Annotated in this window: 104 protein-coding genes and 1 pseudogene (2 of these 105 cut by a window edge); 50 read left to right on the top strand and 55 right to left on the bottom strand. The window is 54.6% G+C overall.

Annotated elements, in window-relative coordinates:
* Positions 1 to 9, bottom strand: the 5' end (the start) of a protein-coding gene (locus JK231_RS02300; protein WP_211727898.1) for a glutamate racemase. Its footprint begins 633 nt before the window's first position; the window shows 9 of its 642 coding nt (coding positions 1–9); it begins with the start codon at positions 7 to 9; the stop codon falls past the left edge of the window.
* Between the two features lie 126 nt (positions 10 to 135).
* Between JK231_RS02300 and JK231_RS02295 the strand changes: the two genes are divergently transcribed.
* From JK231_RS02295 to JK231_RS02285, 3 genes are all read left to right on the top strand, one after another.
* Positions 136 to 768, top strand: coding sequence for a LysE family translocator (locus tag JK231_RS02295; RefSeq protein WP_058959944.1), 633 nt, complete (start codon positions 136 to 138; stop codon positions 766 to 768).
* Positions 756 to 1,319 carry an AAA family ATPase gene (locus JK231_RS02290; protein WP_349291514.1) on the top strand — a complete coding sequence of 188 codons (564 nt, stop codon included), beginning with the start codon at positions 756 to 758 and terminating at the stop codon, positions 1,317 to 1,319. Before JK231_RS02295 ends, JK231_RS02290 begins: the two co-directional genes overlap by 13 nt.
* A 95-nt stretch (positions 1,320 to 1,414) precedes the next feature.
* Positions 1,415 to 2,881 carry a catalase gene (locus tag JK231_RS02285; RefSeq protein WP_160867273.1) on the top strand — a complete coding sequence of 489 codons (1,467 nt, stop codon included), beginning with the start codon at positions 1,415 to 1,417 and terminating at the stop codon, positions 2,879 to 2,881.
* A gap of 67 nt (positions 2,882 to 2,948) precedes the next feature.
* Here the strand turns inward: JK231_RS02285 and JK231_RS02280 are convergent, their stop codons facing one another.
* A complete protein-coding gene (locus JK231_RS02280) occupies positions 2,949 to 5,309 on the bottom strand; it encodes a membrane-bound PQQ-dependent dehydrogenase, glucose/quinate/shikimate family (RefSeq protein WP_211727897.1) in 2,361 nt (786 codons plus the stop codon).
* A gap of 369 nt (positions 5,310 to 5,678) precedes the next feature.
* Here JK231_RS02280 and JK231_RS02275 point away from each other — a divergent pair, with 369 nt between their 5' ends.
* The 3 genes from JK231_RS02275 to JK231_RS02265 all read left to right on the top strand — a co-directional run bounded on the left by JK231_RS02275 (position 5,679) and on the right by JK231_RS02265 (position 9,537).
* Positions 5,679 to 6,608, top strand: a complete 930-nt coding sequence (locus JK231_RS02275) for an aliphatic sulfonate ABC transporter substrate-binding protein (RefSeq protein WP_211727896.1) — start codon at positions 5,679 to 5,681, stop codon at positions 6,606 to 6,608.
* Entirely contained in the window at positions 6,605 to 7,924 is a 1,320-nt protein-coding gene (locus JK231_RS02270; RefSeq protein ID WP_211727895.1) for an NtaA/DmoA family FMN-dependent monooxygenase, read from the top strand. Before JK231_RS02275 ends, JK231_RS02270 begins: the two co-directional genes overlap by 4 nt.
* Before the next feature lie 293 nt (positions 7,925 to 8,217).
* A complete protein-coding gene (locus tag JK231_RS02265) occupies positions 8,218 to 9,537 on the top strand; it encodes an MFS transporter (RefSeq protein WP_097117172.1) in 1,320 nt (439 codons plus the stop codon).
* A 2-nt stretch (positions 9,538 to 9,539) separates the two neighbouring features.
* Here JK231_RS02265 and JK231_RS02260 read toward each other — a convergent pair whose 3' ends face one another.
* Entirely contained in the window at positions 9,540 to 10,172 is a 633-nt protein-coding gene (locus JK231_RS02260; protein WP_034827214.1) for a DapH/DapD/GlmU-related protein, read from the bottom strand.
* 132 nt (positions 10,173 to 10,304) lie between these two features.
* Between JK231_RS02260 and JK231_RS02255 the strand changes: the two genes are divergently transcribed.
* Positions 10,305 to 11,207 carry a ParB/Srx family N-terminal domain-containing protein gene (locus tag JK231_RS02255; RefSeq protein ID WP_211727894.1) on the top strand — a complete coding sequence of 301 codons (903 nt, stop codon included), beginning with the start codon at positions 10,305 to 10,307 and terminating at the stop codon, positions 11,205 to 11,207.
* Between the two features lie 63 nt (positions 11,208 to 11,270).
* Here JK231_RS02255 and JK231_RS02250 read toward each other — a convergent pair whose 3' ends face one another.
* On the bottom strand, positions 11,271 to 12,365 hold the full coding sequence (locus tag JK231_RS02250) for an NADH:flavin oxidoreductase (RefSeq protein WP_211727893.1): 1,095 nt from the start codon (positions 12,363 to 12,365) through the stop codon (positions 11,271 to 11,273).
* Between the two features lie 105 nt (positions 12,366 to 12,470).
* Between JK231_RS02250 and JK231_RS02245 the strand changes: the two genes are divergently transcribed.
* Together JK231_RS02245 and JK231_RS02240 are read left to right on the top strand one after the other, a co-directional pair.
* Entirely contained in the window at positions 12,471 to 13,352 is an 882-nt protein-coding gene (locus JK231_RS02245; RefSeq protein ID WP_211727892.1) for a LysR family transcriptional regulator, read from the top strand.
* Between the two features lie 70 nt (positions 13,353 to 13,422).
* Positions 13,423 to 13,968 (top strand): NUDIX hydrolase, encoded by a 546-nt coding sequence (locus JK231_RS02240; RefSeq protein WP_249221588.1) that lies wholly within the window; start codon positions 13,423 to 13,425, stop codon positions 13,966 to 13,968.
* A 90-nt stretch (positions 13,969 to 14,058) separates the two neighbouring features.
* Here JK231_RS02240 and JK231_RS02235 read toward each other — a convergent pair whose 3' ends face one another.
* Both JK231_RS02235 and JK231_RS02230 read right to left on the bottom strand, forming a co-directional pair.
* Positions 14,059 to 16,452, bottom strand: a complete 2,394-nt coding sequence (locus JK231_RS02235) for a glycoside hydrolase family 31 protein (RefSeq protein WP_211727891.1) — start codon at positions 16,450 to 16,452, stop codon at positions 14,059 to 14,061.
* A gap of 15 nt (positions 16,453 to 16,467) precedes the next feature.
* Entirely contained in the window at positions 16,468 to 17,769 is a 1,302-nt protein-coding gene (locus JK231_RS02230; protein ID WP_034827231.1) for an MFS transporter, read from the bottom strand.
* A gap of 375 nt (positions 17,770 to 18,144) precedes the next feature.
* Between JK231_RS02230 and uxuA the strand changes: the two genes are divergently transcribed.
* The 4 genes from uxuA to uxuR all read left to right on the top strand — a co-directional run bounded on the left by uxuA (position 18,145) and on the right by uxuR (position 23,128).
* Positions 18,145 to 19,323, top strand: coding sequence for a mannonate dehydratase (uxuA, locus tag JK231_RS02225; protein ID WP_097117179.1), 1,179 nt, complete (start codon positions 18,145 to 18,147; stop codon positions 19,321 to 19,323).
* A 56-nt stretch (positions 19,324 to 19,379) separates the two neighbouring features.
* Positions 19,380 to 20,861: a fructuronate reductase gene (locus JK231_RS02220; RefSeq protein WP_211727890.1), complete on the top strand. Its 1,482-nt coding sequence runs from the start codon at positions 19,380 to 19,382 to the stop codon at positions 20,859 to 20,861.
* Positions 20,858 to 22,276: a glucuronate isomerase gene (uxaC, locus tag JK231_RS02215; protein ID WP_211727889.1), complete on the top strand. Its 1,419-nt coding sequence runs from the start codon at positions 20,858 to 20,860 to the stop codon at positions 22,274 to 22,276. The genes JK231_RS02220 and uxaC overlap by 4 nt, the downstream gene beginning before the upstream one ends.
* Positions 22,277 to 22,360: 84 nt before the next feature.
* Positions 22,361 to 23,128: a Uxu operon transcriptional regulator gene (uxuR, locus tag JK231_RS02210; protein WP_097117281.1), complete on the top strand. Its 768-nt coding sequence runs from the start codon at positions 22,361 to 22,363 to the stop codon at positions 23,126 to 23,128.
* Positions 23,129 to 23,161: 33 nt separating this feature from the next.
* Here the strand turns inward: uxuR and JK231_RS02205 are convergent, their stop codons facing one another.
* From JK231_RS02205 to JK231_RS02190, 4 genes are all read right to left on the bottom strand, one after another.
* Positions 23,162 to 24,349, bottom strand: a complete 1,188-nt coding sequence (locus tag JK231_RS02205; RefSeq protein WP_211727888.1) for a PLP-dependent aminotransferase family protein — start codon at positions 24,347 to 24,349, stop codon at positions 23,162 to 23,164.
* 666 nt (positions 24,350 to 25,015) lie between these two features.
* A complete protein-coding gene (locus JK231_RS02200; RefSeq protein WP_097117183.1) occupies positions 25,016 to 26,308 on the bottom strand; it encodes a sorbosone dehydrogenase family protein in 1,293 nt (430 codons plus the stop codon).
* Positions 26,305 to 26,727, bottom strand: coding sequence for a DUF2231 domain-containing protein (locus JK231_RS02195; RefSeq protein WP_166931240.1), 423 nt, complete (start codon positions 26,725 to 26,727; stop codon positions 26,305 to 26,307). The genes JK231_RS02200 and JK231_RS02195 overlap by 4 nt, the downstream gene beginning before the upstream one ends.
* Before the next feature lie 132 nt (positions 26,728 to 26,859).
* Positions 26,860 to 27,975, bottom strand: coding sequence for an ABC transporter substrate-binding protein (locus JK231_RS02190; RefSeq protein ID WP_097117185.1), 1,116 nt, complete (start codon positions 27,973 to 27,975; stop codon positions 26,860 to 26,862).
* A 326-nt stretch (positions 27,976 to 28,301) separates the two neighbouring features.
* Between JK231_RS02190 and JK231_RS02185 the strand changes: the two genes are divergently transcribed.
* The 6 genes from JK231_RS02185 to JK231_RS02160 are packed head-to-tail and all read left to right on the top strand — an operon-like array spanning position 28,302 to position 34,666.
* Complete coding sequence (locus JK231_RS02185; protein WP_211727887.1) at positions 28,302 to 29,456, top strand: mandelate racemase family protein; 1,155 nt, start codon at positions 28,302 to 28,304, stop codon at positions 29,454 to 29,456.
* 60 nt (positions 29,457 to 29,516) lie between these two features.
* Complete coding sequence (locus JK231_RS02180; RefSeq protein WP_211727886.1) at positions 29,517 to 31,148, top strand: ABC transporter substrate-binding protein; 1,632 nt, start codon at positions 29,517 to 29,519, stop codon at positions 31,146 to 31,148.
* A complete protein-coding gene (locus tag JK231_RS02175) occupies positions 31,145 to 32,170 on the top strand; it encodes an ABC transporter permease (RefSeq protein ID WP_211727885.1) in 1,026 nt (341 codons plus the stop codon). The genes JK231_RS02180 and JK231_RS02175 overlap by 4 nt, the downstream gene beginning before the upstream one ends.
* Positions 32,167 to 33,072: an ABC transporter permease gene (locus JK231_RS02170; protein WP_211727884.1), complete on the top strand. Its 906-nt coding sequence runs from the start codon at positions 32,167 to 32,169 to the stop codon at positions 33,070 to 33,072. The genes JK231_RS02175 and JK231_RS02170 overlap by 4 nt, the downstream gene beginning before the upstream one ends.
* On the top strand, positions 33,044 to 33,910 hold the full coding sequence (locus JK231_RS02165; protein ID WP_211727883.1) for an ABC transporter ATP-binding protein: 867 nt from the start codon (positions 33,044 to 33,046) through the stop codon (positions 33,908 to 33,910). Before JK231_RS02170 ends, JK231_RS02165 begins: the two co-directional genes overlap by 29 nt.
* Positions 33,911 to 33,928: 18 nt before the next feature.
* On the top strand, positions 33,929 to 34,666 hold the full coding sequence (locus JK231_RS02160) for an ABC transporter ATP-binding protein (RefSeq protein WP_160832985.1): 738 nt from the start codon (positions 33,929 to 33,931) through the stop codon (positions 34,664 to 34,666).
* 106 nt (positions 34,667 to 34,772) lie between these two features.
* Here JK231_RS02160 and JK231_RS02155 read toward each other — a convergent pair whose 3' ends face one another.
* On the bottom strand, positions 34,773 to 35,408 hold the full coding sequence (locus tag JK231_RS02155) for an RpiB/LacA/LacB family sugar-phosphate isomerase (RefSeq protein ID WP_211727882.1): 636 nt from the start codon (positions 35,406 to 35,408) through the stop codon (positions 34,773 to 34,775).
* A gap of 128 nt (positions 35,409 to 35,536) precedes the next feature.
* Between JK231_RS02155 and JK231_RS02150 the strand changes: the two genes are divergently transcribed.
* Positions 35,537 to 35,866, top strand: a complete 330-nt coding sequence (locus JK231_RS02150; RefSeq protein ID WP_034827258.1) for a cupin domain-containing protein — start codon at positions 35,537 to 35,539, stop codon at positions 35,864 to 35,866.
* Positions 35,867 to 36,131: 265 nt separating this feature from the next.
* Here JK231_RS02150 and JK231_RS02145 read toward each other — a convergent pair whose 3' ends face one another.
* The 5 genes from JK231_RS02145 to JK231_RS02125 all read right to left on the bottom strand — a co-directional run bounded on the left by JK231_RS02145 (position 36,132) and on the right by JK231_RS02125 (position 40,739).
* Positions 36,132 to 36,635 carry a protein disulfide oxidoreductase gene (locus JK231_RS02145; RefSeq protein WP_097117190.1) on the bottom strand — a complete coding sequence of 168 codons (504 nt, stop codon included), beginning with the start codon at positions 36,633 to 36,635 and terminating at the stop codon, positions 36,132 to 36,134.
* Positions 36,632 to 37,357: a DsbA family protein gene (locus tag JK231_RS02140; RefSeq protein ID WP_160832881.1), complete on the bottom strand. Its 726-nt coding sequence runs from the start codon at positions 37,355 to 37,357 to the stop codon at positions 36,632 to 36,634. The genes JK231_RS02145 and JK231_RS02140 overlap by 4 nt, the downstream gene beginning before the upstream one ends.
* Entirely contained in the window at positions 37,354 to 39,354 is a 2,001-nt protein-coding gene (locus tag JK231_RS02135; protein WP_211727881.1) for a protein-disulfide reductase DsbD domain-containing protein, read from the bottom strand. Before JK231_RS02135 ends, JK231_RS02140 begins: the two co-directional genes overlap by 4 nt.
* A 49-nt stretch (positions 39,355 to 39,403) precedes the next feature.
* The gene (locus tag JK231_RS02130) at positions 39,404 to 39,754 is read right to left on the bottom strand and encodes a hypothetical protein (protein WP_211727880.1); all 351 of its coding nucleotides are present in this window, start codon (positions 39,752 to 39,754) and stop codon (positions 39,404 to 39,406) included.
* A 190-nt stretch (positions 39,755 to 39,944) separates the two neighbouring features.
* Positions 39,945 to 40,739 (bottom strand): SDR family oxidoreductase, encoded by a 795-nt coding sequence (locus JK231_RS02125; protein ID WP_211727879.1) that lies wholly within the window; start codon positions 40,737 to 40,739, stop codon positions 39,945 to 39,947.
* A gap of 294 nt (positions 40,740 to 41,033) precedes the next feature.
* On the opposite strand from JK231_RS02125, the gene JK231_RS02120 reads away from it, so the two are divergent.
* Positions 41,034 to 41,891: an NAD(P)-dependent oxidoreductase gene (locus tag JK231_RS02120; protein ID WP_211727979.1), complete on the top strand. Its 858-nt coding sequence runs from the start codon at positions 41,034 to 41,036 to the stop codon at positions 41,889 to 41,891.
* Here JK231_RS02120 and JK231_RS02115 read toward each other — a convergent pair.
* The 7 genes from JK231_RS02115 to JK231_RS02085 form a co-directional block, all read right to left on the bottom strand.
* Positions 41,864 to 42,448: a glucokinase gene (locus JK231_RS02115; RefSeq protein WP_211727878.1), complete on the bottom strand. Its 585-nt coding sequence runs from the start codon at positions 42,446 to 42,448 to the stop codon at positions 41,864 to 41,866. The two genes, JK231_RS02120 and JK231_RS02115, sit on opposite strands and share 28 nt — an antisense overlap.
* Complete coding sequence (locus JK231_RS02110) at positions 42,445 to 42,882, bottom strand: PTS sugar transporter subunit IIA (RefSeq protein WP_211727877.1); 438 nt, start codon at positions 42,880 to 42,882, stop codon at positions 42,445 to 42,447. Before JK231_RS02110 ends, JK231_RS02115 begins: the two co-directional genes overlap by 4 nt.
* 9 nt (positions 42,883 to 42,891) lie before the next feature.
* The gene (locus JK231_RS02105) at positions 42,892 to 43,161 is read right to left on the bottom strand and encodes a hypothetical protein (protein ID WP_097117196.1); all 270 of its coding nucleotides are present in this window, start codon (positions 43,159 to 43,161) and stop codon (positions 42,892 to 42,894) included.
* Positions 43,162 to 43,225: 64 nt separating this feature from the next.
* Positions 43,226 to 44,068 (bottom strand): class II fructose-bisphosphate aldolase, encoded by an 843-nt coding sequence (locus JK231_RS02100; RefSeq protein WP_034827288.1) that lies wholly within the window; start codon positions 44,066 to 44,068, stop codon positions 43,226 to 43,228.
* Positions 44,055 to 45,422 (bottom strand): PTS sugar transporter subunit IIC, encoded by a 1,368-nt coding sequence (locus JK231_RS02095; RefSeq protein WP_034827290.1) that lies wholly within the window; start codon positions 45,420 to 45,422, stop codon positions 44,055 to 44,057. Before JK231_RS02095 ends, JK231_RS02100 begins: the two co-directional genes overlap by 14 nt.
* Positions 45,415 to 45,729, bottom strand: coding sequence for a PTS sugar transporter subunit IIB (locus JK231_RS02090; protein WP_034827292.1), 315 nt, complete (start codon positions 45,727 to 45,729; stop codon positions 45,415 to 45,417). Before JK231_RS02090 ends, JK231_RS02095 begins: the two co-directional genes overlap by 8 nt.
* 10 nt (positions 45,730 to 45,739) lie before the next feature.
* Complete coding sequence (locus tag JK231_RS02085) at positions 45,740 to 46,720, bottom strand: 6-phosphofructokinase (protein ID WP_034827295.1); 981 nt, start codon at positions 46,718 to 46,720, stop codon at positions 45,740 to 45,742.
* Positions 46,721 to 47,155: 435 nt separating this feature from the next.
* Here JK231_RS02085 and dld point away from each other — a divergent pair, with 435 nt between their 5' ends.
* Positions 47,156 to 48,850, top strand: coding sequence for a D-lactate dehydrogenase (gene dld, locus JK231_RS02080; protein WP_211727876.1), 1,695 nt, complete (start codon positions 47,156 to 47,158; stop codon positions 48,848 to 48,850).
* A gap of 108 nt (positions 48,851 to 48,958) precedes the next feature.
* On the opposite strand, the gene JK231_RS02075 is transcribed toward dld, so the two are convergent.
* The gene (locus tag JK231_RS02075) at positions 48,959 to 49,513 is read right to left on the bottom strand and encodes a YceI family protein (RefSeq protein ID WP_249221605.1); all 555 of its coding nucleotides are present in this window, start codon (positions 49,511 to 49,513) and stop codon (positions 48,959 to 48,961) included.
* Between the two features lie 373 nt (positions 49,514 to 49,886).
* Between JK231_RS02075 and JK231_RS02070 the strand changes: the two genes are divergently transcribed.
* Together JK231_RS02070 and JK231_RS25440 are read left to right on the top strand one after the other, a co-directional pair.
* Entirely contained in the window at positions 49,887 to 50,459 is a 573-nt protein-coding gene (locus JK231_RS02070; RefSeq protein ID WP_211727875.1) for a hypothetical protein, read from the top strand.
* Between the two features lie 316 nt (positions 50,460 to 50,775).
* Positions 50,776 to 50,871 (top strand): annotated as a pseudogene (locus tag JK231_RS25440) (transcriptional regulator); the annotation flags it as partial.
* On the opposite strand, the gene pqqF reads toward JK231_RS25440, so the two are convergent.
* From pqqF to JK231_RS02030, 8 genes are all read right to left on the bottom strand, one after another.
* Entirely contained in the window at positions 50,862 to 53,180 is a 2,319-nt protein-coding gene (gene pqqF / locus JK231_RS02065; protein ID WP_211727874.1) for a pyrroloquinoline quinone biosynthesis protein PqqF, read from the bottom strand. The pseudogene JK231_RS25440 and the gene pqqF sit on opposite strands and share 10 nt — an antisense overlap.
* Positions 53,180 to 54,319 (bottom strand): pyrroloquinoline quinone biosynthesis protein PqqE, encoded by a 1,140-nt coding sequence (gene pqqE / locus JK231_RS02060; protein WP_211727873.1) that lies wholly within the window; start codon positions 54,317 to 54,319, stop codon positions 53,180 to 53,182. Before pqqE ends, pqqF begins: the two co-directional genes overlap by 1 nt.
* A complete protein-coding gene (gene pqqD / locus JK231_RS02055; RefSeq protein ID WP_211727978.1) occupies positions 54,306 to 54,584 on the bottom strand; it encodes a pyrroloquinoline quinone biosynthesis peptide chaperone PqqD in 279 nt (92 codons plus the stop codon). The genes pqqE and pqqD overlap by 14 nt, the downstream gene beginning before the upstream one ends.
* 4 nt (positions 54,585 to 54,588) lie before the next feature.
* Complete coding sequence (gene pqqC, locus JK231_RS02050) at positions 54,589 to 55,344, bottom strand: pyrroloquinoline-quinone synthase PqqC (protein ID WP_038647148.1); 756 nt, start codon at positions 55,342 to 55,344, stop codon at positions 54,589 to 54,591.
* A complete protein-coding gene (pqqB, locus tag JK231_RS02045; protein WP_211727872.1) occupies positions 55,341 to 56,267 on the bottom strand; it encodes a pyrroloquinoline quinone biosynthesis protein PqqB in 927 nt (308 codons plus the stop codon). Before pqqB ends, pqqC begins: the two co-directional genes overlap by 4 nt.
* Before the next feature lie 55 nt (positions 56,268 to 56,322).
* Complete coding sequence (pqqA, locus tag JK231_RS02040; protein ID WP_010617686.1) at positions 56,323 to 56,394, bottom strand: pyrroloquinoline quinone precursor peptide PqqA; 72 nt, start codon at positions 56,392 to 56,394, stop codon at positions 56,323 to 56,325.
* Positions 56,395 to 56,544: 150 nt separating this feature from the next.
* Complete coding sequence (locus tag JK231_RS02035; RefSeq protein WP_097117205.1) at positions 56,545 to 57,570, bottom strand: dipeptidase; 1,026 nt, start codon at positions 57,568 to 57,570, stop codon at positions 56,545 to 56,547.
* Positions 57,571 to 57,648: 78 nt separating this feature from the next.
* Complete coding sequence (locus JK231_RS02030) at positions 57,649 to 58,581, bottom strand: ABC transporter substrate-binding protein (RefSeq protein ID WP_160832872.1); 933 nt, start codon at positions 58,579 to 58,581, stop codon at positions 57,649 to 57,651.
* A 299-nt stretch (positions 58,582 to 58,880) separates the two neighbouring features.
* On the opposite strand from JK231_RS02030, the gene leuA reads away from it, so the two are divergent.
* Positions 58,881 to 60,566 (top strand): 2-isopropylmalate synthase, encoded by a 1,686-nt coding sequence (gene leuA, locus JK231_RS02025; RefSeq protein ID WP_211727871.1) that lies wholly within the window; start codon positions 58,881 to 58,883, stop codon positions 60,564 to 60,566.
* Here the strand turns inward: leuA and JK231_RS02020 are convergent.
* Positions 60,517 to 61,299 carry a helix-turn-helix transcriptional regulator gene (locus tag JK231_RS02020; protein WP_097117208.1) on the bottom strand — a complete coding sequence of 261 codons (783 nt, stop codon included), beginning with the start codon at positions 61,297 to 61,299 and terminating at the stop codon, positions 60,517 to 60,519. The two genes, leuA and JK231_RS02020, sit on opposite strands and share 50 nt — an antisense overlap.
* A complete protein-coding gene (locus JK231_RS02015; protein ID WP_211727870.1) occupies positions 61,300 to 62,163 on the bottom strand; it encodes an NAD(P)-dependent oxidoreductase in 864 nt (287 codons plus the stop codon).
* Positions 62,164 to 62,525: 362 nt separating this feature from the next.
* Between JK231_RS02015 and JK231_RS02010 the strand changes: the two genes are divergently transcribed.
* From JK231_RS02010 to pqqU, 4 genes are all read left to right on the top strand, one after another.
* A complete protein-coding gene (locus JK231_RS02010; RefSeq protein ID WP_237448742.1) occupies positions 62,526 to 63,080 on the top strand; it encodes a TetR/AcrR family transcriptional regulator in 555 nt (184 codons plus the stop codon).
* A gap of 89 nt (positions 63,081 to 63,169) precedes the next feature.
* Positions 63,170 to 63,409, top strand: a complete 240-nt coding sequence (locus JK231_RS02005; protein WP_097117211.1) for a hypothetical protein — start codon at positions 63,170 to 63,172, stop codon at positions 63,407 to 63,409.
* A 263-nt stretch (positions 63,410 to 63,672) separates the two neighbouring features.
* Complete coding sequence (locus JK231_RS02000; protein ID WP_306439518.1) at positions 63,673 to 63,894, top strand: DUF3606 domain-containing protein; 222 nt, start codon at positions 63,673 to 63,675, stop codon at positions 63,892 to 63,894.
* Between the two features lie 335 nt (positions 63,895 to 64,229).
* On the top strand, positions 64,230 to 66,353 hold the full coding sequence (gene pqqU, locus JK231_RS01995; RefSeq protein WP_211727869.1) for a TonB-dependent receptor PqqU: 2,124 nt from the start codon (positions 64,230 to 64,232) through the stop codon (positions 66,351 to 66,353).
* A gap of 113 nt (positions 66,354 to 66,466) precedes the next feature.
* On the opposite strand, the gene JK231_RS01990 is transcribed toward pqqU, so the two are convergent.
* The 3 genes from JK231_RS01990 to JK231_RS01980 all read right to left on the bottom strand — a co-directional run bounded on the left by JK231_RS01990 (position 66,467) and on the right by JK231_RS01980 (position 68,098).
* Positions 66,467 to 67,021 carry an isochorismatase family protein gene (locus JK231_RS01990; protein ID WP_097117212.1) on the bottom strand — a complete coding sequence of 185 codons (555 nt, stop codon included), beginning with the start codon at positions 67,019 to 67,021 and terminating at the stop codon, positions 66,467 to 66,469.
* A gap of 17 nt (positions 67,022 to 67,038) precedes the next feature.
* On the bottom strand, positions 67,039 to 67,464 hold the full coding sequence (locus JK231_RS01985; protein WP_097117213.1) for a MarR family transcriptional regulator: 426 nt from the start codon (positions 67,462 to 67,464) through the stop codon (positions 67,039 to 67,041).
* Between the two features lie 88 nt (positions 67,465 to 67,552).
* Positions 67,553 to 68,098 carry a helix-turn-helix domain-containing protein gene (locus tag JK231_RS01980; RefSeq protein ID WP_097117214.1) on the bottom strand — a complete coding sequence of 182 codons (546 nt, stop codon included), beginning with the start codon at positions 68,096 to 68,098 and terminating at the stop codon, positions 67,553 to 67,555.
* A gap of 97 nt (positions 68,099 to 68,195) precedes the next feature.
* Between JK231_RS01980 and JK231_RS01975 the strand changes: the two genes are divergently transcribed.
* From JK231_RS01975 to JK231_RS01960, 4 genes are all read left to right on the top strand, one after another.
* Positions 68,196 to 69,374: a benzoate/H(+) symporter BenE family transporter gene (locus JK231_RS01975; protein WP_058959995.1), complete on the top strand. Its 1,179-nt coding sequence runs from the start codon at positions 68,196 to 68,198 to the stop codon at positions 69,372 to 69,374.
* 153 nt (positions 69,375 to 69,527) lie between these two features.
* Complete coding sequence (locus tag JK231_RS01970; RefSeq protein WP_211727868.1) at positions 69,528 to 70,871, top strand: SrfA family protein; 1,344 nt, start codon at positions 69,528 to 69,530, stop codon at positions 70,869 to 70,871.
* A gap of 2 nt (positions 70,872 to 70,873) precedes the next feature.
* Positions 70,874 to 73,846 carry a virulence factor SrfB gene (locus JK231_RS01965; protein ID WP_211727867.1) on the top strand — a complete coding sequence of 991 codons (2,973 nt, stop codon included), beginning with the start codon at positions 70,874 to 70,876 and terminating at the stop codon, positions 73,844 to 73,846.
* Positions 73,843 to 76,215 carry a virulence factor SrfC family protein gene (locus JK231_RS01960; protein WP_211727866.1) on the top strand — a complete coding sequence of 791 codons (2,373 nt, stop codon included), beginning with the start codon at positions 73,843 to 73,845 and terminating at the stop codon, positions 76,213 to 76,215. Before JK231_RS01965 ends, JK231_RS01960 begins: the two co-directional genes overlap by 4 nt.
* Here the strand turns inward: JK231_RS01960 and JK231_RS01955 are convergent, their stop codons facing one another.
* From JK231_RS01955 to JK231_RS01945, 3 genes are all read right to left on the bottom strand, one after another.
* Entirely contained in the window at positions 76,216 to 76,482 is a 267-nt protein-coding gene (locus JK231_RS01955) for a barstar family protein (RefSeq protein ID WP_058959999.1), read from the bottom strand.
* A gap of 2 nt (positions 76,483 to 76,484) precedes the next feature.
* On the bottom strand, positions 76,485 to 76,919 hold the full coding sequence (locus tag JK231_RS01950) for a ribonuclease domain-containing protein (RefSeq protein WP_211727865.1): 435 nt from the start codon (positions 76,917 to 76,919) through the stop codon (positions 76,485 to 76,487).
* Between the two features lie 88 nt (positions 76,920 to 77,007).
* Positions 77,008 to 77,355, bottom strand: coding sequence for a helix-turn-helix domain-containing protein (locus tag JK231_RS01945; RefSeq protein ID WP_100700021.1), 348 nt, complete (start codon positions 77,353 to 77,355; stop codon positions 77,008 to 77,010).
* A 295-nt stretch (positions 77,356 to 77,650) separates the two neighbouring features.
* Here JK231_RS01945 and JK231_RS01940 point away from each other — a divergent pair, with 295 nt between their 5' ends.
* Positions 77,651 to 78,805 carry an efflux RND transporter periplasmic adaptor subunit gene (locus tag JK231_RS01940; RefSeq protein WP_058960001.1) on the top strand — a complete coding sequence of 385 codons (1,155 nt, stop codon included), beginning with the start codon at positions 77,651 to 77,653 and terminating at the stop codon, positions 78,803 to 78,805.
* A gap of 18 nt (positions 78,806 to 78,823) precedes the next feature.
* Positions 78,824 to 81,976: a multidrug efflux RND transporter permease subunit OqxB gene (gene oqxB / locus JK231_RS01935; RefSeq protein WP_211727864.1), complete on the top strand. Its 3,153-nt coding sequence runs from the start codon at positions 78,824 to 78,826 to the stop codon at positions 81,974 to 81,976.
* 45 nt (positions 81,977 to 82,021) lie between these two features.
* On the opposite strand, the gene JK231_RS01930 is transcribed toward oqxB, so the two are convergent.
* Together JK231_RS01930 and JK231_RS01925 are read right to left on the bottom strand one after the other, a co-directional pair.
* A complete protein-coding gene (locus JK231_RS01930) occupies positions 82,022 to 83,461 on the bottom strand; it encodes a HAMP domain-containing sensor histidine kinase (protein ID WP_211727863.1) in 1,440 nt (479 codons plus the stop codon).
* Entirely contained in the window at positions 83,458 to 84,177 is a 720-nt protein-coding gene (locus JK231_RS01925) for a response regulator transcription factor (RefSeq protein WP_237449323.1), read from the bottom strand. The genes JK231_RS01930 and JK231_RS01925 overlap by 4 nt, the downstream gene beginning before the upstream one ends.
* Before the next feature lie 137 nt (positions 84,178 to 84,314).
* Here JK231_RS01925 and JK231_RS01920 point away from each other — a divergent pair, with 137 nt between their 5' ends.
* From JK231_RS01920 to JK231_RS01910, 3 genes are read left to right on the top strand one after another with little or no spacing between them, the layout of a single operon-like run.
* Entirely contained in the window at positions 84,315 to 84,929 is a 615-nt protein-coding gene (locus JK231_RS01920) for a cytochrome b/b6 domain-containing protein (RefSeq protein WP_211727977.1), read from the top strand.
* Between the two features lie 2 nt (positions 84,930 to 84,931).
* On the top strand, positions 84,932 to 85,720 hold the full coding sequence (locus JK231_RS01915; RefSeq protein WP_211727862.1) for a molybdopterin-dependent oxidoreductase: 789 nt from the start codon (positions 84,932 to 84,934) through the stop codon (positions 85,718 to 85,720).
* Positions 85,721 to 85,749: 29 nt separating this feature from the next.
* Positions 85,750 to 85,989: a pentapeptide MXKDX repeat protein gene (locus JK231_RS01910; RefSeq protein ID WP_097117224.1), complete on the top strand. Its 240-nt coding sequence runs from the start codon at positions 85,750 to 85,752 to the stop codon at positions 85,987 to 85,989.
* 45 nt (positions 85,990 to 86,034) lie between these two features.
* Here the strand turns inward: JK231_RS01910 and JK231_RS01905 are convergent, their stop codons facing one another.
* Both JK231_RS01905 and JK231_RS01900 read right to left on the bottom strand, forming a co-directional pair.
* A complete protein-coding gene (locus JK231_RS01905) occupies positions 86,035 to 86,520 on the bottom strand; it encodes an Rrf2 family transcriptional regulator (RefSeq protein WP_034827354.1) in 486 nt (161 codons plus the stop codon).
* Between the two features lie 159 nt (positions 86,521 to 86,679).
* Positions 86,680 to 87,879 carry an MFS transporter gene (locus JK231_RS01900; protein ID WP_211727861.1) on the bottom strand — a complete coding sequence of 400 codons (1,200 nt, stop codon included), beginning with the start codon at positions 87,877 to 87,879 and terminating at the stop codon, positions 86,680 to 86,682.
* A gap of 155 nt (positions 87,880 to 88,034) precedes the next feature.
* Between JK231_RS01900 and tus the strand changes: the two genes are divergently transcribed.
* Positions 88,035 to 88,961 (top strand): DNA replication terminus site-binding protein, encoded by a 927-nt coding sequence (gene tus, locus JK231_RS01895; RefSeq protein WP_160832859.1) that lies wholly within the window; start codon positions 88,035 to 88,037, stop codon positions 88,959 to 88,961.
* An 82-nt stretch (positions 88,962 to 89,043) separates the two neighbouring features.
* On the opposite strand, the gene fumC is transcribed toward tus, so the two are convergent.
* Positions 89,044 to 90,441: a class II fumarate hydratase gene (fumC, locus tag JK231_RS01890; protein ID WP_211727860.1), complete on the bottom strand. Its 1,398-nt coding sequence runs from the start codon at positions 90,439 to 90,441 to the stop codon at positions 89,044 to 89,046.
* Between the two features lie 196 nt (positions 90,442 to 90,637).
* On the opposite strand from fumC, the gene manA reads away from it, so the two are divergent.
* Positions 90,638 to 91,813: a mannose-6-phosphate isomerase gene (manA, locus tag JK231_RS01885; RefSeq protein ID WP_211727859.1), complete on the top strand. Its 1,176-nt coding sequence runs from the start codon at positions 90,638 to 90,640 to the stop codon at positions 91,811 to 91,813.
* Positions 91,814 to 91,941: 128 nt separating this feature from the next.
* Positions 91,942 to 93,441 (top strand): YdgA family protein, encoded by a 1,500-nt coding sequence (locus tag JK231_RS01880; RefSeq protein ID WP_211727858.1) that lies wholly within the window; start codon positions 91,942 to 91,944, stop codon positions 93,439 to 93,441.
* A 34-nt stretch (positions 93,442 to 93,475) separates the two neighbouring features.
* On the opposite strand, the gene malI is transcribed toward JK231_RS01880, so the two are convergent.
* On the bottom strand, positions 93,476 to 94,501 hold the full coding sequence (malI, locus tag JK231_RS01875) for a Mal regulon transcriptional regulator MalI (RefSeq protein WP_211727857.1): 1,026 nt from the start codon (positions 94,499 to 94,501) through the stop codon (positions 93,476 to 93,478).
* A gap of 179 nt (positions 94,502 to 94,680) precedes the next feature.
* Between malI and malX the strand changes: the two genes are divergently transcribed.
* The 3 genes from malX (at position 94,681) to add (ending at position 98,562) form a co-directional block, all read left to right on the top strand.
* A complete protein-coding gene (gene malX, locus JK231_RS01870; RefSeq protein ID WP_097117231.1) occupies positions 94,681 to 96,270 on the top strand; it encodes a maltose/glucose-specific PTS transporter subunit IIBC in 1,590 nt (529 codons plus the stop codon).
* Positions 96,267 to 97,445, top strand: a complete 1,179-nt coding sequence (locus JK231_RS01865; protein ID WP_211727856.1) for a MalY/PatB family protein — start codon at positions 96,267 to 96,269, stop codon at positions 97,443 to 97,445. The genes malX and JK231_RS01865 overlap by 4 nt, the downstream gene beginning before the upstream one ends.
* A gap of 118 nt (positions 97,446 to 97,563) precedes the next feature.
* The gene (gene add / locus JK231_RS01860; protein ID WP_034827380.1) at positions 97,564 to 98,562 is read left to right on the top strand and encodes an adenosine deaminase; all 999 of its coding nucleotides are present in this window, start codon (positions 97,564 to 97,566) and stop codon (positions 98,560 to 98,562) included.
* Positions 98,563 to 98,674: 112 nt separating this feature from the next.
* Here the strand turns inward: add and JK231_RS01855 are convergent, their stop codons facing one another.
* From JK231_RS01855 to JK231_RS01835, 5 genes are all read right to left on the bottom strand, one after another.
* A complete protein-coding gene (locus JK231_RS01855; RefSeq protein ID WP_034827382.1) occupies positions 98,675 to 99,715 on the bottom strand; it encodes an oxidoreductase in 1,041 nt (346 codons plus the stop codon).
* Between the two features lie 77 nt (positions 99,716 to 99,792).
* Positions 99,793 to 100,710: an arabinose operon transcriptional regulator AraC gene (gene araC, locus JK231_RS01850; protein ID WP_097117233.1), complete on the bottom strand. Its 918-nt coding sequence runs from the start codon at positions 100,708 to 100,710 to the stop codon at positions 99,793 to 99,795.
* 87 nt (positions 100,711 to 100,797) lie between these two features.
* Positions 100,798 to 101,784, bottom strand: coding sequence for an L-arabinose ABC transporter permease AraH (gene araH / locus JK231_RS01845; protein ID WP_034827386.1), 987 nt, complete (start codon positions 101,782 to 101,784; stop codon positions 100,798 to 100,800).
* Between the two features lie 17 nt (positions 101,785 to 101,801).
* The gene (gene araG / locus JK231_RS01840) at positions 101,802 to 103,322 is read right to left on the bottom strand and encodes an L-arabinose ABC transporter ATP-binding protein AraG (protein ID WP_097117235.1); all 1,521 of its coding nucleotides are present in this window, start codon (positions 103,320 to 103,322) and stop codon (positions 101,802 to 101,804) included.
* A 144-nt stretch (positions 103,323 to 103,466) separates the two neighbouring features.
* A complete protein-coding gene (locus JK231_RS01835) occupies positions 103,467 to 104,450 on the bottom strand; it encodes an arabinose ABC transporter substrate-binding protein (RefSeq protein ID WP_034827390.1) in 984 nt (327 codons plus the stop codon).
* A gap of 366 nt (positions 104,451 to 104,816) precedes the next feature.
* Between JK231_RS01835 and JK231_RS01830 the strand changes: the two genes are divergently transcribed.
* Positions 104,817 to 106,502 (top strand): ribulokinase, encoded by a 1,686-nt coding sequence (locus JK231_RS01830; protein WP_211727855.1) that lies wholly within the window; start codon positions 104,817 to 104,819, stop codon positions 106,500 to 106,502.
* 11 nt (positions 106,503 to 106,513) lie between these two features.
* A complete protein-coding gene (araA, locus tag JK231_RS01825) occupies positions 106,514 to 108,004 on the top strand; it encodes an L-arabinose isomerase (protein ID WP_160867211.1) in 1,491 nt (496 codons plus the stop codon).
* Positions 108,005 to 108,258: 254 nt separating this feature from the next.
* On the opposite strand, the gene yjfF is transcribed toward araA, so the two are convergent.
* The 4 genes from yjfF to ytfQ are packed head-to-tail and all read right to left on the bottom strand — an operon-like array spanning position 108,259 to position 112,784.
* Positions 108,259 to 109,245, bottom strand: a complete 987-nt coding sequence (gene yjfF / locus JK231_RS01820; protein WP_038647220.1) for a galactofuranose ABC transporter, permease protein YjfF — start codon at positions 109,243 to 109,245, stop codon at positions 108,259 to 108,261.
* Positions 109,242 to 110,258, bottom strand: a complete 1,017-nt coding sequence (ytfT, locus tag JK231_RS01815) for a galactofuranose ABC transporter, ATP-binding protein YtfT (protein WP_058962433.1) — start codon at positions 110,256 to 110,258, stop codon at positions 109,242 to 109,244. The genes yjfF and ytfT overlap by 4 nt, the downstream gene beginning before the upstream one ends.
* On the bottom strand, positions 110,251 to 111,771 hold the full coding sequence (gene ytfR / locus JK231_RS01810; RefSeq protein WP_034827399.1) for a galactofuranose ABC transporter, ATP-binding protein YtfR: 1,521 nt from the start codon (positions 111,769 to 111,771) through the stop codon (positions 110,251 to 110,253). The genes ytfT and ytfR overlap by 8 nt, the downstream gene beginning before the upstream one ends.
* Positions 111,772 to 111,827: 56 nt before the next feature.
* On the bottom strand, positions 111,828 to 112,784 hold the full coding sequence (gene ytfQ, locus JK231_RS01805) for a galactofuranose ABC transporter, galactofuranose-binding protein YtfQ (RefSeq protein WP_097119804.1): 957 nt from the start codon (positions 112,782 to 112,784) through the stop codon (positions 111,828 to 111,830).
* A 675-nt stretch (positions 112,785 to 113,459) separates the two neighbouring features.
* On the opposite strand from ytfQ, the gene ydgT reads away from it, so the two are divergent.
* The 4 genes from ydgT to rsxB all read left to right on the top strand — a co-directional run.
* Complete coding sequence (gene ydgT / locus JK231_RS01800) at positions 113,460 to 113,675, top strand: transcription modulator YdgT (RefSeq protein ID WP_034827409.1); 216 nt, start codon at positions 113,460 to 113,462, stop codon at positions 113,673 to 113,675.
* 101 nt (positions 113,676 to 113,776) lie between these two features.
* A complete protein-coding gene (locus tag JK231_RS01795; protein WP_034827411.1) occupies positions 113,777 to 114,220 on the top strand; it encodes a DUF2569 domain-containing protein in 444 nt (147 codons plus the stop codon).
* A gap of 123 nt (positions 114,221 to 114,343) precedes the next feature.
* On the top strand, positions 114,344 to 114,925 hold the full coding sequence (gene rsxA / locus JK231_RS01790) for an electron transport complex subunit RsxA (RefSeq protein ID WP_034827413.1): 582 nt from the start codon (positions 114,344 to 114,346) through the stop codon (positions 114,923 to 114,925).
* Positions 114,925 to 115,343 carry the 5' portion of an electron transport complex subunit RsxB gene (gene rsxB / locus JK231_RS01785; protein WP_034827415.1) on the top strand. 160 nt of this gene lie beyond the right edge of the window, so 419 of the gene's 579 nt are visible here — the first part of the coding sequence; it begins with the start codon at positions 114,925 to 114,927; its stop codon lies beyond the right edge, outside the window. The genes rsxA and rsxB overlap by 1 nt, the downstream gene beginning before the upstream one ends.

Below are 115,343 nucleotides of genomic sequence, written 5' to 3'. Positions count from 1 at the left end.
TATGGTCATGGTCATCCTTATAGTTATGCTATTTATAGGTCCGCTGAGTCCTGGCGGCGTGATTGCAGTGGTAGATTATTGCTTCACCGTCTAATAATATTCAAAATTATTTAACATTCCTTAGCCGTTACCCTCATGAACCTGCACCTGCTCGCCTTTATCATTGCGATCTTACCGGTGGCCTTGTCGCCAGGGGCGAGTTTCACCCTCGCGATGAATAACACGCTGGTGGCAGGCACGCGCGGGCTGGCGGCGATCATTCTCGGCACGGCTCTGGGTATTTATACCCATGCGCTGCTGATTGGCCTGGGCATCAGCGCCCTGCTGGTGCGTTCCCCCATTATCTTTAATCTGTTAAGCGTGGCGGGGGCTGCTTATCTGCTGTGGCTCGGCGTACAGTTGTTGCGTCGAGGTCGTCATATTTCCCAACCCGTCGCCTCTTACCGTAGCGCCCGCATGGGGATTAAAGATGCCTGGCTAGCCAATGTGCTTAATCCAAAAGCGGTGATGTTGTATCTCACCGTGGTATCGCAATTCGCCGGGCGCGATCATGCCTTGCTGCATTATCTGCTGCTGGCCTCCATACACGTTGCCATTATGGCACTGTGGCTGGTGATCATCTGTTTTACGCTGCTGACTTCAGCACGAGTGATCAACATTCGTAAGCTGTCCATCGCCATCAACATTGGCGGCGGGCTGATACTGGTGTTTTTTGCTATCAGCAATTTGGTTCAGCTTTTTATGACATTAAAAGGATTTTCATCATGATGGCATTAAGCGACTTCGGCCCACGCATCTGCATTTTGGGGCCTTCAAACAGCGGTAAATCGACACTGGCTCAGGCCATCGCCAGCAAGACAGCGCGCCCGCTCATCCACCTGGATCAGCTTTATCACCTCCCCAACACGCACTGGCAAGCCCGCGCTGAAGCAGATTTCCGGCAACTGCATCTCGACGCTATCGCAGGGGAAAGCTGGGTCATGGACGGCAATTATGTGCGCACGCTACCGGACCGCTTAACGCGTGCCAGCGGTATCATTCTGCTTGACCTGCCACCGACTCAAAGTTTCTTTCGTTATCTGCGTCGTACGCTGTTTGATGCCCAGCGCATTGGCGGTGTTGTCCCCTCACATCAGCGCGAGAAGTTGACCTGGGAAATGACGCGTTATCTGCTTATCACCTCTCGGCGCCATCGCCCGCGTAACCAACGCATGTATGCGGAATGGACCTTGCCCAAGCTGTTGCTTAGCTCGTCAGCAGACATTAACCTGGCCTATCGCGAATGGGGTCTTCTCTCAGAGCACCCTTCTATACCCTAATTCTGCCCTTCGCTCATCTCCCGCTTCGCCTGCAAGTTTGGCCTGCGCTGCTACCTTTAGTGGGTTGCATTAACCTTACAAAATCTGGAGATATTATGAGCAATGACGATCGTAAACCGACCACCACGGATGCTGGCATTCCGGTAGCTAGCGATGAACACTCTCTGTCAGTCGGGCCGGACGGTCCGCTGGTGCTGCACGATCACTACCTGATTGAGCAGATGGCGAACTTCAACCGTGAGCGTATTCCGGAACGCCAGCCGCACGCCAAAGGCAGCGGCGCGTTTGGCCATTTTGAAGTGACGGACGATGTCAGCCGCTATACCAAAGCTGCGGTATTTCAGCCGGGCACAAAAACTGATGTGGTGATGCGCTTTTCAACCGTTGCAGGGGAACGCGGCAGTCCCGACACCTGGCGCGATCCGCGCGGTTTTGCCCTCAAGTTTTATACCAGCGAAGGCAACTACGACATGGTAGGCAACAACACCCCGGTGTTCTTTATTCGTGATCCGATGAAGTTTCAGCACTTTATCCGCTCGCAAAAACGCCGCGCCGACAACAATTTGCGCGACCACGATATGCAGTGGGATTTCTGGACGCTGTCGCCAGAATCGGCGCATCAGGTTACCTGGTTGATGGGCGATCGCGGTATTCCCAAAAGCTGGCGTCATATGAACGGCTATTCCAGCCACACCTACATGTGGGTCAACGCGCAAGGTGAGAAGTTTTGGGTCAAATATCACTTCAAAACCGATCAGGGCGTGGAGTTTCTGGCGCAGGAAAACGCGGATACCTTGGCCGGTCAGGATGGCGACTACCACACCCGCGATCTGTTTAACGCGATTAAAAACGGTGAGTTCCCCAGCTGGACGCTCTACATGCAGATCATGCCGTTTGCCGAAGCTGAGACCTATCGCTTCAACCCGTTCGATCTCACTAAAGTCTGGCCGCATGCCGACTACCCGCTGATCAAAGTCGGCAAACTACAGCTAAACCGCAATCCCACTGACAACCATGCACAGATCGAGCAAGCTGCGTTTGAGCCAAACAATCTGGTACCGGGCATTGGTTTGAGCCCTGACAAAATGTTGATTGGTCGTGTATTTGCCTATGCCGATGCTCACCGCGCGCGGTTGGGCGTGAATTACAAACAGATCCCGGTCAATGCGCCTCATTCTCCGGTGCACAGTTATAGCAAAGACGGTGCGATGCGGATGAATCCGGTCTCAGATCCGGTGTATGCACCTAATTCCAAAGGCGGTCCGGTGGCAGATGGCGAGCGTTATCCCACCGACTCCACTTGGGAATCACAAGGCAACATGGTGCGTGCGCCGTATACGCTGCGCAAAGATGATGATGATTTCGGTCAGGCGAATACGCTGGTGAATAAAGTGATGGACGATGCGGCACGCGACCGTCTGGTGAACAACGTCAGCGGGCATTTGTTGGATGGCGTGGAAGAACCGGTGCTGTCACGCGCGTTTGCCTACTGGCGTAACATTGATCAAACCATTGGCGACCGTATTGCACAGCAGGTGCAGAGTGAGCGCGCAAAACGCTAAATAAAAAGGGGCGCCGCTGCGAACAGTGTGCGCCCCCTATTCATGACTTCACTACTTCATTACTTCATTACTTCAAACGGAATGCCACCACACTGTCACCCGCCTGGGTGCCCAGCGAACCGTGACCGCCTGCCGCAATCACCACGTACTGCTTACCGTCTTTACCCATAAAGGTCGACGGCGTGGCCTGCGCACCCGCGCTCAGCTCGGTCTGCCACAGCAGTTCACCGGTGGTGCTGTCGTAAGCGCGGAAGAAGTTATCCGCGGTTGCGCCATGGAACACCAGGTCACCCGCTGTCAGCAATGGACCACCGTGTGCCACCATGCCCATCGGGAAGCCGATTGGGAAGCGGCCCGGCAGGAAGCTGGTTTTCAGGTTTTTGGTGACACCCACACGGCGCAACCACTCGGTTTTCCCGGTTTTCAGGTCTACGCCCACCATACGACCCCACGGCGGTGCGATACACGGAATGCCGAGGCCAGAGGCCAACTGCTGAATGTGAATCGCGTAGTCACCCTGGAAGTTTTCATTCCAGTATGGCTGACCATCTTTGGTGAACAGACGCTGCGTTTCAGTCTGCGGCGTACGCTTGATCAGGTTGTATTTGTAGGCCAGGCGAACTGGCGCGGCAATCAACATCTGACGCTGCGGATCGACTGCCACTGAACCCCAGTTGAACACGCCAATGTTACCCGGGAAGATCAGCGAACCGGCTTCAGTGGCTGGCGTCCATGGGTTGCCATCGTAACGCAGTGAACGGAAGTCCATGCGGCATGACATCTGGTCAAACGGCGTGATGCCCCACATTGATTTTTCGGTCAACGGGTCTGGAATAAAGTTCAGGCTTGATACTGGCTGTGTCGCGGCAAACTTCTCACCCGGCACACCACCTTCGGTAGAAACCTTCACCTGATTAACCGGATACACCGGCTGACCGGTCAGGCGATTCAAGACAAACAGGTTGCCGGTTTTAGTTGGCAGGATCACCACAGGCTGTTTCTGGCCCTGATAATCGATATCCAGCAATGACGGCTGAGACGGATTATCGCGATCCCACAGATCGTGGTTAGAACTTTGATAACGCCATTTAAATGCGCCGGTCTGCAGATCCAGCGCCACTAACGCATCGCGGAACTTCTCGGTGTTGCTGTTGGCATCACGTTCGATACCCACTTCATCCGGTGACGCGTTACCAAACGGCACGTAAACCAGACCATTTTTCAGGTCAGCGCTCAGCGTACCCCAGGCGACTGGCGTATCTTGCGGATAGTTTTGTCCCGCAGCGATCGGCGCCGTATTTTCTGGATTCGATGGATCAAAGTTCCACACCAGACGACCGGTTTCAGCGTCATAAGCACGAATCACACCTGATGGGTTACCACTGTTGAAGCCGTTGTCCATCACGGAACCACCGACAATCACCAGCTTGCCGGCCACCAGCGGTGCGGCGGTTTGCATCAACGCATGTGGACGCACTTCACCCATGTTGGCATGCAGATCCACTACACCATTGGTGCCGAAATCAGCACAAGGTTTGCCGGTATCGGCATCCAGTGCAATCAGCTGTGCATCGGTGGTGGCGTTGAAGATACGCTTACGGCAGATGGCCGGCGCTGCAGCAGAATCCTGCGCAGCAACCGGGCTTTGCTCGTAATAGCTCACGCCACGGCAGGTCTGGTGCTGCTGCAGGTAAGAACGATCTTTATTCGGCGTGTACTTCCACTTCACTGCACCGGTTTCGGGATCAAGTGCGTGCACTTCGTTATGCGGCGTACAGAAATACAGCATGCCGTTGGCTTTCACCGGCGTCGCTTCGAAGGTGTATTCGCTGGCATCCGCATCCTGACGCAGGTCACCAGTGTGGTAAGTCCAGGCCACTTCGAGGTTTTGCACGTTTTCTTTGGTGATTTGATTCAGTGAAGAGAAACGCTGGCCATCAGTGGTGCCGCCGTACGCGGTCCAGTCGTTAGCGGCGCCCTGCTCGCTAGCTTGTTCACGCGCATTGCTAATCGTGCCCGCCTGCGGTAACGGATCGTAGAAGCACAGACCGAGCACCACCACAATCATCACGATCACCGTGCCACCCAGGAAGGTGTGGAAGCGGCGTTCGCCTTGATACAGCGGTTTCACCACCCACGGCATCGCCAGCCACAGGCCAATCACGCCAAACAGGTCGCCGCGTGGGATCCACTGCCATTTATCAAAGCCCACTTCCCAGATAATCCAGGCCAGGGTAATCCACATCAAAACCGCATACAGCGCCAGTGCACTACGCTGGTTTCTGAACAGTAAAATGGCGGTGATCAGTAAGCCCACCGCCATCAATGCATAGAACGCGCTGCCGCCCAGCATCAGCAACTTACCACCCATATAGAGCAACGCTAATGCCAGAATCGCCAGCACGATACTGGTTAATTTGTTAACCATGCCAATCCCTCAACGTTTTTCATCAATTACCACCCAAAATAAACCTACATAAACTCAACAGAATTTTAACTTACGTTATCGAATAGTAAAAACCCGTTGCTGAGTGTGTCGTTAGCTCCGCTTATGAATGTAGCCGGGCTAATGACTGACAAATCAGGCAGCCTTCAATCTGTGACTGAAATCACGTTTTATTTTTCGTTGTGATAATTAATCATTAGTGAGGATAAATCGCATTTTTTGATAACGGGAGTTGCGAAATCTTTCACCCTTCGTGGATTTTGCGCTCATTGCATATCGTTGCGCGGATTTGTTACTACGCCTGCTGTAGCGGAAAACTTACGCTGTTTTCTTTTTTCTCAGGGAAACATCATGAAACTCACGTTTATCGCCAGCGCATTGTTGGCCGCCACCTTCACCACTTATGCCGCCAATACCGAACTCGTGGTCGGCGACCAAAAGGGGAACGCCCGCGCCGTGATGTCAGCAGCCGGTGAACTCACCAATGTGCCTTATGAAATCAAATGGTACGAATTCCCTAACGCCGCGCCGCTGCTGGAATCACTCAACTCACAGCATCTGGATGCCGGATTAGTCGGTGATGGTCCGCTGGCTTTTGCCGTGGCGGCTGGGGCTAAAATCCGCGCTATTCAGGCCTCACAATATTTGGGTAACGGGCTGCTGGTTAAAAAGGATAGCGCCGTCCATACCATTGCCGACCTCAAAGGCAAAAAAGTGGCCACGGTGAAAGGTTCATCGGGTCAGAACATGGTACTCAACGCGCTGCACCAGGCCGGTTTGCCTGATGACAGCGTTAACTTTGTTTTCACCACGCCTGCTGAGGCGACATTGGCATTGGATAACGGTGCCGTGGATGCGGTGGCGACATGGGAACCGTATGTCTCTTTTGCGGTGGCTCAGTCAGGTAATCGCATCGCCATTGACGGCAAGGAGGCACCGGTCTCCAACTATCTGGTGGCGACCGATAGCGCTATCAGCAGTAAACGTGCAGAGCTGGCTGATTTCCGACAGCGTCTGATTCGCGCTCGCGCCTGGGGTGTGGCTCATCCGCAAGAGTATGCCAATGGCATCGCGTCTTTACTGCGTCTGCCAGATGCCGTCGCCTTGAGTAAAGTTCAGCGTGAAAACAACGCTCCGGTGGAAGACTACACGCTGGTGGCGCAGCGCCAGCAGGCAGCCATAGACACTTTCGCACGCAGCGGGTTAATTAAACCCGGCTTGCAGGCGAGCAGCCTGGTCGATGCGTCATTCTTTGCCAAAGCAGGAGCCACTAAACCATGATGAACCTGGCGCTGTACCTCGACTCAGGCATTCATCAGGGTGGCTGGCGTCATCCGCAAGCCGCCACGACCGGTGGCCGCAACTGGCCGCTGTACCGCAAAATTGCCCAACGCGCTGAAGCGGCAAAACTCGATATGATCTTTGTTGCGGATAAGCTGGCGATTGATGATGTGTATGGCGGACATCTGGCGCATACCGTGCAGCATCGCCAGGTGGGCTGGTCTGAGCCGCTCACCTTGCTGGCCGCGCTGGCGGCGGTCACCGATCATATTGGCTTAGGCGGCACCGTCTCATCCTCCTATTCCGAGCCCTATACCACCGCGCGACAGCTGGCCAACATCGATCACATCAGCGGTGGGCGCGCCGCGTGGAATGTGGTAACTTCATTAACCCATGCCGAAGCACGTAATTTTGGCCGCAGCCAACACTTCAGCCATGAGGATCGCTATCGCCGCGCGGCAGAGTTCATCGACGTGATGAAAGCGCTCTGGGACAGCTTCGAAGAGGATGCGTTGGTGGTGGAAAAAAGCAGCGCACGCTTTGCCGATCCGGCACGTTTCCACCGCTTCGACCATCAGGGCGAGTCATTCGAGGTACAAGGACCGTTGAACCTGCCCCGTCCACCGCAAGGGCATCCGGTAGTGATACAGGCTGGTGTTTCTGAGGCATTTATTGACCTGGCGGCCCAACACGCGGAGATGCTGTTTGTCGTGCAACCTAACCGGGAACGCGCACAGCAGTTCTACCAAACGATCAAGGAGCGTGCGCAGCACTATCAGCGACAGCCAGATCAGCTGCGAATCATGCCGGGATTAGTGCCGATTGTCGGCCACAGCGAGCAGGATGCACGCGACCGCGCTGAACACCTCAAATCACTGATCACCGTGGAATCCGGGCTCAGTTTTGTTTCTGCCAGCATGAACATCGATCTGTCACAGTATCCGGTGGATGGACCGGTGCCCGACTTGCGCGAGCAGATTACCGGCAGTAAAGGACGTTTTCAGTATGTGATTGCCAATGCTATAGAGCAGAAACTCACTCTGGGGGAGATGGTCAAATGCTATGCGGAGAGTTTGTCATTCCCTTCACCGACCGGCACGGCGGATCAAATCGCGCAACAGATGATTGACTGGTATCAACATCAAGCCTGCGATGGGTTTGTAATTCTCCCCACCTATATTGATGAAAATGAAGATCTCTTCCTCAGCCAGGTGGTACCCCGTTTGCAGGATGCGCGCGTGTTTCATCAGGATTATGCTGCGGGCACGCTGCGCGAACGTTTGGGCCTCGTGAAACCAGCTAATCGCTTTCATTGATGGATTTTGATCATCGCAAGTAATCGCAAAATGTGGGTGTTTTGAGATTGCTTGCGATCATGAGTAGTTAACAGATGACTGGATGTCGCTCAGAGGTCATTTATACCCTTCGCACTATAAAAGAACGCTTATGTGATCATGCTGGTGCAGACAGACATACAACGGGCGTCCTGATGGTCGCCCTTGCTACAGAAAGGCCTTACCTTGTATATCCGCGCTAATTGTTAGCAGCCTTACCATTCTGGCATCAGCTTTGCTTAATGAATCCTGTGTTCTATTTCAGGAGTCGCGCTATGCAAGCATCCTCTACTCGCTACACTATTTTTTCACTGCTGTTTCTCATCGCGCTGATCAACTACGTTGATCGCGGCGCACTCTCGTTTGCTGCTAACGCTATCTCTCAGGAATTTCACTTCACCAAAGTTCAACTGGGTGCGGTATTGGGCTATTTCGGTTTTGGCTACCTGTTCGGCTCGCTGTGTGGCGGTTTTCTCGCTGATAGATTGGGCACCAAAAAAGTGTGGTTGATGGCGGGGATTCTTTGGTCCTTGCTGGAAATTGGCACCGCATGGGCCGGTGAAGTCGGCATGGCGCTGTTTAGTGGTTCAGCCATTATGGGATTTGCTGCATTGCGTATCCTGTTTGGTTTTTCCGAAGGCCCGGCCTATGCGTTGATGAATAAAACCATTGCCCACTGGGCCCCGGATAATGAACGCGGTTTTGCGCTGAGCATCGGTTTACTCAGCACTCAGGTAGGTTCACTGCTGACCGCACCCATTGCCGTGGGTTTGCTGCTGTTAACCAACGACTGGCGCATGATGTTTATCCTGCTCGGCGCTTTCTCGCTGCTGGCGATGTTGCTGTTTGCACGCAACTTTACCGACACACCGCTGCTGCATCCCCGCGCCAATACGGCCGAACGTCAGCTGATCATCAATGGACAAAAGCCTGAAAGCCAACATGAGTGTGCACTGCCGTGGTGGCGTTTCTTTACCAGTCGCACGCTGGTGTGCAACGCACTTGGCTATTTCAGTTTTCTCTATATCACCTTTACGCTGGTCACCTGGCTGCCTAAATATCTGCAAGATAACTTCCACTACGATCTACATTCGTTATGGTACGTGGCGATGATTCCGTGGAGCGGTGCCTGTTTCACTGTGTTGCTTGGCGGGCGTATAGCCGATCGTTTGCTGGCACGCTTTAACAACCTTCGCCTGGCAAGGAACGTCTTCGCAGCCGTCACGCTGTGCGCGACCGCCTGCTGTTTTATGGCGATTCCGTGGGTCAGTTCAGCGGCAGGGATCATCGCTCTGATGACGCTAGGTAACGCGCTCAATGCGCTGGTGAATAACGTGTATTGGTCGGTGGTGATTGATGTGACGCCAAAAGCTTCGGTAGGTGCTTACAGTGGCATGACGCTGGCGATAGCCAACCTTGCCTCCATCATCTCCCCGATGCTGTGCGGCTGGCTGGCGGAATATTACGGTTATAACGCCATGTTCACCGTTACCGCCTGCATTGCGTTTGGCAGCATGCTGGCGATGACGCTATTACAACCCGAGAAACGCCTGCAGGCTGATGCACCCAAAGTGGCAGCACAGCAGGCGATGTAATTTTACACCGCGTGCCGCTGGCAGAACGCAGCAATGTCTGGCGATTGGAAATCCGCCAAATGCGTCATCAGCTTCTCCAGCGGCCAGTTCCACCACGCAATCGCCTGCAACTGCGCCGCGATTTCTGGTGTGAAGCGGCCACGAATGGGTTTCGCAGGGACGCCGCCCACAATGGTGTAAGGGGCCACATCTTTGGTCACAACCGCGCCAGCCGCCAATACCGCGCCGTCACCAACGGTCACGCCCGGCAGCACAATGACGCCATGACCAATCCACACATCATTACCGATGATCACGCGGTCCTCGCGGCGATCGGCAAAGAAGCCTGCGTCACGCTGCGCCTGCGGGTCATAATATTCCGGGCAGTAGGTAAAACGATGCTGGGACGCACGATCCATCGGATGATTTGGCGCACCAATACGCACCTGATTGGCTATCGCGGTAAAGCGACCAATTTGCGCATCAGCGACACAACAGTGCTCGCCGAGGTAAGAAAAATCGCCCAATTCGCTATATTCAAGATAACTTTCGGCGAGGATCTCACATTGCTGACCAATGTGGGTTTCGCGCATACGCACGCTAGGATCGATGACGGTGTGTTGCAGTTTAGCCGGTTGGACAGCGGCAAGGGCCATAGCAAGCTCCAATGTGGTCAGAGGTCTGGATAACGAGTTGTAATAGGTCAAGCGCGAAGCACAACACTAAAGCGGCAAGATGACAGAAATGCTATCGTAGCGGCTTCGTTTGAGGCCATTTAAGGAAAGGGAATGAGAACACCGTGGTCACTGTTAGCTCTAATGTGGTCTTCTGGCCAGGCGTCAGCAGCACTGCCCGCTGATATCAAAGCAGGTGATATCGTGCAGGTGCAGTTATCACAATTGCATCCCACGCAAGCCGCGATTGGTTATCGCCAGTTGGATTACAAACTGCACCGTTACCAGGCCGATCCCAAAAAGCTGTTCGATGATTTTTGTGAAAGCATGGGGCAGAAAGGCGTAGACAAGTTCAACAGCAAATCACGCATCTCCGATCCTGACAGCTTCACCTGTAAAGCCCCGGTGGGTGCGCAGCCAGGACCGATGAAAACTGCCGTCATCGCCCCGGATAATGCGCTCTATCTCACTGATGGGCATCACACCTTCAGTAATTTCGCTGATGTTGGGGGTTTGAAAACGCTGGTACAGGTGCGCATCACCAATGATTTCCGCAGTCTGAAAACGATGAATGCGTTCTGGCAGCAAATGGAAGCCGCCCATCTGGTCTGGCTGGATACGCCTAAAGGCAAAATCACCCCGCATGACCTGCCTAAAGAGTTGGGCCGTAAACACATGCAGGATGATGAATATCGTTCGCTGGTCTATTTCGTGCGCGATATCGGCTTTGAGAAAGAGGACAATCCGCCGCCGTTCCTTGAATTCTACTGGGGTAAATGGCTTGAGACTGAACTGCCGCTGAAATCATTCGATCTGCACGATCGCAAAGGCTATGGCGCAGCGGTCACCGCCATTGCTGAAAAAATCACCGACGTACCTAAAGACACGGTGATTGCCCAAAGCGACGCCGGACCGCTCACCGCTGAAAAGTTGGGGGCGATGAAAAAGGTCAACGAGAAGAAACTCGATAAGATGATTTCTGCGGATGGAAAATTGGGTTGGGCATTTAAAGAATAATAGTCAGTACGGGGACATGTCGTGCCCCCGTACTGATCACCATCTTCCGATGCGATTAACCTCTTACGCCAGCTCGCAATCCTTAACATCCGCGGAAGGGGCTAACAGATTTTTATCAAACTCACGCAAGGCTGCTGCATCACGGACACGCATCGGCCAGTCGGGATTGGCCAATGCACTTTTGCCCAACGCCACATAATCCGCCCCCTGCTCCAGCGCCTGAGAGGCGGCACGGCTGTTTGACAGCGAACCATTCGCCACAATAGTCAGGCTTGGTGCCGCCTCTCGCGCTATCTGTACCAGCGAAAGCGCATTGTCCGCAAAAGCGGTTTGCAGTGCGTCGTATTCGGTGAGATGCAGGTAATCAATACCTGACTCAGCCAATAAGCGAAACACTTGTTTTGCGCCCGCTTCCCCTTCCTGCCACTTATGATGGAAATCATTCACTTTGCCTTGTGAAATACGCACACCTAAAGTGACATCGTGGCCTATACGCTGGCGTACCGCGCGGATCACCGCCAGGGTCAGTGACAGGCGGGCAGCGATATCACCGCCCCAGCGGTCATGACGCTGATTGGTGTAATCCGTAAAGAATTGATCGAGCAGATAGCCATTGGCGCCGTGAATTTCAATGCCATCAAATCCCGCTACGCCAATAGCGCGCGCAGCGGTCTCGGCAAAACTGTCAATCGCCTGCTGAATCTGATCTTCGCTCATTTCTCCTGGCAACGCATAGTCGCCATGACCATGATAAAAGCCCAGCTGTTCTCCACGCGGTTGCACGACGGAGGGAGCCAGGGTATCGCGTCGGTAAATATTGCCCTGGGAAATCGCACCGGCGTGCATCAGTTGCGCAATGATCTTGCCACCATACTGATGCACACCATCAGTAATGGCTCGCCAGCCTGCGACCTGGCGGCTATTAACCAGCCCCGCTTGAAACGCATACGTCTGCGACCAGGCTTCGTCGATATACAGCCCTTCGGTGATGATGGTGCCAAAACCCCCCCGCGCGAAACGTTCGTAATAGTGCTTCATGCGGTCGCCCGGTACGCCATCTACCGTGGCGGAGATGCGCGTCATGGGTGCCACCATGATGCGATTTTTCAGCGCGAGTCGATTTAATGTCCCGCTCTGAAATAAGTGTTTATCGGCCATTTGCTACATCGTGTTCCCTGATTATCGTCAGAGCGCATTATAGTGTGTCGCTTTAGCGGCAAAAATGACCGAATATGATACGTCTGTATAACGGAAATCGTTAAAATGAACTCCAAAGATATTGAGGTTTTCCTGATGGTGTCGCAAACGCGTAGCCTGACCCAGGCAGCACGGCGGCTGAATACTACGCCGATGACGGTGTCGCGTCGGCTGGCCTCGCTGGAGGACGATCTCGGCGTGCGACTGATGCACCGCACGACTCGCGCCATCGCGCTCACCGTCGAGGGAGCAGAGTTTCTGCCCTATGCGAAATCGCTGGCGGAAACCGAACAGAGCGCACGCAATCTGTTTTCACCACACCAGCAAGGTGCAACTGGCCAGCTGCGGATTACGGCGCCTTCTGACTTTGGTCGTCGCACCATCATTCCGCTGTTGCCTGCCTTGATGGAGGCCAACCCGGAACTACGCATTGAGTTTCAGTTGAGCGATGACGTCACCGACCTGGTAGGGTTGGGCTACGATGTCGCTATCCGCATTGCACCGCTGCGTGACTCCCGTTTAGTGGCTCACCGTCTCGCTAACAACCCGCGTATGCTGTGTGCTTCACCCGATTATCTTCAACGCTTCGGCACGCCTCAGACATTAAACGACTTACATCATCACAACTGCCTGCGACTCTCAGGCGTGGTGCAGTGGAGCTTCATCATTGATGGGCATATTTCGAGCTTAAGCGTGGAAGGCCGTTTCAGTGGCAGTAACGTGGAAGGGGTGCGTACTCTGTGCGTGGCGGGAAGCGGCATTGCTCAGTTATCTGAGTGGGACATCCGTGAAGAGCTCGCTTCAGGCGAGCTCATCGCCATTGAATTACAGGATGCTCAACCGCAGATTCTTGGTGTCTGGGCATTGTTCCCCACGACTCGCCAGTTGCCAGCACGGGTGACGGTATTTCTTCATGCGTTAAAACAAGCGATGGAAAAAACAGATTAGTTACCTGTCACGACACCCCGTTTATAGGCTTAAATCGTTGACTCACTGATTCACTTCATGGAGGCCCCTTTTGAAACCTGAAATTCAAACCCTCGCATCAACGGAAATCTATCGCAACCGCTGGATGACGTTAAAGGAAGACAAAATTCAGCGTGCCGATGGCAGCGAAGGTCTCTATTCGGTGATCGAAAAAAACGATTTTGTCGTCATCCTTCCGGTGGAGCAGGACAGCATCTTTGTGGTGGAACAGTATCGTTATCCGATAAGTGAGCGCACCATTGAGTTGCCGCAAGGCAGCTGGGAGCTGGACCCCGGTGCGACACCGGAAGCACTGGCGGCAGGCGAACTGCAGGAAGAGACGGGATTGATTGCCGATCGTTGGCAGTACGTGGGCTATCAAAAACTGGCGCAGGGATACTCCGCGCAGGGTTATCACATCTATCTTGCCAGCGATTTACGCTATGAAGGGCAGAATCTGGATGCCGAGGAAGTCGGACTCACTGCACGCAAAATGAAAATCAGCGAGTTTCTGCAGCTCGTGCTGGAAGGTAAAGTGACCGATGCCACTTCAGTGACCGCGTTTTTACTGGCGCGGGCCAAAGGGTTGCTTGATTAAGCCGGGTAACGCACAGGGCCACATTGATGTCAGGTCGCTGTGCGTTTGAAGAGTGCGCATTGCTGCGCACTCCTCCCTGAACAATGACGCTTAGTGACTCGCTATCTCCGCCAGCACTGCTTGCGCATCTGCCGCAGCAACCGCGACACCATAAATGTAAAGCTGGCGCCGTTCTCCGGCTGGCAAAGCAATTTGCAGCGTTTTCCATGCTGGCTGATAATCGCCTTTGAGTGTGAAGCTCAGGTGGATTGCCTCGGCATCGCTGCGCATCTCCCAGCTTAACCACAGCGCATTACCCTGCTGATAACCCCAGGACTCACCGTCATCTTCAAATACCAGGCCTTTGCTCTCGCCTTTACCCTGTAATGGATAAAGTTGCAGCGTGCGACGGTCATCTGCTTGTGCATCAACATGACGCAGACGCTGGCTCAGTGGCAAGGCCGCACCGGCGCGAACCAGCATCGGCTGGGTTTCCAGCGGTGCTGGCAGCGTGATCCATTGACCGCCGCTGTACCACTGTTGCGTTGCGAAGTCATACCAGCCAGTTTGGTTATCTGGCAGCCACAAACTGCGTTCACGCTGTCCTGCTTCCACCACGCTGGCCACCAGCAAATCGCGGCCCAGCATAAACTCATCGCACTCGGCGAAAGTCTGTTTATCCTGCTCATGGTCGAGGAAGGTTGGACGCAGCATCGGCTCATCATCAGCATGCGCTTGCCACAGTAAGGTATACAGATACGGCAACAGGCGATAACGCAGTTCGATTGCAGCACGAATCGCAGGCGTGACCGACGGATACATCCACGGCTCATTCACCGTGTGATCGTCATTCCACGAGTGAATGGTGAAACGCGGGTGCATTACGCCGTTTTGTACCCAGCGTACAAACAGTTCAGCGTCCGGCTTATCACCTGAGAAACCGCCGACATCGTGCCCGACGTTATACAGACCCGACAAGCTCATCCCCAGGCCCATACGGATGTTGTAACGCAGTGACGTCCAGTTAGTACGGTTATCGCCGCTCCATGTCTGCACGTAGCGTTGCATACCGGCACAGCCAGAACGCGAGATCAGGAAAGGACGCTTCTCTGGCGCGAAACGCTGCTGCGCTTCCATCGACGCACGCATCATCAACAACGGCATCACCGGGCGAATATGCTTGATGGCGATGGGCGTACCAAAGCCATGGCAACGCGCTTCGCCGTCCCACACTTCATATTCGTTGTTGTCATTCCAGGTCGAATCGATGCCCTTCGCCAACAGCTGTTGGGTGACGTTCTCCTGCCACCACGCCACCGCCTGAGGATGGGTGAAATCGAGGTGTGAACCCTCGTCGTCCCAGAACACTGAACGCTCTGGCGCATCTTCTTCTGAATCGCGAATAAACAAGCCCTGCGCCGCGACTTCTTCGTAGCGCGGATGGTCCTGCAACAGGCAAGGTTTGATGTTGGCAGCCAGACGCAAACCGGCATCGTGGAACGCCTGGCTCATCACTTCCGGCTGTGGCACTTTGTCGTAGTTCCAGTTGAACACGTAGCGCTTGTTATTGATCGAGGTATAACCCGATGACAATTGGAAAGAGTCGCACGGAATATCATGCTGTTCGCACAGGCGAATGAAGTTCATCAGCTGATTTTGTGCATCCGGTGCATCGGTGTAGTGCATGGTTGAGCCGCTGTAACCGAGGCTCCATTTTGGGCCAAACAGCGTTTTACCGGTCAGGCGCACAAAGGCCTTGGTGACATCCAACACTTTGTTGCCAACAAACAGGTAATAATCAATATCCCCGCTTTCCGCCTGCCAGCGGCGATAAGGCTGATGGTAGTTATCCAGCTCGTTACCGAGATCAAACCAGCTGCTGCTGAGGTTATCGTAGTAAAGACCGAAACTCACATCGCTGCGGCGCGTAATGGTAAACGGCACGTGTTTGTACAGCGGATCGGTTGACGAGGCGTTGTAGCCCATCGCATCGAGGTTACGCATCTCATAACGTTTGCCATTGCGTTGAAGGTCACCGGTTTTCTCGCCCAGACCGTAATAGGCATCGTCATTCATACGGCGCTGGTAGTGCGCCACACCATCACCGTGCGCGTTAATCAGGTAGGCACTGGTTGGGCGGTCGCAGGTCAGCAGTTGCCAGGCGCCAGCGCTATCACGATGTTGCCACTCCAGCGCCAGTGGCTGATGGACAATCACGCGCAGCACATCGGTGGAAACCACCAGCGTGTCGCCCTCTTCTTCCAGCGTGAACCCTGGCAGGGTAAAGCCCGCCAGGCTGTCACGTGGACGCCCTTCCCACGGCACATCGCTGTCTGGCGCTATGCTCCAGGTGCGGTCCAGTGCATAGCCGCTCTGACGTTTAATCGAAACACGGAACATGCCGGATTCCAGCACGAATAGGTTCAGCTGGTACTTCCCATCGACGGTTAACGCAACATGGTGTTGATCAGAATGCGTGAGTGACCAATTCTTTAAAGTTTTCATTGTTACCTACTTTATTCAGGCGCGCTGGGCGCGACGTTCAGCAATAAATGCAATCAGGAAGACCGCGCCAATCAGGTCGAAGAAGCCCATGGCGACAAATAACGGGTTAAAGCCAATCTTGTCGGCGGTGACACCAATTACCAGCGAGAACAGGAAGCTGGAGATCCACGCGAAGGAACCTCGCATGCCGTTGACGGTGGCCATCTGGCCTTTATCAAACTTCTCCACCACCAGCGCGCTGAGCATGCAGGAGATGATCTGGTGACCGAAACCACCAATCGAGATCAGTGCAATCGCCACGTAGGGATCTTTGGTCATCGCCACCAATGCGAGGGAGAGCATCAGGAAAGCGCCGGTGACCGAACTGGCAACCACGGAGTTGACCAGTCTGAAACCAAACAGGCGGGTATAGAGGCGCGTCAGATAGCCACTGGCGACGCTGCCGAGATCCGCCGCGAGGAATGGCATCCAGGCGAACATGGCGATCTGTTTGAGATCCATGCCGAGATCTTTCGCCAGGTAGAGCGGCACCCAAAAACTCAGCACGCCCCACGCCGGTTCGGCCATAAAGGCGGGAATGGCGATACCGTAAAAACGTTTGTTTTTTGAGACGCTTTTCAGGGCTTTAAAGAACGGTAATTTGACAGCAGGCGGTTCATTATCCTGACGAATAAATTCCAGTTCCGATGCAGACAGATTGGGATGAATTTCCGGATCGCGATACAGCAACCACCAGAGCACTACCCACGCCAGTGCCAGGCAACCCGTAAACAGGAAAGCGCCCTGCCAGCCGAAAGAAGCGTGCGCGAAGTAGATGATGGGCGGCGCCAGCATAGCGCCAATTGAGAAGCCCACGCCGGCCCAACCCGCTGCAACCGGACGCTCTTTTTTCGGGAACCATTCGCCTATCACTTTGGCGTTGGCTGGCGTGGCTGCGGCTTCCGCTCCGCCCATGACAAAACGCAGAATGGCAAGATGTACCCAGCTCGCCGCGCCTGCATGGAACAGACAGGCGACCGCCCAGACCGAGGCACAAATCAGGAAGCCGACTTTCAGGCCGATGACATCAATCAGCCAGCCGCAAATTGGTTGAAAGAAGGTGTACGCCAGCTGAAACGCACCGACGATCCATGAATATTGTTCAGTGGTGATGCCCAGGCTGGTTTTCAGCTCAGGTGCCAGAATGCCTAATGAGTTACGCGTGATGTAGTTGACGGTAACGCCCGCTAAGAACAACACCAATACCCACCAGCGCAAATTGCGGAAGGTGCGTTTGCTGCCAGCGGCAGCGATCCCTGGATTCAAACTGCGGTTCATCTGGTTCTCCATTCTTTATTAACATCATGAGCTTACAAATCCTGTGGTGAATGCGCGGGCAAGCGATAAACCGGAAATATCGTTGGCTGCCGCCCAGGAATTGTTGCTTGTTGTTGAGGAGCGACTTCAGTGAGTCATCTCTAACCATCCGCCAGGAGTGAACCACAGATGCGGAACCTGGTCGCCACTCAGATGCCGCATTTGTGATCTGGTTAACCAAAATGGCTTGCGAGGTTGACATCAGACGTTAAAGAGCCGAATTTTAGGCTCTGAGAGCGCAATCCACGCCATAAGCGGTGCGCTAACCGATAAATAGGTCAACCAATATAAGAATTGTCCTGGGTTTCATTTTCAGGACCTAAAAGAGGTAACAACATGAAGCAGACCTGGCGCTGGTATGGCCCAAATGATCCCGTTTCTCTTGCCGATGCACGACAGGCTGGCGCGACCGGCATCGTCACCGCCCTGCACCACATCCCTAACGGCGAAGTGTGGTCGGTGGACGAAATTATGCAGCGCAAAGCCATCGTGGAAGCCGCTGGGCTGGTGTGGTCAGTGGTGGAAAGCGTGCCGATTCACGAAGAGATAAAAACCGGCAGCGGTGAGTGTCAGAAGTGGATCCGTCATTACCAGCAGTCTCTGCGAAATCTGGCGCAGTGCGGTATTAAAACCGTCTGCTACAACTTTATGCCGATTCTCGACTGGACGCGCACAGACCTTGAATATCTGTTACCCGATGGCGCGAAAGCGCTGCGTTTCGATCAGATCGAATTTGCCGTATTTGAGCTGCACATTTTGCAACGTCCCGGTGCGGAGAAGGATTACAGCGCCACGGAAATAGCGCAGGCAGCTGAGCGTTTCGCCAACATGAGCGAAGCACATAAAACCCGCCTGACGCGCAATATCATCGCTGGTTTACCGGGTGCAGAAGAAGGTTACACGCTGGACCAGTTCCGTGCTCAATTAGCCCGTTATGACGGCATCGGCAAAGCTGAGTTACGTGAAAACTTCGCGACCTTCCTGCGCGCGATTATTCCAGTGGCGGAAGAGGCCGGTGTTCGGATGGCAGTGCATCCGGATGATCCCCCGCGTCCGATTCTGGGTTTACCACGCATCGTCTCTAACGCAGAAGATTTGCAGTGGATGATCGATACCGTACCCAGCCCGGCGAATGGCTTCACCATGTGCACCGGCTCTTACGGCGTGTTGGCAGAAAACGACCTCGCCGGCATGGTGAAACGTTTTGGCCCACGCATTTACTTCGCACACCTGCGGTCAACCAAACGCGAAGAGAACCCGAACACCTTCCACGAGGCAGCGCATTTAGGCGGCGATGTTGACATGTTCGCCGTCATTAAGGCGATTGCTGAAGAAGAACATCGTCGTAAAGCGGCCGGTCAGGAGGATTTGATTCCGATGCGCCCGGATCATGGTCACCAGATGCTCGACGACTTGAGAAAGAAAACCAACCCCGGCTATTCGGCGATTGGTCGTCTGAAAGGGTTGGCGGAAATTCGCGGTGTGGAACTGGCGATTCATCGCGCTTATTTCTGATGGCATTCGTTGCTGCCGGGTGCCATTGATGGCGCACCCGGCTTGATGGAGTTTACATGGAACCTAACCTCGCCAATGGCGAACTGAACGTGACCCGCCCCGCCTGGAACCATCAGCGGCTGGTGCCGCGTATTGTGCATATCGGCTGTGGCGCCTTTCATCGCGCGCATCAGGCGTTGTATCTGCATCACCTGCTTGAAATCAGTGACACTGACTGGGGCATCTGTGAGGTCAACCTGATGTCGGCGAGCGGCAAACTGTTGGTCGAACAACTGCGCCAGCAAGATCTGCTCTACAGCGTGACGGAAAAAGGTGCCGGGCAGAACGACGTTCACCTCGTTGCGGCCATCAAAGAAGCCTTGCATCCTGCACTGGATGGACACGACGGCATTATCGAAGCGCTGGCTCGTCCGGAAACCGCTATCGTTTCATTGACGGTGACGGAAAAAGGCTATTGCACTCAGGGTGCCAACGGTGAATTGGATGCGGATAATGCACTTATTCAACACGATGTTGCGCACCCTGGCACGCCGAAATCCGCCATTGGTTTTATTGTCGAAGCATTACGTGTGCGTCGTGAGCGTGGTTTAGGGCCGTTTACTGTGCTCTCCTGCGACAACCTGCGTGATAACGGCCATGTCGCGCGCGCCGCTGTGGTAGGCCTGGCGCGGTTGCGCGATGCGGCACTGGCGCATTGGATTGATGAGAACGTTACCTTCCCCAGCAGCATGGTTGACCGCATCGTTCCCGCAGTGACCGACGAAACACATCATGAGATTCGCGACTTGCTGGGCGTTGCCGATCCCTGCGGCGTGGCCTGTGAACCATTTTGCCAATGGGTGATTGAAGATAACTTTGTCAACGGCCGTCCTGACTGGGATCGCGTGGGCGCGCAGTTTGTGGCCGACGTTGCGCCATTTGAAATGATGAAACTGCGTATGCTCAACGGCAGTCACTCATTTCTTGCCTACCTCGGGTATTTGGGTGGCTGTGAAACCATCGCTGACACCATGCAACTCCCGACCTATCGCCAGGCAGCATTAGCACTGATGATGCAGGAACAGGCACCAACGCTATCAATGCCAGAGGGTATTGATCTGCTGGCCTATGCTAATCAGCTGATCGAGCGTTTTAGCAACCCTTCCCTGCGACACCGGACGCAACAGATTGCGATGGATGGCAGTCAGAAGCTGCCACAGCGCTGGCTCGATTCCGTGCGCTATCACCTGAAGCACGGCAGTGACTATCGCCACTTGATGCTGGGAATTGCCGGCTGGATGCGTTACGTCGTCGGGCAGGATGAGCGAGGTGAAGCATTTGATGTGGTTGACCCATTAACTACCACGCTAAAAGACATCAACCAGCACACGCCAGAAGGCGATGCGCGCGTTAGCGCCCTGCTTGCCGTGAGAACCATTTTTGGAGACGATTTGCCCGCCAATCCGGGCTTCGTCAGCCATCTTCAACAGGTGTACGCGCAGCTTTGCCAGCATGGTGCCCGCGCCGCCGTTGCATCCCTGAATCAGGAGCCGAAATGAAGCACTTTATGGATGACGATTTCCTGCTGCAAAGCGACGTTGCGCGTCGTTTGTACCATGACTATGCGGCTGACATGCCGATTTATGACTACCACTGCCACCTCAATCCGCAAGAGATCGCCGAGGATCGTCAGTTCGCCAACCTCGGACAGATTTGGCTGGAAGGCGACCACTACAAATGGCGCGCCTTGCGTGCTGCGGGCGTGGATGAATCGCTGATCACCGGTAAATCTACGAGCGATTACGATAAATACCTCGCGTGGGCCCACACCGTGCCCAAAACGCTGGGCAATCCGCTCTACCACTGGACGCATCTGGAGCTGCGTCGCCCGTTCGGCATCACCAATACGTTATTTGGGCCGGACACCGCACAACGCGTATGGGACGAATGCGCCGAGATACTGGCAACCCCGGCATTTTCTGCACGCGGCATTATGCGTCAAATGAATGTACGTATGGTTGGCACCACCGATGATCCGGTTGATTCGCTGCAATATCATCGTCAGATTGCTGAAGACAGCAGCTTTGATATTGATGTCGCCCCAAGCTGGCGCCCTGATAAGGTCTTCAAGATTGAGCTTGAAGGCTTTGTTGAATACCTGGGACGGCTTGAGGCAGCAGCGGATGTGGCGATCACCGACTTTGATGCGTTGCGCACCGCCCTGCTGCGCCGGTTAGATCACTTCTCCGCTCACGGCTGTCGTGCAGCGGATCACGGGATTGAAGTGCTGCGCTTTGCACCTGTTCCCGACGATAGCGTGTTAGACGCCATTCTGGCGAAACGTCGCAACGGCGACACGCTAAGCGAGCTGGAAATCGCGCAGTTTAGCAGCGCGGTGCTGGTGTGGCTCGGCGCTGAATACGCGAAACGTGATTGGGTGATGCAACTGCATATCGGCGCGATCCGCAACAACAGCACCCGGCTGTTCCGCTTGCTGGGTGCCGACAGCGGGTTTGACTCGATTGGCGATAACAACATCGCTTTGCCGCTCTCGCGCCTGCTGGATGCGATGGATGTTAACGACCAACTGCCAAAGACCATTCTGTACTGCCTCAATCCGCGTGACAACGAAGTGCTGGCGACGATGGCAGGTAACTTCCAGGGTGCGGGTATCGCCGGGAAAGTGCAGTTTGGTTCCGGCTGGTGGTTCAACGATCAGCGCGATGGCATGCTGCGCCAGTTGGAGCAACTGTCGCAAATCGGTTTGCTCAGCCAGTTTGTCGGGATGCTGACCGATTCACGCAGCTTCCTCTCTTACACACGCCACGAATACTTCCGCCGTATTCTGTGCAACCTGCTCGGTCAATGGGTGCAGGATGGCATTGTGCCGCACGATGAAGCGGTACTCGGCAACATGCTGCAGGATATCTGTTTCAATAACGCACAGCGCTACTTTATCCTCAATCCACGTTGAGAATTCCGCCCTGTGCTATAGTGCAGGGCGCAATTGATGGCAGCGTCAGTGGTCGTCAACTTCTTAATCAGCAGAAAAGAGCTCATGAAAACACAAGCATCAGCGCAGCGCCCTTATCAGGAAGTGGGGGAAATGTTGCGTAACATGATTATGCAAAAGCAGTATGCCGTGGGCGAACGCTTGCCGCCTGAGCGTGAACTGGCTGCGCTGCTGGATGTCACGCGTACGCTGGTGCGTGAAGCACTGATCATGCTGGAGCTGGAAGGCTTGATTGAAGTGCGTCGTGGTGCCGGGATCTACGTGGTAAACGACAGTCCTGCACCGCGCGCGACGACACAAGCCGCCTGTAACGATGCCGGCCCGTTTGAGATGCTGCAGGCGCGTCAATTGCTGGAGAGTAATATCGCGGAGTTTGCCGCCCTTCAGGCCACGCGTGAAGACATCATCAAGATGCGTCAGGCGCTGGAACTGGAAGAGAGAGAACTGGCATCCGGCGCCGTGAATGAGAGCGAGAACGGCGATCGTAACTTCCATTTAGCGATTGCCGAAGCGACCCATAACAGCATGCTGGTCGAGTTGTTCAAACAATCCTGGCAGTGGCGTGAAGATAATGTGATGTGGAGTCAGTTACATCGTCATCTGGTGAACACTCATTATCGTAAGCAGTGGCTCGACGATCACAAGAAGATCCTCGCCACATTGATCAAGAAAGATGCACGCGCCGCCAAGCAAGCGATGTGGCAGCATCTGGAAAATGTGAAACAGCGATTGCTGGAATTTTCAGATGTCGATGACATCGATTTTGATGGTTATCTGTTTGAATCCTGGCCGCTGGACAGTGCCAACGGCTAAAACAAGCCCTTGTTACCAAGGGCTTTCAGGCGATTACTGCGGTAATGAAGCTTTCAAACGCTGTGCTGCTACGGCCAGATTGGTTTCCGATACTGAGGCATACGAAATACGCAGCGTTGAAGTATCTGGATTATCACAGTAGAAAAACTCACCCGGGACATACACCACACCCTTGCTCAGCGTGGTTTTCAGCCATTCGGTGGTGTTGAAAGCTTCCCTGAACGTTGCCCACAGGAACATGCCACCCAGCGGGCGATAGAAGTGCAGCTTATCCCCCAACTCCGTCTCCAGCGCTGCACACAATGCATCGCACTTCTGCTTATAGGCTGCGCGGATCAAGCGAATCTGCTCCGGCAAGCGACCGGTTTCCAGATAATGACGCGTCAGGGATTGTGACAAGGCACTGGTGTGCAGATCCGTTGCCTGCTTCAGGTTCACCACTGATGACTTCAACCAGCCCGGCATGGTGATCCAGCCAACGCGTGCGCCCGGTGCCAGGATTTTGGAGAAGGTCGAGGTATAAATCACATTCTCGCTGGCCCCCATCGCTTGCGCATGGGATTTTAATGGGCGGAATGTCTGATTGGTGAAATTGATCTCGCTGTAGGGATCGTCTTCAAAAATCAGGAAATCATACTGCTTCGCCAGCGCGACTAACTGCTGACGACGCGCATCAGATAAGGTGACGCCGCTTGGATTGCCAAAGGTCGGAACGATATACACGGCTTTGATTCTTGTCTGTTTGACTAGCTCTTCCAGCTCATCAACAATCATGCCTTCGCCGTCAGTGCCAACAGATTTGAACTGCGCTTCAGCCAACTGGAAAACCTGCAATGCGGCGAGATAAGTTGGACGCTCCACCACCACCACATCACCGGGGTTGATTAACGCGCGGGCGAGAATATCCAGTGACTGCTGGGAGCCAGAAGTGATCACCACGTCGTCTGGCGTGCAATCAATACCGCGGTCGGCTGAAATGCGGCAGATCGCTTCACGTAATAGCGGATCCCCTTCACTCAAGCCATACTGAAATGCGTTGTGACCATCCTGCGACAAGGCGCGATCCATGGCGATCTGCAGGCCTTCGGTATCAAACAGGTCGGGATTCGGGATGCCACCACCCAGAGAGATCACCCCTTCCATTTTGCTGTGTTTCAATAAATCCCGAATGGCAGATGAATGAATGCGTTGAACGCTTTTGGACAATTTTTGCGACGACATAAAACCTTTACCTGATTATTTTTTTCTAAGACTAAATTCATAACATAAGTTAGCTAAGCTGATAATCACATTTTCACTGTCTGGCAAAGAGAATTTAGTGCCGGAAGGTAACTACCGATATTGAGAAAAAATCACCTGTTGAAACTAACGAAAAAAGGCGGAGGGGTAAGCTCCGCCTTGTTTCAAGTTCCGGTCAGTGCGCCTGACCGGTCAGTTGCAAAAGGGCAACGATGATTTGCAGGATCACCCGGACCAGGTCCAGGAGTAACCGAACAAGTTCCATCACTTTCCTTCTCCTCTGACAGGAGCGCGCTTTTCAGCCTTCGGAGCTTTGACTCCACCCGCCGATGGCCTGAGCACAGCTGTGAGGAGTGCTGAGCGCCACTCATTGTGGAAGCCACAGGCCAGCACCACCTGAAACCTGCCGGGATTTGACAATCCGCGCCCCTGGGAGTCATCAGAAAACAATGAGACTGCGCTCGCCACTCAACACCTGTATAACCATACAGTACTTTTGCGAAACTTGAAATATTCCCCCGCACATTTTATGATTTGATTTGTGAGGAGTGCTGAGCACCCCGTTCGCAGCGCGGTTACCAGCCGGTTAGCGAACATAAAAAAAGGATTTGGCTATCAAGCCAAATCCTTTTTTATTGCCTGCAGAAATCAATTGGCAGAGCTGATACGCCAAATGGCATTACCTGCATCATCCGCGATCAGCACACCGCCCTGCTGATCTGATGCCAGTCCCACCGGTAAGCCCCGTACCTGTTTTTGGTCATCGGTCAGGAATCCGGTCACCACCGGCTGTGGCTGACCAACCGGTTTCCCGTTTTCGAATTTCACCCACACCACCTGATAGCCATTCAACGGCGTGCGGTTCCAACTGCCATGTTCACTGATAAATGCCCCTCCGCGATACTGCGGCATGTTATCTGCGCCATAGAACAGCAAGCCAAGCGGTGCCACGTGTGAACTGAGCGCGTAATCTGGCTTGATGGCTTTTTCTACTAAGTCAGGCCGCTGAGGCTGCGCCCGCACATCGACATGTTGGCCATAATAGCTGTATGGCCAGCCGTAAAAGCCTTTGTCCTGCACCGAGGTCATATAATCCGGCACCAGGTCCGAGCCAATCTCGTCGCGTTCATTAACGATCGCCCACAGCTTGCCCGTTTGCGGTTCCCATTGCAGACCGGTGGGGTTGCGCAGCCCACTGGCATAGATACGGCTGGCACCGCTCGCCGCATCGACTTCGAGTACCGCCGCTCGACGATATTCGGCACCAATGCCATTTTCCGTAATGTTGCTGTTTGACCCTACCCCGACATATAGCCTGCTGCCGTCGGGGCTGGCCAGCAGTGACTTAGTCCAGTGATGGTTAATCGGCCCGCCGGGCAGTTCAGTCACCACCACCGGCGGCGTACGAATCTCAGTTTGTCCGTTTTCATACGGGAATTTCACCAGGCTATCGGCGTTGGCAACATACAACGTATTGCCCACCAGCTGCATGCCAAACGGCGCGGTCAGGTTATCGATAAATCGATGCTGCTCCCACTTGCCGTTCACATTACGCAACAGCGTAATACGATTGCCACCGGCCCCGCCTTTGCCCGAAGCATTTTTTACGATGCCGGTAATGAGATCTTTCGGCGCGGTTGTCGGTTTCGGTGTGCCGTTGGATTCGGCCACCAGCACATCATTGTTCGGCAGCACCAGTACCTGACGTGGATGCTGTAAGTTATCAGCGATCTTTTCAATCTTCAGCCCCTCCGCCACTTTTGGCATTTCACCGGCTTTCCAGGGGATACCCTCCGGCACCTGCATCGGCGGTACAAAGAAGTTTTGCGCCTGGGGGAGTTCAGGATTGGGGCCAATCTGTTTTTGCGGATCGATAAGTGAGCCATCATCACAAGCGCTGAGAAGCATGGCGAGGGTCACTGCACTCAAAATCTGTTTCATGCGCGACCTCCTGCTGTAATGCGTCCACGCAGCGCTAACTGCACGTTGGCGAGCAACAGCAGTGCCACCACCAGAGTCGACAACGTTACCCCAAGCGGCACCACGGCATACGCATCACGACTGTGAATAAAGGCATTTGCGATAGCCACGACGATGGCCAGCAGTGACAGCCAGAAATGGGTCTTTTCACTGGGATAAGGCCCGCGGAATAAGTAAACAAGACTGATTAATCTTGGCAGGATAGCGAGCACCAGACCGATAGCAATCAACCAACTGGCTGATTTGGTCCACATGATGACGAAGGTTTGCAGATAGATGATATCGAACAGCCAGGCCGCAACAAAAAAGCCCAGCGGTAGCGGTTCCAGCAGAGCGTAAAGCCCCACCGCAAACGCTGAACGTCCCGAGGTATACAACATTTCACTCTCCCTATTACGTTTATTATTCAGGCGATGGCTGCGTTTCGCTTCCCCGAAATCGCAGCCAACCGCCTGTAAAATATTAGTAAAGATGAAGAGTAATGCGCGCGATTACCGCAAAAAGCCTAAAGGTTATGACTTATCCGCAGGCAGTGTCACCCAGTAACCCGGCTGATAAGGCAATGGCAGAAACTTTTCATGGAACTCACGGAAGGTGGCGTCAGGATCGATATCTTTGAACAGATCCGGATGCAGCCACTTGGCCATCGCCTGAATCGCGACAAACTGATATGGGCTATCGTAGAACTGGTGCCAGATGGCGTGTGCATTGCCGTTGTGGGCAACCGGCAGGGTTTTAAACGCATCGCGCATCATCAGCAACTTCAGACGTGCCGTGGCTTCTTTGGTGTCTGCGCCAGGGCCAACGCCCACCCATTTGCCCACGGTGTTGTAGTTCTTCCAGTTGGCTCCGGTCACTACCACCACATCCGGACGGCTGGCAATGATTTGCTCTGGGTTCAGGGTACCGAAGGTGCCTGGGATCAGATCTTTAGCGATATTGCTCCCGCCGGAGATTTCGACCATCTGACCAAAATTCTCATTACCAAACGACATGCAGCATTCATCGGTGTAGCCACCTGCACGATCAATCATCACTTTTGGACGTGTGCCGGTGAAGTTTTTCAGGCGATCGGTCACCTTTTCGATCTGCGCGCGGCGGAAAGCCACAATCTCTTCAGCACGCTGCGGGTTATTGACCAGTTCGCCCATGATGCGGATGCTCTTCTCGGCGTGCTCCATCGGCTTCTCGCGGAAGTCGATAAACACCACCGGTACACCAACCGCCTGCAACTTTTCAATCAACTTGCCTTCATCCGTGGCGGCTTTTGATTCGAGGTTCATCAGCACCAGGTCCGGCTTTAACGTCAGCGCCTGCTCAACGTTGAAGGTGCCGTCTTTCGCCCCACCAAAGGTAGGCAGCTTTTTAATTTCCGGATACTTGTTCTCATAAGCCATATAACCGTCATAGTCGGCCTTATGGAAATCATCACGCCAGCCCACTACGCGATGGAAAGGCGCGGCGGTATCGAATGCCGCCAGCAGATACATCTGACGCCCTTCACCCAGAATGATACGTTTGGATTCTTCTTTGACTTCAACCTGACGCCCTGCGATGTCGGTGATGATTTTTGCCGAAGCAGAACCCGTTACAGCCAGTAACCCCAGTGCTAACAGCCATTTTTTCATTGTGTCTACCCATACAAATGATAATGATTATTATTAAAATTTCGCGGCGTCACTATTACCTGGCAGACGCGAAATGAAAAGCCCCTGGGACACATTTTTTTACATCCCCTTGCCGTTTTTCTTACTGTGTAGCCGCTCACAAAACGACCTACTTTCGTGAAAGTGCTCACAGCATCCCATGCAACTGCCCAGGTAATGACCTTCTCTTCCCGCACTTCACCTAATGCGTAAACAAATTGTGAACGCTAAATTACGAATTGAAACGCTGTTTTATTTTTAATTTAACGCTCGCCCTGAGCATGGAAATCCTGTCTGGAGGTCTTACCGTGAAGATCAGCGCCATTGATGTCACTCTCTTTACCTACCCTACGCGCCGCGTATCAGATAGCGCGGGCCACTCGCACCCTGGTGCAGAAACCGATGCGCAAATGGCGCTGCTCACGCTGACCAGCGAAGACGGCGATTGCGGATATGCTTTCGCGCCAGCCGAAGTCATACGGCCGCATGTGGTCAGCGCCTTCTTCCGTAAGGTGCTGATCGGGCAAAACGCCTTTGATCGTGAACGTTTGTGGCAGGATTTGGTGCACTGGCAGCGTGGCAGCGCGCACCAACTCACTGAGCGCGCACTCTCCGCTGTCGAACAAGCAATGTGGGATCTGATTGGCCGCAAGCTTAAGCAACCGGTGCATAAGCTGCTGGGCGGTTACCGTGAAAAAATTCCCGCTTACGGCAGCACCATGTGCGGCGATGAGTTGGAGGGTGGCCTCTCAACGCCGGACGAGTACGCCCAGTTTGCCGAGAAGTTGGTAGCACGCGGTTATCAAGCCATAAAACTGCATACATGGATGCCGCCGGTTTCTTTCGCCCCCAGCACCTCAATGGATATCAAAGCCTGTGCCGCGGTACGCGAAGCGGTAGGTCCGGATATCGCCCTGATGCTGGACGGCTACCACTGGTACAGTCGCAGCGAGGCACTCACCATAGGTAAAGCGCTGGAGAAGCTTAACTTCGCCTGGTTTGAAGAACCGATGGAAGAGGAGAGTATGGCCTCTTACGCCTGGCTGGCGGAAAATCTCAGCATTGACGTGCTTGGGCCGGAAAGCCTCGGCGGCAAACACCACAGTCGTGCCGACTGGGTACGTGCAGGTGCCTGTGACATCCTGCGTGCCGGAGCCAACGGCGTCGGTGGCATCTCTGCCACCCTGAAAGTGGCCAGCCTGGCAGAAGCCTTCGGCATGGATTGTGAAGTGCACGGCAACGGCGCGGCCAGCATCGCGGTGGTGGGTGCCATTCGTAACTGCCGTTGGTACGAACGGGGGTTGTTGCACCCTTTCCTCGATTATGAACAGCCGCCGGCCTACCTCAATAGCCTGGTCGATCCGATGGACGATCAGGGCTTTGTTCACCTGCCTACCCGGCCTGGACTTGGGGAGGACATTAATTTCAGCTGGATTGAAACCCACACGCTCAATCGCTGGTAAGCGTCGACCACAAGCAGTACGGCAAACAACTATAAACCTCTGACCTGCTGGACTTTGCTTATGAACATATCTCGTTATTGCAGAGCATGGTGCGCCGCGCTAATGCTGCTCACGGGTAGCCCGTCGCTGCTGGCCGCCACGCCAGACGACCAGTTGATCGTGGGCATGAACATGAACAACCTGTTGACGCTAGACCCCGCCGCGATGACCGGCAATGAAGTGGTGGGCATTGTGGTCAATCTTTATGATGGGCTCGTCGAGTTAGATCCGCGCCAGCTCACCCACGTGCGCCCTGCTCTGGCGGAACGTTGGGAGATCAGCGCCGATCATCGCCAACTCACTTTCCATCTGCGCGAAGGCGTGCATTTCCACTCCGGTAACCCACTCACCAGCGAAGACGTGATTTGGTCGATGCGCAGGGTGTTGCATCTCAATCTGGCTCAGGCGTCAGTGTGGAAATCCTATGGCTTCAGTAAAGACAACGTGGATCAGATGATCACTGCACCTGATGCCCGCACGGTGGTGATCCAGCTGCCTAAGCCTAACGATCCGCAACTGGTGATCTACTCCCTGGCAGCACTCGGCAGCATGGTGGTGCTGGACAGTAAAACTGTACAGGCCAACGCGGTGAACGATGACTGGGGCAACCGCTGGCTGACCACGCACGAAGCCGGTTCCGGCCCGTTCCGTTTTGATGTCTGGCAGGCCAAAGATGTATTGCGCATGAGCAGGGATGAAAATTACTGGCGTGGCGCTCCCAGGTTAACCCGCGTGGTGTTTCGGCATTTGCAGGAGTCACAAACCTTGCGCTTGATGATGGAGAAAGGCGATATCGACATTGCCAGTAACATGGCCATTCCTGATGTGCAGGCGCTGCGCCACGATCCGGATCTCACCATTGATGCGGTGCAGAAAGGCACCCTTTATTACCTGGCGATGAGCATGAAGGATGACCACTTCGCCAATCCGCAGGTGCGCGAAGCCGTGCGCTACTTAGTCGATTATCAGGGCATCAATAAAACCCTGATGGCCGGTTATGGCACTTTGCATCAGCGTCCGATCCAGTCTGGTATGCCTGAAACACTGCCCGATCCCGGCTATCGTCTTGATGTGCCGCGAGCCAAAGCGTTGCTGGCCGCAGCGGGCTACCCCAATGGCTTCGACACCACCTTGCGTGTGCTGGCCGATCAACCGTTCCTGAACATCGCTATCGCCATTCAATCCACGCTGATGCAGGCAGGCATTCGCGCCAAAATCATCACCGGCACTGGCAACCAGATTTATGGCGCAATGCGCGAACGTCAGTTCAATCTGCTGGTGGGGCGTGGCGGCAGTGGTGTTGAACCGCATCCGCACTCCAGTTTGCGATCGCTAGTGTACAACCCGAATAACGCCGACAGCGCCCGACTCACCAACTTCCAGGGTTGGCGCACCGGCTTCTACGATGCTCAGCTTAACCAGATGATCGATCAGGCGCTGCTGGAGCGAGACAGCACCAAACAGCAGCAGGATTATTTTGCGATTCAGCAGCGTTACGACCAGTTGATCCCGGCGCTGATGCCGATTTCGCAGATGACCGATTCCGTGGTGGTAAATAATCGCGTACAGGATTATGTGCCGCATCCTTCTGCCACCACCTTCCTGCGTGATGTGTGGAAAACGCCAAACAGCCTGGTCGGAGGTGTCCAATGACCTTAACCAAACGCCACTGGCGTCGAGTGCGTAGCCGCGCATTGCAGGTCGCCATCACGCTGTTCGGCCTGTTGCTGCTGACCTTTTTTATTGGCCGCGTGATGCCGCTCGATCCGGTACTGGCGATTGTTGGACCGGATGCCGACCACGCCACTTACCAGCAGGTTTATCACCAGTTAGGCTTTGATAAACCGCTGTGGGTGCAGTTCTGGATCTACCTGCAAGGTTTGCTACACGGCAATTTTGGGCTGGCGCTGCTCACCGGGCAGCCGGTGATTAACGATATCCTGCGCGTGTTCCCTGCCACCCTTGAACTCGCCACGCTGGCGATTGTGCTTGGCACCGGACTCGGCGTACCGCTGGGCGTCTGGGCTTCGGCACGCCGTAACAGCCTGGTGGATTATCTGGTGCGCATTATCAGTCTGGCCGGTTACTCCACGCCAATCTTCTGGGTCGGCATGATCGGTTTACTGCTGTTTTACGCGCATTTGGGTTGGGTTGGCGGTGCCGGACGGGTTGATTTCAGTCTGGATGGCATTGTGCCGCGCCGCACTGGCCTGCTGCTAGTGGATGCACTGCTGGCAGGCAATATTACGGTGTTTAACAACGCGCTCAATCATCTGATCCTGCCCGCTTCGCTGTTGGGTTTCCACTCACTGGCCTACATCAGTCGCATGACGCGCAGCTTTATGCTGGCGCAGCTGTCGCAGGAGTTCATTTTGACTGCGCGAGTGAAAGGCCTGACCGAGTGGCAGGTGATCTGGCAACACGCATTCCGCAACATTCTGGTGCAGTTGCTGACGGTGGTGGCACTGGCGTACGGATCCCTGCTCGAAGGCGCGGTGCTGATTGAAACCGTGTTCTCATGGCCCGGCTTTGGCTCTTATCTCACGGGCAGTTTGATGCTCGGCGATATGAATGCGGTGATGGGCTGCGTGCTGGTGGTCGGCCTGATTTTCGTGCTGCTTAACCTGCTTTCCGACCTGCTTTATCAGGTATTCGATCCGAGGACCAAAGTATGACTGCCTCTCTCGATCTGCTTCATGCCAGCGCCACGCGCGAACGTGTGGCGCGCTATCGTCGTACGCTCTCGCGTATAGCCCATTTCCTGTGGCAAATGGCTTGTAACCCTCTCACGGCCATCGGCGGCGGCATCATTTTACTGTTGCTGATCGTGGCGCTGTTTGCGCCGTGGATCGCCCCCTACCACCCCTTGATTCAGGATTTGAATAACGCACTCACGCCGCCGAACGCGCAGCACTGGTTTGGCACCGATGAGTTTGGACGCGACATCTTCAGCCGCTTAGTGTGGGGCGCGCGCATTACCTTGTATATCGTCATGCTGGTGTCGGTCACCGTCGGGCCATTAGGCCTGCTGTTGGGCGTCACCGCCGGCTACTTTGGAGGCAAAGTGGACAGCGTATTAATGCGCGTCACCGATATCTTCATCTCATTCCCGAGCCTGGTGCTGGCGCTGGCGTTTGTCGCGGCGCTGGGTCCCGGCCTGGAACATGTGGTGATGGCGATTACTCTCACCGCCTGGCCGCCGATTGCTCGACTGGCACGCGCGGAAGCGCTGTCGCTGCGGCAGGCAGACTTTGTCTCTGCCGTGCGCCTGCAAGGTGCCTCGTCTCTGCGTATTTTGTGGAAGCACATTGTGCCGCTGTGTCTGCCTTCGGTGATCATCCGCATCACTATGAATATGGCGGGCATCATTTTGACCGCGGCAGGTCTGGGTTTCCTCGGTTTAGGCGCGCAGCCACCCGACCCGGAATGGGGCGCGATGATCGCCAGTGGCCGCACGTATATGCTGGAGTGCTGGTGGGTGGTCACCGTGCCTGGGTTAGCGATTCTGATCAACAGTCTGGCGTTCAACTTCTTAGGAGATGGCTTACGTGACATTCTCGATCCCCGCAGCGAATAGCGTTGCTCCCCTGCTCGACGTGCAGGATCTTCAGGTTAATTTCGTTAACGGACGCCAGATTATCCCAGCAGTGCGCGGCATCTCTTTTCAGTTAGGCAAAGAGAAACTGGCCATCGTTGGCGAATCAGGCTCAGGTAAATCCACGGTGGGCCGCGCACTGTTGCAACTGCATCCGCGCAGCGCGCAGGTTACCGCCCAGCGCATGCAGTTTGCTGATGTCGATCTGCTGCAGGCTTCTCCTGCACAAATGCGTGCCGTGCGCGGCAAGCGTATTTCGATGATCATGCAGGACCCGAAATACTCGCTGAATCCCGTGGTACGCGTGGGTGAACAAATTGCCGAAGCCTGGCGCAGTCACCATCCGGGGCAGCGTGAGGTGGCACGCCAGCGGGCGCTGGAGATGCTGGAGGTGGTGCAGATCCGCGATCCTCAGCGCGTCTATCAGTGCTACCCACATGAGATCTCCGGCGGACAAGGTCAGCGTGTGATGATCGCCATGATGCTGATTACCGACCCGGAACTGCTGATCGCCGATGAACCGACCTCGGCGCTGGATGTTTCCGTTCGCTTGCAGGTATTGACGCTGCTGGATGAACTGGTGCAACAGCGCGGACTGGGCCTGATCTTTATCAGTCACGACCTCAATCTGGTGCGGCGCTTTTGCGATCGCGTATTGGTGATGTATGCCGGTCGCGTGGTCGAATCGCTGTCTGCCGATCAACTCGACCACGCCCAGCATCCTTATACCCAGGGATTACTGGCCGCGCTGCCGGATATGGATGCGCGCCGTTCTCGGTTGCCAGTGCTACAGCGCCAGGCCAGCTGGTTACAACCTTAAGGAGTGAGCATGAACGAGATGATCCGTGTGAGTCACCTTAACCTCAGCTTTGGCGAGGACGAGCAGCGCAATCAGGTGCTATATGACGTCAATTTGTCGGTGCGTGAAGGAGAAATTTTTGGTCTGGTCGGCGAGTCTGGATCGGGGAAAACCACGGTGCTGAAATGTCTTGCCGGACTGTTTACCCATTGGGATGGAGATCTCGCCATTGCAGGACGAAAACTGGAGCATCGCATTGATCGTGCCCTCTGCCGCCAGGTGCAGATGGTGTTCCAGGATCCTTATGGCTCGTTGCATCCGCGCCATACTATTGGCGACATTCTTGAAGAGCCGCTGCATATTCACGGTATCGGACAACGTTCCCAGCGCGTGATTACCATGCTGGAAAAAGTGGGCCTCAACCGCGCCTGGCAAACTCGTTATCCGCATCAGCTTTCGGGCGGTCAGCGTCAGCGTGTGGCGATTGCACGTGCGTTAATCCTCGAACCGCGCGTGCTGTTACTGGATGAGCCGACCTCGGCGCTGGATGTTTCCGTACAGGCAGAGATCCTGAACCTGTTGAGTGATTTACAGCAGCAGGAGAATCTTACTTATTTAATGGTGACACACGATCTCGGTGTGGTGGCGCATCTGTGCCATCGGGTTGCCGTCATGCAGCACGGGAAAATGCTGGAGACGCTGGATGTCGATGCATTGGTGGGGAATCGCGCGCAAGTGGCGTATACACAGATGTTGGTGGAGTCGAGTAGGGCTTAAACGGTACGGGTTGCCATTAACGGGGATGGCGCTGAGGTGAGTTCTGATCAGGTGCGCAAGGGTGCGCACCTGATTTGAGTAGCAAGATCCGCTTAACAGCAGCGCATTAAAGCAATTCACGCACGTATCGCACGATATCCTGATTCTGTCCGTGTTCGAACAGGCACTCCTGCAAACGCGCCCCGCTCACTGCGGTTTTTACCAACTCAGGGTCCAGCGCGCGCAGTGAATCGAGGTAATTGTCTTTCATCAGCGCGGCTTTGACTTCATTGAGAATGCCCGCATTGCGCACCTGCGGCTCTTTGCGCTCTGGCGGGTAACCCAGACCTTTTTCGCCGGTAAAGGCCTTCTCAAAGATAAAGCGCAGATTCAGTTCAGCACCCCAGCCAAAACCTTTGGCGAACGGCAGCGAAAGCGCGTTGCCATTGTTGATCTGAGCAAACAGATAGGCATCAGCGGGATCGATACAATAGCCACACACCACGCCAGGATGCAGGTTGAGCGATACCAAGGCGCCCTGTCCGGTGCCACAACCGGCGACCACAAAGTCCACCGCTTTGCTGTTAAGCAGGACGCTGGCCATGATGCCGAGGTGAATATAAGTCAGATGGTGATCCTGCTCGTAGCTCATGCCGACGTTGAATACCTGATGGCCGAGCGGTTGCGCGACGGTTTGCAGCTCCTTCCATACGGTTGCGTTCTTAGCGGCCTGGCTATTTTCCATCATCAAAGCGATTTTCATGATCCACCCTCAAATTAAATTGAAACACTGTTTCATTTTAATCAAGGTGCGCTAAAATGCAGCCCTGAAATGCCCTTTTCGGTGTGATTTACGTCACACATTGATGAAGTCACTGGTGAGGAGAACCCATGTTTATTTATAAAAGCGCAACCACTCAGGAAGACCTCGGTAACGGCGTGAAGAGGCGAGTCATGGCCCACGGGGGACGGATGATGGCGGTCGAAGTGACCTTTGAGAAGGATGCGGTTGGACCGTTGCATCATCATCCACATGAACAACTAACCTACGTGTTGTCGGGCCGTTTCGCTTTTACGATTGATGGGCTTACGCAGGAGGTCGGCGCTGGAGATACGTTGTATAAAGCGCCCAATGTGGTGCACGGCTGCGTTTGTCTGGAAGCGGGTACCCTGCTGGATACCTTTACACCGCAGCGCGAGGATTTCCTCGGAGCGCGGTAGATAGCGGATACACATGCAGTTGCATCTCTGGATAGTGCATGCGTTCCTGCTGGATTGCCGCTTGTCTGTTAAACGATCAGCGTTAACGCAGTCTGGGGCCGCTTTGGGGCTGGCGGTCCTCGCGCCGCTAACACGGTGCCTTCATGTCATTCGTTTGCCTTAGCACGAAAAAAGCTGCCACTCCGAGAAGTGACAGCCTGGCTAAGCAGTAATCTTATCTGTCAGTCAATACGCTGTTTAGCGCGATCTGACATTCACTTACGCGCTAGCTAAATTTTTCCGCCCACCAGAGCCGCAATTTCAATCCCCAACTGCTGCTCCAGCCGGTGGTGGTGCTCACCACTTTGCCCTGCTGCAATACGATAAAGGTCGGTGTCACGCTGATATCCCAGCGTTGACTCACTGCACCGTTTTCATCGTTCACCGCTGGGCCTTGCAGCCCTTTCTTCTCCAACCAGGTCGCAACACGCGAGTCATCACCCGACCGCAATGCCACGCTCACCACCTGCGTACCGCTCTGGCTGAGCGCGGCTACCGTTGGCGTGGTGAGTTTGCACACCCCGCACCAGGTGGCCCACACATACACCAGCACCGGCTTGTCCTGGCTTAATGTGGCCAGATTGACTTCGCCTTGCAGCGTCGTTAGCGGCTGTTGTGCCAGATCGGCTGGCAGCTGCGGGGCGCGCAGCCAATCCATCCCCCAAATGACAGCAGCGGCGATCAGCACCAGCCAGAGCGCTTCACGCAGCCAGCGCTTAATGCGCATCATGGCTTCGCCTGCAACGCGCCCTTCACTGCCGCTTCGAGTTGCGCATACGGCACCGCGCCGCTGATCAGCTCATTGCCCACCAGCGTGGCGGGTGTGCCCTGAACACCTAACTGCTGCGCCAGCGTCAGGTTCTCGTTGATGGTATCGAGGCTGGCTTTGCTGGGTTCTTTCAGCTTAATGCCGGTTTTATCCAGCGCCGCGGCAATGCTCGCTTCGTCGTGGTTGCCCTTTTTCGCCATCAACCGCTCGTGGAGTTTCAGGAAGTTTTTAGGTTGCTGTTCCCAAACCGTTAACGCCAGACGCGCGGATGTCAAAGAGGTTTCGGCACGATACGGCAGCGGTTTTAATACCACCGCCACCTGTGGATAGGTTTTCAGCAGCTTCTCAATATCCGCATCGAATTTCTTACAGAACACGCAGTTGTAGTCAGTGAAGTACACCAGCGTCAGCGCGGGTTTTTCAGCGCCGATGCGTGGTGAACCCGCATCGTTGAACAAGGCATCGTGGTTTTTCTTCACCATCTGCGCGACAACGCTCTGCTGCTGTTTCGCCGCTTCTTTATCAAAGGCATCCGCTGCTTCGGCCAGAATCGCCGGATTCTGCACCAGCGTTTCTCGAATCAGCTGTTTGATGCGTGCCTCTTGTTCAGGTGTAAAAGGTGCCGCCGCCAGTACAGGCATAGCCAGGAACATCAGTGACAGTAACAGGGATTTCTTGATCATTTTTTGGCCTTAGAGAGAGTAGAAATCACCGCTTCACGACTCAGCAACGGTGACAAAATGTGGCCATGCGGCAGTGCCGGGCCATAAATTTGGTTAAAAGGGATGGCGACACGGTCGCGTTTACGCAGGAATTCACCGATCGCCGGATCGGGCTGGGTCCAGTCACCGCGCAGCAGCACCACATCGTCGGCTTTCAGCGCGGCGTGCACGTCAGGTTGATTCAGCACGCGGGATTTATTCACCTTGCAGGTAATGCACCAGTCGGCGGTGACATCGACAAACACGCGTTTATCTTGCTCCAGCGCCTGATTGATTGCCGCTTCGGTCAGCGGCTGCCAGTAGAGCGTTTCCTCCTCTGGCTCAATGCGCGTCATCAGGAATACCGCCCCCACCAACGTCAGAGTGATAAATACCACACCGGCTTGTTGCAGCGCCCGACGCTGAATTAACCAGCCACAGAGCACCAGCAGCAATACGCCACCCAGTACCGTGGCAACGGTGCTACCCCAATGCGGGATCAACAGCTTGACCAGCCAGAAGGTGGCGAGCAGCATTAACAGACCAAGCAGAGTACGCAGATGAATCATCCAGCGCCCCGGACGCGGCAGACAGCGCGCCAAACCTGGCAATGCCGCCACCAACAGCCATGGCAAGCTCATACCGATACCGAGTGCCGCAAACAGCAACCACAGCTGCGGCAAGGGTGCGGTTAGCGCATAGGCTACTGCGGTTCCGAGAAAAGGCGCGCTGCACGGCGTCGCCAGTAACGTAGCAAAAGCCCCCTGACCAAAATGCCCCAGCAGCCCGCTACCGCCCTGCGTTGCCAGTCGAGTATTAAGGCCGGAAGGTAAACGGAAATGCAGCAAATCGAACAGACTGGCGGTGAACAGGAACATCACCAGTACCATCAATAGCAGGAAACCACTGCTCTGGAACTGGATGCCCCAGCCCAGCGCCTGCCCGCTTAGCCGCAGGCCGGTCATCAACGCCGCGAGCAGCAGGAACGAAAACAGGATCCCAACGCTGGAGGCAAGAAATTGCTGCCTGGTCTGACGCCGCGATTGGCCTTGTTGCTGCACCAGACTACTGAGTTTGATTGCCAGTACCGGCAGCACACAAGGCATGAGATTAAGGATTAAGCCGCCCATCAGTGCCAGCAATATCACCGACCATAGGGTTTGTGGGTTTCCGCCTGTGACAAGTGGCTGCGCGCCGATGACCACCGAACTCTGCTGGGCAATTCCCGCGTCAACGACCACCAGCGACAAGGTTTTACCGCGCAAATCGGGTGCCGCTTCGCCCCACTCATCGGTGACCGCGACCCGAGCGGTGAGTATGTCGCCCTTCACCGTGATCTGCGGTGCAGCCAGCATGCTCCCTTGTGGATAGTCAAAGAACAGCTCAGGTTTAGTCCATCCACCCTGACGCTGAGCGCGGATTTGCAGTTCGCTATTGACGTTGCTGACGTCCAGTTGATCGGTCAAACCGCTTTCAGCGGGGATCTGCCCCATCGCCCGGGCGTAATCGCGGGCAAAATCGGGGTCAGCCTGCTGGTCGAGATCCAGCGTGAAAGGGAAATCGGTCAGAATGCAGACATCGCTACAGGTCGACAGCGTGAGCGTGCCGGCGAGGTGTTTATCTGACACCTTCGCCAACGTTATCGGCAGCGTGATATCGTCTTTATAGCCTTGGGTGGTGAGTCCGCTCACGTCAAAACGAGCAGGTGCTGGCCAATACCACGTGGCATTGACATCGGGGGTTTGCCAGCGAATTTCAGGGGCCACGCCGCCTTCGCCCGGCGACCGCCAGTAGGTTTTCCAACCCTTTTCCAGGCGGATATCCAGCAATATTTGCGCATCGGCGCCATTGTTTGCGTTGCGTAAGCGCACTTCTGCATGGCTGTTTTGTGCATTACGCAGCCAGCCTGTGTCGGCAGCGTGCACAATACTCGTGCAACTGACCAACAGGAGCAATAGGCTCCTGATAAAGAGATTCATTCATTTTTCTCCGGTGAATAACAAGGTTTACGCGATGGACAGCGTGGTGTTATTCCCGGAAGATACAGAAGGTCAGATGCCGCCGCTGTATCGGCGGAAAGAGGGGTTCGCGACGATAGCCGCTAACAGCATTGGACGGACATAGCGTGGTAAGCAGAGCCACGACCATCAATAAAAACGGCATGACGCTGTCGATAATCGGGGCAGCCGCGTGCAGTGATTTTCCGCTGATGGAGCAGAGTTTTTCGCCACCGAACGTTTCATGATCGCTGAACGACGAGGCGCTGATCTGCGCCTGAGGGGCACTCGGCAGATTAAAGCTACGCTGGGCGAGACAGAACGCCAGCACCAGACAAAGCAGTGCCAGAATCCATTTTGCGCGTTGTGCTGATTTGGTCATGCCATCGCCCCAGAGTAAAGTGCGGGCATTTTATGCACATGCAGCAGAAACACCAAGCTTTGCTGTGTAAACTTTTGTCTTGGTGTTTTGCGTGTCGATAGCGTAGCGGCGCAATACTTTCTGGCAGCTTGATTGCTGTCAGAAGGCGCGATAGATCTCGCCGCTACGGTTTTGTGCTTACCATTAAGGGTTAAACAATGTCATCCACCACACCGCCATCGACGCGCAATGCCGCGCCGGAGGTGGCCGAAGCTTGTTGCGAGCACACATACACCACCATATTCGCCACTTCCTCTACTGTGGCGGCGCGCTGGATCACCGAACTCGGACGCTGTGCCATCACGAACTCTTTTGCCAGCACCTCTAACGATTTTCCGGTACGTTTTACCTCATCTTCCATCATCGCGGCAAAGCCATCGGAGATCGTGGGGCCCGGCAGCACGCTATTCACCGTCACGCCGCTCCCTGCGGCCACTTTCGCCAGCCCGCGCGCCAGTGAGAGCTGCGCGGTTTTAGTCACACCGTAATGCACCATATCGGCAGGGATATTGCGTGCCGACTCAGAAGAGATAAATACCACGCGGCCCCAGCCACGTTTCACCATATCCGGCAACAAAGCGCGCGACAGTCGCACGCCTGACATCACATTGGTTTGCCAGTAGGCTTCCCAGGTTTCGTCATCGGTGGCATAGAAGTCCTTCGGACCGTAAATCCCGGCGTTGTTAACCAGAATATCGATGGGCGGTAACCCATTAAGCAACTGCTTCACGCCCTGCGCGCTACCCAGATCGGCAATAAAAGTATGAATTTTGGCCCCCGCCACCAATCCATTCAGCTTCTCACGCGCGCGGCTTACCGAGGCTTCACTGCGACCGTTAAGCACCACTTCGGCCCCACTCTCAGCCAATCCCTGAGCGATGGCGAAGCCAATGCCGCCCGTTGAGGCAGTGACTAATGCGGTTTTACCGTGCAAATCAATTTTCATACAGGTCTCCTTGATGGATGCGCAATATCATGCAGAACATCCATCAAGCCTGGTTGAGCGTATGAAATAGGCCTTATCAAATCATGCGGTTATTATCACGATCCGGGATGACCATAAGCGCTTGCGGCCCGTTTTCTTCCCCGCCAAATCGTCCACAGCGCCACCGTCAGCAGTAATAAAAGTGCCGGGGCAAAACCACATCGAGTTAACGGTTGTATTTGCTTGCACTTCCCTGCACACGATCCTTTTAACACGTTCCATACTGAGAACTTGATGCCTGAAGGAGTTATCGTGATGACGACTATTGCTATCGCCGCACCGGGCGCTATGGGCGCGGCCATCGGGGCTGTGCTTGCCCAGCACGGGGCGCAGGTGATTACCCCGCTAAGCCAACGCTCCGCCCAATCTCAACAGCGTGCACAACAAGCCAATATTGTCAACTGCAGCGCAGAGGCGATTTGCGAGGCCGATATTATCCTTTCAATCCTGCCGCCCGAATCGGCACTCAGCTGGGCGCAGCAGATGGCCCCGCTTCTGCAAGCTGCCGCACATAAGCCGCTGTATGTAGATTGCAACGCCATCAGTCCGGAGACGCTAAAGCAGGTGGCTCAGGTGATCGAAAGCACCGGCACACCCTTTGCCGATGCAGCGATTATTGGCTTGCCGCCGGGCGAGCAAAATCCCACCGGACCACGCTTATGGTTTGCAGGACCCCATGCCGGAAAACTGGCGCAGTTAAGTGATTATGGATTGCGGATACGGGTGATGAACGCTGAAAACGGCGCCGCCTCAGCATTGAAGATGGCGTACGCCGGTATCAACAAAGGCATTACCCTGCTGACCTCGGCGATGCTGATTAATGCCAGCCGCGTGGGTGCCGCCGAAGCGTTACGTGAAGAGATGCAGGAGAGCCAGCAGGCCCTGCTGAAACGAATGGAAAAAGCCGCCCCGGACATGCTGCCAAAAGCCTGGCGCTGGGCGGCGGAGATGGATGAGATTGCCACGCTCAATCAGGGCGAACTGGCCACCGACCAGCTTTATCGCGCATTAGGGGAAATCTGCCGCCAGCTGGCTGACGATCGCCAACACGATCAACAGTTCAGCGCCTTACTGGCGGACTTCTTTCAACCTGATGCAGACAAAGCGGGCTGAGCACTCACCGGCAGCCGCAGCTGACGCTGCAACCAGGCACACACGGCCGCTTCATCCGGGTCGGCCGCATCAAGTTGCAGCACCGGTCCCAGCGCCATCGGCTGCGCCGTTTCCGCCAGCTTTCGCAGTTCCGGCAGGTACTCGGCACCTGGATGGCCTGGCATGCGATCGGTCAATCGTGACTGATAGCGCGCGACCGCTTCGTCCGGTGTGATGGAAAGCCACAGCTCCAGTACCCGGGTAATGCCCGCCTGCTGCAATCCTTGCTGCAGCACTTCTTTGGGCTGGAAACCAAACCAGGCGTCAATCAGGTAAACGCAGCAGTTGGGAGCCTGTCCAACCACCTTCCAGATCGCCTGATAGGCCGCGCACCCCAACTGCCGGTTACGCAGTCGGTCCACCGGCGCGAAACTGGCCATAAACGGTTCTTTCAGGCTGTCCAGCGTCAGCACTGGAAAACCAAACTGCTCCGCCATGGCGCGTGTCAGGGTGCTTTTACCCGACGCGGGGATGCCGTTGACCAGCACCACCACCTTTTCTGCAGTGTGAGAAGTCATAGGATTTCTATCACCTCCGCCACACTGCTGGCCTGGCGTAACCGCATCAGCGTCTCTTCATCTTCCAGTAACGAGACGATGGCGCGAATGCCCTCTTCGATGTGCGCATTGCTGTCGCGCGCGCCGAACATGATCACGATATCGGCTTTGTCACTCCCTTCAAAAGAGATCGCCTCATCCAGCACAATCATGCTGAAGCAATCTTTCAGCACGCCCGTTTCCGGACGCGCATGCGGAATGGCTATCCCTTCCTCAAACACATAATAAGCGCCGTGCGTCAGGGTATTGGCTATCACCGCCTCCGGATAGGAATTCTTCACATATCCACCGCTCACCAACGGTTGTGCGGCCAGCGCGATCACTTCGCGCCAGTCCGTGGCGCTGATCCCCACCTGAATCGCATTCGCTTCTTGCAGCAGTCGCTTAATACTCATACTGCCTCCTTAAATTGATTTGCGAATGGTATTACGCAGTTCATCAATTTTAACGAACAGCGGATCAATTTCCTGACGAAAACGACGGCTTTTCGCAAAGATATTTAATGCACGATTATATTCCAGCATTAATTGTTTTTGCGCATCGACCGCTTGCGGATTAACAGCGAGCTGTTGTTCCAGCTCGCTAATTTTTCCACTGATGGTTTCTGCCTGAAGATCTATTTCTTGTGAATCCTGGCTCTTATTTTCTGAGCCCTTTTTCAAGAATCCAAACATAGCGTCTCCTGCCCCGAATGGCGCCAGGGCACCTCAGGTTTATTACGTCATGAGTGAGTCGTACTTAACGGAACAGTGAAATCTTTTCTACCAGCACATTGGTAACGGCATCATTTGCGGGCACCAGGAAGTTGCGTACGCTGTCATTCACTTTACCTTTTTCAAACGTCTGCTTGCAGTTTGCCACCCACTGCACATTCATTTCCGTGCCGACGTTCACTTTTTCGATACCGCTGCGCACGGCCAGGCGCATGTCTTCATCACTCACGCCCGTACCGCCGTGCAACACCAATGGGGTTTTAGTCGCTTCAGTAATATCGGCCAGACGCTGATGCTGAATATGCGCTTTACCGGTATACAGTCCATGTACAGTACCGATGGAGATGGCCAGCATATCAACGCCTGTTTCATCCACGAAACGCTTAGCATCATCTACGGTGGTGAAAGAAGCATCGTTCATTTCGACTTCTTTACCGTCTTCTGAGCCGCCAATCGCACCCAGCTCGGCTTCAACCGAAACCTGCAACGGTCGCGCCATATCAATCACGCGGCGGGTATTGGCAATATTCTCTTCAATCGGCAAATGCGAGCCGTCGTACATAATAGAGCTGAATCCGGCGTCCAGTGCCGTTTGAATCGCATCGAGATCTGAACAATGATCCAAATGCAGGCACGTCGGTACATTACGGCTTTCAGATAATGAGCGAATCGCATCGACTAATAATTTGTGTCCGAGATATTTCGCCGTGCCGGTTGAGATCTGAATCATTAATGGACTATTGGTTTTCTCTGCTGCTTTAAAAAAGGCCGGCAACATTTCCAGGCAGTGCAAATTAAAGGAACCAAGCGCTTTAAATTCACGTTGTTTAGCCACCTGTAACAGATCGGTAAAGTTATAAAGTTTCATGAAGCTTTTCCTCGTGGGATTTAGGGGATTTTCCGTTAACAAACCAGGCGATCAGAGTGATAAAGACAATAAAGAGTGCGACGAACAACCAGTTGCCCTGGAACGCATGACCCAATACCAGTCCGGTACTGATGACGTCAGAGTCACTGAAGGTCACACCGGTGAAGCCGTAGCTTTCGAGCATCGGTACCAGAATGGCCGGCAAAAAGGTGATAAACAGACCGTGTACAAAGCCGCCAATCATCGCTCCGCGGCGTCCACCCAGCGCGTTACCAAACACGCCAGCGGTGCCACCGGCAAAGAAGTTAGTGAGCAGCCCAGGCAGAATCATCGCCAGACCGAACATTGGGAATACCAGCATACCGACCACGGAACCCAGCGTTGTTGCCAGGAAGCCGACAATCACAGCATTCGGTGCGTAAGGGAACATTACCGGGCAATCGAGTGCCGGTTTGGCATCCGGCACCAGGCGCATAGCGATACCACGGAAGGCTGGCACCAGTTCGTTAAGCAGTAAACGCACACCGCTGTACAACACGAAGACACCCGCAACAAACTGAATCGACTGCATGAAGGCATACATCAGGTAGTTCATGCCGTTGCTGTACTGGCCGATAAATTCTGGGCCTGCTGCCACTGCCGGGATCAGGTACATCGGTACCATCACCACTGCCATCGACAGATAGGTGTCCTGCAGGAACTTGAAGTTGTCTGGCAGCTTGAGATCTTCCGTTGAGCGCGAGCCTTTACCGACCACCTTCGCCACTGCCGCTGTCAACAAGTAGCCAATGGTGCAGAAGTGTCCGAGTGCCACATCATCGGAATCCGTGATTCGGCGCACCACCGGCTGAGCCAGCGCTGGCATCACGACCGCCATAATGCCGCCGAAGATGCCGCCCGTCAGGATCAGCGGTAAACCTGTCAGCCCGGCTTTGTAGCCAATCACCGCGCCGATGGTTGCCATCCACAGCAGCGCCTGCCCGGTGAGGAAGATGTATTTGAACGGCGTCAGACGCGCGATGATGATGTTGACGATAAAGATCACCAACAATGTCAGCGCCACTTCTGATCCCAACTCGCGGCTGGCTAATCCGGCAATGGCGGCCACATCGGTGATATAGCCCTTCATGCCAAAACCGTGGGTGAAGATGGTATTCAGGAAGGTCAGCGTACCGACAATAATGTTGATACCCGCCATCATAATTAAGAAGCCCAGCAGCGTTTTAAAGGTGCCTTCCACCACCTTACCTGCGGATTTTTTCTGCAGTAGCAGACCAATCAGGGCAATAAAGGCGATCAAAATCGATGCCTGCCCTAATAAGTCTTTTACCAGGAAGTTGATCACACTATTCATGGTTAGCAACCTTCAGATTACGTTCTTTCATAAACGCCACGATTTTTTCTTCAATTTCTGCCTTGTCGGTCAGCTTATTGAGAATAATCACCCGTTTGATTTGCTCGGGGCTGGCATCGGCATTCAGGACATCCGCAAAGGCTTTTTGGGTTAGAATCATGTCGGATTTAAAAGCATTGGCTTCTGAAATCGTGGTGTGATCAATATCCGCTTCAATTTCGAGTTTCTTTAATACGGATTTGGCACTCATTTCGATAGCGAAACTGGAGCCCAGACCACATCCACAGACACATAATATTTTCAGCATGGCGTTTTCCTCACAGAATATGCAGTTGTTTAGCGAGTTTGTAATGATGCCCTTCGGTATCAACCAGGCGTTTTTTCATGCTTATAAGATCAATCGGTATCGGTCGATTACTGCCATTAATAATCACCGCTTTGTTGCGCATCCCCGACTGAATACAGCGCGCAACTTCACTGGCCATAATGGTGCCTTGATAAATCTCTTCACAGGTCGGGTCACCACTACGCAAGCCGTAACCGATAATAGTTTTACGAATTCGTACCCCTATTAGCGGCTCAATCTGTTTAATTAAGGTATCAATCGCGCCCTGAAAGCCCGGCGAGTATTCGCGGGTGTAGCCTTCAGAACAGAGGATTACCACACTGTTTTGTGCAGCAAGCCGTTGCGTGATGCGCTCTGCCAACTCTTGTGTTGGGATTTGGCACTCCGGAATCAGCGCAAAATCAGCATTGGATTTAATCGCTGACTGCAGCGTCAATTCACCACAATAACCGCCGAGCAACTCCACCATGAATACGCGACCGGTTAATGCACGGCCGGTATTTCTTAACTTCGAGACTTCTTTCAAGACTTGCTCACAAGCGGTAGAGAAACCAATGGTGTAGTCACTGCCAAAAACATCATTATCAATGGTCATGCCTACACCAAAGCAATTCACGCCGAATTCACTTAATGTATGTAAAAACTGTAATGAGCCATCCCCCCCGGCCATAATTAATACATCAATGCGCAGCGATTTGAGTTGTTTGGCGATCATCTCATACTCAGGGCGAATTAATTTTCGCGTGGTTCGTCCTGATTGCATCACGGGAATGGAAGTGATGGCATAGTCCACCAGATCGCGCTGTGACATTTCCTGATGGCGATTTTCTAATAAACCGGGAATGCCTCCATTAAATAACACCATATCCGCCTGCGTCATACGTGATATCTGAAACACAAAGTTATTTATTCCGGTAACATCGCCACCGCTTATCACTATGCCAATTCTCATTGTCATCACTCCGTATGCTGCGCGTCTGACATTCATTCTTCCGGTGAACGACTTTTCTATTTGCAACAGAGATCACATTTTTGCCATGTATTTCATTCCCTCTGACGTTGACAAGGATTAATAGCCACTGTTTTTTGTGATATTTATCACATTGCAATTCTTACCCATTATTTAACAAAACCAATAAAATCATCCGGTTATATTTATTTCATGGTGTGAAACGCATTTAGCCTGCCATCACGTTTTCGCCTGAGTTTCTTTCGATCTGAATTGTGATTGCCCGCGCATTTTTATCGGTACGCCGACTTTTCCCCACGAAAGATAAAGGGATAATGATTCAGTGCGTTATTTGTTGATCAGTGCCGATGAATGATTGACGTCACGTTTATCTGGCTGTCCAATATCGCAGCAAATAAATGACGAAGAAGAGAAAACATGACCAACTCGCAGGAGATGTTGCGTCAGCTCGCTGGCATAGTGGGCGACAAACAGGTATTGACCCATGCTGATGATAAAGCCTGGTACACCAAAGGATTTCGTGTCGGTCGCGGTGAGGCACTGGCAGTGATATTGCCGCAAAACTTGCTACAACTTTGGCAAAGTCTACAGGTCTGCGTGGCACAGGACGCTATTATCCTGATGCAAGCCTCGAATACCGGTGTGACCGGTGGCTCAACGCCGGATGGCAATGATTATGACCGTGAAGTGGTGATCATCAGTACCCGCCAGCTCAAGGGCGTGCAGGTGATCGATCAGGCGCGTCAGGTCATCGCCTTCCCCGGCACCACCCTGACCGAACTAGAGCACACGCTGCAACCGCTGGGACGCGAACCGCACTCGGTGATTGGTTCCAGCTGCATTGGCGCTTCTGTCGTGGGCGGTATCTGCAACAATTCGGGCGGTTCACTGATTCGCCGCGGCCCCGCCTTCACTGAGAAATCGCTGTTCGCCCGTATTCATGACGACGGTCGCCTGGAGATGGTCAATCATCTGGGTATTGATTTGGGTGAAATGCCGGAAGCGATGCTGAAGAGTCTGGCTGAGCAACAGTATCAAACCGGCGACCAGCCAGATTGGGACGGCAAAATCTGGGCCGATGATTACGCCGATCGCCTGCGTGATGTCAACGCTGACTCCCCTGCGCGTTTTAATGGTGACCTGCGTTATCTGCACGACAGTTCTGGCAGCGCGGGTAAAGTGGTGGTGTTTGCGGTGCGCTTGCCCACCTTTGAGGCCAGCGCGGGTAGCGATACCTTCTACATTGGCACAAACGATGAACGCGAATTGGTGGCACTGCGTCGTTTTCTCCTCACCGAGATGAGCGAACTGCCGCTGCAGGCAGAATACATTCATCGCAACGCCTTCGACTTAACCGTGCGGTACGCCAAGCATATGTATCTGGCGATCCGCAAACTCGGCCCGCAGGCTATTCCTAAAATGATGGGCAATAAAGCGAAGTGGGACGTGCGTGTCAGCCATCTGCCTTTCCTGCCGCGTAATTTTGTTGATCGGGCGCTGCAATGCTTTAACCAGCTCACGCCGAGCTTTATTGCCCCGCGCGTCATGGCTTATCGTGATGAATATCAACATCATCTGATGATTAAAGTCGATGCCCAGCAGACCCCTGAATTGCAGACGTTATTGCAGCAGTTCTTTGCCGGGCACAGCGGCGGCTTTTTCCATTGTGATGCCCGGGAAGGCGCAGATGCCTTCCTGGTGCGCTTTGGCGTGGGCGGGTGCACCATCTCTTATTGTGATGCGTTGGGTTATAACCCGAATGAAAGGCTGGTGGCCTTCGACGTGGCGCTACGCCGCAATGATGAGGACTGGCGTTTAACCTTGCCGGATCACTTAGCAGCGCAGGTGCAGGTTGATTCATGCTGCGGACACTTTTTCTGTTATGTGAATCATCAGGATTATGTGTTGAAGGAAGGGGTCGATGCGAAGGCGTTTAAGGAGGCGGTGAAAGTCTATCTGGCTGAGCGTGGTGCAAAGTATCCGGCTGAGCATAATGTGGGGCATCTCTATCAGGCATCGTGCGAGCATGTGGATCACTGGAAGCAGTTGGATCCGACTAATAGCTGCAACCCTGGCGTGGGTAAAACCAGTAAGAAGAAGTATTGGGGTTAAGGTTACAGGGTAAAAAGACTTTAGCTGTAGCGGCTTGAGTTATCACGCATCCTGATGCTGTTTGGTGGACAGGATGCGTGATTTTGCGACGTTAATATGCAGTGTGAATTACTTCGCGTACGCTTCGGTAGACAAGGTCAGCGTCACATCATCGTTTACCGCTGGCACATATTTATCCAGTTTGAAGTCCGAACGTTTGATCACGCCTGTAGCATCAAAACCAATCGCCTGCTTCTTCACCATCGGGTGCATGCCCTGTTGATTCAACGTCGCGTGCAGCGTGACCGGCTTAGTGATGCCTTTCAACGTCAGATTACCTTCCACATCAAACTTATTGTCACCCTTCGCCACCACTTTGGTGCTGTGGAACACAGCTGAAGGATATTTAGCCGTATTGAAATATTCCGTACCGAGGAACTCTTTGGTCAGCGCGGGCACATGCGTATCAATCTGTGAAACCGGCAACGTAACGTCGACGCGCGACTGCTCTGGATGATCCTTATCAAACACCAGCGTACCTTTGCTGTTGGGGATGTCAGCCGTTGGATGGGAAAAACCGAAGTGCGTCCAGGTCACAATAACCGAGGTATGCGCGGGGTCGAGGTCATAATGCATCGCCGCAGCCTGAGAGACAGGTGCATACAAAGCAGCGGCTGCCAACATTGGCAGGATTAAACGGGTAACGTTTTTCACTCAGCGTTCCTTTTAGATCGGGAGAATCTATTGAGTGTCTCGGAATCCCGGGCTGAGGAATAGTGAAGAGATTTGCCCGTGACCTTCAAATATATTCAAAAATATCAGTAGGTAATGGTTTAGTGTGGTGAAAGTTTTTTTGACTGATAGTATTCATAGCCTGTTAACTATGACATCTGTCATAGCAGAAAAAACTGTGGGATTGCGCACACAACACCGCATTATTTGATTGGCGATTCATTCAAGTAGTGTTCAATTAAAAATAGCGGCTTGCCCCGTATTTTGCTATGTTCTCGTTTATATACCTACAATCTGTAATGGAATTATTGATAAGGAAATCAACTTGCACAACGACTACATCATTTCTCAAATCGAGTCAGACAGGTCTCTAGCTCTGCGCTTAGAGAACGCCGTCAAAGGTGTGAGTGAAAATCTTGCAAAACAAATGAGCCAGATTGGCTCTGGTGTGACCCGGCTCAGCTGGTATACGTCATGTTTAACTGATAACTATCTCGACGTGTGTTCTAAATTGAAGGACGAAGATGTTAGATTTTTACTCGGCCTACGGGAAATTTACAAAAGGCAGAGCATTGCAGTTGATATAATACAAATATATGTGGAGCATGAAATAAAAAACCTTAACTCTCATGGTAGAGATAAAATAATTAAAGAGTTAAGCGGGTATGGTAGTCGAATAGCATCCAACTTTGGCTTAAGCAATGGAATTTCCCTATCCATTGCATTAGCTGTAACTCGTGGATTAAATATTTCTGGATTTCATGTCGGAAAATGGACGGCTATACCTGTAATGGCGACAGGGCTTTATGGTGTTGTTCAGGATGCTGCAGAATCAGCTGGAAGATTGAAAATGTTAAATCCATTATTTCATCATGTTCTTTACACTAAAAAATTATAAATGATGTACTTTATAGTGGAACCGGTTCTTGGCCATGTCATCAAGGATTCATTTTTCGACGAAAATACAGTAATTAAAAATTTAAAACATTTGCTCACCATGTCAGGAAATATGTAATCTTATGAGAAATTTAAAAAGCTTACTAAAAGATTTCCTTTGGATGCAAGTATTTACTGTGATACCCATTATATTTCTGGTGATCATTACATCATTTACCTATGACAGATGGCCTGAGAAAACCTGGGCTACGTTAGCAATAAGTACATTTATACTGTATGGAATATTGATTTTCCTCGCTAAGAAATTTTGGAAGTAACTTCGGACTATAAGGCGTTACGTGGCTGCATTGGGCGGAGAGATAAGTATTGATGTGACTTTGCCTAACGGTAAGCACATCGCTTTTCAACTTTGATTAACGAGTATTCGCCAGCGGCGGCGTTCGCGCATTAAGCGGGTATGAAGCTGCTGGATAAGGGGCAATGTCAGGGATGCAACCGCATCGCGCGTGAGGGTCGGCAATCCCTGCTGTTGTCGTAACCCCTGCAGTGCGACTTCCGCGTTATCGCTGGCATCGCACTGTTCGCGCAGTGTGGCTTGCCAGGCCGCTAAGGTTTGCGGCGTGATAATATCTAGCTCTGCCACGATTTCGCGTAAAAAGCGTTTGCAGTGTCCAAGCAGCGTTTGCCATGGAATCTGTGGCGACTGCAGTGCCAGCATTAGCCCATCGACATCCGCCACGCGCTGGTAGCGTGCCGACACCACATAGCCAATTTGCTGATCGACCCGTAATCGCTGGAAAAAGCGCGGTTCCAGCAACAACGACAGCGCGCGCAGTGCGGCTAATTGCCTGTCATCAGCTAGCGGCAGCGGAATAAACAGCAACAGCGCCTGATCGCCTCCGGTACAAGGGACCGGCTTAATGCCCCGCTGCAAGCGCGGCGGCTGTGCACCGCTTACTAAATCAGGCGTAAAGTCGCTGAGCAGATGCGATACTCGCTGATGCAATGACGTGTGCTTACCGCACCATGCTGCCAGCCATCGAGTGTCACCGGCCGGGGCAATCAATTGAGCGGGCAAGGCGGCAAGAAGCTGCCGAATCACAATCGTTTGGGCATGCGGCAGCGGTTTTGGCTGGGGCGTCAGGTTCAGTGCCTCAAGTGCATGATGCACAGCCAGCAAAGCGTGTGACTCACAGACAGGCAGATTCAGCACCAACTGCCAGACCCCCTGCTTCTGCTGCCAACTGCCACTTCCTCCAGCATGCCGCAACGCCGCCAGCACTGGACGCAGCCGGGTTTGCCGGGCCTGCGCTTCGGCATCACTCATCGTGTGATAAAAAGCGGGTCGCAACAGCAAGGTTTCAACCTGTTGCCGGGGCGCAAAACGCGGCAGCGGCATTGCTATCGGTGATAACAGTGGCAATACGGCCGGTTGCGCAGTGGGATAGAAAAAGAATGCCGGCGTTGAGAATGTGCTCGGACTTTGCGGCAGCCCTTTTTTGCGCAGCAGCGTGAAACCTTGCGTCTGGACGCTTTCTGGCGAGTCCAGTTGCTGCTGAGTAAGCAAGCGTGAGCAAGGCGCCTGCGCCAATGCGGCGATAAAAGCACTGAAACCCTGCGGCACATAATCGGCAGGCGCAAAGCCCAGCGCCCGGCCACGCAACTGCTCCAGTGGCGATAAGCAGGCAAAATCATGCCGTGCCAGCTGCGCATAATGCTGCTGTTGCTCCGAAGAGCAGAGTTTGATGGCGTCTAAATGCTGCCAGAAGCAGTGTTCAATGTGATGAGCCTGCTCCGCACTGATTTTAGGCCCGCTAAATCGCAGTGCTAGCCAACCGTGTTGCGCATCCTGCCACAGCCATTGTCCCTGCAGCGTATCGCTTAATTCAGCCTCTCTGAGCGCGCTCAGCAGGCTGCCCGGTGCCTCATCTTGCCAGAACACGCTGAGCAAGGTGACATTGTCACGTAAAGTCCGTTCATCGCCGGATAACATCAACGTCAGCCAGAAGCTTTCATCACCTGCCAGCAGCAACATCACGTCGCCTGGAGGCTGTGTGAGTGTGAGATTTGAAGGTAAGATTTTTGCCGAGCTGATCGAAGAAAAATGCAGCGCCAGTTCCGCCAGCTCATCTAACGATTGCGGTCCCTGCAACCACAACTCCATGGCATTCGCGTGATAAAAGCGCTGATGGAAGACGCGCAACGCAACCTGCAATGAAGTGACATTGTCACCAAAAACCTGCTGATTGCCGACGCGAAAACGTTGAAATGCTCCGCCCAACCTATCCACCAGCGCCGTTTCGCAAAGCGTGTCGGCATGCTGTTGCAGAAGTTGACATTCCGCATCAATCACCGCCACTTCCTGCCGAATAGCCTGCTGGCTTAACAGTGGTGCGGCGATCATATCGCTCAACCGCTGCACACCCTCAGACAGGTTCGTTGCGGGAAGCTGGAAAAAAAAGGCGCTGTGGCTAAGTTGCGTGGTGGCGTTGACCTGCCCGCCGAGCTGTTGCACCCACGGCATCAGGCGCTCGCTATCTTTAAAACGCTCGCTGCCGCAAAACAAAAGGTGCTCCAGCAAATGCGCCAGACCCGGCCAGCGGTCGGGTTCATCCAGACTGCCCGCCTGCACGCGAATCAGGGCTGCAGCGTCGCGCGCATCGGCCTGATGATGCAGGTGGCAACGCAGGCCATTGGCTAACACCAGCTGGCGAGAGGTCATCAGGTGACTCGCTGCTTGAAGATCAGTTCAGAGTTGGAGCGATTGCGGAACTGAAGCTGGGCGATTCTGATATCGCTGCAGGTGGCTTCGCGGCGCGCTTCCAGGATCTTACCGTGATGGGGTGACTTACTGCATACCGGATCGGTGTTATCCGCATTGCCGGTCAGCATGTAGGCCTGGCAACGGCAACCACCGAAGTCTTTCTCTTTCTCATCACAGGAGCGGCACGGCTCCGGCATCCAGTCATAGCCGCGATAACGGTTAAAACCAAACGAGTTGTACCAGATGTCTTCCAGACTGTGCTCAAGCACTGATGGGAACTCAACCGGTAACTGGCGTGCGCTGTGGCAAGGTAACGCCGTACCTTCCGGTGTCACACTGAGGAAAATCGAACCCCAACCGCCCATACAAGGCTTTGGTCGCTCTTCGTAATAATCCGGCGTGACGAACAGCAGATTCGTGAGGTTGCCGGTTTCGCTCATTCGCTCACGGTACTCCGCCACTACCGATTCGGCATGGGCAATCTGTTCCCTCGTCGGCAATAAGCCCTGGCGGTTAAGATGCGCCCAACCATAGAATTGGCAGGTTGCCAGTTCCACGTCGTCCGCTTCCAGCTCAATGCACAGGTCGATGATCTTATCGATCTGGTCGATATTATGTCGATGCAGCACGAAGTTCAGCACCATCGGATAGCCGTGCGCTTTAACCGCTTTCGCCATCTCCAGCTTCTGCTGGAAAGCTTTTTTCGAACCGGCCAGCGCGGCATTGAGGGTTTCATCACTCGCCTGGAAGCTAATCTGAATATGATCCAGACCCGCATCCGCGAAAGCGTCGAGTTTTTTCGCCGTCAGACCGATACCGGAAGTAATCAGGTTGGTGTAGAAACCGAGATCGCGCGCTGCCTTGATCAACTCGGGCAGATCTTTCCGCGTCAGCGGTTCGCCGCCCGAGAAGCCCATCTGCACACTGCCCATGGCGCGCGCCTGACGGAACACCCCGATCCACTGCTCAGTCGTCAGCTCTTTCTCCTGTTGCGAGAAGTCGAGCGGATTCGAGCAGTATGGGCACTGCAGCGGGCAGCGATAAGTCAGCTCAGCCAACAGCCACAGCGGCGGCGTGGCGGTTTTATTCAGGTTCACGACAGTGGATCCATTTCTGTTCTACGGCGGATTGCAGGAATTCCTTCACGTCATCATCCACGCCGCCCGCTTCCGGGAAACGGCTGTTGAGAATGGCGATGATGGCGGCCACATCCTGTTTGCCGGTGACCAGTTCAAGGATCGCCGTCGCGGTTTCATTCAGCTTCGCCATGCCTTCGGGATACAGCACCACATGGCTATCCTGCGCCGCTTCCCACTGCATGCGATAGCCACGACGGAAGGCGGGAATCAGATTATCTTTCATCATGTTATACCAGTCTTGTGCTGTGCCAGGACACCTGATCGGTGACCGTGTGATAAGGCGGGCGTTGCAAAGAATACGCCATGGTCATGGCATCCAGCAGCGTCCAGAGAATATCGAGTTTGAACTGCAGAATTTCCAGCATGCGATTCTGCTGCTCAGCAGTGGTGAACACTTCCAGCGCCAGCGCCAACCCGTGCTCCACATCGCGGTTTGCCTGGCTCAGGCGGCTGCGGAAATAGAAGTAACCCTCTTCTTTGATCCACGGATAGTGCTGCGGCCAGCTGTCGAGGCGCGACTGGTGGATTTGCGGTGCAAACAGCTCAGTTAATGAGCTACAGGCCGCTTCCTGCCAGTTGGCGCGACGGGCGAAGTTAACGTAGGCATCCACAGCAAAACGCACGCCCGGCAGCACCAGTTTTTCGGACAACAGGACTTCACGATCCAATCCCACCGCTTCACCGAGTTGCAGCCAGGCTTCAATACCGCCTTCCTGGCCGTTGCTGCCGTCATGATCGAGGATGCGCTGCACCCACTTACGGCGGGTTGCGGGATCCGGACAGTTCGCCATAATCGCCGCGTCTTTCAGGGGAATATTGGTCTGGTAATAGAAGCGGTTCGCGACCCAGCCCTGAATCTGTTCACGCGTCGCTTCACCATTATGCATCGCGATATGGTATGGATGATGAATGTGGTAAAACGCGCCTTTGGCACGCAGCGCCTGCTCAAACTCTTGAGGCGATAAGGCTTCGGTGATAATCACGATGCGCTCTCCTGCAGATGAATCGCCATCCCGTCCCAGCTCACTTCAATGCCCTGCTGCGTCAGATACTGACGCTGCGGCGACTGCTCGTTGAGGATCGGATTGGTGTTATTAATGTGAATCAGAATTTTGCGTTGTGCAGGCAGTGACGCCAGCAGCGCCATCAGGCCATGCTCTTCCGCGAGGGCCAGATGCCCCATCGCTTTGCCGGTGTTTTTACCGACGCCAGTGGCGAGCAACTCATCGTCTTGCCAGACAGTGCCGTCAATTAACAGGCAATCGGCTTTCTCCAGCCACGGCATGATCACCGCATCGGGCTCGCCCAGACCTGGCGCATACAGCAGCGTCTGGCCATTGGCGGTGTTCTCAATAAATAGAGCGACGTTGTGGCCCGGTAACGGACGATCGCGATACGGCGAGTATGGCGGCGCGTTGCTGAGAATCGGGATGGCGGTGAACTGCAGGTTATGGCAGACATCGACGCGGAACGGTTCGAGTGGCGTAAGACCATGATGCTGCAGCCCGCCATTCCAGTGCTGCAACATGGTAAAAATCGGGAAACCGCTGGTGAGATCGGCATGCACCTCGGGCGTGCACCACACCTGATGCGGGCAGCCTTCGCGCAGACTGAGTAAACCGGTAGTGTGATCGATCTGACTGTCGGTAAGAATGATGCTGCCAATCGCCGTGCCGCGCAGCACCCCTTTTTTATTCAGCTCGGGTGTGTGGGCGATCTGCTGGCTGATATCTGGCGATGCGTTACACAGCACCCAATCTTCGCCGTTGTCACTGACAATGATCGAGGATTGCGTCCGCGCCTGAGCCTGAATCGTACCGTTGCGCAGGCCGCTGCAATTGGCGCAGTTACAGTTCCACTGCGGAAAGCCGCCGCCTGCCGCTGAACCGAGCACTTTAATAAACATGAGAGATAACCAGAATGAAAAATAAAATGCCCGCACGAATGGCGGGCAGAAAGTCTTAGCGGTTGGAGATGTACAGAGTCACTTCCAGGCCCAGACGCAGGTCAACAAATTCAGGTTTTTTCCACATAACTTTCTTCCTCAAAACAAATAACGCAGAGCAGGCTCTGCTGGAAATGCTTGCACCAGTAAACGAATTTTCTGGCAGCAAGGCACGACGCGGGCTGATGTTGCGCCAATGTAGCGGGCAGATCAACCCTGATTCGGTAAGGGAATTGTGCTAATCCTGCCAAATCTGTTGCAGGACGCGCAGCCAGTTCCCCCAGGCAAACTGCTCAATCATGACTTGATCATAGCCGAGCGACGTGAGCAGCGCATAGAGATGCGGTAGCCCTGAAACATCTTTCAACGCATCGGGCACGCTAATGCCGTCGAAATCCGAACCAAATGCTACGTTTTCTGGCCCCATTATTTCAACTAAATGATCCAGATGTTTAACAATTTCAATCAATGGCGTATCACTATCGCGCTTGCCATCCGGCCGTAAGAAAGCGTTACCAAAATTAATCCCTACCACTCCGCCACGATCGCGAATGGCACGCAGTTGATCGTCAGTCAGGTTACGCGGCTGGGCGCAAAGCGCGTGCACGTTAGAGTGGCTGGCCACCAGCGGTGCCGTTGAGAGCCGTGCAGTGTCCCAAAACGCTTTCTCATTCATGTGCGACACGTCAATCATCATGTGATGGCGATTGGCAGCAAGGATCAACTGCTCACCGGCGGAGGTCAGGCCCGGTCCGGTGTCTGGCGAATGCGGGAAAGCACCGTTTACTCCCTCACCAAATCGGTTAGGTAAGTTCCAGAAAGGCCCAATGCTGCGCACGCCTGCCTGATAGAAGGCATGCAGATCTTCGCCATCGGCATCGAATCCATCCGCCCCTTCAATATGCGCGACCATCGCCAGCACGCCATCCTGGCGACAGCTGGCAATATCCGAAGCCGTCAGGCATAAGCGGGCGCGCCCGCCGGACTGCGCTGCCAGCGTCTTGAGGATGTCGAGTTGCTGCCAGATAATATCCAGCGGCTGCCACTGCTCGTTTGCACGTTGTGGTGCCACTTCGTTGATGTAACGCTGCGGCGGGACAAACAGCGCAAAGAGCCCACCGGCAAAACCACCCTGCTGCATACGTGGAAAATCCAGATGCCCTTTCTCAATGCCAGAAAAAAAGGCGCCAGCGGGATCGTCACGATGATGCAGCCACAGATTAAGCAGCAGGTCGTTATGACCATCGAAGGTTTTAAATAACATAGGGGATCACACAGCGAGATATATAGGCGCTATGCTACTCGCGCCCGGTTGATTCGCCAAACAAAGGGGCACAAAGCGTTAGTTTTGTGCAACCTTTAGGCCATGATAAAAGGTGGGTTTGACGTCGAGATGCTGCTTAATCAGGCCCTGTTTTTGATAAAAATCGGCGGTGTCCTGCTGCTGCGCAATGGTGGCGTCATCAATGGCTTGCCAATGCGACTGGCGGCGTGCAAAGGACTTCGCCGCGGCTTCTTTCGGGAAGCCGATGATTTTCGCCAGCGTGGTGGAGTACGCATCAACATGGCTGTTCGCCCAGCGATCCGCCGCCGCAAGGCGATTAACGTAATCCTGCAGCGCTGCACGTTTGGCCTCGTCATTGATTGCCGCATCGGTCGCCGCGAGGAAGCTGTTGCCGCTGGAGAGGCCAACGCCATTGATCAGCACACGTCCAGTATGCGTGACTTCCGCCAGCGCGGTATAAGGATCCCAGGTTGACCAGGCATCCACTGAACCGTTGGCTAATGCGATGCGCGCATCGGCGGGTGTCAGGAAACGAAAGTTGGCGTCCTTATCCGTCAAACCGGCCTTTTCCAGTGCTTTCAGCGCTTCAAAATGGCCGATGGATCCACGCCCGGTGGCAATATTTTTCCCTTTGAGATCGGCCACGGTTTTAATTTTTGAATCCGGGCTAACCAATACCGCTAAGCCTTCAGGCACAGATTTACTCACCGCCACCGCTTTCACCTGCGAACCGGCCGCCAGCGAAAACAGCAGCGGCGCATCACCGATGATACCCGCATCGACGGCGCCCGCATTCAGTGCCTCCGCCAGCGGTGCCGCTGCCGGGAACTCCGCCCATTCGATTTTATAATTGAGATTATTGAGCTGCTGTGCCGCTTCCATCTCGGCATGCATATTGCCCTTCTGGTCGGCAATGCGCAGTGTGACGGTTTCCGCCGCAGCGGTTCCACTGGCAAGCATCACTAACAGGGCTAAAGCTTTTCTTTTCATTCTATTTTCTCTTATATCGCAAAACCCCAGACTACCCTGTTGTGCTAAAAGCCCAGATGCCGATTTCGTCTGAGGAAAATCATCCTGCGCATAAGCAGCACAACGCTTTTGGCCGTCGATTCTCATCATCCCACATTTGTTGTGAACGGTTGGGATAGCGAGGGTTCACAGAATGTGGGCCTGGCTGCTGCGGCAACTTCGCAACGAAATGTCAGTTACGCAATGTGGCTTGTCAGTTATGCGTGAGCAGCGTGCGGCGATGTGGTCCAGACTGAGTACAGACCCATAAGGAGAACCTCATGCTGAACCACCCTGCTGAAAAATACCGCCCCTTTCCGGTGATTGAATTGCCTGACCGTCAGTGGCCCTCGCGCCAGCTCACCCAGGCACCGCGCTGGCTGTCCACCGATCTGCGTGACGGCAACCAGGCGCTGGCGACACCCATGGACAGCGCCCGCAAGCTGGAGTTTTGGCAGCTGTTACTGCGCTGCGGCTTCAAAGAGATTGAAGTGGCGTTTCCTGCCGCCTCACAAACTGATTTCGACTTTGTACGCCTGCTGATTGAGCAGCATCATATTCCGCAAGGCGTTGCGATTCAGGTACTGACGCAAGCACGCAGCGATCTGATTGATCGCACCTTTGAAGCCCTGCGCGGCGCACCGCAGGCGATTATTCATATGTACAACGCCACGGCACCGTTGTTCCGCGAACGCGTATTCCGCCAGAGCAAAGCAGAGATCATTGAGCTGGCCTGCGCTGGGGCACGGCAAATCCGCGCCCAATGTGAAGCACAAAACGACACCGCCTGGACCTTCCAGTATTCACCTGAAACGTTCTGCTTTACCGAACCTGAATTCGCGCTGGAGATTTGTGAAGCAGTCGCAGCGATCTGGCAGCCGGGGCCTGAACGCCCGATGATTATTAACCTGCCCGCCACGGTGGAAGTGAATACTCCGAACGTGTATGCGGATCAGATTGAGTATTTCTGCCGCCACTTTAGCCAGCGATCGCAGGTGGCGATTTGCGTGCATCCGCATAACGATCGCGGCACCGGCGTGGCCTGCGCCGAACTGGCGATACTGGCCGGAGCCGATCGCGTTGAAGGCTGTTTGTTCGGTAATGGTGAGCGCACTGGCAATGTCGATATCGTGACGCTGGCTCTGAATTTATATACTCAGGGCGTAGCGCCGGAACTCGATTTCAGCGATATCCAGCAGGTGCTGGAAGTGGTGACACGCTGCAACCAGTTGCCGGTGCATCCGCGCCATCCGTACGCTGGTGAGTTGGTGTTTACCGCGTTTTCGGGTTCGCATCAGGATGCGATTCGCAAAGGCTTTGCCGAACGCAATGAGCGTCAGGAGGCGATCTGGCAAATGCCGTATCTGCCACTTGATCCGCTCGATATCGGTTGCAGCTACGAAGCGGTGATTCGCGTCAACAGTCAGTCCGGTAAAGGCGGTGCCGCCTGGCTGCTGGAGCAAAACCATGGCCTGCAGTTACCGCGCGGGTTGCAGCAAGACTTCAGCCGCACTGTGCAGCAGCAAACCGATGCTCACGGCCAGGAGATGACCCATCACGCGTTATGGCAGCTGTTCTGTCAGCATTACGGCTTAACGCAGCCTGCGCGTCGCTTGCTGGACGCGGAAAGCCATAGCGATGAGAAAGGTGAAACACGATTTAAAGCGCGCCTGCAGGATGGCGGACAAACGCTGACGCTGGAAGGCAAAGGCAACGGACTGCTGTCGGCGGCGGTCGCGGCACTGCGTCAGCGCTATGATCTGGCAATCAGCATTGAGGATTACCACGAGCATACGCTGGGTAAACGCAGTGACAGCCGCTCTGTTACCTATATTAGCTGTACCAATGCACGCGGCGAACGTGCCTGGGGTGTGGGCATCGATAATGATGTGACACGCGCCTCATTACAGGCGCTACTCAACGCAGCCCACGCTTTTCTGCCGCAGGAAAGTAGTTTGCCGGTGTAACGCCGAGCACGCGGCGGAACATCGCACTGAAGGCGCTCGGGCTGTCATAACCGAGTTCGAGCGCCACCGTTAACACCGTTTCGCCCTGCGCCAGCCGCGCCAGCGCCACGCTGAGGCGTGCGCGGCGCACCCAATCGCTGAACTGCAAGCCCGTTTCGCGGTTAAAATGACGCGCCAGCGTGCGTTCAGCGACACAGAGTTCGCTGGCCGCTCTCGCGAGTGTCCAGCTCTCGCCCGGTTGCTGATGAATTTGCTGGCACAGTGCACGCATCCGCTCACTTTCCGGCCACGGCAGGCCGAAGGGCAGCACATCCATTACGCGAATTTCATCGAGAATCAATTCATAAATGCGTTCCGCACGACTGCCAGAGGCGTAAGCGTCCGGCAATGCCAGAGCACTGACGATCAGCTCTCGCAGTAGCGGGGAAATCTGCACCACCTGACAACTGGCAGGCAGATCCGCTCGTGCGAGCGGATCGACAAACAGCGTGCGTGCCGCCACGGCACCCACAATCTGCAGTGCATGCCCGGTGCCCGCCGGTAACCACACGCCACGACTCGGCGGCACAATCCAGCTGCCCTGCCGGGTTTCGACTTTCACTACGCCGCTTAAGGTATGTATCAACTGTGCACAATCGTGGTGATGCCATGACTCAGCATCACCGTGCACATAATCGTGCGCATAAGGCACCAGCGGACGCTGGCTAAAATCGAAGTTGAGGCGCTGGCTCATTTAGCGCTTCAGGTATTGGTAAACCGCCGCCAGGTCCTGCTCGCCGTAACCGGCATCGACCGCCTGCTGCCAGACATCGACGATGTTCTCCAGCGCGGGCAGTTTGGTCTCACCCGCAGCATCCAGTGCCAGTCTGGCATCTTTCAAGGCCCACACCAGATGCATCTGCGGGGTGAAATCACCACTGGCGATCATACCCAGTTTCATTTTGGCGTACGGGGCTGCCAGCGGGCCACCATCCAGCACTTTCCACAGATCGTCGGTGCTGAAACCAAACTGCTCCGCCAGGCGTGTACTCTCCGCCAGACTTTGCATCAGGCCAATCAGCCAGCTGTTGACCACCAGTTTCATACGCGAGCTGGCACCCGCCTCACCCAGCCACTGTGTGCCTTTTCCAATTGCAGCAAACACCTGCTCAGCGGCCTGCGCTTTGCTTTGATCGCCGCTGGCCATCACCAGAATCTGCGCATTTTCGGCAGGCGCTTTGGTACCGGAAACCGGCGCATCGATAAAGAGCACGTCCGGACGTGCGTGTTGCAGGTCGGCAATCAGCGCATCAGTCGCTTCCACGCCAATAGTCCCCATCTGGCAGACGGTCGCGCCCTGCTTCAATGCACGGCTTGCTTCGGTCAGCGTCTGACGCGTGGTGTCGCCGTCAGACAGCATCGCGATCACCACATCGGCACCCTCTACGGCCTGCGCCGCGCTGTCGCTGAGTTGCAAACCGGCATCCAGAAGGTCTTCACCTTTGGCACGCGTGCGGTTCCAGCCGCGCACCACAAAATCTTTTTTCAGTAAGTTTGCGGCAAACGCGTGCCCCATTGCGCCCAAACCTAATACCGCCACGACGGGTTGCTGACTCATCTTGATTCCCTTTTATGCATTCAGACAAAACAGTCAGACTGACAGAAATTTCTGCGCGCAGCCAGGCGAGAGGTGCGCCGAAAGGCATTTTTTAATCTCAACCCCGACAAACACAGGGTTAATCAGCATGCTTTTAAACAGCACTGGGGGCTTTCTGGCGAGGAGAATGGGGTAACGATTTACCGGGTTAATTTTATCATTGCGGCAATGACACAAGAATTCGTATTCATCGCTATTCGATTATTGGAAAAAGTTCGCATATGATAAATGGGAAACTAACACTCTATAAATAATTACCGATGTCATCAGAAAACCAAAGCTTAAAAGTCACTCGAGAACGTGGAAGACCCCGAGTCTTCGATATGGACGACGTTTTAGATAAAGCAATGATAGTATTCAGAAAGAAAGGTTATCACGCTTCATCAATAGCCGACCTGGGCGAAGCCATGAGTTTAACGGCTGGAAGTATATATAAGGCGTTTACTGATAAGCGCACCCTTTTTTTGCGGGTATTTGAACGCTACATTGCCCTCCGTAATGCCGATTTACGTCAGCGGTTGCAACATTTCCCGGATGGCAGATCGCGGATTGAGGAATTACTGCAATTTTATTTAGACTCTGCGGTTGAGATTGAAGGGCGTAGAGGTTGTTTGGTTGTTGGGAGCACGGTTGAACTGCAAACGCTGGATGAAGAACTTTCAGCGTTAGTCAGGCAGGCCGTGTTGCGTAATCAAAACTTTCTCGTTTCGCTTATTATTGAAGGCCAGAAAGACGGATCTATTTCCTCTCAACTGGATGCTGAAACTGCGGCAGGCTTATTGCTGTGCGTGGCATTCGGCATGCGTGTGGTAGGTAAAGTTCAGGATGTGACTAATGGGAAAAAAACCATTACTATGGTGATGAAGGTTCTGGAATGATTCATTTGCCATATTAGGAAATAGTCATTTCCTAATTAAATTTAATCATAGCGCTCTCCTGACGCCTGTGATCCCTAAGAGGAATTGATATGTGCATCAATGATGTAGCGAAGAATCACAGAATGGCTATGGAGCAGGATGTGGCACCTCCAAAAGATATTTCAGAAGAGGAAGCCCTGGGGCGCGTTGTGGGCGAAATTTTAAGCGCGGGAAAAACGCTCAGTCGTAAAACACTGTGTTTTGAATTGCTCAAAAAGCTGGATGAAGCTGAAGAATCATCAGTTAAAAGGCACTATTCAAATATTTTTAAGAAATTATTGTCTTGTTAGCTTATAAATAAAAAGCGCATCCGTTTGATTGCTTTTAATATCTCTATTTTGAGCAATCATCGTTTCGTGTCGCCGACATCCTTTTTGTATTCGATAACATCATGGGCCAGTGCTTGCCGTTACGCTTATTCTTCTCGTTTCTGTATAAGAAACATCCCAATCATGGCTCAAACAAAGTAATAGGGAATAATCTGCTTTCCCCAGCGCAGAAAAAAAACAAAATCACCTCCTCATCAGATAAGAATTAATTATGTTTTTAAGTCATGAGGATAATAAAAATGAAAGACCCTATACAGCGTCGCATCCCGTCAAATTTGTCGCGCATTGAATTATCTGAACAATGGCAAATCACTTACTGGACGCTCACTCTGCATACGACTCAGGAAAGACTTACCCGGGCGGTGCGAGAAGTAGGATCAGAGACCGAAGCTGTTCGCCGATGGCTCACTGAGCATCCTCCTGCCCGACAACCTCAGTCTTATTAAGGTGATAGGCTATCGTCATGACACTGGCGGGATAGACGCATAAGGACAACGTGAGCGCAGTTTCACTATCGTTATGGCTTATGAATCCATCCGGCAGCCGCTCAGTCGTTTGCGTTGTCCCTGTTCAGCCCATTGCCAACAAAATAGCCATGAGTCAACGGCCTTTACGCAGCAAACGTCACAGCCCTCTCCCTGCCTGAGGTATAAAACGCTAATAACAGCATTTATTTAATATAATGCGTGAAAATGTAATACCATTTATCGGCAAAACTATTAACATATGCGCGATTAATGTTCCATTTGGTTCATTCCACGTCTTTATACGGTCTTTCATAATGAAAATTGCTTTACTGCGACAGGCACCGTTGCTGATGCTGCCTGCATTATTCCCTTTGCAATTGATGGCGGCGGATAATGCCAGCAATACCATGGTCGTCAGTGCCGCGCCCGCGGGCACCGGTTTGTCAGAGCTGGATACGCCCGCGGCGGTGAGTGTGGTGTCTGGTGAGGATATGCGTCATGCGGCACCACGCGTCAACCTCTCGGAAAATCTCGCCAGCGTGCCGGGCATGCAGATTCAGAATCGCCAGAACTATGCGCAGGATTTGCAAATTTCCGTGCGCGGATTTGGCTCGCGATCAACCTTTGGCCTGCGCGGTATCCGCCTGTATGTCGACGGTATTCCCGCCACGATGACTGATGGTCAGGGACAAACCTCAAATATCGACATTGGTTCGATTGATCATGTTGAAGTACTGCGCGGCCCCTTCTCAGCCCTGTACGGCAACTCGTCGGGCGGTGTCATTAATGTCGAGACCCAAACCGGCCAGCAGCCTACCACGCTGGAAGCCAGCACCTGGTACGGTAGCTACGGCAGCTGGCGCAACAGCGTCAAAGCCAGCGGCGCCACCGGTGATGGCACCCACGCCGGTGACGTGAATTACACCGTGTCGGCCTCGCGCTTTACCACCCATGGCTATCGCGATCACAGCTCGGCAGAGAAAAACCTCGGTAACGCCAAACTCGGTGTGCGCATTGATGATGTCAGCACCCTGACGCTACTGTTTAACAGCGTTCACGTGGATGCGCAGGATCCCGGCGGTTTGACCGAGGCGCAATGGAAAGATAATCCGCGTCAGGTTGCAAGTAACGTGACGCTTTACAACGCGCGCAAAACCGTCGACCAAACGCAGGCTGGGCTGCACTATCAGCGCCAGATGAGCGAGAATGACGATCTCAGCGTGATGATGTACGCCGGTGAGCGTGAAACCACGCAGTATCAATCGATTCCGATGGCGACCCAGCTGAAAGCAGGCTATCCCGGCGGCGTGATTTCGCTGGCTCGCCACTATCAGGGGATTGATACGCGCTGGACCCATCGCGATACCGTGTTCACCCTTCCTGTGACGCTGACCGCCGGTCTCGACTATGAAACCATGACCGAAAAGCGTAAGGGTTATCAGAATTTCACCACCAGCAATGGCGTGACGGATTACGGCGTGCAGGGTGATATGCGCCGCAATGAACGCAACCTGATGTGGAACCTCGATCCTTATCTGCAAACGGCGTGGCAGTTCACCGATAAGTGGTCACTGGATGCTGGTGTGCGTTTGAGCACGGTGAATTTCGACTCCAACGATTATTACGTCACTTCCAGCGATCCCGATGACAGCGGTAATCGACGTTATCACCGCTGGCTGCCTGCCGCCTCACTGAAATATGCGATTGATAATAGCTGGAATGCCTATGTGTCTGCGGGCCGTGGCTTTGAAACGCCTACGCTAAATGAGTTGTCTTATCGCTCAGCCGATCAGTCTGGCCTGAACCTCAATCTGAAGCCGGCGACCAGCGATACGGTTGAGCTGGGCACTAAAAAGCGTATCGGTAACGGTTTAATTACCGCCGCCGTGTTCCAGACCGATACCAAAAACGAAATCGTCTCTGACAGCAGCTATGAAGGCCGCACCAGTTATAAAAATGCCGGTGAAACCCGTCGTCGCGGGCTGGAGTTGGGTCTGGATCAGGAGTTTGGTTATGACTGGCACCTGAAAGCGGCGTGGACCTTGCTGGATGCGCGCTATCGCTCTAACGCCTGTGGCACTGAAAGCTGTGACGGCAACCGTATTCCAGGCATCGCACGTAATATGGCCTATGCCGGGTTAGCCTATGCGCCGGATCATGGCTGGTATGCCGGCGGTGATGTGCGCTACATGAGCGACATTGCAGCGGACGATGAAAATGATGTCAAAGCACCCTCTTATACCGTATTTGGCCTGAACTCGGGTTATAAGTGGCTGGTACAGAACTGGACGCTGGACTTGTTTGGTCGCGTGGATAACCTGTTTGACCGCACCTATGTGGGTTCAGTGATCGTCAATGAGAGCAACGGTCGCTATTACGAGCCGGCGCCAGGACGCAACTACAGTGTAGGTCTGACGGTAAGTTATGCGTTTCAGTAACTGACATCGCGCCTGATAAAAAGCCCTGCAACCTTATTCGGATTGCAGGGCTTTTTTTTTTATGCCGTTTTGACAATGCGCATGCAGTGCATGAGCATGCCTGACCAGTCGTTTTACTTCAGCAGAGCCAGCACGTCGGTGGTTGAGCCGGTTTCGCCCAGACGCGGGAAGATACGCTCAACGCTGTTTTGGTGGGTATCAGCGTTCAGACAGGTCATCGCATCTGTTGCCAGCGTGACGTTGTAACCTAGCTCGTAAGCCTGACGCGCAGTGGATTCCACGCCAATGCTGGTGGCGATACCGCACACCACCACCTGAGTGATACCACGCTGCTGCAACTGATCGTGCAGATCCGTATTGTGGAAACCACCCCAGGTCTTTTTCGTCACGGCAATTTCATCGGCTTTCAGCGCCATTTCCGGTACCAGCACAGCCCAGTCGGCTGGCAGTTCGCCACTATGACGCGCCTGCTCGTTACGGCCTGGTGCGCCACCGGCGACATTCACTTTCACCACCGGCAGGTTTTTGTCATGAAACGCCTTAACCAGCTGTGCACAACGCTCAACCACGACATCGGCTGACAAAGGCGCAACAGGAAGACGGACAATGCCGTGCTGCAGGTCAATCACAATCAGGGCGGTTTTTGCGTCTAAGGTCGTTAAAGCCATGGGAATTCCTCTCAGGATTATTGGTCGGCAATACGTTGCAGTAAGGGAATAGCGGCCATTAAAATTTTCTGCTCCGCACTATTAAGCGTGGTTGCCATGCTTTGGAGTAGCCAGTCATCACGTTGTGCACGATTGGCGGCGATCAGCCTCAGGCAGCTTTCGGTCGGCAGATAGCGGGTTTTACGGCCGTCCAGCGGATCGGCTTCCCCTTTCACAAGTCCCTGCGCCTGCAAGCTGGCAACGGTCGCACCCATCGACTGGCTGCGCACGCCTTCTAACCCGGCCAATTCGGTTACCGTCATTGCGCCATCGCGCACCAGATAACCCAATACAGAAACCTGTGGCCAGGTGAGATCGCCCGGTGGGGCCGATTCGCGCAGACGTCGCGCCAGTTTGCCATTCACGCTGCGTAGAGTCGCAGCCGCGCTATTCAGGTCGCTCATGGCACCTTCTCCTTACTGATGAAGCGCGAGTATATAAATACGAAGGCAAACTGTGTAGTTTACCTTCGTATCAATTTGTAATTGGCACTCACGGCCGCTTGATGTAATGAATCAAACTGTGAAAACGCAGAGGTGTGCTGAGGGGATTGCGATAACTGTGCGCGACATCCGCCGCAAACTGGTGCGCTTCGCCGTTGAGCAGACGACGCCAGGTTCCCTCCACGCACAGCAGCAGCTCACCTTCCAGCACCACCACCTGCTCAATCACGCCACTTTCGTGTGCGGAAGAGTCGCTTTGTGCACCGCCAGCAAGGGTGACTTCCAGCAGATCAAAACGCAACGCGGCATCATATGGCAGCAGCGGCTTCACCTGCATTAGCGCATTGGGTTGGCTAAAAGTCGCGGCGATACCCGGCGGTTGATCGCTACCCTGAACAAAAAACGAGAAAGGCACATTGAACCCGGTGGCGATTTTCCACAATGTTGCCACCGTTGGGCTGGATTCACCGCGTTCGATTTGGCCCAACATCGCTTTGCTGACGCCGGTGCGATCCGCTGCCAGTGTCAGGCTCCAGCCGTTCGCCTGGCGCAGTTGTTTTAACGCCTGACTCAAATGTTGATGCAGATTTTCCATGATATCTCCTGGCAAATTCGCGCGCAGTGTAGCACTTGTGCGTTATAACACACTCGTGCGATAGTGTGCGTTATAACGCACAGCAGGATGCAAACCGATGATCACCGCCACTTCGCGCAACGCTTTCTCTTTCCCTATGCTGGTTTCCGGCTTTATTGCGGTGCTGGTGGGATACAGCAGCACTGCCGCATTGATTTTCCAGGCCGCTCAGGCTGCAGGCGCCTCGCCGGAACAAATCGGCGGATGGCTGTCGATGCTCGGCATTGGCATGGGTCTCGCCTCTTTCGGTCTTTCGGTGTGGACACGCATGCCCATTCTGGCCGCCTGGTCGACGCCGGGGGCGGCACTGTTGGCCACCAGCGTGCAGGGCCTGACCTTAAATGAAGTGGTCGGCGTGTTTGTAGCGACCAATGCGCTGATCGTACTGAGTGGCGTGACCGGACTGTTTGCCCGCTTGATGAACCACATTCCGCAATCTTTGGCAGCAGCGATGCTGGCGGGGATTTTACTGCGCTTCGGGATCGGCACCTTCACCGGTTTACAAGGCAACTTCGCCCTGTGCGGCAGTATGTGTCTGGTGTGGCTGTTAAGCCGACGCTGGCTGCCGCGCTATGCCATCATTCTGGCGCTGATCGCTGGCGTGCTGGTGGCGGTGGGTCAGCAGGCGATTCATTTCCCGCCGCATGCTCTGACGCTGAGCGTGCCGGAATTTATCATGCCGCAGTTCACGCTGGCATCGCTGATTGGGGTTGGATTGCCCTATTTTCTGGTCACCATGGCCTCACAAAATGCACCGGGCATTGCGACCTTACAGGCGCATGGCTACCAACCGCCGGTTTCCGCTCTTACTGGCTGGACCGGTTTTATTGCGCTGATCTTGTCTCCTTTCGGCGGCTTTTCGGTGTGCATAGCGGCCATTACCGCTGCCATTTGCATGGGAGAGGATGTGGATGCCGATCCGAAACGACGCTGGATGGCCTCCGCGATTGCCGGGATTTTCTATCTGCTGACTGGCTTTACCGGCGCGCTGATTGCCATTCTGTTAAGTGCCTTGCCGCAGGTGCTGATCGCCACGCTGGCCGGGCTGGCGCTGCTGGCTACCCTCTCCGGCAGCCTGCAACGCGCTCTCGCCGAGCCCGATCACCGTGACAGCGCCATCGTCGCCTTTTTAATCACCGCCAGTGGTATCTCTCTGCTGGGGATTGGTTCTGCCTTCTGGGGATTAATCGGCGGCATGATCACCCATCTGGTGCTGAGCCACCGCGCACGCGCTTAAAATTTCAGCAACCGACGCTTACACGCGGGAAAAACACCCTGTTTTTCCCCCTTTATCAGCCGTTTGATTCCCCTGCATTTGGCTTAAGATCACCAGTATCGCCAAATACACACACTATTTTGCTTCAGGCAACCACCGATAAGGGCCCTACGAGTGGCAAAAACTTTTCTGCGCAGCGGCAATCTGGATTCGGTACTGGCACTGGGTGAAAACGGCCAGCCGGTCTGGGCTTCTGCCCTGCAAATCCGTGAAACACTGCGTTTACGTCGCCAGACGGCGCTGGCAAACTGCCTTGCCATTCCCCAGGCTAACGAACGTGGGGACCGCCTCGACTGGTATGCGCCCTTTAACGGCAAAGTAAAATCCTGGCGCGGTGCCAGCGATCATGAGCGGCAAAAAGCGCTGGAACTCCTGACACTCAATCAGCAGGATTTACTGGCTGCAAGTCTACGCGCGCGTGACGCGGAGAATCCGGCCATGCGCCTGTTTGGCGCCTTACTGAGCAAGACGTTGCAGTTCCCGGATCAGCAATATGTTTATCTGGTTGATGGCAAACCCGTCATCACCTTCTGGGGCTTTGTCGATCCGCAGGCGCGCTCACGCGATGACGCACTGGCCTGCCTGCGCGACAGCCTCGAAGAGGATTTACCGCCGTTGCTACCAGAACCACCGGCTGCGGTTATCGTGGCGCCGGTTATTGCGCCTTTGATTGAAGTGCCTGCCGTTGTGGCTGCACCCGTGGTGGAAGAGCCCGTTGAGATCGCCCAGCCTGAACCCGAAGCGCCACAACCCGTACCTGAGCCTGAGCCTAAAGTTGAACAGCCGCCTGTTCGCCGCCCTTCCGCATTGCGTCCATTGGCATTGCTGCTGCCGGTTGCCGCCGTGGTTGCGGCTGGCGTAGCGTTCTGGGTGCACAGCTCAGCGCCTGAAGCCACACCGCCAGCCCAGGTTGCCGATGCACCGGCTCCCGTTTTCACGCCACCGCCAGTGGTCGCGAAAGCTGAGAAACTGGCCGCCACGCTGCCACAAAAAACCGCCACGGTCACCGCTGCGCCTGTGCCTGCCGCGCCTCCTGCGCCGCCTGAGGTGATTGCTGAACATACGGAACCGGCCAAGGCCGATGACCTGGTGATGACCACCGAAGATGCGCGTATTGGCTCCGTGAAGTTTATCAACGGCACCTGGCGCGTGATATTACGACAAACTAACCTGCCAACCGGTAAGCCACCGAGCCTGCGTTACCAGCTGCGTAACGGTAAAGGCATCGCTACCATTACACAGGGCGACAATATCCGCTGTAAAGCCGATGTGACTGCCGCAATGACGGTGGACGGCACCATGGTGGTTCGCAGCCGCTATACTGCGACCTGCAGCGACAAATCGCGCTACCGCATGCCGGAACTGGTGTGTAAAGCCGGTGATGGCATTGCCAGTTGTACTGCGCAGTACGGCGCAGATCAGGTCTTCCCGTTGACGATTAAGCGTGAGAGTAAGTAAACATGTTGGCTCCCCTCATCGATGACAAACAAAAAATCACGCTGATTGAAGATAGCGGTGTGCAGTTTCTCGATTTTGGCTTACGTCTGCCTGCCTTGCAGGCGCGCCGCCAGTTCGTTCGTCAAACCGCTAACGGTCCGCTGCTGCGTCTGAACGTGGACGGTAACAGCGGCAAATTTTTGCTCTATCCCGAAGATGGCGGTGCAGCAGAGGTGGTACGTCCCGAGTCGGACATTGCACTGGCAGATTCGTTAACGCTGCTGGCACACCAGTGGCTGCCGCTGCCGGTGCTGCGCTGCACCAGCGGTCGCCGTTTTATTGGCGGCCCGGATAACTGGGCACGCCTGCACCTGGCACCGCTGGCACAGCCCGATGCCGCAGGTAACACCCATCGCATTACGCTGGCGTTTGACACCCGTATCGTGCCGGAACAGGACGGCGGCGAACAGCACGGTCTGAGCAAAGCCGATGCGCAAAACGGCGTGAGTTTCGCCCTTGCCTGGCACAACTATGAACTGGGTGAGTTTCTGGACCACACCTGGGTGGATGGCTGGCTGCGTGAAACCTTTACTCAGCAGGTCAACGCGCTGGAATCTCGCCGCGAGCAGGAGCTGAATCAGGCGCTGCGTGAGTTTGAGTATCAGGCACACTATCTCAACCTGCTGGAGCTGCTGGGTGAGCAGTTGGATCTGGCCGAGATCTACATTCAGGCCACCTCGCTGCAAACCCCGGCGGTGAATGTCGATATCATCCTCGACGTTGGCAACTCGCACACCTGCGGCATTCTGGTGGAAGACCACGCTGAAGAGAGCAACGGTCTGCGCCAGACTTACGAACTGCAACTGCGCGACCTTTCTGAGCCACATCAGGTCTACAACGAGCTGTTTGACAGCCGTCTCGAATTCGCAGAAACCCGCTTTGGTAAAGCAAACTTCTCACTGGAAAGCGGCCGCGAAAACGCCTTTATGTGGCCATCGCTGACGCGCGTTGGCCGTGAAGCCAGCCGCCTTGCCCTGCTGCGCGCGGGTACCGAAGGCAGCACCGGTCTCTCCAGCCCGCGCCGCTATCTGTGGGATGAAGCACGATATCAGCCAGGCTGGCGCTTTAACGCCCATGGCAGCAGTGATGAGCCACAGGCAACTGCGCTGCCTTTCACCCTGTTGCTGAATGACGAAGGCCAGCCGCTGCACGCGCTGGCGGAAGACGATCGCCTGCCGGTGTTCTCTGCCAGCTACAGCCGCAGTTCGCTGATGACCTTTATGCTGTGTGAGCTGCTGGCTCAGGCGATGATGCAGATGAACAGCGTGGCACAGCGTCAGCGCATGCCGCAGAGCCAGGCTCCGCGCCAGCTGCGTCATGTGATCCTCACGCTGCCTTCCGCGATGCCGAAACCGGAACGCGAGATTTTCCGTCGTCGCATGCAGGAAGCCATCGCGCTGGTGTGGAAAGCCGAAGGCTGGCATCCGGCTGAGGAAGATTTCAGCGTGCAGAGTCAGGCGAAAAGCCTGCGCCCGGTGCCGGATGTGCAGATGGAATGGGATGAAGCCACCTGCGGACAAATGGTGTGGCTGTTCAATGAAACCCAGGTGAACTTTGCCGGGCGTGCGGAAGATTTCTTCAGCAGCATGGCGCGTCCGGATCGTCCACGTGAAGTCGACGAAGTACCGGGTAAAAGCCTGCGCATCGCTTCTATCGATATTGGCGGCGGCACCACCGATCTGGCCATCACCCAATATCGTCTCGATGACGGCCAGGGTAACAACGTTAAAATCACCCCGCGCCTGCTGTTCCGTGAAGGCTTTAAAGTCGCAGGCGACGATATTCTGCTGGATGTGATTCAGCTTTGGATTCTGCCTGCACTGCAACAAAGTCTGCAGAAGGCTGGGCTGACGCTGGCTGAACCGCTGATGAACAAGCTGTTTGGTCACGACAGCCGCATGGATGGGCAAGCCACGCTGCGTCAGCAAGTCACCCTGCAGCTGTTCATCCCGCTGGCGCAGGCCGTGCTGGAACGCTACGAAAATTGGGATCCGCTCGACAGCCACAGCGAAATCAATGCGCTGTTCGGTGAGCTGGTGCCACAAAAACCGGCCAGCAGCGTGCTGGCGTTTGTTAACGGTGAGATTCAGCGCACGCTGGGCGGCGACAACCGCTTCGATCTGCTGGATGTGCCTTTGGTGGTCAGCATGGCGCAGCTGCACGGTGAGTTCCTGCAGCATCGCATGGCGATCATCCCGGCCCTGCGTGCCATGTGCGAAGTGGTGTCGCTGTATCAGTGCGATGTACTGCTGTTAACCGGCCGTCCTTCGCGCTTCCCCGGCATTCAGGCACTGGTACGCCATCTGCAGCCGCTGCCGGGCAGCCGTATTTTGTCGCTGGAAGGCTATCACACCAGCGACTGGTATCCGTTCAACAAACAAGGCCGCATTGATAACCCGAAATCCACTGCTGCCGTCGGCGCGATGCTGTGCCTGCTGGCGCTCGATCTGCGTCTCAGCAGCTTCTGGTTCCGTGCGGGTGATTTCGAGCCTTACTCCACCATTCGCTATCTCGGCGTGCTGGATGAAACGGCCACGCTGAGCGATGACAACCTGTGTTACAGCGAGATCGACCTCGACAAAGGGGATTTTGCACTGGATCGTAAAAGCAGCTTCCGCATTCGCGGCAACGTCTGCCTCGGTTTCCGTCAGCTGGATAATGACCGCTGGCCAGCTTCACCGCTGTACAGTCTGAGCATCACCGATCCGCATCTGGCACGTAAAGTCGCCGGCGAAAGCATCCTGCGTATCAAGCTGGCGGTACAGCCGGGGCCGGACAACTTTGGTCCGGAGCGTCTGGTGCTGAGCGATGCCCGCATGGATGACGGCACTCGCGTGCCGCTTGAACAACTGAGTCTGAAACTGAATACGCTGTCTGCGACCGGCAATGCCAACGCGCAGTATTGGATTGACAGCGGGAGCGTCTGCAAACGATGAGAACTGCCAAGAGAGCCACCTCTGTTACGCCCGCCAAACGTCTGAGCCTAATGCAGGAGACGCTGGACGGCGCACTGAACTGGATTGAAACCCATCAGGCGCAGGCACCGCGTCTGGCACTGGAAGCGGATACGCTGCGGCTGCAACTGCGCCGCGCGCGCGTGGAAAGTCATGCGCTGGCGCGTCAACTGGGACGTCCGGTGACGCTGGCGATGTTTGGCCAGTCACAGGCGGGCAAAGCCTGGCTGTTGAGTGAAATGGTGGGCGATGCGCAGGGCCAACTGATGGCGCGTCTGGGCGATAGAATTGTGAACCATTTCCAGAACATTAATCCCGGCAATCTCGATTTTGCCATTGCCACCCGCTTCAGCCACCAGCGTGAAACCCAGTCCAGCGCCTGGCCACTGGAGATGACGCTGCTCAATGACGTGGAGCTGATTCGTCTGGTGCTGGCCTGTGCCAAAATCGAAGCACAGCCAGACAGTGCGGTGATCGATGCCGCGCTGCAGCGTTTACAGCGCCATCGTCAGGACGAGCCACAGCCGGGCCTCGACAGCGATGCTTTGATTACATTGTGGGCGTGGAGCCGCCGCCAGCATCGTCACGCCGAGGTACTCGATCGTCACTTCTGGCCACAGGCGGTGGAACTTGCTCCGTGGTTAAACGTCGATGACCGCATTCAGCTGTTTGCGTTGCTGTGGCCTAATCAGGTGGCACTCAACGAACAGCTGCGTAATCTGATGCACCTGCGTCATCAGCTGCGCCAGGCACCGCGCCTGCTGGCACCGCTGAGCCTGTTAACCGATGACGCCTCGCTGCCTGCGGAAAAACTGATCAGCAACGATGCCGACTGGCAGGAAATGATTGAAGTCTGCCCGATTGTCGCCAATCGTGTCGCTAAACCACAGCAGGTGCCGTTGGGCCTGCTGGCGTTGCTAACGCTGGAAATCACCGTTCCGCTGAATTCAACGCCGCGTCAGGCACTGTATGACGAAGCCGATATGCTGGAGCTGCCAGCGCCCGGCCAGCCTGCCGACGTGGGTCAGCAAGAAGATTTAGCCCAGCTGCGCAAACGCGATCCTCTGCGGGCGGCGCTGCTGGAGCAGAAACGCGCACTGCTGCCGGGACTGTATGCCGCGCGTCAGGGCATCGACCTTATGCTGATCTGTACCGCCGCCAGCCAGCGTCAGGATACCGACATTGCGGTTAACGCACTGCGTGAATGGCATATCCATCAAACCGTAGCGGCCAGCGGCGAGAAGCCACGCCTGATTTGGGCGATTACCCCGCACGATGCGCGCTATCAGCAGCAGCAGATTAATGTTGATGAAGCCGTACAACGTCAGATCGGGCAACCAGGACAGAGCTGGGGATCCATGCTGGCACTCGATCGTGCCGGTGTCGATCGCATGGGCAGCTGGTTGCAGGATGAAATGCAGCCAGAAGCACGTCGTGATCGTCTGGCCCAGCAATTAAGCACTTTGCAGCAAAAGCTGGTAGAGCGTTTGCAACCGTGGACCGAATCCACTGCCACGCCAGAACAGGCGGCACGCAAGCAGGCGATTTCCGATACCTTGCTGAAATGCTTGCAACATCGCACTGGCCTGCACGGCGAACTGCTGGAGCGCTTGCAGCCTTCGCGCGAAGCGGTGCGTCAGCTGTGGCTGAGCCAGAGCAGTGGCACTGTCGTGCAGCACAGCGCGAAAACCGCTGCGGCTGAGCAGAGCTATTTTGGTATTGGCTTTGAGTTTGACCTGTTTAAAGATGAACCGGTGGCCCCTGCGGAACCGCGTAACAGCAGCGGCCAGCGCGATCAGCAATTCCCGCAGCAGGTGTTTGCGCTGTGGCTTGAACATCTGCGACAGTTGCCGGAAAGCCGGAGTTTGCTGACGCTGCTGAACGTGGATAAGCCGACCATGGAATTGCTGGTAGAAGAGCTGATTACCGCCAGCTTCCGCCTGAAGGTATTAAGTAAGCTGCAAAGCGCGCTTAACGAACCGGATGCGCAGGCCAGCGCGCATGAAGCGCGGACCGATCGTCAGGTCTCGCGCGCGATGACGGTGTTGGGTGATTTTGTCGCCTGGCTCGGCTTCCTGCAGCGTCCGGAGAGCGAGCGGCCTGAGAGTCGCGTTAATCGCGGACAAACCATCTTCGCCCGACCGCCTGCGCCGAGCGTGAGCTTCTCGCCAGGTCAACGTTTAACACGTTTGTCAGCCGCACCCGCCAATCATACCGCCTATTATATCTATGACTGGCTGGTGGGATTAAATTCGGTCATTGTGGAAAACAACGGCTATACCGGCGGCAGCGACCTGCCCGCCAATGCCCGTCAGATGCTGGCGATTCTACTGCTGCCGCTGCACGCGTAATCAGTCATGAATCAGGCGCAGCTCGCCTCGCAGCTGCTGCGCCGCCTCTTCCATCAGCGCCAGCACCGGTGCAAATTCCGCCTCACTGGCCAGTGCAACATGACGTAAATGCAGTTCAGCCGGCAACGCAATCCCGCCCGTCAGCCAATCCCACAGCGCATCCAGATTACAGCCAAACTCCCCGCTGCAGCCGCTTTGCGCCACAAACTCACTGTAAAACGCCTGGCGATCGGCCAACTGCTGGAAATCAAAAGAGAGGGTCAACATGGTTAGTTCACCTGTTTGAAGCTGCGATAGTGATCGGTGGTGAGAAAGATCAGCCCATCTGAAGAGTAAAGCAAACGATCGGCATCGCGGTGGCCGCAGTCGTAATTCACATCGGCTTCATACCACTGACGCCCTTGTTTCATCGGCAGACGCTGCTCACGATTGCTAAAACGATCGCCACCAATCGCCCGGCCAGGCAATACGTTGCACAAGTCGCCTTTGCTCGGGTTCCAGCCCTGATGGCGGGCTTCGCTTTTGGTGAGGTATAAATCGGGCAGTTTATGGTGCTGCTGTAACCAGCGAGCGACGGTATTGGCATCGGTGAGTTGCGCAATGTCAGCGCTGTGCGCAGCGGTTTTACCGCCTAAGTGCGGTTTCAGTCCGGCCCATGTGGCGGCCAGCGCGAGGAGTAATCCAATCCAGAGTTTCTTTGACATAGTGACATCCTGAAGGGCAGGACGCCGATAATAGCAGTTTTATCGCGGAGAAAAACGCGGGCCAGCATGGCTGGCCCTGGCGGAGGTGTTACTGCATCGCGCTGGCGGCAGGAACGGCATGTCGACGCCATGCACCTGGCGCTACACCGAACTGACGTTTGAAGCTGCGATTAAACGACTGCTGCGAATCAAACCCCAGTGAAATCGCCACATTAAGGATCGGTTCGTTGGTGGTCGTTAAACGGTCCGCCGATTTTTTCAGTTTCTTATTACGAATGTACTCGCCCAGCGGATAGCCGGTGTGCTCTTTGAACATACGCTGCAGGTGCCATTTCGAATAACCGGCGCGCCCTGCTACGGTGTCCAGATCCAGACGTGCTTCAATGTTGTTATCAATCCAGTCGATCAGATCGTGAATAAATGCGTCGCTCATCATCCCATTTTCTCCCGTCGCCTTAACGAACAGTATCAGTATCAGTTGCAATTACACTTTAAGGGTGACTGACTATGACATTTAATGCAAGTTTTATTATTGCATTAAATGCCGCACTCGCCGTAGGGGCTTTTCCCCACTGAAACGAATCGATCAAAACAGCACATAAAGTGTATCAGATATTCTTGCAGATGCAGTTTGCAGCAGCCTACACTCATCGCGTTTTAATGCAATCTTAAAAGTTGCAGATTTTTCGTACATGTCCTTTCTTTTTTCACACCAACGCGGAATAACAACAATGCATCTGCAAACATATGGGGTTCGTCGGGCAGTAAGCCTGTCAGGAGTGATGTTGCTGGGAAGCCTGCTGGCCGCTTGCGATCGGGGTGTGGCGCAAAACGCCCCGCCACCGCCGCCCGAAGTGAGTGTCGCGCAGGTGGTCGAACAAAAAGTCAGCCAATGGGATAGCTTCAATGGTCGCTTTGAAGCGGTGCAAAGTGTGCAACTGCGCCCTCGCGTTTCCGGCTATATCGATCAGGTTAACTATCGCGAAGGCGATGACGTGAAAAAGGGTCAGGTGCTATTTACCATTGATGACCGCACCTATCGCGCGACGTTAGAGCAGGCACAAGCTGAACTCGCGACCGCGCGCAGTCAGGCATCGCTGGCGCGCAGTGAGTCGGCACGCACCGATAAACTGATTGGCACCAATGTGGTATCCCGTGAAGAGTGGGAACAGCGTCGTTCTGCAGCGAGTCAGGCGCAGGCCAATGTGCTCTCCGCGCAGGCCGCCGTTGATATGGCGCAGCTGAATCTCGATTTTACCCGCGTCACTGCCCCGATTGATGGCCGTGCCAGCCGCGCGATGATCACCACCGGTAACCTGGTGACCGCCGGTGACAGTGCCAGCGTGCTGACCACGCTGGTGTCGCAGGATCGTATGTACGTCTATTTCGACGTCGATGAAGCCACCTATCTGCAGTATCAGGCGATGGCACGTCAGGGACAAAATCGCGGTTCGCTGCCGGTGGAAATCGCGCTGACCGGCGAGCAAGGTTATCCGCATCGTGGCACCGTTGACTTCCTCGACAACCAACTCACCGCCAGCACTGGCACCATTCGCATGCGTGCCACGCTGGATAATCATGAACGTCAGTTCACCCCAGGTCTGTTTGCCCGCGTGCGTTTACCCGGCAGCGCCGCGTTTAACGCGCTGTTGATCGACGATAAAGCGGTGCTGACCGATCAGGATCGTAAATACGTGTATGTGGTCGATGCGCAGGGTAAAGCCGAGCGTCGCGATATTCAGGCTGGCGAGCTGGCTGATGGCCTGCGCATTGTGCAATCCGGTTTGAAGCCGGGTGACAAAGTGATCGTCAATGGCCTGCAGAAAGTCTTCATGCCTGGCATGCCGGTGAAAGCTCAGCCGGTGGCAATGCGCTCCGCTCAATAATAATCGAGACTGCCTGTTATGGATTTCTCCCGCTTTTTTATCGACCGACCGATCTTTGCGGCGGTACTGTCGATTTTGATATTTACCACCGGACTGATCGCCATACCACTGCTGCCGATCAGTGAATACCCCAACGTGGTGCCACCCAGTGTGCAGGTGCGCGCAGAATATCCTGGCGCCAACCCCAAAGTGATTGCTGATTCGGTGGCGACACCGCTGGAAGAGGCGATCAACGGGGTCGAAAACATGATGTACATGAAGTCAGTGGCCGGTTCGGATGGCGTGCTGGTCACCACCGTGACCTTCCGTCCAGGTACCGATCCAGACCAGGCACAGGTTCAGGTGCAAAACCGTGTGGCGCAGGCAGAAGCTCGCCTGCCGGAAGAGGTGCGTCAACTCGGTTTGACCACGCAGAAGATGTCACCGACGCTAACGCTGGTGGTGCACATGTTCTCGCCGAAGGGCAAGTATGACTCACTCTATCTGCGTAACTACGCCACCCTGAAGGTGAAAGATGAGCTGGCGCGCCTGCCAGGCGTTGGTCAGATTCAGATCTTCGGGGCGGGCGAGTATGCGATGCGCGTCTGGCTCGATCCGAATAAGGTGGCCGCACGTGGCATGACCGCTTCTGATGTGGTCAGCGCTATGCAGGAGCAGAACGTGCAGGTGTCTGCCGGTCAGTTGGGCGCAGAGCCGACCAAAAAGGCCAGCGACTTCCTGCTGTCGATCAACACCCAAGGGCGTCTGGAGAGCGAAGAACAGTTCGGCAATATCATCCTGAAAACTGCCGATGACGGCTCGCTGGTGCGCCTGCGTGACGTGGCGCGCATTGAGATGGGTTCCGGTAGCTACGCCCTGCGCTCGCAGTTGAACAACAAGGACGCGGTCGGCATCGGTATCTTCCAGGCACCGGGGGCCAACGCCATCGACCTGTCTAACGCCGTGCGTGACAAGATGGCCGAACTGGCCACCCGCTTCCCGGACGATGTGCAGTGGGCGGCACCGTACGATCCAACCGTGTTCGTGCGTGACTCGATCCGTGCCGTGGTGCAAACGCTGTTTGAAGCGATTGTGCTGGTGGTGCTGGTGGTAATCCTGTTCCTGCAGACCTGGCGTGCATCGATCATTCCGTTGCTGGCCGTGCCGGTTTCGGTGGTGGGAACGTTCAGCGTGCTTTACCTGCTGGGTTTCTCGCTTAACACCCTCAGTTTGTTCGGGCTGGTGTTGGCGATAGGGATCGTGGTGGATGACGCCATTGTGGTAGTGGAGAACGTTGAGCGTAATATCGCGATGGGACTCTCTCCGACGGCGGCTGCGCATCAGGCGATGCGCGAAGTGTCGGGGCCCATTATCGCGATTGCGTTAGTGCTGTGTGCGGTATTCGTGCCGATGGCGTTCCTGTCCGGTGTGACCGGTCAGTTCTACAAGCAGTTTGCGGTGACGATTGCCATCTCCACGGTGATCTCTGCCATTAACTCATTGACGCTCTCTCCGGCGCTGGCGGCCAAGCTACTGAAGTCGCATGATGCACCGAAAGATATGCCAACGCGTCTGATTGATCGCTTACTCGGCTGGATTTTCCGTCCGTTTAACCGCTTCTTCCAGCGCAGTTCGGATGGCTACGAGTCGATGGTCGGCAAAACCCTGCGTCGTCGTGGTGCGGTGTTTGGCGTTTACGTCATACTGCTGGCGGGCGCGGGCTTTATGTTCCACACCGTGCCGGGCGGCTTTATTCCAACGCAGGATAAGCTGTATCTGATTGGCGGCGTGAAAATGCCAGAAGGTTCGTCACTGGCGCGTACCGATGAAGTGATTCGCAAGATGAGCGAAATCGGCATGAACACCGAAGGCGTGGCCTATTCGGTCGCCTTCCCTGGCCTGAATGCCTTGCAGTTCACCAATACACCGAATACCGGCACCGTATTCTTCGGCCTGAAGCCGTTTAATGAACGTACCCGTACGGCTGCGGAGATAAACGCTGAAATCAACGCGAAAATCTCCAAAATCCAGCAAGGCTTTGGTTTCTCGATTATGCCACCGCCGATTCTGGGGCTGGGTCAGGGTTCGGGTTACTCGCTGTATGTGCAGGATCGTGCGGGCTTAGGTTACGGTGCGTTGCAAACCGCCATTAATACCCTTTCCGGTGCGGTGATGCAGACGCCCGGCATGATGTTCCCGATCTCCTCGTATCAGGCCAACGTGCCGCAACTGGATGTGCAGGTGGATCGTGATAAAGCTAAGGCGCAAGGCGTTTCGCTGACCGATCTGTTTAGCACCTTGCAGGTGTATCTTGGTTCTTCTTACGTCAACGACTTCAACAAGTTTGGTCGTACCTGGCGTGTGATGGCGCAGGCAGACGGGGATTTCCGTAACAGCGTGCAGGATATTGCCAATCTGCGTACCCGTAACAATCAGGGCGAGATGGTGCCAATCGGCAGTATGGTCAACATCACCACCACCTACGGCCCCGATCCGGTGATTCGTTATAACGGCTATCCGGCGGCGGACTTGATAGGTGATGCCGATCCACGCGTGCTCTCTTCAGCGCAGGCAATGGAGAAGCTGGAAGCGATGTCGGGCCAGGTGCTGCCGAATGGCATGAACATCGAATGGACCGACCTGAGCTATCAGCAAGCCACTCAGGGCAACACGGCGTTTATCGTCTTCCCGGTTGCGGTACTGCTGGCGTTCCTGGTACTGGCGGCATTGTATGAGAGCTGGACGCTGCCGCTGGCGGTGATCCTGATTGTGCCGGTCACCATGCTGTCCGCGCTGGTTGGCGTGTGGCTCACCGGCGGCGATAACAACGTGTTTGTGCAGGTTGGTCTGGTGGTACTGATGGGACTGGCATGTAAGAACGCGATTCTTATTGTCGAGTTCGCCCGTGAACTGGAGATGCAAGGCAAAGGGATTGTCGAGTCGGCGCTGGAAGCCTGCCGCCTGCGTCTGCGCCCGATCGTGATGACTTCGATTGCCTTTATTGCCGGTACCGTTCCGCTAATTCTGGGTGAAGGTGCCGGTGCCGAAGTGCGTGGTGTCACTGGGATTACCGTGTTCTCGGGCATGCTGGGCGTGACGCTGTTTGGTCTGTTCCTGACGCCGGTGTTCTATGTGACGTTACGTAAACTGGTGACGCGAAAGCAGCCGGAAGCGGAAGTGCAGACGGTGTAAATCTGTTTTAGGTTAAATTGCGGCGGCCAGAGATGGCCGCCTTTTTTATAAGGGAACGAAGAGCTGGAAGCAGGCCCCCGGCGCGGGTTTCAGGGCAATATCACCGCGATGCAATTGCAACATACGACGAACGATGACCAACCCCAATCCACCATTGTCACGACGGTCAGGATCGATAATGGAGGGGCGTTCAAACAGGGTCTGACTGACTTCCGGTGAGATACCTGGGCCGTTGTCTTCCAGCTCCATCATCACGTTCTCCCCTTCCAGCCACAGACGCAGGGTAATGTTCCCACCCGACGGCGTATGACGGATGGCATTATCCACCAGGTTGGTCAGAACACGCTCTATCATCGACATATCCGCGTCGATCATGGGCAAACCCGACGCGATATCAACCGACAAATTCAGGCGGGATTTCTCCAACGCCAGCTCAAATTTCTGTATCACGTCCTGAACCAAATCCGGCAGCGAAAACCGTTCGTACTGTGGCGTGACGACACCATGTTCCAGCCGCGCTAACTCAAACAGTTGCTGTGCGAGCATGCCGACCTTTTCACTTTGCGTCAGGGCAATCTGTAAATATCGGCTGCGCTCCGCTTCGGTCAAGCTGGCAGCTTTCACTGCCAGCGTCTCCAGATAACCCTGAATCGACATCAGCGGCGTGCGCAAGTCATGCGAAATGTTGGCGACAAACTCACGACGCTGCTGGTCTTTCAGCTCCAGCGTTTGTACCTGAGCGTCAATACGCTGCGCCATATCGATAAAGGCGTTTTGCAACTGCGCCACTTCATCCTGTTGCGGGGAATGAGGTAGCGCGGCAAGGCGTTGTAGCGCATCCGCACCCGCTGTCACCTTTTGTGTCAGCTGTCGCACCGGTCTTGTGACCCAATAATAGGCCGCTGCACCCGCCATCAATCCAAGCAGGACGATAACCACCACCGACCAAAGCATGGCGCTGCGCAGCACGGACATTTTAACGCCCTGCTGCAGATGTTGATAATTCTCCCCCTGCAAAATCACATAGAGATAACCCACCGTTCTGTTGCCATCCAGAATAGGCGCAGCGCTGAACACTTTGAGCGCGGAAGGTGAACGAGGATCCTCACCATACACCAGTGGCGCCCCATTCAGCCACTTTTGCAGTGGACGCACGTCGACCCGATCGCGATGGACATGGCCGGCTGGCGCATCATTGGCCAGAATCTGTCCCTGCGCATCCAGCAGGTAAACTTCAACGCTCGGGTTGTAGGACATCATCTGGCCGAACAGCTGCTTGAGTGCCGGAGCATCGGTGTTTCCGGCATTCATCAATGCGCAACTTTTGGCAATAGAAGCGGCCAGATCTCGCGATAAATTCTGCATCATGGCATCACTGTATTGCTCGCGGTTGTTGTCCTGAATCAACAGGATCAGCGCACTACTGATCAGTAGCATCAGGGCAAAGACCAGCGTCAAACGCTGAGTGAGTGACAGACGTTTCATGTAACCTGATCTCCCTCACCCGGCACCACGAATTTGTAGCCCTGTCCCCACACCGTAAGAATCCAGCGTGGCTCAGCTGGCGTCGCTTCAATTTTGAGGCGTAATCGGTTGATATGGGTGTTAACCGTGTGCTCATAACCTTCGTGCTGGTAGCCCCACACCAGATTCAGCAAGCTAAGTCGCGAAAAGACCTTTCCTGGATGACGGGCAAAATGGTAGAGCAGCTCGAATTCACGAGGCGTCAGCTCAATTAACGTCTGAGCCAGCCTAACCTCTCGGGCAACCGGATCAATACTCAGGCTGCCAAGACGCAGGTTTCCCGCATCCTGGCGCAAATTTTGGCTCATCGCTTCCTGGCGGCGGAAAAGTGCTTTAACGCGCGCCACCAGTTCCAGCATCGAGAAGGGTTTGGTCAAATAGTCATCCGCGCCCAGTTCCAACCCCAGTACGCGATGCACTTCACTGGCGCGAGCGCTGATCATCACAATGGGCGTGTAGTGCGGCATATTGCGTGCACGACGGCACAGTTCCAGCCCATCAACACCAGGCAACATAATGTCAAAAATCAAGGCATCCCAACGCTGGCTTTCCAGCAGCTGACTGCCACTATCACCATCCGCAGCATGCGTAATATCAAAGCCCTCGTCACGCAGATGAATGTGCAACAGCTCGGCAATATTGCCATCGTCTTCAACGATTAAGATCTTCTTCGCCATGTTGACCGCCTCAATGAACATCCTTTAAATCTTATACAGAATTGCCCCCCTGAATTATCACATTTTGTTTAACTCTGCGTGAGGACTCTGTGATCAATATCGGCGCAAAGTCTCTTCATTCCAGACGGCATAGCAATATGCAGAGGTGCAGAGTGAAATGTGCTCCCGATAAAAAGGTTCATCCGTTGTGGTTGAGATTGACTCACTGGATCAATGCCGTTGCGATGACATTAATGATTCTCAGTGGCTGGCGGATTTATAACGCGTCTCCTTTATTTCCATTTGATTTTCCCAATAGCTATACTCTGGGAGGATGGCTGGGTGGTGCACTGCAATGGCATTTTGCGGCAATGTGGCTTTTTGCCGGTAATGGCGTGCTCTATCTGACGCTTAATCTTCTGAGCGGACGTTTTCGCCAACGTTTTCTGCCCTTAAGCATGACTCAATTAGTAAAAGATGGCCTATCTGCATTAAAAGGACATCTTAGCCATCACGATTTACGCCAATATAATATGGTGCAAAAATTTGCGTATTTTCTGGTGGTCATTGATGGCATGTTATTAGCCTTTTCAGGGTTAGTCTTGTGGAAGTCGGTGCAATTTCCGTTATTGCGAGAAGTATTGGGCGGCTATGACACGGCTCGCTTCATTCACTTTTTTGCCATGGCCTTTTTATGTGCCTTTGTTGTTATCCATCTGATCATGGTGGCACTGGTACCTAAAACATTATTATTGATGACACGCGGACGCTAAAAATGACGATTAAAAAGATTGAACGTCCCAGCAGTGAAACTGACGCCCTGTTAAAAGACGCCACCACTATTCTGGCGAAAAAAATGTCTGGCCATTCACGACGTCAATTTCTGCGCATGGGCTTGACTGCGGGCGGTGTGGCGTTACTCACCGGATGCGACATCGACAATAATCCTGACATCGAAAATATTTTAAGCCGCATGTCACGTTTTAATGACCGTATTCAGGGATGGTTATTCAGCGGTTATCAAATGGCGCCAGAATATACCCTGAAAGATATTACGCGGCCCTTCCCGTTTAATGCCTTTTACGGTGAAGAGGATATTCCGCAGGTAAACGGTGATGATTACCAGTTGCAACTGAGCGGACTGATACGTGATAAACGCAGCTGGCGACTGCCTGAGTTATATAAATTATCTCAGCATGAACAAATCACCCGCCATATTTGTGTAGAAGGATGGAGTGCCATTGGCCGCTGGGGCGGCGTTCGATTCAGCGACTTCCTGCAACTGATTGGGGCTGACACCAAAGCGAAATATGTCAGCTTTCGCTGTGCCGATGATTATTACACCAGCATTGATATGGCGACGGCATTGCACCCGCAAACCTTATTAGCACTGAGTTGGGATGGTCGGATATTACCGCCGGAATACGGTTATTCCATGAAATTACGGATTCCGACCAAACTGGGCTACAAAAACCCCAAGCATATTATTTCAATTGAAATCACCAACCGCTTTACCGGTGGCTACTGGGAAGACCAGGGCTATAACTGGTTTGGCGGCAGTTAATCTCCCCAAAACCCTGTAAGGAAATGAAGATGAAAAAGATTATTGCAACTGTATTCGCTGGCGCACTGTTGATGGCTTTCTCTGGCGCTTATGCTGCTGACAATATGGCCAAAGATGGTATGCAGAATGAAAGCGGTATGTCGCACGACGGCATGAAAAAAGACCACATGAAAAAACCGATGAAGAAACATGACAGCATGAAGAAAGATGGCATGGCTAAAGACGGTATGGCGAAGGATGAGATGTCTAAGGACGGGATGTCTAAGTAACAGTGTCAGTTACCGGGCGTATGCCCGGTAACTGTTTTACTGATATCAGCGGGATTTTTTACAAAGGTCTTCGATTTCGAGATCGGGCAGTTCATCGCAGCTACTGGTGTCGTGTTTTTTCAGCTCAGCCAGTGCGTCAGCCACCGTACGCGTCTCCAGCACTTTCAACGAGGCTTCTTCCGCCTCTTCAGCAATCGATTTGAAGTACCAGCACAGGTTGGCACTCACCAGACAACGCGGTGCGACATCAGGGCGTGAAGCCCAGAGCTTTTTGTCTTCAATCACAGAGGTATAAATATCGCGCAGCGTGATCTCTGCGGCCGGACGCCCGAGGTGAATCGAACCAGTACGGCCAAGCGTAGAGACAATGATGCCATCGCGAGTTAACGGAACCATCAGTTTCCGAATGAAACTGGGGTTCGCTTCAAGACCATACGCCAAAATAGCACTGGTCGAGCGTTTGCCCAGTTGCTCCGCCATCGCTACGCTCAAAACCATCTGCAAAGCTGTCGGGAAGCGGTAATCAAGCATTTCTGTATCCTGAGTTGCGGTTTATCTTATTGTTTTTTTGCCGCGGCAGTGAGTAATCAATGAGCAATAAATATAACAAACACTGTTGCTTTTTAGAAGCGAGCTGCTGTGATCAAGGCACGTATTCATCATTTGATCAGGCAGAAGCGCACAGGCTGCTTAGTTTACGGCTCCCTTCTGCGGTTGCGGATTGGGCGCGGGCAATTTTTGCTTTAGCACGCCCACCAGCACCACATTCACTAACGCCAACAGGCACAACAGCCACAATGTGGCATTCGCCCCGAGCTGCTGAAAAACATATCCCCCTACCAGCGGCGTTAATGCCTGACCAATCAGAGCCGGACGCGCCATGCGCCCTACCACAATGGCGTAGGCCTCTGGTTTGACCATGACCAGCGGTAAAGTTCCCCGCACTATCGCCCGCAAACCGTTTCCAGCACCGTATAGCACCATACTGACCAGCGCGAACTGCGGAAACAAGGTCAACAACAACAATCCGATGGCCACCAGTCCTACCGAGAAAAACGTCGTCCAGATCGGATGTCCCCGTTTGAACGCGATATCCACAATACGTGACCCAACCTGACAAGGACCCAGAATCGCGCTGATGGCTAAGGCGGCGGTCAATGAGTGGCCGCTGGCTTGTAATAGACTAATCAACTGCACCGAAATAGCGGTCATGATCACTGAAGCAAGGGTAAAAATGCTGCATAGCAGCCAGAATAGCGCCGGTGCCAACTCACCACTGGCGTTATGCTGCTTTTTCGCCGTTTTCACGATGGGTTTAATCGGCGCAGGCAGTGCATACCAGTAGGCTGGCAACACGGTGAGACATAACAGCGCGGCAATGGCGAAACAGGCGCCGCGCCAGTCAAGCCAGTGAATCAGCAGCGCAATCCCCGGCCACACCAGCGTGGTGCAAAAGCCGGAGATTAAGGTAATGCCGGTAATCGCGCCACGAGCCTGTCCACCATAAAGCGTTCCGAGGGTGGCAAACAGGGCGTCATATAAACCCATCGCCATTCCGATGCCGATAATCAGCCAGGCAAACAGAAACAGCAGCAAATGGTGACTGAATCCCATGATCACCAGGCCCAGCGCCATCACCGCCCCGCTCGACGCCAGCAGCACGCGCCCATAGCTGCCCGCAATCAGGCGGCCACTTAAGGGGGCTAGCAGGCCAGAAACCAAAATACCTAAGGATAATGCGCCATACACCCACTGCTGCGACCAGCCGGTTTCCGCAACGATCGGATTCGCCATCACGGCCATAAGATAAAACGAACCGCCCCACGAAAGGATTTGAACGCCTCCCAGTGTCACAATGGCAGGAACCGCAGGTTTAGGGTGATGCTCCATGACAGGTTTCCGTTAGCAGGCAAAGCATTGTTATAACATGTTCATCCTGCTGGAAAAATGTTTGTGTGCCCTGCTTAGCGAAATCACGTTTCAGAGTGGAAGATTGGCACCAAATACGATAAGGTAAATGGTATGTTGTAACTATGGAGCGTAACATGTCTCGCTATGATCTAGTGGCTGATTTGCACGAGTGCGTCAACGCACTGGAACGCGGTTTAAGTAGCCTGCGCCAGCAAGTCGAACAGCAGCCGTTGCTGATCGCGCGCGCATTCAGCTTGCCCGAAATCGAGAAAGGCCACGAGAATGATGAAATTGAGCGTATCGCAGTGACTCAACATCTCGGGCAGAAAGCGCGAGACATGGCGCTGGCTCACTACTGTCGTCTGTTTATGCAGCATCAGTCGGAAAAACTCAGCACCAAGGCTGCGGTGCGTTTGCCTGGCGCCATCTGTATAGAAGCGGATGAAGCCGTCAGCGAGCACATCAGTCAGCAGGTGGCCGATATCAATGCCCTTAAGCTGCGCCTGGAACACCTGATTACCGTGGAGTCGGGGCTGCCGAGTGAGGCGCGCTTTGAATTTGTTCACCAGCATTTGCGCGGTTTAATCACCCTGAACGCCTATCGCAGTGTGACCCTGCTGCACGCGCCGGATAGCCTGCGCTTTGGCTGGGCCAACAAGAACATCATTAAAAACCTCACGCGTGAAGCCGTGGTCGAGCAGCTGGAACGCAGCCTAAAGGCAAACCGTGCGCAAGCGCCCTGGACGCGCGAACAGTGGGCCGAGAAGGTGCAGCAAGAACTGGAGATGATTTTGTCACTGCCCGTCGATGCCAAACTGAAGATCAAGCGCCCGGTTAAGGTCCAACCGATTGCCCGCGTCTGGCGCGCCAGTAATAAGAAGCAGGTGCAACTCGCCTGCCCTTCACCGCTGCTGGTGCTGTGTCGGGATAAAACTCAGGTACCGATTCTAGGGGAATTGCTGGACTACGATGCCGATAACGTCACGCATCGTCATAAGCCGCTAGCGCAGCCGCTGCATCTGGTCATCCCACGGCTGCACTTGTGGAGTGACAAGCTTTAATGAAGAAGCGGCCCTCAGGCCGCCTCTGTCATCGCCAATCATCGCTGAACCGAGCGGCATTACCCCTCAGTTATCGCAATAATTACTGCTTCATGCTGCCAACCATCTCTTCAGGACGTACCCACTCGTCAAACTGCTCTTCAGTCAGATAACCGAGCTTCAGCGCCGAGCCTTTCAGAGTCAGCCCTTCTTTATGGGCTTTCTTGGCGATTTCCGCCGCTTTGTCATAACCGATATGGGTATTCAGCGCCGTCACCAGCATCAGCGACTCGTTCAGCAACTGATCGATACGCTCGCGCACCGGTTCGATGCCCACTGCACAGTGATGGTTGAAGCTGTCCATCCCGTCGGCCAGCAAGCGAATGGACTGCAGGAAGTTGTGGATCACCATTGGACGGAACACGTTCAACTCAAAGTTGCCCGAAGCACCACCAATATTCACCGCAACATCGTTACCCATCACCTGGCAGCACAGCATGGTCAATGCTTCGCACTGGGTTGGGTTCACTTTACCTGGCATGATGGAGCTGCCCGGTTCGTTCTCTGGAATGGCAAGTTCGCCAATACCACAACGCGGACCCGATGCCAGCCAGCGCACGTCGTTAGCGATCTTCATCAGTGAAGCCGCCAGACCTTTCAATGCGCCATGTGCATGCACCAGCGCATCACAGGTTGCCAGCGCTTCAAATTTATTCGGCGCAGTCACAAACGGTTGCTGTGTCAGATCGGCCAGCGCTTTCGCCACGCGCAACGCATACTCGGGATGGGTGTTTAAACCGGTGCCTACGGCGGTGCCACCCAGTGCCAGTTCGGCCACGTGTGGAATGCTGTGTTCGATGTGCTTGAGGTTATGTTCCAGCATTGCCACCCAGCCAGAAATTTCCTGGCCCAGCGTCAATGGCGTGGCATCTTGCAGGTGGGTACGACCAATCTTCACGATGTCTTTAAAGGCTTCAGACTTCTCGCTCAGGGTCTTTTTCAGCACATGAATCTGCGGAATCAGCTGCTCCCGCACGGCGATGACCGCGGCCACGTGCATGGCGGTGGGGAACACATCGTTGGAGCTTTGGCTCTTATTGACGTCGTCGTTTGGGTGCACCAAACGCGACATGCCACGCTCGCCGCCGAGAATTTCACTGGCGCGGTTGGCCAGCACTTCGTTCATGTTCATGTTGGTCTGGGTACCGGAACCGGTCTGCCAGATGGCCAGCGGAAACTCTTCACTGTGTTTATCAGCCAGCACTTCGTCAGCCGCTTTCAGAATCGCTTCTGCACGCTCAGCCGGAAGCAGGCCGAGATCGCGGTTCACCTGTGCTGCAGCGCGTTTGGTCAACGCCAAAGCATGCACCAGTGCAACGGGCATCTTCTCGGTTGAGATACGGAAATGCTCCAGCGAACGCTGGGTTTGTGCCCCCCACAACTTATCTGCCGGTACTTCGATCGGTCCCATTGAATCTTTTTCAATGCGATTCGCTGCCATGACTACGTCTCCTTAGCTCAGATTAGAGGTTTCCGCTCAGGTCGTCTTCCCGCGACGCCGTTGAGCGAGCAAGATTGTCACACACAAGAAATTAACATTATGCGAGCCCATCGCGTTTATTGCACTTGTTGATGTATTTTGTATGGCACTTTCTGCTTTAATAAGCCTATTTACTTACGGTTATTAAGGGTAAACGATGCAAAAAATGAACAATTCGCTGCAAAATTACGCTTGGGGCAGCAAAACTGCGCTGACCGAACTTTACGGCATTGAGAACCCACAAGGATTACCGATGGCGGAACTGTGGATGGGCGCCCATCCGAAGAGCCCGTCAACCGTTGAGATCAAAGGTGAAACACGTTCCCTGCGCGATGTCATCAATGATGACCAAACCGCAGCCTTAGGCGCGGCCGTCGCACAGCGTTTTGGTGAGTTGCCGTTTTTGTTTAAGGTGCTGTGTGCCGATCAGGCCTTATCGATTCAGGTTCACCCAAGCAAAGCCGCAGCCGAAGAGGGATTTGCGCGCGAGAATGCCGCCGGTATTCCGATTGGCGCTGCTGAGCGCAACTATAAAGACGCGAATCACAAGCCGGAACTGGTGTATGCCCTGACCCCATTCCAGGCGATGAACGGCTTCCGCGAGATGCACGAAATCGTCTCACTGCTTGAGCCGGTGGCCGGTGCCCATCCGCAGATCGCTCACTTCCTCGAAAAACCTGATGAGGCAAGCCTCGCCAAACTGTTCTCCACCCTGCTGTCGTTAAAAGACGAGCCTAAATCACTGGCGTTGGCGGTGCTGAAATCTGCACTTAACTCGCGTAGTGGCGAACCCTGGCAGACCATCAAAAGCATTGCGGCTGATTATCCGGACGATACCGGCTTGTTCTCGCCCTTGTTGCTGAACGTCATCACCCTGCAGCCTGGCGAAGCCATGTTTCTATTTGCCGAGACGCCGCATGCCTATTTAAAAGGGGTGGCACTCGAAGTCATGGCGAATTCCGATAACGTTCTGCGCGCGGGTTTGACACCGAAATTCATCGATATTCCAGAGTTGATGGCGAACCTGAAGTTTGAGGCCAAACCGGCTGCCACGCTGTTGACGCAGCCTCAGCAAGTGGGCGACACGCTGAACTTCCCAATTCCGGTGGACGATTTTGCCTTTGCCATCCACGCTCTTTCCCCCACACCACAGCCGTTAGCGCAACAGAGTGCGGCGCTGCTGTTCTGTATCGAAGGTCAGGCGGTGATTGAGAAGTCAGGTGAGCAACTGCTGTTGAAGCCCGGTGAATCATGCTTCGTTGCCGCCAATGAATCCCCGGTTAATGCCGCAGGTACAGGACGCCTGGCGCGGGTTTATAACGCGCTCAGCTGATCCGGCTGACGATACCAGCATTAACTGCTATTCTTTCAAACTATTACTTTAAAACGCCTGCGGGCGTTTTTCTTCACCGCCGCCCCCAAGCAGCGGCGTGCGGACCCAAGGATAAGGACGACTCAGCGATGAAAAAGACCAAGGTTGCCGTAGGTGTAATTGTAGCGATCGGCGTGATCTGGACAGGCGCGGCCTGGTTTACCGGCAAGCAGCTGGAAAGCCATATGGATCAGATGTTGCAGAACGCCAACACCCAGCTTAATGCCTATGCACCGAACGCTCGCCTGACGCTTAGCTACCAGGATTACCAGCGCGGCATCTTCAGCAGCAAAACTAAGCTGGTGATTCAGGCCAGTTCACAGACGGAAGACAACCCGCTGCTGAAGCCGGGTCAAAGCATCGTGCTGAACGAAACCATCGACCATGGTCCCTTCCCCTTTGCGCAGTTGAAGCGCGGCAGCCTGATTCCGAGCATGGCTTCGGTGCATACCGAGCTGGAAAACACCGATGCGGTGAAGAAACTTTTTGAACTCACCAACGGTAAATCGCTGATGACCGCTGATACCCGAGTCGGGTACAGCGGTGCCACTGATACCGCACTGGATCTGCTGGCGGTGGATTATAACAACGCGCAGACCGGCGATCGTCTTGCCACCAACGGCGGCACCCTCGAAATCAGCGCCGACAGCAAGGGCGATAAAGTCAGTCTGAATGGCGATTTCTCTAGCATCGCTGTTACCAGCAAAAACCAGGTTGAGCAGCCGGTGCTGTTTACCCTTAATGGCCTGAAGCTGAAGGGTGATACCCATCTCAGCCCGGAAGGCGTGCGCGTGGGCGATCAGTCCATCAGCCTGGATAAACTCGACGCCAGCATTAACGGTCAGGAAGGTTTGTCATTGCAGAAGCTGGACACCCAATCCTCCTTCGATAATAAAGATGGCAAAATCGGCGGCGATCTGAATATGAACGTCGGCAACATCAGCCTGCAGAAGCAGCCGTTCGGCGAAGCTAAGCTGGCGATGAAGTTTGCGCAGTTTGATGCGCAAGCGGTGAAAACCTTCTCGGACAGCTACAACGCGCAGATGCAGGCACTGCTGAACCAGCCAGGTTTAGTCGAGGATCCCGTCCGCTATCAGGCTAGCGTGCAGACCATCCTGAAGAATAACCTGCCGACGCTGCTGAAGGGTTCACCGACCGTCAGCATCGCGCCGCTGAGCTGGAAAAACGATAAAGGGGAAAGTACCTTTAACCTCAGCATCGGCTTTAACGATCCCGCTACCGTCACCGGTGAAGCGCAGACGTTGGGCGCAGCAGTGGATCGCGTGCTGAAAACCCTGGATGGCAAACTGAACATCAATATGCCAATGGCTACCGAAGCGATGCGTCATGTGGGGCTGGCTGAAGGTTATCAGAGCGACGATGCGCAGAAGCTGGCGGATCAGCAGGTGAAAGGTCTGGCGGCAATGGGCCAGATGTTCCGTCTGACGCAGCAGCAGGATGATAACATCACCACCAGCCTGCAATATGGCAACGGTCAGGTGACTATGAACGGCGACAAGATGTCACTGGAGCAGTTCCTGTCACGCTATATGCTGGGCGCGCAGACCAGCGAAGGGATGCCTGAGTAACAGCGATATACCCGCGGCGCGAGCTATCGCGCCGCTAAACGCCCCGCACCAACTGCGGCGGCACAATCAGCGTTTGCACTTCCGCATCCGGTTTCGCCAGTCGTTGCAGCATCCTTTCCCCCGCTCGCCTTCCCACATCACGCGCTTCACTACTGACAAACGTTAGCGAGGAGTCATACGACTCGCGTAGCGGATCGTCATTAAAGCCGACCAGCGCCAACTTTTGCGTGAAGTAGCTGTCCACCGCATCTTCGCCCAGCGAGCGTCCGCTGTGGATCGCACCAAAATAGCAGCCGAGCGTGGTACTGGCGTTATGGGCAATGATAGCGGTGATGCGCGGATGGTGATGCAGCAGGTCCTGCGTCAATGCCGATACGCTCTGCTGCCGATCGTCGCACTCAATGATCCAGTCTGGACGAAACGGTAAACCGTATTGCAACAGGGTCGCACAATAGCCGCCAATACGTTCCGCGCGCGTTAGAGAAGAACCCAATCCGCCGACCCACGCGATACGCTGATGCCCCTGACGGATCAGATATTCGGTGGCGATGCGCGCCGCCTGGCTGTTATCCGGACGCAAGGAATCGACCTTATCGAGGCTACTGGCCCGCGCGGCGCAAATGAGTGCAATCTGTTGCTCATGCGCCTGCGCGACCAGCGTATCCGCCTGCGCAACGGCACCACCCAACACAATGCCATCCGCGCCCTGTGCGGCCAGGGAATCGAAGCAGCGTTGCAGATGCTGCCCGTGTTGTCCGCTTTGCGTCAGAACCAACACTTTTCCCTGCTGCTCCAGCACTTCACTCAGCCCCGACGTCATCGCCGCATAAAACGGCTGGCTGAGATCGCGCACAATCAAACCTATGACACCACTCTCACCGCCACGCAGGATGGAAGCTGAACGGTTACGTACGTAACCCAACTGTTCAATCGCCTGATTAACCCGCTCGGCCGTGGCGGAAGAGATACGTCCTTTACCGGACAGCACCAGAGAGACTGTCGATACCGATACGCCAGCCGCCTGCGCGACATCGTGAATAGTGGTTTTAGGCTGTGACATCCGGTTCCGTTTCCAACAACTGATGAAGAAACAAAGAGGTAAATCGTTACACTGATTCACGCAAAAATAAAGCCTGGGATTAGTCACGCTTTGTGACTATAGCCACAAAACTGCTTGGTAAAACGTTTTATCATTCTTTACCATTTTGATAATTTGCCGCTTTTTAACCAGGAGAGACTATGTCCGCCAGCCGACCCAAAATGTCACTTTGGGAATTTTTCCAGAGTCTGGGTAAAACCTTTATGTTGCCCGTTGCCCTGCTGTCGTTCTGCGGCATTTTGCTCGGGATCGGTAGTTCACTGAGCAGCCACGATGTGCTGACGCTGATTCCGATGCTCGATCAGCCGTTCCTGCAATATCTGTTTATCTGGATGGCGAAGCTGGGTTCATTTGCCTTCAGTTATCTGCCGGTGATGTTCGCGATTGCGATTCCACTGGGCATGGCGCGGGAGAACAAAGGCGTCGCTGCATTTGCCGGTTTTGTCGGCTACGCAGTGCTAAACCTGAGCGTGAACTTCTGGCTCAATATCAATGGCATTCTGCCAACCACCGACGCAGCGGTGCTAAAAGCCAACAACGTACAAAACATCCTTGGCATTCAGTCGATCGACACCGGTATTCTCGGCGCGGTGATTGTTGGTGTGGTGGTGTTCTGGCTGCATGAACGCTTCCACAATATCCGTCTGCCGGATGCGCTGGCCTTCTTCGGCGGTACGCGCTTTGTGCCGATTGTCACCACCGTGGTGATGGGCTTACTCGGCTTGGTGGTGCCTCTGATTTGGCCATTCTTTGCGCGCGCCATCACCGGCCTCGGCTGGATGATCAACAGTGCGGGTGAATTTGGCCCGATGATCTTCGGCACCGGCGAACGTCTGCTGCTGCCGTTTGGTCTGCAACATATTCTGGTGGCAATTATTCGCTTCACCGATGCGGGCGGCACGCTCGACGTCTGTGGAAAGAGCGTCAGCGGTGCCCTCACCATCTTCCAGGCGCAGCTGGCTTGCCCGGATACCCACGGCTTTGCGGAAAGCGCCACGCGTTTCCTGTCGCAAGGCAAAATGCCGGCCTTCCTCGGTGGTTTGCCGGGTGCCGCACTGGCGATTTATCACTGCGCACGTCCTGAAAATCGTCACAAAATTAAAGGGCTGCTGATTTCGGGTGTGGTGGCTTGCGTGGTCGGCGGGACTACTGAACCGATCGAATTCCTGTTCCTGTTCGTGGCTCCGGTACTGTATTTGATCCACGCCCTGTTGACGGGGCTGGGCTTCACCGTGATGGCGATACTCGGCGTGACCATCGGTAACACCGACGGCAACGTTATCGACTTCTTCGTGTTCGGCGTGCTGCACGGCCTCTCTACCAAATGGTATTGGGTGCCGGTGATTGCGGCAGTGTGGTTCGTGGGCTACTACGCCATCTTCCGTTTTGCTATTACCCGCTTCAATATCAAAACACCGGGTCGCGAAGCAGAAACCAGCAGCGTGGAACAGCAGGTCAGCCGCGCAGGCGTGGGGAAATCAGGCTACAACACCCCGGCGATTCTGGCGGCTCTGGGCGGTGTGGAAAATATCACCTCGCTGGATAACTGCCTGACGCGCCTGCGTCTTACCATTGCGGACATGAGCAAAGTGAACGATGCCGCACTGAAAGCCAATGGCGCAATTGGTGTGGTGCATCTCAACCAAACCAGTTTGCAAGTAGTGATCGGTCCGCAGGTGCAGTCGGTGAAAGATGAAATGGCACACCTGATGAGCGCGACGGTGTCATGATGCAGAGGTTTGATTTCGACCAGGCCGTGGATCGCCACGGCAGCTGGTGCACGCAGTGGGATTTCGTGGCGGACCGTTTTGGTGTGGAGGGCTTATTGCCCTTCACCATCTCCGATATGGATTTTGCCACGGCGCCCTGCATCATTGAGGCCCTGCAACAGCGGTTAAACCATGGCGTATTGGGCTACAGCCGCTGGCAGCACAAGGACTTTACCTCAGGCATTCAACACTGGATGAAGAATCGTTTTGCCACAGAGGTTGAGGCGCAATCGCTGGTTTACGGCCCGTCGGTGATTTACATGGTGGCGCAATTGCTGCGCCACTGGACCAAACCCGGCGATGAAGTGCTGATTCATACGCCCGCCTACGATGCGTTTTATCACACCATCAACGGTAATCAGCGCCGCGTGCTGGAACTGCCGCTACAGCGCCAGGGTAATGACTGGCAGTGTGATATGGCGCAGTTGGAACCGCTGCTGGCGCGACCCGATTGCAAAGTGATGCTGCTGTGCAGCCCGCACAATCCTACCGGTAAAGTGTGGCAGCGTGAGGAGTTGCAGCAAATGGCCGCGCTCTGTGCGCGTCACGATGTGAAAGTGATCAGCGATGAGATCCATATGGATATGGTGTTGGGCGACGCACAGCACATCCCGTGGAGCCAGGTGGCGCAATCTCCCTGGGCGTTATTCACGTCGGCATCAAAGAGTTTCAACATTCCGGCGTTGACCGGCGCGTGGGGCATTATTCCGCATGATGCCGATCGCCAGGCGTGGTTCCACGCACTGAAGCAGCAGGATGGTTTATCGTCACCGGCGGTGATGGCCGTCACGGCGACCATTGCCGCGTATCGTGAAGGTTCAGCCTGGCTGGATGCACTGCGCGATTATTTGCAGGCGAATATGCAGCACATCGCGCAACGACTGAATGCCGCGTTTCCTGCGCTGAGCTGGCAGCCCCCTGCCGCCACCTATCTGGCATGGATTGATCTCACTCCGCTCGGTATTGATGAGCAGGCACTGCAACAGCAGCTGATTCATCAGTACAAGGTGGCGATCATGCCGGGTTCGACTTACGGTGATGCCAGCCGCGGTTATCTGCGCCTCAACGCGGGTTGTCCACGCAGCAAGCTGGATGACGGGCTGGATCGCCTGATTGCGGCTTTAAAATCGTATTAAATGCGCTCGGATGCTGATTAATTCAGCATCCATTTCACGACTTGCGCAAATCACTGGCGCTGTTGCGCAAGATGTTTTTATAATGCTCTGCACTTTATGAAACTTTAGCGAGTGCGACATGATTGACCTGAAACTCCCCCTGACCGACATCCACCGCCACCTTGATGGCAACATCCGCGCACAAACCATTCTTGATTTAGGTCGCCAGTTTAATCTCGCGCTGCCAGCCAACTCGCTCGACGATCTACGTCCGCATGTGCAAGTGACGGCCAATGAACCCGATCTGGTGAGCTTCCTGCAGAAGCTGGATTGGGGCGTGAAAGTGTTGGGCGATTTAGATGCCTGCCGCCGCATTGCGCTGGAAAACGTGGAAGATGCCGCACGCGCCGGTATTCACTATGCGGAACTGCGTTTCTCACCAGGATATATGGCGATGACGCATAACCTGCCGATTGCCGGTGTAGTGGAAGCCGTGATTGATGGCGTGCGCGCTGGCGTAAAACAGTATGGCGTGGATGTGAACCTGATCGGCATTATGAGCCGTACCTTTGGTGATGAAGCCTGCCTGCGCGAACTGGAAGGTTTGCTGGCACACCGCGATGGCATTACCGCCGTCGATCTGGCTGGTGATGAGCTCGGCTTCCCGGGCAGTGAGTTCCTCAGCCACTTCAATCGCGCGCGTGATGCTGGTTTCCGTATTACCGTGCACGCCGGTGAAGCTGCTGGCCCGGAAAGCATCTGGCAGGCGATTCGCGAACTCGGCGCGGAGCGTATTGGCCATGGCGTGAAAGCGATTGAAGACCGCGCGCTGATGGATTTCCTGGCAGAGCAGCGCATTGGTATCGAATCCTGCATGACCTCGAACATTCAGACCAGCACGGTAGCTTCACTGGCCACTCATCCGCTGAAAGCCTTCCTGCAACACGGCATTCTCGCCACCATCAACACCGATGATCCGGCAGTTCAGGGTATTGAGCTGGCGCATGAGTATGAGCACGCTGCGCCGCAGGCAGGACTCACTGCCGAAGAGATGCGCCAGGCGCAGGAAAATGGTGTGACGATTGCCTTCCTCAGCGATGCAGAGAAAGCGGCACTGCGTCAGCGCGTGGCGGGATAACGCGCCTTAAAAGCAAAAAGGTGCGCAGCGATGCGCACCTTTTTAATCAAGCCGCACCAGGGTGAACTGACTTTTGATGGCATCGGTTCCCGCAGGGTGCGCTTTCATTTTATCACTTCAGCGACATCGTCTGGCGCTTCTCAGCGGACTGTAAACCGAGTTCAATCAGCTCCATCACCTGAATCGCCTCTTCAGCCTGTACCGGATTATCACCGGTGCCCGCAATCGCATCACGAATTGCCGCGTAGTATGCCGGATAGTTACCTGGTAGCGTCAGCAGCTCTTTCTCCACCATCACATCGCCTTCTGCCAGCGTCAGGGTACCGTTGCGCATGTCGTAGCCCCAGTCTTCCTGCGGTGGACGTTCACCCGCTTTCAGACGATCTTCCTGCGGATCCAGGCCGTATTTGACATAGCTGCCCCGCGTGCCGTGCACCACAAAGCGTGCAGATTCAGCCGCCACCAACATGCTGGCATGTAACACCACGCGACGAGTGGGATAAGTCAGTACTGCGTGGAAATAATCGGTGGTTTGCGCTCCCGGGCGCAGTTCAGCCATATCCACATTGATCGCCACCGGCGGACCAAATAATTGCAGCGCCTGGTCCAACACATGCGGTCCAAGATCAAACCAGATACCGCTGCCCGGGCCTTTCATCTCACGCCAGCGCTGACGAACTTCAGGGCGGAAGCGATCAAAATGCGATTCGAGATAACGCACATCACCTAAGGCGCCATCAGCCAGCAAAGTTTTCAGCGTCAGGAAGTCACTGTCCCAACGACGATTATGGAAAACGGAGAGCAGCAGCCCTTTGGCCTTGGCCAGTGCATCCAGCTCACGCGCTTGTGACAGTGTCACGGTAAACGGTTTATCCACCACCACATGTTTACCGGCATTCAGTGCCGCTTTGGCTAACGGGAAGTGAGTATCATTTGGCGTCGGTATCACAATCAGTTGCAGTGTCGGGTCATCCAGCAGGGCTTGTGGATCAGAGACCACCTGCACCGAGGGCCAATCTGCATGCACCTTGCTGGCATCGCTGCTGGAGACGGCTGCCAGTTCAACGCCTGGCGTACCGACGATCAAAGGAGCATGAAAGGTTTTGCTGGCAAAACCGTAGCCAATCAGGCCGACACGTAATTTATCGCTCATTCTCATTCCTCTTGTTCGTTACCAGACTGATTTAAGACGAATCAGCCAGTAACAACAAGGCGGAATCACCTGAAAACTCAGGAGATAGCACTCCGTGCCGGTTGCCAGCTTTCCTGCGCCACCAGGGCATCGTGCGCATCCTGACTGCGACGGCGGAAATCACTGGGGCTGACGCCGACCCGTTTGCGGAACACGCGAGAGAAATAGAGCTGATCGTCATAACCCACTTCGCGCCCGACCGAGGCAATGGGCTCCTGCGTGGTTTGCAGTAACAGTTTGGCGCGGATGACGCGCTGATCTTCGCGCCAGCGCAGCAGATTAATCCCCATCTGTTCGCGAAACAGATGCGCCAGTCGTGACGGGGAAAGACACACATGCCGCGCCACTTCCTCGATTTTTACTTCGCTTGCCAGATGGTTGGTGACGTATTGGCAAGCTTCAATCACGCGCGGATCGCGGATTTGCTGATGACTGCGCGGATCTTCTTCCACCGCACGCAGCAGCAAGCGCTCCAGCAGATTCATCGCCAGTTCCTCGGCAAAGCGACGGCCTGAATTGTGGGTTTGCTCAATGCTGGCAAACAGACGATCAAACTCGGCACGTTGCGCTTCCGGCAAGCGTAACCGCCCCACGCCCTGGCTCTCATCCTGCCACTGCAACCAGTCCGTCCAGTATGCCCGTGGACGGAAATAGACCCAGCGGTGGAACCAGCATGAGCTGTCTGGTGAACGGCCATAGTAGTGCGGGGTTTTAGGCTGGAACAGCAGCAAGTCACCGGGTTCGCAGTCAAACGCCGATTCGCCATCAAAAATGCGGCCCTGACCTTTGATGGTCAGATTAAGGATGTAACCCTTCATGCCGAGCGGTCGGTCGATAAAGAAGTCCAGCTGATCGTTGGCATTGATCGGTGTTAAGCCCGCCACCAGCCAGGCATTGAACGGATAGCCGGGTAGCAGTGGGTTCTGCTGCTCACCAGGGGGTTCACGATGATACATAGTGCCTCACGGTAACCTGTAAATGCGCAGTGCCGCGCGCCAGAAGGGCGACCCACTGGCCGCCCTGCATCATTTTTACGGCTGGAATCAGGCCGCTTTGTTTTTCTGTTTGTAGCGGTCAAAAATCACCGCCGCTAACAGTATCAAACCGCGCACCACATACTGTGAGAATGGCGAGATATTCAATAAATTCATCGCATTCTCAACCGTACCCAGAATCAGCACGCCCGCCACCACATAAGAGATCTTACCGATGCCACCTTTCAGCGAAACGCCGCCCAGCACACAGGCTGAAATCACGATCAATTCATAACCGAGTGAAGTCATCGGCTGACCACTGGTCATGCGCGAGGCCAGAATAATGCCCGCCGCTGCCGAAACCAGTCCCGAAAGAATGAAGATAATGATGCGGGTACGCACCACCGGCACCCCGGCCAGGCGAGCCGCTTCTTCATTACCGCCAATCGCCAGCGTGTTGCGGCCAAAGGTGGTTTTATTCAGCACGAAACCAAACACAATCATGGTGGCGATGGTGAGCCAGATCGGCGCTGGCAAACCCAGCCAGTTGGCATAACCGAGGGTGAAGAAGCGTTCATCCTCGATGCCGACTGCTTTACCGTCAGAGAAGATATAGGCCAGACCACGCACTATCTGCATCGTCGCCAGCGTGGTGATCAGCGCATTGATCTTCAGCCGGGCAATCACGAAGCCATTGATAAATCCGGTGGCCATGCCGAGCACTAAACCGGCCGCGACGCCCAGCCACAGACTCTCCGTCATGTTGATCACCACGGCGGTCACCACGCCTGCGCAGGCAATCACCGAGGCGACGGAAAGATCAAAATCGCCCGACGCGAGGCAGAACAGCATGCCGCAGGCCACCATGCCGGACATCGACATGGCAAGTCCCAGCCCTTTCATATTGATGAATGTGCCAAAGTTGGGTACGAAGATGGCGCAAACGATAAACAGCAGCGCGAAGACCACCAGCATGCCGAAGTTATCCCAGATACGCCCCAGTTGCAGGCCGTTACGCTGCACCGGTGGCGTGTTGGAAGTGGTAGATGAAGCCATTGTTGCTCTCCTTTACATCAGGCCACGGCGGCCGCTTGAGGGGTTTTCGGCATCGCCAGGCTCAGCGTCAGCTGCTCCGTGGCCGCGTCGTGTGGCAGTTCTCCGGCAATTTCTCCTTCACGCATCACCACGATGCGGTCAGCCAGGCCCATCACTTCGGGCAAATCGCTGGAGGCAAACAGCACCGCGATCCCTTTATTTGCCAGTTGGTATATCAGGTTGTAGATCTCATGCTTGGCACCCACATCAATACCTCGCGTCGGCTCATCCAGCAGAATCACGTTCATCTCTTCGGACAACCAGCGACCCAGAATAGCCTTCTGCTGATTGCCGCCTGACAGGTTCATGATCAGCTGCTGCGGGCCCGGCGTTTTGATATTCAATGAGCGGATGTGAAGATCGGCGTTTTTCGCCTCCCAGCCGGGTTTAATCAGACAACCCGCCGTGAGGTTATGGCGGCGCGCGCTGATATTGATGTTGTCGCGCACCGAGTGCACCGGAATAATCCCTTCGGATTTACGATCCTCCGGGCACAGCATGATGCCCGCGCGGATCGCATCGATCGGCTGACGGATGTTGAGCTTTTTGCCATCCAGCGACACGCTGCCGCCGCGCAGTTTGGTGGCGCCAAACAGCCCTTTCATCAATTCGCTGCGCCCCGCACCTACCAGACCAAACAGGCCGACGATTTCACCGGCTCGTACCGTGAGCGAAATCGGCATACGCACGCCCTTGGCTTCGACCTGATCGAGCTGCAAACGCACTTTGCCTAAGGCGCGCGGCGCATAACCGTAGATATCACCGAGGTTACGCCCCACCATCGCCTGCACCAGATCGTCATGATGCGTATTCGGCATATCAGTGAAGGTGCGCACGTAGCGACCATCTTTGAACACGGTGATGGCATCGCTCAGGGCAAAGATCTCCTCCATGCGGTGCGATACATACAGCACGGTACGGCCCTGATCGCGCAGCTGACGAATGACGCGGAACAGATGCTCGATTTCACGCGCTGAAAGTGAACTGGTCGGCTCATCAAAAGCGATAATGCGCGCATTGCGCGCCAGCGCTTTGGCGATCTCAACCATTTGCCACTGGCCGAGCGACAGATATTTCAGCGGCATATCAGGATCGATATCCATGCCGAGATTTTTAAGCTGCAAATCCGCTTCGTAGCGCAGCAGTTTGCGATTCACCAACCCACGTTTGTGCGGCAGCTGGCCGAGATAGATGTTCTCCGCCACGCTCATCTCCGGCACCAGATGCAGTTCCTGATAGATGATCGCTACGCCCGCATCCAGCGCATCCACGGTGTTGTTGAAGCTTTTCACTTCACCTTTGATGCGAATCTCACCTTCAGTCGGCTGATAACTGCCGCTGAGAATCTTTAACAGCGTGGACTTTCCCGCGCCGTTTTCGCCCATCAGCGCGTGCACTTCCCCGGCGCGGCACTGGAATGAGATATCCTGCAGCGCTTTCACGCCAGGAAAGGTTTTACTGATGCCATGAAAGGACAGAAAAGCTTGATCAGTTTCCATGGAAACTCCTCTTCGCCTCCATCTTTCGCGCCGTTGCTGTGTTGTCTTCGCGCTTTGCCCCAGCCATCAATGAAACGGGCGCAAACGCGATGGCCAACCTGCTGCAACACCCGGGATGGAGGCTGCGTTTATCAATCAGGCGACTTACATCAGCCCTTTCTTCGCCAACTCAGTTTTGAAGTTGTCGCGGGTAATTAGCACCACATCGGTGACTTCGGTGAATTTCGCGGGCTCTTCGCCTTTGGTCACCCAGTTGTAGAGCATCTGGCTGCTCTTATAACCGTGCACATCCGGGCTGGGCAGCAGCGAACCGTAGAAGCCGGTTGGTGCGCCTTTAGACAGCTCGCTCACCGCGTCCACACCGTTGATGCCAATGCCAATCACGTCGGGCGCTTTAAAGCCCTGGCCTTCGGTCGCGCGCACGCCACCCAGCACGGTGTTGTCATTCATGCCGACAATCAGCCAGTGTTTTACTTCTGGATGCTGCACCAGCAGTGAGTTACCGGCATCAAATGCCCCCGGAATATCGTTGGATTTGGTCGGCACCTGATAGATCTGTTTCTCCGGGAATCCGGCGGCTTTTAGGGCGTCCATCGAACCGCCAGTGCGACGACGCGCAGTGTCCAGCTCATTGGCGGTAATCGCCATGACGCCGGTCTCTTTCGCATCCCAGCCGCGTTTCTGCATCTCTTTGTAGAGTTCCTGGCCCTGGCGCTCACCGATTTTGGTTGCGGCCATCATCACCAGCGGCACGGTGTCCATTGGCTTGCCTTTGGCGGTAACAAACTGGTCATCAACCGCAATCACTTTCAGGCCATAGCTACGCGCTTTCGCCACGATGGCTGAACCCAGCTTTGGGTCCGGTGTGCAGATCACGAAGCCTTTGGCCCCGCTCGCCGCCAGGCTATCAATGGCATTCAGGGTTTTCTCACCGTCGGGCACGGCAATTTTGATCACGTCAAAGCCAAGATCTTTGCCAGCCTTATCTGCGAACTTCCATTCGGTCTGGAACCAGGGTTCCTCCGGTTGTTTGACGAGGAAACCGAGTTTCATGGTCTCGGCGATAGCGGATTGTGACATAACCGCGGCGAGACCTACCGCCGCCAGCGCTTTAGTGAATTTATGCATGATGCTCTCCGGCACAATGATGTTTTATCGCTGTTAATAACGAATCGGTGTAAACGCTACCAATTGGATTTCACGTTTGGGTACAGCGCAAAATCAGCGCGTTAGCTCAAAGGTTGTACAAAGGCTGTGCAAATGCTGGGCTAGTTGTAGCGGTAATGGCGAAGAAAAATGTAGAGCGGTATCACATCCCAAAACGATGACTAATTCCTCCATATATTCAGCGAAATTAACCAGTCATTAACTTTTGCTGCCGATCACAGAACGGTTCCGATGACAGAAAAGTGCATATTCTCAGCCAGCGATGACTAACCGCTTATGCACCCGCATTCCAGGATAGAGCCAGATAACTCACACAGGAGAATCCCAATGGGTGCTGGCGCCATAACAATTGGGCTGGATTTTGGCAGTGACTCGGTGCGTGCCCTCGCCGTGGACTGCCACAGTGGTAAAGAGCTGGAAAAGGCGGTGGTGAACTACCCACGCTGGGCGAAGGGAGAATTCTGTGACGCACATGCCAACCGTTTTCGTCATCATCCTCAAGACTATATCGACGCGCTGGAGCAGGCGGTGGTCGCGGTGGTGCAAGCGTTAACTCCCGAACAACGCGCTGCCGTGGTGGGGATAGGCGTGGATTCAACGGGTTCAACCCCTGCACCGATTGACCGTGACGGCAACGTGTTAGCCTTGCGCCCGGAATTCGCCACCAACCCCAACGCTATGTTTGTGTTGTGGAAAGATCACACCGCGATTGAAGAAGCGGAAGAGATTAATCAGCTGTGCCGCAACGGTCATTTCACCGATTACACCCGCTATATCGGCGGCGTGTATTCGTCGGAGTGGTTCTGGGCCAAGATTCTGCACGTGTCACGCCAGGATGCAGCAGTGCGTGATGCGGCAGTGTCTTGGGTGGAACTCTGCGATTGGGTACCGGCACTGTTGAGCGGTCGCACTGCCCCGACGCAGCTGCGGCGCGGACGCTGCGCCGCCGGGCATAAATCGCTGTGGCATCCTGAATGGCAGGGTTTACCGCCCGCAGATTTTTTCCGTGCACTCGATCCGATGTTGGTTGAGCAGCTGGATTCTCCATTGTTTACCGACACCTTCACTGCTGATGTACCGGTGGGCACGCTTTCCAGCGAATGGGCGCAGCGTTTGGGATTGTCTGAGCAGGTAATTTTGTCCGGTGGGGCCTTCGACTGTCATATGGGCGCGGTCGGTGCGGGCGCGCAGCCTTATACGCTGGTGAAAGTGATTGGCACCTCAACCTGCGACATTTTAATTGCCGACAGCGAGAAAGTCGGCGATCGCGCCATTAAAGGCATTTGCGGCCAGGTCGATGGCAGCGTGGTACCGGGCGCCATCGGCTGCGAAGCGGGTCAATCGGCGTTTGGTGATATCTACGCCTGGTTTAGCCGCTTGCTGGGCTGGCCGCTGCAGCAGGCGGTGGCGCGCCATCCTGAGTTGCAGCCGCAACTCGCCGAAATGCAGCAGGATTTAATCCGTTCCCTAACTGAAGCCTGGGCCGCCGATCCCCAGCTTGATCATCTGCCCGTGGTGCTCGATTGGTTCAACGGGCGTCGCACACCGGATGCCAATCAGCGCCTGAAAGGCGTGATCACCGATTTGAATCTTGGCACCGACGCGCCTGCGTTATTTGGTGGTCTGGTGGCCGCCACGGCGTTTGGTGCCCGCGCCATTATGGAGTGTTTCGAGAAGCAGCAGATTCCGGTGGAGAGCATTCTGACGCTCGGCGGTATCGCACGGAAGTCCCCCGCCATTATGCAAGCCTGTTGCGACGTGATGAACCGTCCGCTGGATATCGTGGCTTCTGACGAGTGCTGCGCGCTGGGTGCTGCCATTTTTGCCGCCGTCGCCGCAAACGTGTATGCCGATGTGCCTGCCGCACAGCAGGTGATGGCGAGTCCGATCGCCGTGACCTTGCAGCCCAACAGTCTGCGCGTGGCGGGCTATCAACAACTTTATCAACGCTATCAAAACTGGTGCCAGGCCGCTGAACCTCAGTATGCCGCCCGCGCCACATCCGCTAAGTAAAGGAGCGAGAAATGGAACAGAACGTTTGGTTTGTGATTGGAACGCAGCATCTCTACGGAGCGGAAACCTTGCGCCAGGTTGAACATCACGCACGCCAGGTGATGGACGGATTGAATCAGGCGGGCACGCTGCCGGTGCCACTGGTGTTGAAGCCGCTGGTGAAATCACCGGATGAAGCGCTGGCGCTGTGCCGCGAGGCCAATCACGACAATAGTTGTGTCGGCATCATGACCTGGTTACACACCTTCTCACCGGCCAAGATGTGGATTGGTGGACTGAGCATCCTGAATAAGCCGCTGCTGCAATTCCATACCCAGTTCAACGCAGAAATTCCGTGGGACAGTATGGATATGGACTTTATGAACCTGAACCAGACCGCGCACGGCGGCCGTGAGTTTGGCTTTATCGGCGCGCGTATGGGCCTGCAGCACAGCGTGGTGACTGGCCACTGGCAGGATAAGACCAGCCAGCAACGCATCGGACGCTGGATCAATGCGGCACTAGCGAAGCAGGCCAGTCAGCAGCTGAAAGTGGCGCGCTTTGGCGACAATATGCGCGAAGTGGCGGTGACCGAAGGCGATAAGGTGGCGGCACAGATTCAGTTTGGTTATTCGGTCAACGGTTGGGGCGTCGGCGATCTCGTTGAGGTGGTGAACAGCGTCAGCGATGGCGATGTGCATGCGCTGATCGATGAATACGAGAGCCAGTATTTGTTCAGCGAGGCTGCCGCCGTGAATGGCGAGAAGCGTCAGAACGTGCTGGATGCGGCGCGCATTGAATTAGGTTTGAAGCGTTTCCTCGATGATGAGGGCTGCAAAGCCTTTACCACTAATTTCCAGACTCTGCACGGCATGACGCAGTTGCCAGGCTTGGCCGTTCAACGTTTGATGGGCCAGGGTTATGGTTTTGCCGGTGAAGGTGACTGGAAGACCGCTGCGCTGCTGCATATTTTGAAGGTGCAAGCCGGGAATCGTGCGGGCGGTACTTCATTTATGGAGGATTACACCTATCACTTCTCACCGGGCAATGATTTGGTGCTGGGTTCACATATGCTGGAAGTGTGCCCATCGATTGCCAAAGAGGCGAAGCCGTTGATTGATGTTCAGTTCCTCGGCATTGGTGGCAAAGCCGATCCGGCGCGCATGATTTTCTCCACGCCAGCCGGTCGCGCGGTGAATGCCAGTGTGATTGATATGGGCGATCGTTTCCGTTTGCTGGTGAATGTGGTGGATGCGATTGAGCAGCCGAAACCGCTCCCGAAATTGCCGGTCGCGCGTGCCTTGTGGCGTGCCCAGCCCTCACTGGCTACCGCTTCCGAGGCATGGATTCTTGCCGGCGGCGCACACCATACGGTGTTTAGTCAGGCACTGGATTTGGATGATATGTACCTGTACGGCGAGCTGAACGGCATCGAGGTGCTGGTAATCGATGAGGATACGCGTTTGCCGGCGTTCAAAGATGCATTGCGCTGGAACGAGGCGTATTACCGGTTAGCGCGCTGATCGTGTTATGACCTGTTGAAGCCGCGTTGAGTCGCGGCTTTTTTGTGGCTAAAACCTGCGATCCAGGCAGCATAGCAACGCCCACCTTTGTCTCCTTTATGCAGGTTCGTTGCATTCAAAATATGAGCACCACCCCCTGCAATCCCCCCCAATATCCACAATTCTGAGCACCAAGCCTCCAACATTCTCGAATCGGCGACCCAAAACAAAAAAGGTGCGCCAATTTGCGCACCTCTTGAACATCCCACTCACGATTACGAAGTTAAACGCTTAACCGGCGCATTCTTCTGACGATCCCACATCACGGTCAGCAGGCGCTGCAGTGCGATAAACGCGAACAACAGAATACCGATGGCGATCTTCGTCCACCACGAACTCAGGGTGCCATCGAAGTTAATCCATGTCTGAATCAGCCCCTGGATCAACACCCCAAACAACGTGCCGAGCACCGTGCCCACGCCACCGGACAACAAGGTGCCGCCAATAACCACAGAGGCAATCGCGTCCAATTCCACGCCCAACCCTGCCAGGGCGTAGCCTGCTGAGGTATAGATCGAGAACACAATCCCCGCCAGTGTCGCCAGGGTGGTGGAAAGCATATATATCTTGATGGTGGTGGCGCGCGTCGAAACGCCCATCAACTGCGCTGATGTCAGATTGCCGCCAATCGCATACACCTGATTACCAAAACGCGTGCGATGCGCGAGGATGATCCCGCCAATCACCACCACCAGCATAATCACTGCCAGCAAACTAAGGCGCCCGCCGCCGGGGATCTTCCACGCCAGGCTAGACAGTGTGGAATACAGCGGATGATCAATGGGAATCGAATTCTCCGACACCAGATAGCTACAGCCGCGCAGGAAAAACATCCCCGCCAGGGTAATAATAAAGGCCGGGATCTTCAGCGCATCGATAAGCCAGCCCATCATGGCGCCAAACAGTGCTCCCATCGCCAGCACAATCGCGAAGGCAAGAATCGGATCGACGTGATAATCACCGATAATTTTCGCCAAAAATACACCGCTAAAGGCGATAACGGCCCCCACTGACAGATCGATACCGCCTGACAAAATCACAAATGTCATGCCCACGGCGATAATGCCGAGAAACGCGTTATCGGTCAGGATATTGCAGATCACACGAGTCGAGGCAAAACCAGGGAACTGACTCAGGCAGAACAGATAACCGGCGACAAACACCAGCAGCGTAATCATCAATGGCAGATGGCGTTTAATCATTTTGGACGTCTCCCTTTCAGCATGGCGATAAAGCGCGGCGATTGCAGCAACAGCACACACATCACCACCACCGCTTTCACCACCTGATTCAGCTCCGGCGGGAAGCCAGACAGCAAAATACCGGTGTTCATCGACTGAATAATCAGCGCGCCAACCAGCGACAACACCAGATTAAAACGCCCGCCCATCAACGATGCACCGCCAATCACCACGGCGAGAATGGCATCCAACTCCAGCCATAGACCGGCGTTGTTAGCATCGGCGCCACGTATATCGGCTGCCACGATCAGGCCCGCGACTGCCGCACACACGCCGCTAATGGCATAAGTGGACATCACTACTAACCAGCCATTAACACCAGCATTACGTGCGGCGCGCAGGTTAATCCCCACCGCTTCGATAAACAGGCCCAGCGCGGTTTTGCGCGTCAGCAGCCACACTAACAGTGCCACCAGTAGCGTTATCCACACCGGAACCGGCAGCATCCACAGCGAGCCGCTGCCAAACCAGCCGAGGCTGTCGCTGTTAAAGGTCACAATCTGACCCTGGGTAATCAGCTGAGCGATACCGCGCCCGGCCACCATCAAAATCAACGTGGCCACAAACGGCTGAATCTTCAGGAGGGCGACCAGCACGCCGTTCCACAAGCCACAGGCCAGACCGGTGCCGAGTGTGGCGAGAATAATAAAACTCAGGCTGTGTCCCGCAACGGTCAGGGTGGCCGCCGTCGCCCCCGCAATCGCCATCACCGCGCCGACCGACAAATCAATCCCGCCAGTGGCAATCACCAGCGTCATACCGACCGCCAGTAAGGCGACGGGTGCAGCGCGGTTGAGGATATCAATCGGGCTGCCGAACAGGCGGCCGTCCTGAATATGCACGGCAAAAAAATTGTTGGCGACCAGGCTATCCACCAACAGCACCAGAATCAGCGCGACGATTTGCGGCATGCCTGGCGGTAACTTCGGCTTACGCCGTTCAGGTTTTGGATGTGTCATAGGGGATTCAAGCATGTTGTGCTCCTCCATCGGCGATGGCATTGACGATCGACGCCACCGACAGCTGCTCCAGCGGGATTTCAGCCACCTGCTTCAAATCACGCATGATCAACACGCGGTCGGCATAGCCCACCAGCTCTTCGAGTTCAGAGGAGATAACCAGTAACGCCAGTCCATCGGCGCACAGGGTTTCAATCAAACGAATGATCTCGGCATGTGCACCGACGTCAATGCCGCGCGTCGGTTCGTCGAGAATTAAGAATTGCGGCTTCGTCACCAGCCAGCGTGACAGCAGCACCTTCTGCTGATTACCGCCGGAGAGTAATTCCACCGGCTGATCGGCATGTGGCGTGCGAATTCCCAGGCTTTTGATAAAGCGATCGGCGATGGCCTGCTGCTCACGCCGTTTAATCGGTCGCAGCCAGCCGCGTTGGGCCTGTAGCGCCAGAATAATATTCTCGCGCACCGATGCAGCGCCGATAATACCGTCGGTTTTACGATCTTCCGGGCAGAACCCCATGCCCAGATGGGAGGCTTTGGCCGGTGTCCGGATGTGCTGCACTTTGCCTTTGATGGTGGCAGTACCCCGATCCGCACGACGGATACCAAACAGCACTTCGGCGGTTTCCGTGCGCCCCGATCCCAGTAATCCCGCTAAGCCCACCACTTCTCCCGGACGCACCTCCAGGTCGAAAGGCTCAATGGTGCCCTTCTTGCCGTAGTCTTTGAATGACACCACCGGTTGGTTGCTTTTCAGCGTGCTGCCCTGACGCTGCAAGGCAGTTTCCAGTAACTCGCGCCCCAGCATCAGTTTGATCAATTCGATTTGCGGCAGCGATGCCGTATCACGCGTGGCTATAAACTGGCCATTGCGCAAAACGGTAATACGATCGGTGATGCGGTACACCTGGTCGAGAAAATGAGTCACAAAAATCAGGCTCATCCCTTTGGCTTTCAGTTGCGCCATCAGGGTGAATAGCATTTCCACTTCGCTGGCATCGAGGCTGGCGGTGGGTTCATCGAGGATTAACACCTGTGCGGAGAGATCCACGGCGCGGCAAATCGCAATGATTTGCTGCATCGCCACCGAGTAATGGCCCAGGGGACGCGTCACGTCGAGCGCAAAACCGTAGTTGCGCATCAGTGCATCGGCATCGCGCACCATACGCTTGCGGTCGATCATGCCAAAGCGGCGCGGCTCACGGCCGATGTAGAGATTGTCTGCCACCGACATATTCGGCAGGAGGTTCACCTCCTGATAGACCGTGCCGATGCCCATTTGCTGTGCATCGGCGGTATTGTGCGGTGAAATGGCAGTGCCATTCAGGGTGATGGTGCCTGCATCACGGGTGTACACGCCGGTCAGCACTTTAATTAACGTGGATTTCCCGGCGCCGTTTTCGCCCAGCAGCGCCATGATCTCGCCTTTGCGAATGCTGAATGACACATTATCCAGCGCTTTCACGCCGGGGAAACCTTTGCTGATACCGTTTAGAGTCAGGAGTGCGGATGCATCTGCGGTGCTCATCAGGTTCTACCTCGCCTTACGTCATGAAAAACCGCCCCGAAGGGCGGTTGCGGGGATCAGTAACCCATGCCTTTTTTGGTGTCGAGCTGTGCCTGCGCGGAGTCTGGCAGATACAGTTTCGATTCGGTTTTGATGATTTTTGGTGGCATCGTGCCGTCTTTTTTGAATTTCTCCAGTGCATCGAATGCCGGACCCGCCATGTTTGGCGTCAGCTCGACGTTGGCATTGGCCTCACCCGCCAGCATCGCTTTATAGATATCCGGTACGCCGTCGATAGAACCGGTCAAAATATCTTTGCCTGGCTTCAGACCCGCTTCTTTAATGGCCTGAATGGCGCCGATCGCCATATCATCGTTGTGCGCATACACCATGCAGATGTTCTTGCCGTTGTTTTCCGCTTTGATAAAGCTCTCCATCACCTCTTTACCTTTACTACGGGTAAAGTCGCCGGACTGCGAGCGGATCACTTTGATGTTGTTGTGGCCCGCGATGGCTTCGGCGAAGCCTTTTTTGCGGTCGATGGCTACGCTGGCACCCACGGTGCCTTGTAACTCAACCACATTACACTTCTTATCGCCGACCGTTTTCACCAGCCAGTCACCGATCAACTTGCCTTCCAGCACGTTGTCTGCGGTCACCACCGCCATGTACAGCGACTTATCTTTCACCACGATAGCGCGGTCTAACAGGAACACCGGGATTTTGGCGTCTTTGGCTTCTTCCAGCACCGGTTCCCAACCGGTTTGTACTACCGGGGCGATGAAGATGGCGTCAACGCCCTGCGCGATAAACGAGCGCACCGCTTTGATTTGGTTTTCCTGCTTCTGCTGACCATCGGCGATTTTCAACGTGATACCGCGCTTTTGCGCTTCGCTTTTCGCCACGTTGGTTTCTGCTGAACGCCAGCCAGACTCCGAACCAACCTGTGAGAAGCCCACCGTCATATCAGCGGCAAGTACAGACGTACTGAGTGCTGAACTGACCATGGCGGTTAAGAGTAAACGTTTCCACATAATTTCATTCCTCTGAAGGGAGTGTGCTGTAGGGGTACAAAACGCAGATTAAGCCTGGCGCAAAAGCGAGAAAACAAGCGCGACATGCCTCACAAAATAGAATGAATTAAAGGAGTTACGAAATTATGCATATAAGAAGTCATACCAGCCATATGGACAATTTGCCTGATATTTATTTCAGTGTCGGTTAAATAAATGTAATAAACAGAATCGGTTAGGATGGTGGCTACTGGAAGCGATTACAGACGCTGCGTAAAGAATGGTTATCGACTGCGGGCACAAGCAATGATCAGTTTTGTGATTATTCGCACACTACATGATTTACAGTTTCAAAGCGTGTAGATGCCATTGCTTAACAGTTCGACATAAATCGCCCTAATAAATGTCTTATATGAATGAAAGTCAGTGCACTAAGCCTGATAAAAAATGACAACTTTCATTTGCGTTAAGGGTGTGAGCTTTTTTCACATTATGCCGTCTGTCAGGGTTGAATTTGTCTTAATCCCGTCTGGAAATGCGCGTTTAAAACGGCAAAATGAAGAAAAAATGTCTTTTGATGAGCGAATTAGCTCACGTTGTCTGATTTTTGAATTTTTTTAACGCTGGCGTATGGACTCTGTCAGAGTGCTCCCTATACTTGGGCACTTCCGAGCACTTTATTTTTAAATGGCAATCATGACTGCGCTAGATTACCTGCTGAAATTCCGCAAAGTGAATAATCTCGATAGTCTGGAAAAACTCTACGACCATCTTAATTATTCGCTGACCGATGACAATGACATCATCAATATGTATCGCGCTGCCGATCATCGTCGTGCTGAACTTGTTTCCGGCGGCCGCCTTTATGATATGGGCCGCGTGCCGAAATCAGTCTGGCGCTACGTAATGTAATGGGTTTTCCCCGCCTTTTTCTGCACTATTGCGTTGTCCATGTCGGGCGTGCCCCGTTTGGACATACAACGCCTTCTTAATTTCGCTACAGGATCCGCAAGATGACCGAATCGGTAAACCCGCCGCGTATTGCTGGCTGGCTGTTGTTGCCGCTAGCCTGGTTGATTATGACGATGCTGACCAGTGCACTGGTGGTGGCCATGTATCTGAGCCCGTTGTTTGATACAGAATTGCGTACCACGTTGTTCACTCATGCCAGCCAATTGTTCACGCAATGGGCGATTTCCCTGCTCACCGCAGGCGTGGTTTGGGTCTACAGTATCTGGGTTTGCTGGATGTTCTGTAAACGTTCGCGCCGTCTACCGCGTCATTACATCCTGTGGTTGCTGATGACGGTGTTACTGGCGTTGAAAACGTTCGCGTTCACCCCGGTGGCGGATAACAAAGCCATTCAAACGCTGTTGTTGTCACTGCTGGCGGCGGCGGTCTTTGTGCCCTACTTCAAACGTTCTCAACGTGTGAAAGAGACGTTTATCCAGCCATAACGGCGCGAGTTTCGTCAGGAATTTAATTCTGCGTGCTCTCAACATCCACAGATTTTGTGTAGAGGTTGAGATGCACCTCTCAATTCCGGATAATAGACGCCTTTCGGCTTCCCAGGTTAAAAAATGACCGATTACTTACTTCTCTTTATTGGCACCGTGCTGGTGAATAACTTCGTGTTAGTGAAGTTTCTCGGCCTATGCCCCTTTATGGGCGTGTCAAAAAAATTGGAAACGGCCATTGGTATGGGACTCGCCACCACTTTCGTGATCACCCTGGCGTCGATTTGCGCCTGGCTGGTGAACCATCTGATTTTGGTGCCGCTCGATCTGGTGTACCTGCGAACCCTGGCGTATATCCTGGTGATCGCCGTGGTGGTGCAATTCACCGAAATGGTGGTGCGCAAAACCAGTCCGTCACTCTATCGACTGCTGGGCATTTTTCTGCCGCTGATTACCACTAACTGTGCGGTGCTGGGTGTCCCTTTGCTGAGCGTCAATCTCAACCATACCTTTATGCAGGCTGCGGTCTATGGCTTCAGTGCCTCGCTTGGCTTCTCCCTGGTGATGGTGCTGTTCGCTGGTATGCGTGAACGCCTGGTGTTAGCCAATGTCCCCGCGCCGTTTAAGGGCAACTCGATTGCATTGGTCACCGCAGGTTTGATGGCGCTGGCCTTTATGGGCTTTACCGGGTTGGTGAAATTCTAATGACCGCGATTTGGATTGCTATTGTGGCTATTGCTGCGCTGGGCCTGGTTTTTGGCGCCCTGCTCGGTTACGCCTCGCGTCGATTCGAGGTAGAAGAAGATCCGATCGTTGAACAGATCGACAGTATTCTGCCGCAAAGTCAATGCGGCCAATGTGGTTATCCCGGCTGCCGCCCGTACGCCGATGCCGTGGGTAATAACGGCGAAGCCATTAATAAATGCGCTCCCGGTGGCGAGCAAACCATGCTCAAGCTGGCCGCGCTGCTCAACGTTGAACCGCAACCGCTGGATGGCGGTGAGGAAGTGCAGGAACCGATCCGCACCGTGGCCTGGATTGATGAAGCCAACTGCATCGGCTGCACTAAATGTATTCAGGCTTGCCCGGTAGATGCGATTGTCGGTGCTACCCGTGCCATGCA

The organism is Pantoea sp. JGM49, assembly GCF_018257655.1.
Lineage (GTDB): Bacteria > Pseudomonadota > Gammaproteobacteria > Enterobacterales > Enterobacteriaceae > Pantoea > Pantoea communis.
This window is presented reverse-complemented; position numbering and strand designations above follow the sequence as displayed.

Excerpts from the sequence above, each read along its gene's own strand:
- JK231_RS01980 (WP_097117214.1), bottom strand. The coding sequence starts at position 68,098 with ATGGAAAATCTGCATCAACATTTGAGTCAGGCGTTAAAACAACTGCGC.
- JK231_RS02090 (WP_034827292.1), bottom strand. The coding sequence starts at position 45,729 with ATGCTGAAAATATTATGTGTCTGTGGATGTGGTCTGGGCTCCAGTTTC.
- pqqF (WP_211727874.1), bottom strand. The coding sequence starts at position 53,180 with ATGACCTCTCGCCAGCTGGTGTTAGCCAATGGCCTGCGTTGCCACCTG.
- tus (WP_160832859.1), top strand. The coding sequence starts at position 88,035 with ATGTCTCGCTATGATCTAGTGGCTGATTTGCACGAGTGCGTCAACGCA.
- JK231_RS02270 (WP_211727895.1), top strand. The coding sequence starts at position 6,605 with ATGATGAACCTGGCGCTGTACCTCGACTCAGGCATTCATCAGGGTGGC.
- manA (WP_211727859.1), top strand. The coding sequence starts at position 90,638 with ATGCAAAAAATGAACAATTCGCTGCAAAATTACGCTTGGGGCAGCAAA.
- uxaC (WP_211727889.1), top strand. The coding sequence starts at position 20,858 with ATGAAGCACTTTATGGATGACGATTTCCTGCTGCAAAGCGACGTTGCG.
- JK231_RS02280 (WP_211727897.1), bottom strand. The coding sequence starts at position 5,309 with ATGGTTAACAAATTAACCAGTATCGTGCTGGCGATTCTGGCATTAGCG.
- JK231_RS02095 (WP_034827290.1), bottom strand. The coding sequence starts at position 45,422 with ATGAATAGTGTGATCAACTTCCTGGTAAAAGACTTATTAGGGCAGGCA.
- JK231_RS01920 (WP_211727977.1), top strand. The coding sequence starts at position 84,315 with ATGCAGAGGTGCAGAGTGAAATGTGCTCCCGATAAAAAGGTTCATCCG.
- JK231_RS02005 (WP_097117211.1), top strand. The coding sequence starts at position 63,170 with ATGTGCATCAATGATGTAGCGAAGAATCACAGAATGGCTATGGAGCAG.
- JK231_RS01930 (WP_211727863.1), bottom strand. The coding sequence starts at position 83,461 with ATGAAACGTCTGTCACTCACTCAGCGTTTGACGCTGGTCTTTGCCCTG.
- JK231_RS02020 (WP_097117208.1), bottom strand. The coding sequence starts at position 61,299 with ATGAGCCAGCGCCTCAACTTCGATTTTAGCCAGCGTCCGCTGGTGCCT.
- uxuA (WP_097117179.1), top strand. The coding sequence starts at position 18,145 with ATGAAGCAGACCTGGCGCTGGTATGGCCCAAATGATCCCGTTTCTCTT.
- pqqD (WP_211727978.1), bottom strand. The coding sequence starts at position 54,584 with ATGAAAGATAATCTGATTCCCGCCTTCCGTCGTGGCTATCGCATGCAG.
- JK231_RS02295 (WP_058959944.1), top strand. The coding sequence starts at position 136 with ATGAACCTGCACCTGCTCGCCTTTATCATTGCGATCTTACCGGTGGCC.
- JK231_RS02130 (WP_211727880.1), bottom strand. The coding sequence starts at position 39,754 with ATGACCAAATCAGCACAACGCGCAAAATGGATTCTGGCACTGCTTTGT.
- JK231_RS01865 (WP_211727856.1), top strand. The coding sequence starts at position 96,267 with ATGATGCAGAGGTTTGATTTCGACCAGGCCGTGGATCGCCACGGCAGC.
- ytfQ (WP_097119804.1), bottom strand. The coding sequence starts at position 112,784 with ATGTGGAAACGTTTACTCTTAACCGCCATGGTCAGTTCAGCACTCAGT.
- JK231_RS01900 (WP_211727861.1), bottom strand. The coding sequence starts at position 87,879 with ATGGAGCATCACCCTAAACCTGCGGTTCCTGCCATTGTGACACTGGGA.
- JK231_RS02120 (WP_211727979.1), top strand. The coding sequence starts at position 41,034 with ATGACGACTATTGCTATCGCCGCACCGGGCGCTATGGGCGCGGCCATC.
- JK231_RS02160 (WP_160832985.1), top strand. The coding sequence starts at position 33,929 with ATGATCCGTGTGAGTCACCTTAACCTCAGCTTTGGCGAGGACGAGCAG.
- JK231_RS02085 (WP_034827295.1), bottom strand. The coding sequence starts at position 46,720 with ATGAGAATTGGCATAGTGATAAGCGGTGGCGATGTTACCGGAATAAAT.
- malX (WP_097117231.1), top strand. The coding sequence starts at position 94,681 with ATGTCCGCCAGCCGACCCAAAATGTCACTTTGGGAATTTTTCCAGAGT.
- araG (WP_097117235.1), bottom strand. The coding sequence starts at position 103,322 with ATGGAAACTGATCAAGCTTTTCTGTCCTTTCATGGCATCAGTAAAACC.
- JK231_RS02135 (WP_211727881.1), bottom strand. The coding sequence starts at position 39,354 with ATGAATCTCTTTATCAGGAGCCTATTGCTCCTGTTGGTCAGTTGCACG.
- JK231_RS01795 (WP_034827411.1), top strand. The coding sequence starts at position 113,777 with ATGACCGAATCGGTAAACCCGCCGCGTATTGCTGGCTGGCTGTTGTTG.
- leuA (WP_211727871.1), top strand. The coding sequence starts at position 58,881 with ATGCTGAACCACCCTGCTGAAAAATACCGCCCCTTTCCGGTGATTGAA.
- JK231_RS01945 (WP_100700021.1), bottom strand. The coding sequence starts at position 77,355 with ATGATGAGCGACGCATTTATTCACGATCTGATCGACTGGATTGATAAC.
- JK231_RS02035 (WP_097117205.1), bottom strand. The coding sequence starts at position 57,570 with ATGTTATTTAAAACCTTCGATGGTCATAACGACCTGCTGCTTAATCTG.
- JK231_RS01940 (WP_058960001.1), top strand. The coding sequence starts at position 77,651 with ATGCATCTGCAAACATATGGGGTTCGTCGGGCAGTAAGCCTGTCAGGA.
- malI (WP_211727857.1), bottom strand. The coding sequence starts at position 94,501 with ATGTCACAGCCTAAAACCACTATTCACGATGTCGCGCAGGCGGCTGGC.
- JK231_RS02015 (WP_211727870.1), bottom strand. The coding sequence starts at position 62,163 with ATGAGTCAGCAACCCGTCGTGGCGGTATTAGGTTTGGGCGCAATGGGG.
- araH (WP_034827386.1), bottom strand. The coding sequence starts at position 101,784 with ATGGCTTCATCTACCACTTCCAACACGCCACCGGTGCAGCGTAACGGC.
- JK231_RS02235 (WP_211727891.1), bottom strand. The coding sequence starts at position 16,452 with ATGAAAACTTTAAAGAATTGGTCACTCACGCATTCTGATCAACACCAT.
- JK231_RS02140 (WP_160832881.1), bottom strand. The coding sequence starts at position 37,357 with ATGATCAAGAAATCCCTGTTACTGTCACTGATGTTCCTGGCTATGCCT.
- JK231_RS02030 (WP_160832872.1), bottom strand. The coding sequence starts at position 58,581 with ATGAAAAGAAAAGCTTTAGCCCTGTTAGTGATGCTTGCCAGTGGAACC.
- JK231_RS02190 (WP_097117185.1), bottom strand. The coding sequence starts at position 27,975 with ATGAAAAAATGGCTGTTAGCACTGGGGTTACTGGCTGTAACGGGTTCT.
- JK231_RS01985 (WP_097117213.1), bottom strand. The coding sequence starts at position 67,464 with ATGAGCGACCTGAATAGCGCGGCTGCGACTCTACGCAGCGTGAATGGC.
- JK231_RS02125 (WP_211727879.1), bottom strand. The coding sequence starts at position 40,739 with ATGAAAATTGATTTGCACGGTAAAACCGCATTAGTCACTGCCTCAACG.
- JK231_RS02100 (WP_034827288.1), bottom strand. The coding sequence starts at position 44,068 with ATGAAACTTTATAACTTTACCGATCTGTTACAGGTGGCTAAACAACGT.
- pqqU (WP_211727869.1), top strand. The coding sequence starts at position 64,230 with ATGAAAATTGCTTTACTGCGACAGGCACCGTTGCTGATGCTGCCTGCA.
- JK231_RS01910 (WP_097117224.1), top strand. The coding sequence starts at position 85,750 with ATGAAAAAGATTATTGCAACTGTATTCGCTGGCGCACTGTTGATGGCT.
- JK231_RS01990 (WP_097117212.1), bottom strand. The coding sequence starts at position 67,021 with ATGGCTTTAACGACCTTAGACGCAAAAACCGCCCTGATTGTGATTGAC.
- JK231_RS02205 (WP_211727888.1), bottom strand. The coding sequence starts at position 24,349 with ATGTCGTCGCAAAAATTGTCCAAAAGCGTTCAACGCATTCATTCATCT.
- JK231_RS02105 (WP_097117196.1), bottom strand. The coding sequence starts at position 43,161 with ATGTTTGGATTCTTGAAAAAGGGCTCAGAAAATAAGAGCCAGGATTCA.
- JK231_RS02250 (WP_211727893.1), bottom strand. The coding sequence starts at position 12,365 with ATGGCCGATAAACACTTATTTCAGAGCGGGACATTAAATCGACTCGCG.
- fumC (WP_211727860.1), bottom strand. The coding sequence starts at position 90,441 with ATGGCAGCGAATCGCATTGAAAAAGATTCAATGGGACCGATCGAAGTA.
- JK231_RS01925 (WP_237449323.1), bottom strand. The coding sequence starts at position 84,177 with ATGGCGAAGAAGATCTTAATCGTTGAAGACGATGGCAATATTGCCGAG.
- JK231_RS02175 (WP_211727885.1), top strand. The coding sequence starts at position 31,145 with ATGACCTTAACCAAACGCCACTGGCGTCGAGTGCGTAGCCGCGCATTG.
- araC (WP_097117233.1), bottom strand. The coding sequence starts at position 100,710 with ATGTATCATCGTGAACCCCCTGGTGAGCAGCAGAACCCACTGCTACCC.
- JK231_RS01905 (WP_034827354.1), bottom strand. The coding sequence starts at position 86,520 with ATGCTTGATTACCGCTTCCCGACAGCTTTGCAGATGGTTTTGAGCGTA.
- JK231_RS02180 (WP_211727886.1), top strand. The coding sequence starts at position 29,517 with ATGAACATATCTCGTTATTGCAGAGCATGGTGCGCCGCGCTAATGCTG.
- JK231_RS02110 (WP_211727877.1), bottom strand. The coding sequence starts at position 42,882 with ATGAGTATTAAGCGACTGCTGCAAGAAGCGAATGCGATTCAGGTGGGG.
- JK231_RS02260 (WP_034827214.1), bottom strand. The coding sequence starts at position 10,172 with ATGGCCCTTGCCGCTGTCCAACCGGCTAAACTGCAACACACCGTCATC.
- JK231_RS02150 (WP_034827258.1), top strand. The coding sequence starts at position 35,537 with ATGTTTATTTATAAAAGCGCAACCACTCAGGAAGACCTCGGTAACGGC.
- JK231_RS02145 (WP_097117190.1), bottom strand. The coding sequence starts at position 36,635 with ATGATGCGCATTAAGCGCTGGCTGCGTGAAGCGCTCTGGCTGGTGCTG.
- JK231_RS01835 (WP_034827390.1), bottom strand. The coding sequence starts at position 104,450 with ATGCATAAATTCACTAAAGCGCTGGCGGCGGTAGGTCTCGCCGCGGTT.
- JK231_RS01855 (WP_034827382.1), bottom strand. The coding sequence starts at position 99,715 with ATGAGCGATAAATTACGTGTCGGCCTGATTGGCTACGGTTTTGCCAGC.
- JK231_RS02265 (WP_097117172.1), top strand. The coding sequence starts at position 8,218 with ATGCAAGCATCCTCTACTCGCTACACTATTTTTTCACTGCTGTTTCTC.
- JK231_RS01965 (WP_211727867.1), top strand. The coding sequence starts at position 70,874 with ATGTTGGCTCCCCTCATCGATGACAAACAAAAAATCACGCTGATTGAA.
- yjfF (WP_038647220.1), bottom strand. The coding sequence starts at position 109,245 with ATGATTAAACGCCATCTGCCATTGATGATTACGCTGCTGGTGTTTGTC.
- JK231_RS02170 (WP_211727884.1), top strand. The coding sequence starts at position 32,167 with ATGACTGCCTCTCTCGATCTGCTTCATGCCAGCGCCACGCGCGAACGT.
- JK231_RS02285 (WP_160867273.1), top strand. The coding sequence starts at position 1,415 with ATGAGCAATGACGATCGTAAACCGACCACCACGGATGCTGGCATTCCG.
- JK231_RS02245 (WP_211727892.1), top strand. The coding sequence starts at position 12,471 with ATGAACTCCAAAGATATTGAGGTTTTCCTGATGGTGTCGCAAACGCGT.
- JK231_RS01880 (WP_211727858.1), top strand. The coding sequence starts at position 91,942 with ATGAAAAAGACCAAGGTTGCCGTAGGTGTAATTGTAGCGATCGGCGTG.
- oqxB (WP_211727864.1), top strand. The coding sequence starts at position 78,824 with ATGGATTTCTCCCGCTTTTTTATCGACCGACCGATCTTTGCGGCGGTA.
- dld (WP_211727876.1), top strand. The coding sequence starts at position 47,156 with ATGACCAACTCGCAGGAGATGTTGCGTCAGCTCGCTGGCATAGTGGGC.
- JK231_RS02220 (WP_211727890.1), top strand. The coding sequence starts at position 19,380 with ATGGAACCTAACCTCGCCAATGGCGAACTGAACGTGACCCGCCCCGCC.
- araA (WP_160867211.1), top strand. The coding sequence starts at position 106,514 with ATGGAACAGAACGTTTGGTTTGTGATTGGAACGCAGCATCTCTACGGA.
- JK231_RS01975 (WP_058959995.1), top strand. The coding sequence starts at position 68,196 with ATGATCACCGCCACTTCGCGCAACGCTTTCTCTTTCCCTATGCTGGTT.
- JK231_RS02195 (WP_166931240.1), bottom strand. The coding sequence starts at position 26,727 with ATGTTGTATACCTCGGGACGTTCAGCGTTTGCGGTGGGGCTTTACGCT.
- JK231_RS02000 (WP_306439518.1), top strand. The coding sequence starts at position 63,673 with ATGAGGATAATAAAAATGAAAGACCCTATACAGCGTCGCATCCCGTCA.
- JK231_RS01960 (WP_211727866.1), top strand. The coding sequence starts at position 73,843 with ATGAGAACTGCCAAGAGAGCCACCTCTGTTACGCCCGCCAAACGTCTG.
- JK231_RS01830 (WP_211727855.1), top strand. The coding sequence starts at position 104,817 with ATGGGTGCTGGCGCCATAACAATTGGGCTGGATTTTGGCAGTGACTCG.
- JK231_RS02200 (WP_097117183.1), bottom strand. The coding sequence starts at position 26,308 with ATGAAACAGATTTTGAGTGCAGTGACCCTCGCCATGCTTCTCAGCGCT.
- JK231_RS02155 (WP_211727882.1), bottom strand. The coding sequence starts at position 35,408 with ATGAAAATCGCTTTGATGATGGAAAATAGCCAGGCCGCTAAGAACGCA.
- pqqB (WP_211727872.1), bottom strand. The coding sequence starts at position 56,267 with ATGTTTATTAAAGTGCTCGGTTCAGCGGCAGGCGGCGGCTTTCCGCAG.
- JK231_RS01915 (WP_211727862.1), top strand. The coding sequence starts at position 84,932 with ATGACGATTAAAAAGATTGAACGTCCCAGCAGTGAAACTGACGCCCTG.
- ydgT (WP_034827409.1), top strand. The coding sequence starts at position 113,460 with ATGACTGCGCTAGATTACCTGCTGAAATTCCGCAAAGTGAATAATCTC.
- JK231_RS02075 (WP_249221605.1), bottom strand. The coding sequence starts at position 49,513 with ATGTTGGCAGCCGCTGCTTTGTATGCACCTGTCTCTCAGGCTGCGGCG.
- JK231_RS02010 (WP_237448742.1), top strand. The coding sequence starts at position 62,526 with ATGGACGACGTTTTAGATAAAGCAATGATAGTATTCAGAAAGAAAGGT.
- JK231_RS01955 (WP_058959999.1), bottom strand. The coding sequence starts at position 76,482 with ATGTTGACCCTCTCTTTTGATTTCCAGCAGTTGGCCGATCGCCAGGCG.
- JK231_RS02275 (WP_211727896.1), top strand. The coding sequence starts at position 5,679 with ATGAAACTCACGTTTATCGCCAGCGCATTGTTGGCCGCCACCTTCACC.
- JK231_RS01950 (WP_211727865.1), bottom strand. The coding sequence starts at position 76,919 with ATGTCAAAGAAACTCTGGATTGGATTACTCCTCGCGCTGGCCGCCACA.
- add (WP_034827380.1), top strand. The coding sequence starts at position 97,564 with ATGATTGACCTGAAACTCCCCCTGACCGACATCCACCGCCACCTTGAT.
- ytfT (WP_058962433.1), bottom strand. The coding sequence starts at position 110,258 with ATGCTTGAATCCCCTATGACACATCCAAAACCTGAACGGCGTAAGCCG.
- uxuR (WP_097117281.1), top strand. The coding sequence starts at position 22,361 with ATGAAAACACAAGCATCAGCGCAGCGCCCTTATCAGGAAGTGGGGGAA.
- JK231_RS02255 (WP_211727894.1), top strand. The coding sequence starts at position 10,305 with ATGAGAACACCGTGGTCACTGTTAGCTCTAATGTGGTCTTCTGGCCAG.
- JK231_RS02230 (WP_034827231.1), bottom strand. The coding sequence starts at position 17,769 with ATGAACCGCAGTTTGAATCCAGGGATCGCTGCCGCTGGCAGCAAACGC.
- rsxA (WP_034827413.1), top strand. The coding sequence starts at position 114,344 with ATGACCGATTACTTACTTCTCTTTATTGGCACCGTGCTGGTGAATAAC.
- ytfR (WP_034827399.1), bottom strand. The coding sequence starts at position 111,771 with ATGAGCACCGCAGATGCATCCGCACTCCTGACTCTAAACGGTATCAGC.
- JK231_RS02115 (WP_211727878.1), bottom strand. The coding sequence starts at position 42,448 with ATGACTTCTCACACTGCAGAAAAGGTGGTGGTGCTGGTCAACGGCATC.